We start from the raw sequence: 114,108 nt of genomic DNA, 5'->3' as shown, positions 1-114,108 counted from the left end.
GCGAAACGGGCCGAGCGGGTCGGCGTCGAGAAAGCGGAACAGGACTCGCTCAGCCTCCTCGTGCTGGGTATCCTGGCCGGCGCCTTCGTCGCCTTCGGGGCCACGTTCGCCGCCGCGGTGACCGCGGGCGCCGGGACCTCCTCCACCCCCGGGCTCGTGAAGCTGGCCGGCGGGGTGACGTTCTCGCTGGCCTACGTCCTCGCGATCGTCGGCGGAGCGGAGCTGTTCACCACGAACAACCTGATGGTCATGGCCTGGGCGCACGGACGCCTGACGACCGCCCGGCTGCTGCGGGCCTGGGGCATCGTCTTCGTCGGCAATCTCGTCGGCACGGTCTCGACCGCGACGCTCCTGATTCTGGCCGGCCAGCATGCCCGGATGGAGGGCAGCGTCGGTGCCGGGCTGCTGGGCACGGCCGCCCAGATCGACGGCCTGGGTCTGTTCGACGGGTTCGTGCTGGGCGTCCTGGGCAACACCCTGCTTTGCCTGGGCGTCTGGCTCACCTACAGCGCCCGCACCACGGCGGATCGCATCATGGCGCTGGTGCTGCCGGTCGCCGCGTTCTACGTGCTCGAATTCGAGCACGCGATCGCCGTCATGTTCTATCTGCCGTGCGCGGTGCTGATCGACGTCATGGCGCAGCCGGATTTCTGGACCCTGATCGACCGGGAGCCCGCCGACGTCACGGTGTGGAGCTTCCTGCGGGTCCTGGTCTCGGTGACCGCCGGGAACGTGGTCGGCGGCGGAATGCTCGTGGCGCTGGTCTACTGGTTCGTCTACCTGCGTCCCGGCCGGCTCTGACGCGGAGCCTGCCGGGGCCGCCCGGTCAGTCGGTGCCGCGGGCGAGCTGGAGGATGCGGTCGACCGGCGGGCGCGGCCGGTGGACGCGGTCGGCCCCGCGCCGGCTCCGCGACGTGTGGATGGCGATGGCGATCCAGCCGGCATGGAAGAGGAGGCCGGCGAGCAGGACGACCTGACCGGGCAGCGGCCCGATGGTGGCGCGGACGAACAGCTCGTCCAGGCGGCCGATCGGCATGGGATGGATCAGCAGCTTGCCGACATAGGCCACGACCTGGATCATGAAGATCCAGCCGTAGTTGCGGCGCAGGCGCCGGCCGACCGCCTCCAGGAAGGTGATGTGCAGGTTGGGGTGCCGGTAATCCTGGTACAGGATCTCGTTCCAGCCGTTGTCGGTCCGCACGCCCTGCCCGCGCAGGATCGGGCCGAAGAAATTGACCTCCAGCACATGGGCGCGGATCCGCCAGAAATCGAAGAAGCGGTAGCGCCGCGCCTCGATATAGAGGAACACCGCCACCAGCAGCCCCACCAGGACCAGCGGCAGCGGCGTCGCCGAGGCGCTGCTGTAGGTCAGCGTCAGCGCGATCCCGGTGGTCACCACCGCCCAGTTGGTGGTGGCGTCCAGCCGCGTCCGCCAGACCGTGCTGCGGTAAAGCTCCCCCCGGTAGAGATGCGCCAGCGCCCCGATCTCCGCCGCGCTGAAGGGGGCTGGCCTGGGCGGCGGCTCCGGCGGCGGTTCGGCCAGAGGCTTGGTCTGCATCCCAACGTCGGCCACGGTTCCCTCCCTGTTTTGCCGATCAGTCTATACCGATCTGTCCATGCGAAACAGGATGGAGGAGGGAATGGTCCTCTATTCCATTGTCCTTCAGGAGTCCGGGATATGCAATCGTCATGTATTTCAGCTGGAGGCATTCCATGGCTATCCGCACGAGCCTCTTCCTCTCCAATCGGAGCCTTGCGCGTGGATGCGCGGGTCAAGCCCGCGCATGACGGAAAGCGAAGCACTCACCCAACTGTGCAAAACGAAAGTCCCCGCAGCACCGTGTTGCGCCATGGGCGCAACCTACGATTCGATGTGATGCCGGCCGACGATCGTAGGTTGCGCCCATGGCGCAACGCATCGGTTCGGCTGCCCCGGGAGCGGATCGACCAGATCGGGCACAGCTCTAGATCAGCCCGTACTGCCGGGCCTTGTTGCGGAGGAACGGCAGGCCGTCGGCAAGCACTTCCTCGCGGTCGCGGGCGACGGGGCGCCAGACCGACAGGGCGGTGGCGATCTGCGGGGGCAGCTCGATGAAGCTCTCCATGGCCATGCCGCCCTTGAAGCCGATCGCGGCGAGCGCGCCGAACACCTCGTCCCAGGCGACCGTGCCGGTGCCGGGCACGCCGCGGTCGCTCTCGGACAGGTGGATGTATTTCAGGTGCTCGCGGGCGCGCAGGATGCCGTTGGCGACGCCCTTCTCCTCGATGTTCATGTGGTAGGTGTCGAGGTGGACGAACACGTTGGGGGCGCCGATCCGCTCCAGCAGGGAGACGGTCTGGTCCGCCGTGTTGAGCATGTGGTTCTCGTAGCGGTTGACCGCCTCCAGGCCCAGCTCCAGGCCCAGCTTGCGGGCGTGGGCCGCCGCCTTCTCCATCACCGAGGCCACCGCGTCCAGTTCGGCCTGGGTCGGCGGCTTGCCGGTGCGCTCGCCGATCGAGCCGTAGATCACGCCGCTCAGCGCCTTGGCGCCCGTGGCGGCGGTCTTGTCCAGCGCCATGGTCAGGAATTCCAGCGCCTTGCCGGGATTGTTGGTCGGCCGGCTGTCGTCGGGCAGGCCCAGCGAGCAGACCGCCGTCAGCTCGTGCTGGTCCAGCAGCTTGCGGGTGTGCTCGGCATCGACGGCGGGCGGGTCGAGCAGCGCGATCTCGACGAAGGCCAGGCCGTAGCGCTTGGCCTCCGGGATCGCCAGTTCGGCGGCCTTGCGGGTCCAGTCGAGGGACCAGAGGCTGGTGTGAACGCCGAATCCTTGCATGTCGGTCTCCTTGGAGAAGGTATCGGGGGGAATGTATCGGGAAAAGGTCAGGGCCGCCGCGCGGACCGGCCGGCCCACAGGTAGCGGATCACCATGACCAGGATCAGGAAGGCGCCCCACAGGGCGGTCGCCAGGTGCTGGTTGGCGCCCAGCAGGTTCAGGCCGGACGCGATCACCTGGAGGATCAGCAGCGCCAGCGCCACGGGCAGCGCGCGGCCGAAGCCGCCGAACGGATCGACCCGGCCCAGGAAGCAGGCCAGCACCGTGATCAGCAGGTAGGCCTCGCCGTGGCCGACGCGGACCGAGTTGAAGCGGGCCAGCATCAGCACGCCGGCGATGCCGCACATCACGCCGGACAGGGTATAGACCAGCATCAGCGTGCGGCGGGTGTCGATGCCGGAATAGCGGGTCGCCTCGATGTTCGACCCGGCCATGTAGATGGTCAGGCCCAGGCGGGTGCGGCTCAGCAGCAGGTGCCACAGGGCGACGCAGCCGATCAGCAGCCACAGGGGCACGGGGATGCCCAGGAACCAGCCGTGGCCGATCGCCCGGACGAACTCCGGAAAGCCGGAGATGTCGCCGCCCCGGGTCAGGAACTCGCCCAGGCCGCGCAGGAAGATCATCATGCTGAGCGACACCAGGATCGGGTGCGCGCCGGTATAGGCGATGATCGCCCCCATGACCCAGCCGACCAGCGCCCCGACCGCGACTGCGGCGAGGGCTCCCATCAGGAAGACCGCCATGCCGGCCTCGGCCCCGCCGTTCGCCTGGAGCACCCAGGCCAGCACCAGGCCGGAGATGTTGGCGGTGAAGGTGATCGCCAGGTTCAGCCCGCCGGACAGGATCGGGATCAGCATCGCCAGGGTCAGCAGACCCAGCTCGGGCAACTGGAAGGCGATCGAGGCGAAGGTCGGCACCGTCAGGAAGCGGTCGGTCGCCAGGCTGAAGCCCAGGACCACGAGGGCCAGGAACAGCAGCAGCCCGCCGACCTCTCCGGCCGAGCCCAGGGCCGCGAGGCGGCTGCCCAGGGACGGCGCGCGGGGCGCCCGGTCGGTCACGCCGGTACGGCTCATGGCACGGCCCTTTCCGGACGGGTGCGGAAGCTGCCGAGCAGGGCCGTCATGCCGCTGCCCGACAGGGTGATCGCGGCCAGGATCACGGCGCCGACGATCATCTTGAAGGCATAGGGCGAGACGCCCAGCAGGTTCAGCCCGTTCTGGGTGATGGCGACCAGCGCCACGCCCAGGATCGCGCCCAGCAGCGTGCCGCGCCCGCCGCCGAGCCGCGCTCCCCCCAGCACCACGGCGGCCAGCACGTCCAGCTCGCGGCCGTAGAGGGCGTTGGGCACGACCTCCTGCGCGTAGTGGGCCTGCATCAGCCCGGCGATGCCGGCGGTCACGCCCAGCCAGCCATAGGCCAGGTAATGCATGCCGGCGATGTTGATGCCGACCCGCTTCGCGCCTTCCGGATTGTCGCCCATGGCGTAGAGCTGGCGGCCCGGCGTGGTCCGGCGGATCAGGAACCAGGTGGCGGCGACCACCACGATCATCACCGCGACCGGCAGGGTCAGCTCGGCGAAGCCGATGGCGGTGTCGAACTCGACCAGGATGATGCGGTCCAGCCACCAGTCCGGCAGGTCGTAGATCGAGACGCCCTGGGTGAAGAACATCAGTGCGCCGAAGAACAGGTTGAAGGTCGCGATGGTCACGACGATCGAGATGATCCGGAACCGCCAGATCAGGGTCGCGTTCAGCGCGCCCAGCGCGAAGCCGTAGAACGACGCGACCAGGAACCCGACGGCCCAGTTGCCGCCGCCGAACTGCTCCACCGTGATGGCGGTCAGGTACTGGACCACGGACGCCGCGACCGCGAACGAGATGTCGATGCCGCCCGCGATCAGCACCACCAGCAGGCCGGCCGCGAAGATCACGTTGACGGCACTGATGTTGAGCAGGTCGAACAGGTTGACCAGAGTGAAGAAGCTGTCGGTGGTGAGCGCCAGGAACAGGCACATCGCGGCGATCACGGCCATCAACCAGCGTTCGGTCGTGCCGATATGGGGCAAGCGGAACCTATGCATGGACGTGGCTCTCGATCCGGTCGATCGGGACCGCCCCCGGCAGGTATTCGTCGATCAGGCGCCCGTCGCGCATGTGCAGGATGCGGTCGCAGTTGAAATAGACCTCGGGTATCTCGTCGGAGATCAGGATGATGGCCATGCCCTCCTCGGCGAGCTTGTGGACGATCGAGAAGATCCCGGCGCGGGCGCCGACATCGACGCCGACCGTGGGAGAGTCCAGGATCAGCACCTTGGGCTCGGTCGCCAGCCACTTCGCCAGCACGATGCGCTGCTGGTTGCCGCCGGACAGGGTGGAGACGGCGTCCTCCGGACGGCCGATCTTGACCGCCAGCCGCCGGACCCAGTCCGACACCAGGGCCGACTTCTTCCGGTCCGACAGCAGGCCGCCGGCGCCCAGCAGCCGGTCGAGCACCGGCAGCGCCGTGTTGTCGGCGATCGACTGGGGCTGGACGAGGCCGAGCGACAGCCGGTCCTCCGACACATAAGCGATGCCGGCCGCGATGGCGTCGCGGTTGGAGCGCAGGCGGAGCGGCTTGCCGTCCAGCCGGATCTCCCCGGCGTCGGGCCGGGTCATGCCGAACAGCGACAGCGCCAGCTCGGTCCGGCCGGCACCCAGGCGACCGGTGATGCCGACGACCTCGCCCCGGCGGACCGTGAGGGAGACGTCCTGGTACTCGCCGCGCCGGGTCAGCCCCGCCACCTCCAGCACGGCAGGCGCCGCGGAACGGTCGGCGGCGCGCACCGCCTGGTCGAAGGTCTGGCCGGTCATCAGCTCGGTCAGTCGGGTCTGGGTCATGCCCTCGGTCGGGAAGGTGCCGACGTTGCGGCCGTCGCGCAGCACGGTGACCCGGCTGCAGACCTCCAGCACCTCGGCCAGCCGGTGGCTGACGAACACGACGGCGATGCCGTCGGCCGACAGCCGGCGGACGATCGTCAGAAGGGCGTCGGTCTCCGCCTGGCTGAGGGAGGCGGTCGGCTCGTCCATGAAGACCAGCCGGGCGTCCGCGATCAGCGCCCGGCAGATCGCGACCACCTGCCGCTGGGCGATCGACAGCTCGCGCAAGGGACGGTCCAGGTCGAGCGTCACGCCCAGCCGGGCCAGGATGCCGGCCGCGGCCTCGCGCATCGCCGCGTAGTTCACCAGCCGCGGCCCGCCGCCGAGGTTGCGTTCGAAGGCGATGTTCTCCGCCACCGACATCTCGGGGAACAGGGCCAGGTCCTGCCAGATCACCTGGATGCCGAGCGCGCGGGCCTGCCCCGGGGTCAGGCCGTCCATCGGCTTGCCGTCGAACAGCAGGGTGGCGCCCGGTTCGGGGCGGTAGACGCCGCTGACGATCTTGATCAGCGTGCTCTTGCCGCACCCGTTCTCCCCGGCGAGGCACAGGACCTCGCCGGCCGCCACGTCGAAGGAGACGTCCTGCAGCGCCTTCACGCCGCCGAACACCTTCGACACCTTCTCAAGTCGAAGAAGCATTGCCAATCCAGAGGGTTCAGAGGCCGAGTTCGGCCAGCTCGTCGACCGTGTCCTTGTTCAGCTCGACGAGCTGGTCGACGATGATGTTGCGCTCGGCGAAGTCGGGATTGACCTTGCCCAGCCCGGGGATCTCCATCCCGTCCTCGATCTCCTGCCCCTTGGCCAGCATGTCGCCCAGGGTCACGAAGACCTTGCCGGCCTCCATCGGGTTCCACATGAAGCCGCCGGTCAGGACGTCGTCATGGACCAGGCGGCGCCCCTGCCCCGGCGAGAACGGGCCGAGCACGGCCACCTCGCCGCCCTTGCGGCGCTCGTTGACGGCGCGGGCGGCGCCGATCGGGCCCTGGCTGCCGAAGGCGAGGAAGCCCTTCAGGTCGGGATGGGCGCGCATCAGGTCGAGCGCGGTCCGCCGGGACTCGTCCACGTTCTCGGCGACGCCGTAGCGCTCCCCGACCAGCTCCATCTCCGGATGGTTCTGCTTGATGTAGGCGATGGCGGCGTCGGCCCAGGCGTTGTGGAGCGGCACGGTGAGCGAGCCGACGAAGACCGCGTACTTGCCCTTCCCGCCCAGCCGGTCGGCCAGCATCTTGCCGTAGGCGTCGCCGAAGCCCTCGACCGAGGCCAGCTCGAAGTTCCAGTCGGCGTTCTTCTGCTTGGGCGATTCATGGGTGATCACCTTGATGCCGGCGTCCCGGGCGCGCTGGAGCACGGGTTCCAGCACCTCGGCGTCGTTCGGCACCACGCCGATCACGTCGACGCGCTGGGCGATCAGGTCCTCGACCGCGCGGACCTGGAGCGCCGGGTCGGCGCTGGTCGGGCCGACCATGAAGGCGTTCACCCCCAGCTCCTTGGCGCGCTGCCTGATGCCCGCCTCCATGGCGTTGAACCAGGGAATGCCGCCGATCTTGACGACCACGCCCATGCGGGTCTCCGCGGCATGGGCCGCCGGGGCGAAGGCCGCCGAGGTCAGGGCCGTGGCGGTCAGGGTGGCCGCGAAGGCGCCGGCGAGCACGAGCCGGCGACCGATCCTGCGGGTCATGTTTCCTCCTCCTGTGGCTTCCGGCCTGATGCCGGATATTCGTTGGCGATCGAAAGCTAAATCCATTTAGCAAAACGGTCAATGTCGTTCTCAGGGCACCTCCGAAGAACCTGGTCCCTCGGGCCTTTCCGGGTTGACGATCCGCGGCCGGCCCCTATTCGCAAAATGCAGTGAAAACAACCGGTCGGGGAAGGATTCGACCCGCGCCGCGCACCACTTTTGCGCATTGTTCGACGCATTTTCGCAAAATGCCATGACGTCCGTGTGGTGAACGCGCGGTAATCTTAAGAATCCTGACTGGCTACGGCTCTGGGTTCTGCTGCGGCATCCTTCCGGGACAGGACGCAGCCACCGACATCACCTTCGACATATTCCGAAATGATTACCTTGAAATGGTATCATTCTCGCTTCTCCGCGCCGCATGGGCCTCGCCGCGGAAGGCTTCTCCGCCGTCGCCCTTCGAACACGCCGGCGGAGTCCGTCCGGACCGAAAGGGGTCCGGACGGACTCCGCCGGGGACGCCCCGGCTGCCTGGAGAAGATCATGCCTGGTTCCACCCTTCTGAATCGTCGCACCCTGTTACGGCACCTGACGGCCGGAGGAGTCGCGGCATGCCCGATCTGCTCCGCGATCGCCCGGGCCGGAGAGCCGGCCCGGGACAATGCCTCGCCTCCCTGGTCCTACCACGGCGACAACGGTCCGGAGCATTGGGGCGAGCTGACGCCCGAGTTCCGCTCCTGCTCGCTGGGCCTGGAGCAGACGCCGATCGACCTCGACGGGGCGATCCGGGCCGAGATGGGACAGCTCGACATCTCGTACTCGAAGGTGCCGGTCCATGTCGTCAACGACGGCAATACCATCCAGGCGAGCTGCGGGCCCGGTTGCCATACCAACATAGCGGGCACCCGGTACGATCTCGTGCAGTTCCACTTCCACCATCCGTCGGAACATCTGGTCTCGGGCAAGGCCTTCCAGATGGAGTGCCACTTCATCCACAAGTCGGCGACCGGGACCGTCGCGGCCGTCGCGGTCTTCGTCACTCCGGGCTCGGCGAACCCCGCGCTCACGCCCCTGTGGGACGTGATGCCGATCAAGACCGGCGGCGAGGCCGCGCCGGCCGGGATGTTCGACCCCGCCGCCCTGCTGCCGGAAGCGCGCTCCTATTTCCGCTACGCGGGTTCGCTCACGTCGCCCCCCTGCTCCGAGGGGGTCACCTGGATCGTGTTCGCCAGCCCGATCGAGGCCTCGACGGCCCAGATCGCGCAGTTCGCGGCCCTGTTCATGAACAACGCGCGGCCGGTGCAGGGGCGCAACCGGCGCTTCCTGCTCGAATCCTTCTGAACCGGCTTTCCCAAGGAGAGAATACCATGCCCGTCCATGGAGCCCGCTTCGGCAGGGCCTTCGAGAACCTGAAAGTCGGAACGAAGATCGGCTTCGTCTCGGGCGCCGTGCTGGTCATCCTGGGCGCCCTGTCGGTCCAGAGCGTCGATTCCCTCGCCACGATCGGCGATGCCTTCCAGGATTACGCCGGGACGGTCAGGATCGTCGATACGGCCCGGACCATCGACCGCGACATGAGCGAGGTCCGCCGGCTGGTCCGGGAATACGCCGTCACCGGCCAGGGCGACCATGCGGAAGCGGCGCGCGCCGCGATGGGGCGGCTGCGGGCCGGCCTCGACCATGGCCTGACCCTCGTGTCGGACCCGGATCTCAGGGGCGACCTGACGGAGAGCCGCGGGAAGGCCGACGCCTATACCCGGAGTTTCGACGACATCGTGGCCTGGAAGACCGAGGCGGACAGGCTGGTCCGCGAGGTGCTCGACCCCACGGGGAACGCCGTGATGGAGGCGCTGGAGGAAGCGCGGCTGGTGGCGGTCAAGGACGGCAACAGCGACGCCGTCACGCTGACCGGCTCCGCGCTCGAAACCCTGTTGAAGGCGGAACTGGCCGCCAACAGGATGCTGGCGCGGCACGACAAGGCGTCGGCCGCCTCGGCGGCGGACCGGCTCGCCGGGCTGGAGCGGGTGCTCGCCGTCCTGTCCTCCGCCTCCGCCGGCCGATCCTACGGCAACACCGTCGCCCGGACCCGCGACCTGGCGGCGGAATACCGCAGGAGCTTCGATCGGGTGGTCGAATTGAGCGGCGCCATCGAGCACCGGATCAACGGCCCGATGCTCGAGATGGGCAACATGCTGACCGCCACCGCAGCCCATGTCCGCGACACCGCCGCGGAGGAGGAGCTCAGGGTCGAAACGGAAACGGTCGACTCCGTCTCCGTCACGAAGCGGCTGATCGTCGCCCTGTCCTGCGCCGGGTTCCTGCTCGGGGCGGCGCTCGCCTGGGCGAGCGGCCGGGCGATCTCGCGGCCCATCGTGCGGATGACCGACGTGATGAGGCGCCTCGCCGAGGGGGACCGGGAGGTCGATATTCCCGGCGTGGGACGGCGGGACGAGATCGGCTCCATGGCCGAGGCGGTCGACGTCTTCAAGCGGAACGCCATCACCGCCCACCGGCTTGCCGAGGAGCAGAAGGCCGAGCAGGCGGGGAAGGAGGCGCGGGCCGCCGAGATCGTGAGGCTGGTCGGCGCGTTCGACAGTTCCGTCTCGTCGATCCTGCGCACCGTCTCCTCGGCCGCGACCGAACTGGACGGCACCGCTCAGAGCATGGCCGCGATCGCGGAGGAAACGGACCGGCAGGCGACCGCTTCGGCCGCGGCGGCGGAGCAGACCTCCAACAACGTCCAGACCGTCGCCTCGGCGGCGGAAGAGATGAGCGGCTCGCTCCAGGAGATCGCCCGCCAGGTCACCCGTTCCAACACCGTCGCCAACCAGGCGGTCGAGCAGGCGGCGCAGACCGACGCGACGGTGCAGGGCCTGGCCGACGCCGCGCAGAAGATCAACGAGGTGATCGACCTGATCGCCGACATCGCCAGTCAGACCAACCTGCTGGCGCTGAACGCGACGATCGAGGCCGCCCGCGCGGGAGAGACCGGCAAGGGCTTCGCCGTCGTGGCGAGCGAAGTGAAGAGCCTGGCCAACCAGACCAGCCGGGCGACGGAGGAGATTTCCGGCCAGATCGGCGCGATGCAGGGGGCCACCGGGGCGGTGGTCACGGCGATCCGGGGGATCGGCGTCACGATCCGCGAGATCAACGACAGCTCGACCACCATAGCCGCGGCGGTCGAGGAGCAGACGGCGGCGACGGCGGAGATCTCCCGCAACGTCGTCCAGGCCGCCGCAGGCACCCGGGAAGTATCGCAGAACGTCTCCCGGGTCAGCCAGGCGTCCCAGCAGGCGGGAGCCGCAGCCAGCCAGGTGCTGGGTGCCGCGGGCGAGCTGGCGCACCAGGCCGAGATGCTGCGGACCGAGGTCGAGCGGTTCCTCGCGGGCATCCAGGCGGCATGACACGGCCGGGCCGGCGGTCGCCGGGCCGGCATCACGAGCACGGGAAATCGCTTTCGCGGAGGGATCGAAACAATGTTCAAGATGTTCAAGACCGACAGGGCGCTCACCACCCGGATCGCGGCGCTGGATGCGCTACGCTCCAACGTCATGGTCGCCGATGGCGGCCTCAACATCATCTACATGAACCCGTCGGTGGTCGAGCTGATGCGCGAAGCCGAGGAGGACCTGAAGAAGGAACTGCCGAGCTTCAGCGTCGCCACCCTGATCGGCAGCAACATCGACGTCTTCCACAAGAATCCCGGCCACCAGCGCGCCATGCTGATGGCCCTGGAGAAGCCGCACGCCGCCACCATCCGGGTCGGCAAGCGCGTGTTCGACCTGAACCTCACGCCGCTGTTCGAGCGACGGCAGCGGATCGGATTCGTCGTGGAATGGGCCGACGCCAAGGAGCGGCTTCTGAACCTGGACTACGAGGCCCATTTCGTCGCCGTGAACAAGTCCCAGGCGGTGATCGAGTTCGCGCCGGACGGTACCATCCTGACGGCCAACGAGAATTTCCAGAAGGTCACCGGGTACTCCCTGGCGGAAATCCAGGGCCGGCATCATTCCATGTTCGTCGAGCCGGACTACCGGGAAAGCCGAGCCTATGCGGAGTTCTGGGAGCACCTCAGGCGGGGCCGGTTCCTGGCCGGGCAGTACAAGCGGATCGGCAAGAACGGCCAGCCCGTCTGGATCGAGGCGTCCTACAACCCGATCCTCGACATCAACGGCAAGGTCACCAAGGTCGTGAAGTTCGCGACCGACATCACGGCCCAGGTGAAGCTGCTGTCCAACTTCAAGGTCCTGATCGACGAGAACTTCGGCGAGATCGACGGAGCCGTCGAGCGGTCCAGCTCGGAAGCGCGCTCGGCCTCCCTGGCGGCCGACGAGACCTCCAACAATGTCCAGATGGTCGCCGCCAGCGCGGAGCAGCTCGCCGCCTCCATCTCCGAGATCTCCCAGAGCATGGCGAAGTCCCGCTCCGCCACCGACGAGGCGTTCGACCACGCGGTGAACGCCGGCCTGAGCACGGAGAAGCTGACCAACGCCGCCCAGGCGATGAACGGCATCGTCAGCCTGATCCAGAACATCGCAGGGCAGATCAACCTGCTGGCGCTGAACGCCACGATCGAGGCGGCGCGGGCCGGCGAATCGGGCAAGGGCTTCGCCGTGGTCGCTTCCGAAGTCAAGAACCTGGCCAACCAGGCGGCCAAGGCGACCGAGCAGATCTCGCAGGAGATCGACGGGATCCAGGGCACCTCGGGCGAGGTCGTCGGCGCGCTCGACACGATCCGGCACGCCATCTCGGCCGTGCGCGACCATGTTACAGGCACGGCTTCCGCGGTGGAGGAGCAGAGCGCCGTGACCATGAGCATGTCGTCCAACATGCAGAGCGCCTCGGCCGCGGTCTCGACCGTCTCCGCCAACATCCGGGAGATCTCCTCCGCGGTCCACCAGGCCGCCCAGCTCGTGACCCGGACCAAGGACGCCGCGGAGGTGCTGGTCCGCTGATCCGCCGGTGCCGGGCGGAGGGGCGGCGTCCCTCCCCCGTTCATCGCCCGGTCCTCGCAGCCAGCCGTTCCACTCGCCGTACAGTGTTGCGCCATGGGCGCAACCTACGACTTGATGGAGGGCGGAGGTGATGCGGGCCGACGGTCGTAGGTTGCGCCCATGGCGCAACGCATCGGATCAGCTGTCCCGGGCGGATCGTCCCGATCGGGTACTGACCGCTAAATCCATTTAGCAAACCGGGTCATGATGCTTTATCATGCTCCCCATGAATCACCCGCGGCCGGAATGGGCGCCAAGCGGGAGCACGGGGGAGGAACAGCGCGGCATGGCGTCGGACCGGGGGCGGAAGTCCACCATCTACGACATCGCGACGTCCACGGGAACGTCGCCGGCGACCGTCAGCATGGTGCTGAACGGCACGTGGCAGCGCTATCGCATCAGCGAGGCGACCGCGGCCCGCGTGCTCGGCGCCGCGCGGGACATCGGCTACACCACCAACATGAAGGCGCGCGGGCTGCGGCTGGCGCGCTCCGGCCTGGCCGGCATGATCATGCCGCACTACCGCAACCGCTTCTTCGCCGGCCTGTCGGAGACGTTCGAGGCCGGCGCCCGGGCGCGCGGGTTCTGCCCGATGGTGGTCAGCACCCAGCGCCAGCCGGAGACCGAGCGCGAGGTGGTCGAGCGGCTGCTGTCCCACCAGGTCGAGTTCCTGTTCATCGTCGGCGTGGCCCGGCCGGAGCCGCTGAACGACCTGTGCCATGCCGCCGGGATCCCCTGCGTCAACATAGACCTGCCCGGCGCCAACGCGCCCTCGGTGGTCAGCGACAACCGGGGCGGCGCCCGCATGCTGACCGACGTCCTGCTGGACAAGATCGCCGCCGCCGATCGCGGCACCGGCGGGACCGCCGGGGAGGAGATCCATTTCCTGGGCGGAGTCGCCGGCGAATACGCGACGGAGGAGCGCGTCGCCGGGTTCCGGGAGGCCCTGGCCGCCCGCGGCCTGCCCCTGCGCGACGACCGGATCCACCCCTGCGGCTACTCGCCGCCGGTCGCCCGCCGCGCGGCCGAGGACCTGTGCCGCAGGCTCGGCGGGATGCCGGCCGGGCTGTTCGTCAATTCCATCACCGCCTTCGAGGGGGCGGTCCAGTTCTTCCAGTCGCTGGACCGGGCCGCCTTCCACGGCCGCTTCATCGGCTGCTTCGACTGGGACCCGTTCGCGGCGTTCCTTCCCTTCCCCGTCACCATGCTGCGCCAGAACGTGGAGGCCATGATCGAGCAGGGTTTCGCCTATATCGAGCAGTACCGCCCCGACGAGTTCCCGATGACCCGGATCCCGCCCCGGTTCGGGCCGGTGGCCGGGGATGTCCGGAATGCCTGATCCGCGCGCCCCGGCTTGGCTGGGCATCGACATCGGCACCTCGGCCGTCAAGGTGGTGCTGGTGGACGGCGCCCAGGCGCCGCTCGCGACGGCAACGGTGCCGCTCTCCACGTCCCGTCCCCGTCCGCTGTGGTCGGAGCAGCATCCGGACATCTGGTGGCGGGCGACCCTGGACGCCGTGGCGGAGGTCCGCCGGGCGGCCCCGGATGCCTTCGCCGCCGTCGCCGGGATCGGCCTGTCCGGGCAGATGCACGGCGCCGTGCTGCTGGACGGCGACGACCGGCCGCTGCGCCCCGCCATCCTGTGGAACGACGGCAGGGCATCGGCGGAATGCGCCGAGCTGGAAGCCCTGGTCCCCGGCCTGGGCCGGATCGCCGGCATCACCGCCATGCCCGGCCTGACCGCGCCGAAGCTGCTGTGGGTCCGGCGGCACGAGCCGGAACTGTTCCGCCGCATCCGGCGCGTCATGCTGCCCAAGGACTATGTCCGGCTGAAGCTGACCGGCGAGGCGGTGACCGACCCGTCCGACGCCGCCGGCTCGCTCCTGCTGGACGAGGCGGCGCGGGCATGGTCGCCGGCGCTCCTGGCGGCCTGCGGGCTCGACGCGGGCCGGATGCCCCGGCTGGCCGAGGGGACCGAGCCGGCCGGCACGCTCTCCCCGGCGGTCGCGCGGGAGTGGGGATTCGCCGGCCGGGAGATCCCCGTGGCCGGCGGGGCCGGCGACGCCGCGGCGGGTGCGGTCGGCATCGGCGCCATCGCGGACGGCGACGCCTTCGTCTCGCTCGGCACCTCGGCCCAGGTCTTCGTGACGACCGGCGCCTACCGGCCGGCGCCGGAGACCCTGATCCACGGCTTCGCCCACACCCTGCCGGGCACCTGGTTCCAGATGGCGGCGCTGCTCAACGGCGCCAGCACGGTGGAATGGGCGGCCCGGCTGGTCGGATCCCCCGACATCGGGGAGCTGCTGGCGCGGACGGAGGCCGGCTTCCGGGGGCCCGGGCGGCTGCTGTTCCTGCCCTACCTGGCGGGGGAAAGGACGCCCCACGACGACCCGCACGCGCGCGGCGTGCTGTTCGGGCTGGCCCCCGACACGCAGCCGACCGACGTGATGCAGGCGGTGCTGGAAGGCGTCGCCCTGTCGCTGCGCGAGGCGCGGGACTGCCTGGAGGCGGCGGGAACGCCGGTGGGCCGGGCGGCGATCATCGGCGGCGGCGCCCGCAGCGCGTTCTGGACCCGGATCATCGCCTCGGCGCTCGGCATCCCGGTCATCCGCTATGCCGGCAGCGAGGCCGGCCCGGCGTTCGGCGCCGCCCGCCTCGCCCGGATCGCGGCGACGGGGGAGGCCGTCGCCGACGTCTGCGTCAAGCCGCCGGTGCTCGACGTGACCGAGCCGGACCCCGCGCTGCATGCCGCCTATGGCGACGGCTTCGTCCGGTTCCGGCGGCTCTACCGGGCCCTGAGGGAGGAGTTCAGAGCGTGAAGGACGAGAACGACAAGGCCCGCGAGGAAACCAGGGTCGCCGTCTTCGACATCGGCAAGACCAACGTGAAGCTGAACGTCGCGACCCGCGCGGGCGCGATCCTGGAGACGATCTCCACGCCCAACGCGACCCGCGACGGCCCGCCCTACCGCCACCACGACCTGGCCGGGCAGGAGGAATGGCTGCTGGACGGCCTGCGCGGCTTCGCCGCCCGCCACCGGCTCGGCGCCTTCGTCGCCTGCGGCCACGGCTCCGGCGGCGTGCTGGTCGGGGAGGACGGCCCCGCCGCCCCCATGATCGACTACGAGCAGCCGCTGCCCGCCCGGATCGACCGCGCCTATGCCGGCATGGCCGGACCCTACCTGGAGCGCGGCAGCCCGGTCATGCTGGGGGCGACCCACCTCGCCCGGCAGATGCTGTGGCTGGAGGAGGAGTTTCCCGAGGCCTTCGCCCGGGCGCGCTGGTTCCTGGGCCTGCCGCAATACTGGGCGTGGCGGCTGAGCGGCGCGGCGGTTTCCGAGGTGACGATCCTGGGCGCCCAGTCGCACCTGTGGAACGTGCCGGAGGGACGCCCGGCCGCCCTGGTCCGGGCGCGCGGCTGGGACCGGCTGGTGCCGCCCTTCGCGCCGGCCTGGAAGGCGGTCGGACGGCTGCGGCCCGACCTGGCGCGGCGCCACGGCCTGCCGGCCGACCTGCCGGCGAACCTGGAGGTGCTGGCCGGGATCCATGACAGCAGCGCCAACTTCTACCGCTACCAGGCGGCCGGCCACTCGGACATGACGGTGGTCTCCACCGGCACCTGGATCGTCGGCCTGAGCGACCGCTTCGACCCGGCCCGCCTCGACGAGGCCCGCGGCATGACCTGCAACGCCGACGTTTCGGGCCGCCCTCTGGCCGGCGCGCTGACCATGGGCGGGCGCGAGTTCTCCCGCGTCGCCGGCACCGAGGGGACGGGCGAGCGGGCCGACGCCGGCCTTGTCGCCCGGCTGGTGGCGGCCGGCACCCTCGCCCTGCCCTCCTTCGGCGGCGAGGACGGGATGTTCCCGGGCAGCGCCGGGACCGGCCGGATCGCCGGCCCGCCGCCGGAGAGCCCGGCGGAGCGGCGGGCGCTGGCCGTGCTCTACACCGCCCTGCTGACCAGCGTGTGCCTGGACGCGCTGGGAAGCGACCGGCTGGTGGTGCTGGACGGCAGCTTCGTGCGCGACCCGCTCTATGCCGGGCTGGTGGCAGCATTCCGCCGCACCCGCCATCCCGGCGCCGAGACCCTGTTCAACCTCGATTCCCAGGGCACCGCCGCGGGATCGGCCCTGCTCGCCGGCCATGCCGGGCGCGCCTCGCCGGTCCCCATAGCCCTGGAGAAGCCGCCCCTGCCGGACCTTCCCGGCCTGGCGGACTACCGCGCCCGCTGGCTGGAACTGGCCCGCGCGGCCCCGACGACGACATCCTCGACAACGACCAGACTGGAAACGCCATGACACAGCACACCGACGGCCAGGACCTGCGCCGCGAGATGGTGGAGACCTGCCGCCAGATGAACGCGACCGGCATCAACCAGGGGACGGCCGGCAACCTGTCCGTCCGGTTCGGCGACGGCTTCCTGATCACGCCCTCGTCCCTGCCCTACGACCGGATGCAGCCCGACGATCTGGTCGAGATGGCGTTCGACGGCACCTATGTGGGCCGCAGGCCGTCGTCGGAATGGCGCTTCCACCGCGACATCCTGCGCCAGCGCACCGACATCGACGTGGTCCTGCACTGCCACTCCATCTTTGCCACGACGCTGGCCTGCCACCACAGGACGATCCCCAGCTTCCACTACATGACCGGCGTCGCCGGCGGCACCACGATCCGGTGCGCGAAATACGCGACCTTCGGCACCCAGCAGCTTTCCGACTACGCGCTCGAGGCGCTGGAAGGCCGGCTCGCCTGCTTGCTCGGCCAGCACGGCCAGATCTCGCTGGGCAAGACGCTGGAGTCCGCCCTGTGGCTGGCCAACGAGGTCGAGACCCTGTCGCGCATGTATGTCCATGCCCTGACGCTGGGCGACCCGCCGGTGCTGCCGGACGAGGAGATGGAGCGCGTGATCGAGCAGATGCGGCGCATGAGCTACGGGCAGGCGCCCGACCTGGACGGCATCAACGACATCGCCCGCCCGCGCCACGCCGCGCCGTGAAGGCACGAATTCATCAAGGAACGAGCAATATTTGATCTTTATATAGGGGTATAACGCGGGCGCGCACCCGAGGGCCCGATTCCCGCCGGGGCCGGTCCCGCCGGCCGGGACGGGCTGTCGAAAGGGGATCCAGGGCGTGAGGAACGAGAGCAGCGCGTGCATCGCCGTCTTCGAGGTCGGACCGGCCGACGTGAGGCTGAGTGTCGCGACCCGCCGCGGCATCATCCTGGAGACGGTCTCCGCCCCCAACCCGGCCCAGGACGGCCCGCCCTACCGGCATTACGACCTGGCCGGGCTGGAGTCGTGGCTGCTGGACGGCCTGCGCGACGCGGCGGCCCGCCACGCGCTCGGGGCCTTCGTCGCCTGCGGCGCCGGCGGGGTGCTGGTGACCGAGGACGGTCCCGCCGCCCCGATGATCGATCCCGGCCAGCCGCTCCCCGCCGAGGTCGGGCGTGCCTACGCCGGCATGGCCGGCCTTCGGGAAGATCCGGCCCTGCCGGAGACGATTCCCTTCGCCGGCCAGCTGCTGTGGCTGGAGCACGAGTTCCCGGAGGCCTTCGGCCGGGCGCGCTGGTTCCTCGGCCTGCCGCAATATTGGGCGTGGCGGCTGAGCGGGGCCGCCGTCTCCGAAGTCACTGTCCTCGGCGCGCAGTCGAACCTGTGGAACGTGCGGGAGCGGCGATTCACCGCCGTCGCCCGGGCGCAGGCGTGGGACCGGCTGATCCCGCCCATGGCGCCCGCCTGGGCGCCGGCCGGGCGCCTGCGGCCCGAACTGGCCCAGCGCCTCGGGCTGCCGGCCGACCTGGACGTGCTGCCGGGGCTGCACCGCGCCAGCGCCAATTTCTACCGCTACCAGGCGGCCGGCCACGCCGGGATCGCCGTGGTCTCCGCGGGCGGGGAGATCCTGGGGCTTGCCGACGATCCCGCCGCCGACCGGGACGGCAGACGCGGGCCGGCCTGGGGTGCCGACGTGGAAGGCCGGCCGCTGGCCGGGGCGCCGGTCCCGGCTTGGCGCGAAGTCCCGCGGGCCGCCGACACCCGTGTGGCCAACCGCCTGATCGAGGCCGGCATCCTGCCCTCCCCCGGGGCCGGCGGGACGCCCGCGGAACGGTGCGCCCTGGAGGTGATCCGCGCCGCCCTCCTGACCGACGGGTGCCTGGATGCCCTGGGCAGCGACGGACTGGCGGTGCTCGACGGTGCGCTGGCGCACGATCCGCTCTATTCCGGCCTGGTGTCGTGCCTGCGCCGCTCGCGCCACCCGCATGGCCAGACGCTGCTCAATACCGACGCGCGGGGAACCGCGGCTGGTGCGGCGCTGCTCGCGGACCATGTCAGCCGGACCGCCCCTGTCCCTGTTTCCCTGGAGAAGCCGCCGGCGTTGGAGATGCCTGGACTGCACGCCTACCGGTCGCGCTGGCTGGACCACCGGAGCACCGCCGATCAGCCCCAGTGCCGGTAGAGTCGTACCCGATCAGGTCGAGCCGCCCGAGACGGCCGATCCGACGCGTTGCGCCATGGGCGCTACGACCGTCGGCCCGCATAGCCTCCGCCCTGCATCGAGGTTGCGCCCATGGCGCAACACAGCTGCGAGGACCGGAGCGGGCGATGTAATCGCAGTATCGTTCGAGACCGGGAACAGTTGCAGCCCGTTTCGGTCGTTTCAAGAGGTAAACTGCGGCCGGCCGACAGAATACCAAAAAAATACCGGAAACATCCCGTCCAGCCCATCGAAATCTCAACTCTGCCATATCGCAAGTCTCACTTTTGTCGGATTTCCAAACGGGTTTTTTGCGCAGGCGTCAGGGCAAAATGCCTGTAATTTGCGGTCAAGTTAACTCGCCGACAAGAAAACACCCCTACTGTCATGAGTTCAGCGAAGGCTTCCCAGTAATACACTGCGGAGGCATGTGAAATTCTGCGAAACGCCGTGCGCAGACGTTGGTCCTGCGCGAATTCAACGAAGGTGAGGTCATCATGGCTTTATTCTAGCCTTGTTCCAGGTCGATTGATTTCCAGTGCCGATCATCGGATCGATGGTCATCAACGGTCCGCGCCCCCGTCGCGAACCCGGCCCGAAAACCCCACCGGACAAACCTCTCCGATCGGCGCGAAAATCCACCGATGCCGCGCCCGATATGGAGGCATGCCGCCGAACTCCCGACCCGTATCCAGACCACTGGATGAAACGGAGGGCTATCCTCGCGCTCTTCACTGAGGACAGCACTTACCAAAGAGCGCAAAACCGTTTTTTATCACAGCCGGGGTAAAGATGGATTAAGGATTGACTGCAAAAGTCTCAAGTAATGCAGCCGAAACTGCGCCAACTCACCCTACACAGGTAAAGAGAATCCAAGATGCCCACAGCCCGCAAAGTCGCCGATATTTTTTCTGGATTCAACCCTTCCAAAGTCATTTGGGTTTCTAACAAAGGCAACAACTCCGGCAATGGTTCCGAAGGCTCTCCGCTCAAGACCATCCAGGCCGCGATCAACAAGGCCGATCCCGGCACCATGATCAAGGTCAAGGCCGGAACCTACAACGAGAACATCAAGCTGAGCGGCCTGCACGGGACCGAGAACAAGCCGATCGTCCTTGAATCGGCCGACGGCAAGGGTGCCGCCAAGATCGTCGGCGGATCGGGCAACGCCACGGTCACCGCGAACGGCATCAGCAACGTCGCGATCAAGGACTTCCACGTCGTCTCCAACACCAACGGCGGCGACATCGGCGGCTTCAAGATCTGGGGTCCGTGGAAGAACCCGCCCCACAACCTGCTGATCGACGGCAACACCATCACCGGCAAGGGCCAGGACGGCTTCAAGCTGTTCCAGGGCGCCAACAACGTGCTGGTGACGAACAACACGATCGACGGCAAGTGGCGCCAGGAAGCCATCGACAACGTCTCGGTCAAGAACGTCGTCTATGCCAACAACACCATCAAGGGCGAGGCGAAGTACACCGGGATCACGCTGAAGGCCGGCTCGCGGGACGTGGAGGTCGCCAACAACCTGTTCGACATCGACACCGCGATCGGCATCAAGGTCGGCGGCGTCGGCAGCTCGCGCTTCAACCGCGAGTTCCCGGACGAGTGGAAAGGCTTCGAGGCCAAGAACGTCCACGTCCACCACAACGTCGTGACCGCCAAGATCGACGGCAAGAGCCTGCACTTCACCGGCGCCAACAACAACCTGGTGGAGCACAACTCGTTCAACGACCCGGTCGGCTCGTCGGCGCACACTCAGAAGGGGCACTTCACATATAACTCCTTCAACAACAAGGTGATCGACAACAGCGTCGCCAGCTCGAACTTCTTCAAGCCGGACGGCGGCCAGTCCTCGGGCTTCGTCGTCTCGGGCAACAAGGTCGGCGGCACCAAGCCGGCGGCCGGCGCCGGCGTCAAGTCGGAGTCCGGTTCCAAGACGGACAGTGCCGTCGCCCCCGCGCCCGAGGACACCGGCGCCTGGGCGGAGAGCGCCGAGCCGAGCAAGACCATCGCCGGGACCAAGGACGCCAACACGCTGAAGGGCACCAAGGGCGACGACAGGATCGACGGCAAGGCCGGCGCCGACAAGATGATCGGCGGCGACGGCGACGACACCTACGTGGTCGACACCGCGAAGGACAAGGTCGTCGAGAAGGGCAACGGCGGCATCGACACCGTCCTGAGCAGCGCCCCCGACTTCAAGCTCCCCGCCCACGTGGAGAACCTGACCTTCACCGGCTCCGGCGACGCTTCGCTGACCGGCAACGGCCTGGACAACATCGTCAAGGGCGGCGACGGCGACGACGTCATCAACGGCAAGGGCGGCGACGACCTGCTGTTCGGCGGTGCCGGCCGCGACTCCTTCGTGTTCGAGAAGGGCCACGGCAGCGACACCATCGGCGACTTCAAGCCGGCCTCCGGCGGCGACACCATCGAGCTGAAGGGCCTCAAGCTCGACGGCTTCGACGACGTCAAGGACGCCATGACCCAGAAGGGCGACAATGTCGAGATCGACCTCGGCGGCGGCCAGACCCTGACGCTCCTGGGCGTCAAGACCTCCGCCCTGACGGCCGGCAACTTCCAGTTCGACGGCCACTCCTGAGCCAAAGCTGTCCGGCGCGGTAGTCGCTTATCGCTCAGCTATGGGCAGACGCTCCCCCTTTTCGTCATACCCGGACTTGATCCGGGTATCTCCCCGCATTGCAGCGCTTACGAAGCCTGCAAGCGATGACCGGGTCAAGCCCGGTCATGACGATGACGGGTGAATGCTCTACCGGAAAAGAGCGCAGGTCGGGAGGGAGGCGCCTCGGCACCCCCTCCCTGTCTCAGGCCACGTCGCTCGTCCGCAGGGCGATGTGGGCCTCCACGTAGTTCATGATGTCCTCCAGGCACTCCTCGACGCTGCGCCGGGAGGTATCGACCACCAGTTCCGGCGACTCCGGAGGCTCGTAGGGCGCCGAGATGCCGGTGAATTCCGGGATCACGCCCGCCCGGGCCTTGCGGTACAGGCCCTTGGGATCACGCTGCTCGCAGACGGACAGGTCCGCCTTGATGTAGATCTCGTGGAACGCCGCTCCCGCCGCCTTGCGCACCCGCTCGCGGTCGGCCCGATAGGGCGAGATGAAGGACGTGATCACGATCAGCCCCGCGTTGGCGAACAGGGAGGCGACCTCCCCGACCCGCCGGATGTTCTCGGCCCGGTCGGCCGGGGCGAATCCCAGGTCGGAGTTCAGGCCATGGCGGACATTGTCGCCGTCCAGCACATAGGTCTGGAAGCCCCGTTGGAACAGCCGCTGCTCCGCCCGCATGGCGAGCGTGGACTTGCCCGCCCCCGACAGCCCCGTGAACCAGATGACCGCCCCGTGGTGGCCGTTCCGCCAGGCGCGCGCCGTCGCGTTCAGCAGGTGGTCGACCTCCTGGATGTTGGTCGACTTGACGGTGAGCAACTGGCGCTGGTCGGGATATCCCCGCATGTTGACGACGCCGGCCGCGACCGTGTCGAACCCGTCCACCAGCACGCAGCGCCCGGTGGCGGGATTGGCCGAATGCTCGTCCAGCGCCAGCATCTCGCGCGAGCGGAGCGTCACCTCGCACACCTCGTTGGTCCTGACTTGGTCGGCGTCGCCGCCGCCCAGCGTCTGGGTATCGACCACCCGGTCGATCGACTGGACGGTCACCGCGGCCCGGTCGGTCCCCAGCTTCAGCGTCAGGGCCTGGCCGGGGAGCAGCGGCTTCCGGCCGATCCAGAACAGGCTGGCGCGGAACACGTTGGTCAGGACCGGCGCATGGTCGGCGTGGCTGGCCACGTCGCCGCGCTCCACGAACAACGGCTCGTCCAGGGTGATGCCGACGGTCCGTCCGGCCCGCACCTCGACCGGCGCCTCTCCCGGCCCCCAGTGCTCGATGGTGGCGATCCTGGCCGTCCGGTTGGCCGGCGAGAACAGGAGCTGGTCGCCGGCCCTCAGCACGCCGGTCTCGACCCGCCCGACCAGGATCCGCCGGTGGTCGAACTTGTAGACGTCCTGGATCGGCAGCCGCAGCGGCCGGTCCACCGGCGCGGCGCTCGGCTCGAACCGGTCCAGCGCCTCCAGCAGGGTCGGCCCCTCGTACCAGGGCATCGCGGCGGCCCGGTCCGCCAGGTTCTCGCCGTGCCGGGCGGAGACAGGGACCACCGCCGACGCCCGCAGCCCCAGGCCGTGGAGGAAATCCTCGACCGATCGGCGGACCTCGTCGAACCGGGCGGCGTCGTGGTCCACCAGGTCCATCTTGTTCACCGCGACCGCGACCTGGCGCAGGCCCAGCAGGTTCAGCAGATAGGCGTGGCGGCGCGACTGCTCGCGCATGCCCTCGGACGCGTCCACCACCAGGACGGCGGCGTCGGCCGACGCGGCGCCGCTGACCATGTTGCGCAGGAACTCCCGGTGGCCGGGCGCGTCGATGATCACGCAGTCGCGCCGCGGCGTGCGCAGCCAGATCTGGGTGATGTCGATGGTCACGGCCTGGTCGCGCTCGGCCTGGAGGGCGTCCAGCACGAACGACCATTCCAGCGGCATGCCGCGCTTCTCGCTGACCGCCTTCAGCTCTTCCAGCTTGCCGTCGGGCAGCGAGCCGGTGTCGTGGAGCAGGCGGCCGATCAGCGTCGACTTGCCGTGGTCCACGTGGCCGACCACCACGAGCCGCAGGTCGGCCGGGCGGAAGCGGGCGGGTTGTGCCTGTTCGGTTGTCTCGGCCATCGTGCCTCACAGATATCCGCTGGTGCGCAGGCGCTCGAAGGCGTCCTCCGCCTCGTGGTCCATGGTCCGCCCGGCGCGCTCGGACGTGCGGGTCTCGCTCAGCTCCGCGATGATCTCGTCGATCGTCGAGGCGGTGCTGTCCACCGGCAGGGTGATGTTCTTCTCGCCCAGGGACCGGTACCGCTTGCCCTCCCGGGCGAAGTAGAGCGGCACGATGGGGATGTCCTCGCGCTTGGAGTATCGCCAGATGTCCAACTCGGTCCAGTGCAGCAAGGGGTGGATCCGCACGTGCGTCCCGTCCGGGAACTCGGTCTTGTACTGGTCCCACAGCTCGGGCGGCTGCTCGCGCACGTCCCAGGCGTTGTCGCTCGACCGGGGGCTGAACACGCGCTCCTTGGCGCGGGTCGCCTGCTCGTCGCGCCGGATGCCGGCGATCAGGCCGCGGAAGCCCAGGCGCTCCGTGACGTTCTTCAGTCCCGCGGTCTTGCGCGCCGCGGACCGGCTGGCCGGGGGAAGGGTCGGGTCCATCTCCTCCTCCGGCGGGCACTGCTCGATCACCAGGTCCAGGTCCCAGTCGCGCGCGATGCGGTCGCGGAACTCGTAGACCTCCGGCAGTTCCATCCCGGTGTCGAGCTGGATCACGGGAAACGGCACGCGGCCGAAGAAGGCCTTGCGGGCAAGCCACAGCAGCGCGTTGCTGTCCTTTCCGATCGACCACAGCATGCCGAGCGGTTCGATGCACGCGAAGGCCTCGCGCAGGATATAGATCGACCGCGCTTCAAGCTGATCCAGATGCGAAGGCATTGTCGAGACAGCTCCTCCTGAAGGGCACCGGTTGCCGGCCGCCGTACCCGGCACGATCGATGCGCGCTTCATGATCACCGCAGCCGGACCGTTCAGCCAGCGCGAAACACCATTAACTCAAATGGTCGAGGATTTCTGCCGGATGGGCGTGCCGGCCCCGACCGGCCAGGGCACCCTCATTCCGAAGAGGTGAAGGTCCGGGCCAATGTTCCCGCAGGCGAGGCCGGGCAGACGGCGCGGACCGGGTCGGGCAGCGCCGCCACGCCGGCCCGCACCTTCGCGGCGCCGGTCCCGTTGCCGGCCAGGACATAGCCCCGGTCCTGACCCTCGTCCGGCTGGAAGAAGCTCTCCTTGGCGACCGTATTGCCGACGATCCGGTTGTCGTGCGACGGGTAGTGCAGCTTGCCCGGCTGATCGTGCGGCCGGGACCGGACCGCCCCGGCCAGGAAATTGTCCTTCAGCACCGACCTGTTGGCCCCGACGAAGGCGACGCTCCGCTCCGGCCGGTCGCCGACGACGTTCCCGGTGACGGTGATGGCCGACGCCTCGAAGCCTTTCCAATAGTCGGGAAACTTCCTGTTGAACCGCGACGTGCCGACGCCGCCCACGTTGATCCCGACGCCCGAGCGCGAGTCGAACTCGTTGCCGGCCAGCGTGATGTCGCGCGATCCCGCCTTCATGGTGATCGAGGTGTAGCGCGCCGACCCGCGGACCGTGTTGAAGGCGAACAGCGACCTCTCCACCGAGACGTTGTCCATCCCCTCCTCGCGCCAGTCGCCGTCGATCAGGTTGCCGACCACCTTGATGTCGGCGGCGCCGTTGAACAGCTTGATCCCGTCGGTCCCGACGCCGGTCACGACGTTGCCGACGATCGCGACGTTGCGGGCCGGTTTCTCCCACGGGCCGGCGATCTTGAAGCCGCCGAGATCCCCGGCGGAGGTGCCGGAGACGACCTTGAAGCCGTAGATCCCCACGTCGGAGATGCCCCAGGCGCCGATCGCGGGCTTGTCCGGCGCCCCGACGATGACGGCGGCACCGACCCCGCCGGCCGACAGCAGGATCACCGGCCGGTCCGGCGTGCCGCTCAGCCCGGTCAGGTCCAGGGACCCCCGGTAGGTTCCGGCCTCGACGCTGATGACGGTCCCCGGCTCCGCCCGGTCGATCGCGGCCTGGATCGACTGGCCGGGCGTCACGGTGACGACCCTGGGCCGTGCGATGCAGGACGGCGCCTTGGCGACCAGCGCCTGCATGGCCGCCGTCTCGGGACCGGTCTGGGCGCCGGCGAAGCCGGCCATGGCGGTTCCCAGCATCGCCAGGACGACGGCCCCTCCGGCGGCAAAGAGACGATCGCGACCTTCCATCCGTCACCTCCCTCCCGGCCTCTCGGGCCCCGCTCTTCCAGGCGCCGATCATAGGCGCAAGCTTCGCCTTCTGGAAAAACTTCTTCATACCTCCTTGGGCGCGTACCGGAACAGGGTGCCTACAAAGGAGGTTGCGGCGAACCGATAGGCTCGTTCAGCGCCTATACGCTTGATAAATTTGTCTTGTAAGCGAAATGCACGACAATAATCGGGCGGGAAGATACGGGGCGCTTCTTCCCTCCGCCTCGAGTAGTCCTGCTTCGGGCGCGACGCTAAGCGCTGTTCTGCTCAGGCAAGGTGGGTGCAAGGCATGAACACGAGCTACAAGATCCTCTATATCGTCGGCATGACCCATAGCGGGTCCACCCTGCTTGACCTGCTGATCGCCAAGAACTCGCTGGCCGTCAGCGTCGGCGAGGTGTGGCAGCTCGCCAACCTCGCCAATACCCGCTACAAGAAGGACGCCAAGACGCTGCTCGGCAACGAGTGTACCTGCGGCGCCGAGACGATCTGGCACTGCTCGTTCTGGCCCCGCATCGATGCCGTCGTCCAGCGGGAGGGGGGAATCAGCCTGCGCGACCTGGACCTGAACAGCGACGATCCCGAGACATTCCGGCTCCATAACAAGCTGATCTTCGATGCCGTCGCCGAGGTCACCGGCGCCCGCATCATCATCGATTCCAGCAAGATCCAGAGCCGGCTGGCCAAGCTGGTCGCCGCCGGGTTCGTCGAGATCCTGCCGCTCCACCTGATGCGCGACCCGCGCGGGCAGGTCTGCTCCATCGTCCATCGGGTCCATCGACTCCAGCATTCGGTGTTCCGCCCGTCGCTCCGCTATTGCCGCGAAACCCTGGCGACGGTGATGTTCCTGCACGGCCGGCCCCACCTGTCGGTCCAGTACGAGAACCTCGCCCTCGACCCGCCGGGCGAGCTGCGGAGGATCATGGAATGGACGGGGCTGGCCTATGAGCCGGCGCAGCTCGCCTGGACCGACCAGGTCACCCACAATATCGACGGCAACGTGATGCGGCGTTCCACCTCGAACGAGATCCGGTCCGACGAGAAATGGCGCGAGCGGCTGACGATCGGCCAGAAGATCGCCATCCGCGCCTTGACGCTTCCCGCGGTCGCCATGGCCCGCCTGTGGGAACGGACCAAGGGGCCGGCGGCCAAGCCCCTGGACATGGCGGTCCCGCCCCGGTCCAAGTCGGCCTGAGCTTCCGCAGCCTGCGAGAATCGTGCCCGAACAGGCCGATCCGATGCGTTGCGCCACGGGCGCAACCTACGATCGTCGGCCCGCATCACCTCCGGCCGGCGTCGATCCGATGCGTTGCGCCACGGGCGCAACCTACGATCGTCAGTCTGCATCACCTCCGCCCTGCGTCGAGCCGTAGGTTGCGCCCATGGCGCAACACGGTGCGCCGAATGGATCGGCAGGCTATGTGAACCGGAGCGTTCCGACCTGATCGGGTACCTCTCTAATCCAGGTCCCAGTCCCACGCCAGATCGTCCTCCACGGGCGCCGCCTCCCGCGAAAGCTTCGGCGACCCGTTCGGCGGCCGGCCCCGGCGCGGAGGATCGACCCGCCGGCCCAGCGCGCGTTCGATCCCGCGCCGGAACGGTTCGCTGCCCGGGACCCAGCCCCGCTGGGTCGCGTCGCGGAGGATATCGGCCTCCTCCTCCGTCGGCCCGGCGCCGAACAGTTTCCGATAGGCGGCCCGCCGCTCCGAGGCATTCCGGCCCAGCGCCGCGTAGGTCGGATGCTCGGCCAGGAGCGGATCGCGGCGGCCCAGGGCGTTGTGGCCGTAGCTCGACCAGGGATAGTCCTCAGGCTGGGAGACGACGCCGGCCCGCACCGGGTTCGCCTCCACATAGCGGTGGCAGGCCAGCACGTAGGTCTCGCTGTCCAGGATGGTCGATTTGTACCGCCCCTCCCACAGCGTCCCGGTCCGCCCGCGGGTCCGGTTGACATGGGCGACATAGCGCCGCCCGACCGACTGCATCAGCCGTGGGATCGACTCCGCCCCGCCGGCCGTGACGACGAGGTGGAAATGGTTGGTCATCAGCACATAGGCATGCAGCGCACACCGCTCGCCCGCCACCGCCTCCCCCAGGTATGTGAGGAACAGCCGGCGGCCCTCGTCGCCGAAGAACACGTCCTGCCGGTTGTTTCCCCGCTGGAGGATGTGGTGAGTGTGCCCGGGCAGGATAAGGCGCGTGGGGCGGGCCATGGCGGCGGTCTCCGGTTGGGGAGCCAGCGGTACCATGGGGCGGGGGCCGTGGTCAAGAAATTGCTCTGACCCCATTTTTTGAGCCGTTCCGTCCAGGCGTAACGCGTTACATAATGGTATGTTTGCTTCGGAAGGGAGTTTCGGCCATGCAACCTGCGGAACGGATGAGAGCGATGCGGGAGCGTCGCAAAAGCCAAGGCTTCCGCGAGGTGCGCTTGACCCTCCCGGATGTCCGCTCCCAAGCGGTCAGGGTCCGGATCGCTGCGGAAGTGGCGGCACTCGACCCTGCCGCGGAAGCGGAGGCGCTTGACTGGATCGAGGCAGTCTCCGAATTCGACGGCGGCGATGAAGCGCGGTGACGTCGTCATCGTCGCCGCTTCCGGCGACTACGGCAAGCCCCGTCCGGCCGTAATCATCCAGACCGACGCTCTCCCCTCGGCGCACCGTTCCGTCATGGTGTGCCAGATGACCTCCGAACTGGCCGACGCGCCGGATTTCCGGGTGACGGTCGAACCCGACGGCGGCAACGGCCTGCGCTCGAGATCCCAGGTCATGGCGGACAAGCCGGTTACGATCCGCCGCGAACGGGTCGGGCAGCGCATCGGCCGACTCACCCCTGCTGATATCGCCAGCCTGAACGTCGCGCTGGCCTTCGTCATGGGATTGGCCGACTGAACCTCGAATTGGGTGTTGAACGGGGTCCAACGAAATTCCACCCGCCTGTTCCTGGCGGGTGTTGATCGGCCCGCGGCCAAGACCGGCCTACGTGGAATGTATGTGCGGTTTCGGACCGGAATCCTCCCCAACCCCATCTGACCACTGATACGACGCGTGGAGTCGATCCATGGCAGAGAATGCCAATAGCATACCCTGCGCGGTTTCGCGCCGGCTCTTGTTTTCCGTCGCCGCCGCCCTTCGGGTCGCGGCCACGGTTCCGCTCGCCGCCGCCGCCGAGTCTCCGGACCCGCTCGCGGCGCTTCTGCTCGATTACCGTGAGGTCGGGTTGGGACTCCGCAAGGTCAATGCCGAGCTTGATGCCGCTCCGGCGCGCCTTCCGGAATGGTCCCCTGCCGAGATACATGCTTTCGGGCTGCCGGACACCATGACGCCACGCCCTTCCCTGGCCGATCTTCAGGAGTTCAGCCGCCTGTGCCGCCTCTCGGCGTCAGGGGATGAGCAGCAGGCGCTTGCCGAACGGCATGATGCCCGCGTCGAAGCCTGGACCCCGAAGCGCCAGAACCGGAAGGCTTGGTTCCGGCGCTCCGGCGCTGCGGAGTTGCGCCGCAAGCGCCACGCGCTGATGGATCGGAAGAACGCGGTCGGGGGCGCGCTGATGGCGCTCGTCCTCGCGCCCGATTTCGACCGGACGCTCCGGCGGAACGGGTTCGACGCCTGATACGGGCGCGGAGTTACGGGCCGGGAACTTCCCCCCACGGCCCGTAACTCCGTAACCCACAACCCTGAAATGGCGACTGAAGGCAGATCCGTATCGGCCGAATGATGATTGTATCTGGAGGTTCGGCACGCTCTTGCCGACCTACGGTGAAAATCGAACATCAAGAATATTGTTCAGGTCTCGCGCTCCATGCACGATACGTTCGATCACCAATTTCCCGTCGCGTTCCGCGTACAGGATGAGATAACTGCCGTGAGCAACGGTACGAATGCCCGCCCCAAACTCTTCCCGTAGAGTGAAGGCGCGGGGTTGGCAGGCTATGCGCCTGCAACGCGCTGCAAGCTCCCGGATGAAGGCAGCGGCGCGTTTCGGATTGTCTCTCCCTATGTAGTCTGCGATCGCTTCCAGGTCTGCTTCCGCCGCTCCGGCAAACTCAACCGGAAGAGTCACTCGTCATCCCGCTTTTCAGCCGACGCACCCATCGCCTCATATTTGGCTTCCAAGCGGCCGAGTACTTCACTGGCAGGCTTGGTGCGGCCATCCCTGCGGCTTTCTTCAATTGATCGGTGGATTTCCTCGACTCTGATCCGATGCAGATTCTCCCAGTCTTCCAACAGTCGCAGCCCCTCGCGCACAACTTCGGATCCGTTGTTGTAACGACCGTTTCGCACCTGTTCTTCTATGAAGTTCTCGAAATGATCGCCAAGGGCGAAGCTGCGAGGCATAGCGTCTCTCCCACCAACTCAGATAACAGTTATCATCAATCATACCTTCCAACAACGGAACCGTGAACGATGAAACGCCGGAACCAGGAGAGCTGGTTCCGGCGTCCCGGGCATGCGCAAAAAGTCCGGAAGCGCGTCGCCCCTGCCCTAATCCGCCGCGTCCATCTGCATGGACTCCGCCAGGCTGTCGGCCTGAAGGCGCCACATGCGGTCGAAGATGCCGCCGCGGCGGCGCAGCTCCGCCGGGGAGCCGTCCTCGACCACGACGCCGTTGGACAGCACCAGGATGCGGTCGAAGGTGGAGACGGTGGACAGGCGGTGCGCCACCGCCAGCACGGTCCGGCCGCGGACCAGGTCGGCCAGCGCCAGCTGGATCTCCTGCTCCGACTCCGTGTCGAGGGCGGAGGTCGCCTCGTCCAGGATCAGGATCGGCGCGTTCTTCAGGAAGGCGCGGGCGATGCCCAGGCGCTGGCGCTGGCCGCCGGACAGGCGGACGCCGCGCTCGCCGACCATCGTGTGGTAGCCTTCCGGCAGCGCGCTGATGAAGTCGTGGCAATAGGCGTGGCGGGCCGCGGCCATCACCTCCTCGTCGGTGGCGTCCGGCTTGCCGTAGCGGATATTCTCCAGGATCGTGCGGTGGAACAGCGCGATCTCCTGCGGCACCACCGCGATCCGGGATCGCAGGCTGTCCTGGCCCACTTCCGTGATCCGCTGCCCGTCGATCAGGATGGAGCCGCCCTGGGCGTCGTCCAGCCGCTGGATCAGCCCGATCAGCGTCGATTTGCCCGAGCCGGACGGCCCGACCAGCCCGACCTTCTGCCCGGCCGGGATGTCCAGGTCGAAGCGGTCGAAGACCTGCCGCCCGTCGGGATAGCTGAACGAGACGTCGTCGAACCGGATCGCCCCGCCCTGGGCCAGCAGCGGGCGCTCGTCGCCCGGGTCCTCGATGCCGTGGGGCTGGGCGATCACGTTCAGGCTGTCCGAGATCGTGCCGATGAACTGCGAGGTGCTGACCAGCGCCAGCGCCAGGTCGCGCGACCCGTGCAGGATGCGGAAGGTCAGGGCGCTGATGATGACCACGTCGCCCGGGGTGATCGATCCCGCGCGCCACAGGGTGATCGCCCACAGCAGCATGGAGCCCGCCATGACCCACAGGCAGGCGTCGTGCAGCAGGCGCGCCTTCTCCAGGTACATCCAGCTCCGGCGCTCGGAGGCCGCCTCGGCCCCCAGCTCGCCGGCCAGCCGGTCCCTCTCCCGCTGGCGGGCGGAGAAGGCCTTGACCGTCCAGACGTTGGAGACGACGTCGACCAGCTCGCCTCCGGCGCGGGACGATTGCCTCGCGAAGTCGTGGTGGATGTCCTTGCCCCGGACGCCGAACAGGATGATCGCCGCCGCGACGATCGCGACGAAGACGGCCAGCGCGGCGCCCATGCGCCAGTCGATCGTGGTCAGCACGATGACCGCGCCGATGATCTCGGTGGAGGGCGGGACGATGCTCCAGGTCAGGCCGCGCAGGATCATGCCGGCGGCATTCGCCGTCGCGGTGATCCTGCCGCCCAGCGACCCGGCCATGTGCTGGCTGAAATACCGCATGGGATGGCCGGTCAGGTGCTGGAACAGGTCCAGCCGCATGTCCACTCCGGTGGACACGATCGTGCGGGCGCCCAGCCAGCCGCCGCTGCGCCACAGCACGTTCTCGACCGCGATCAGTCCCAGGAACAGGGCCAGCGGGGTCCAGACGTCGGCGGTCGCCCGGTCGGGCGAGGCCATGGCGTCGACCAGCAGCTTCATGCCGTACTGGACCATCACGGCGCAGGCCGCCCCGGCCACGATCACGCTGAACAGCCCGCCGAACTGCCAGGGGCGGGCCTTGATGTATCTCATCAGAAAGCCCAGGGGCCGCCTGGGCAGCGGACCGCTGGTTCTAGATCCGGAAGCCATCTTGTCCAATCCTCTGAAGGGGTGCCGGAGGCTTCGGCACCCCTTCGGCTTTCACATGCCGTCCCGGTGCTGGAGCCGTGCCCCGGAGCAACCGATCAGCTGCGTTGCGCCATGGGCGCAACCTACGATCGTCGTCCCGCATCACTTCCGCCCTGCATCGAGCCGCAGGTTGCGCCCATGGCGCAACACAGCGGTTCAACCCGATCGGATACCGCCCTAGGCCGCATCGGTCTCCAGCTCGGGCGCCGCCCCCAGCCTGCCGAAGCGGGCCACCTGGTGCGCCAGCTCGTCGGCCAGCGGATGGTGGACCTCACGGCGCCCCTCGGCGTCGGGGAAGCCCAGAAGGCCGGTGGCGCAATGACGCTCGTCGGCCCAGCCGGGATAATCCACGACCGGATAGAGGCAGATGCCTTCGACCGGGGTGCCGGCCTCCAGCGCCGCCGCCACCTCGTCGCAGACATAGCGGAACCAGCCGGCGCGCGGATCGCCCTCGGCGCCGGTCTCGGCGACCAGCACCGGCTTGCCGTAACGCTTATGGGTCTCCGCCAGCAGCTCGCGGAACGGCCGGTAGTGCGGGTCGGTCCGCTCGATCATGCCGCCGCCGTGGAACCACTGGTTGTCGGAATAATAGTTCACCCCGATGGTGTCCAGGTAGTCGGGCTTGCCGCCCAGGCCGGGCCAGATGCGGCCGGTCAGCATGTCCCAGGCCTGGTACTGGGCCTGGCGGTAGCCCTCGGCGCCGGCGCGGTCGCCCGGCTTTCCCGACTTGGCGACCACGTTGATCACCGGGTCGATCTGGACGAACCGGGCGCGCGGCTCGACCTCGCGGATCGCCTCGATCGCCGCGATGGAGGCGCGGACGAGCTGGACCTTCAGCTCCATGCCGCGCCCGCGGGCCATCGGGTTGAACGCGGCGTTGTCGCCGCCGGCCCAGGCCCAGTAGGAGATCTCGTTGATCGGGGCGTAGAACGGCACCTCGCCCGTCTCGTCCTTGACCACCTGGGCGACCGCCGCGGCGAAGGCGGCGAAGCGGTCGACGAAGTTCGGCTGCCAGATATCGATGTCGTCGGGCCAGCCGTAGTGGCACAGGTCCCAGATGACCTGCACGCCGGCCGCGCGGGCGGCGTGCAGCATCGGCAGGAAGCTGGACCAGTCGAACCGGCCGGGGCTGGTCTCGATCAGGTGCCAGCGCACCCCGTCGCGGACCGTCCGCATGCCGTGGCCGGTCATGGCGGCATAGTCCTCGGGGAAGAAGCGGCCATGGCCGGTCGCCTCGATCAGGTCGAGGCGGCGGCCGTCATGGCGGCGGTGGGTCGAGCACTCGAACCCACCCAGGAAGAAGCTGTCGAACAGGCTGGGTCTATGCATTCATGTCTCTCCGGATGGTCGGGCGGCGCGGAGGGTGCCGTCAGTCGCCGGCACCGTGGACCACTTCCGCCCGCAGGGCGCCGTTGACATGCGCCATCTCGCGGGCCGCACGGGACAGCGCGGCGTCGTGCTGCACCTCGCGCTGCTCGGACTCGGCGATCCGGTTGAACATGGCGAGCGCCTGCCCGACCACCTGGTCCATGTTGTAGTACTTGTAGGTGCCCAGGCGGCCGATGAAGGTCACGTTGGGCGTGGCGTCGGCCAGCGCCTGGTACTTGCGGTACAGCTCGGCGTTCTCCGGGCGCGGCACCGGATAGTACGGGTCGCCCTCGGCGGCCGGATACTCGTAGGTCAGGCTGGTCCGCGGATTGACCTGGCCGGTCAGGTGCTTGTACTCGGTGATCCGGGTATAGGGCACGTTTTCCGACGGATAATTGACGACCGCGACCGGCTGGAAGTTCTCCTGGTCCACCGTCTCGTGGCGGAACTGGAGCGACCGGTAGGGCAGCTTGCCGAAGCGGAAGTCGAAATACTCGTCGATCGGGCCGGAATAGATCAGCCTGTCGTACTGGACCTCGTGCCGGACTTCCTCGAAGTCGGTGTTCAGCATGACCTTGATGTTCGGATGGTCGAGCATGTTCTCGAACATCCGGGTATAGCCGTGCAGCGGCATCTGCTGGAAGCTGTCGCCGAAATACCGGTCGTCGGTATTGGTCCGGGTCGGCACGCGCGAGGTGACGGACTTGTCCAGCTCGGACGGGTCCAGGCCCCACTGCTTGCGGGTATAGCCGCGGAAGAACTTCTCGTACAGCTCCCGGCCGACCTTGTTGATCACCACGTCCTCGGACGTGCGGATCTCGGCCACCGGCTCGGCCTTGGACGCCAGGAACGCCTCGGCATCCTCCGGGGTCAGCTTGAGATTGTAGAGCTTCTCCAGCGTGGTCAGGTTGATCGGAATCGGCACCAGCTGGTTGTCGACGTCCGCCAGCACCTTGTGCTCGTAGGGGCGCCACTTGGTGAAGCGCGACAGGTAGGATGCCACCTGCTGCGAGTTGGTGTGGAAGATGTGCGGCCCGTAACGGTGGATCAGGATGCCGGCGTCGTTGTAGTGGTCGTAGGCGTTGCCCGCGATGTGCGGGCGCCGGTCGATCAGCAGGACCCGCTTGTCCAGGCCGGCGGCGAGGCGTTCCGCAAGCACGCTGCCCGCGAAGCCGGCGCCGACGATCAGGTAGTCGAAACCGCTGCGCTGATGGGCGAACCTGTTCCGCTTCGCCATGCCGAGCGAACCTCCGTTGCCGGCGTTCCGCGCGGAGATGGAATTGGACGAATCAGGCGCACCGGCACCTGTGGGCGTCAGAGCGCGCATTCGATCTTCTCCTTCATTTCATTCCAGGTCTTGTCCCACGACATGTCCCGCAGCACCGCGTCGGCGGTCGCGAGCAGGCGGTCGCGGTCCTTGGCATCTTCGAGGGCGGCGTCGATCGCCGCGATGAACTCTTCCGGGGTCCGGGCGATCCGGACCACGCCGGTGTCGCCATAGGTGCGGACCACGTCCTTGATCGGCGTGGACACCGCGGGGCAGCCGCCGGCCAGATATTCCGGCGTCTTCGTCGGGCTGATGAACCGGGTGGATTCGTTCAGCGCGAACGGCAGCAGGGCGACGTCCCAGCCGCTCAGGTAGTGCGGCAGCTCGTCATAGACCTTGGGGCCGAGATAGTGGATGTTGGGGCGCCTCGGCAGCGTCTCCGGATCGATCTTCACGACCGGGCCGACCAGCACGAAATGCAGGTCCGGCCGCATCTCCGCCATGCGGTCGATCAGGTCGATGTCGAAACGCTCGTCGATCACACCATAGAAGCCCAGGCGCGGATGCGGGATCGCGGCCTGGTCCTCCGGGTCGGGCTGCTCCGCCCGGGCCTGGGCGAAGTGCCCCACGTCGACGCTGCTGGGAAACGGATGGGCGTTGGCGTGCAGCGACCGCTTGGCTTCCCACAGGCTGTAGCCGCCGGTGAAGACCAGGTCGGCCTTGGACATCAAGGTACGCTCGCGCTCGATCAGCTGCGGCGGCGCACCCTTGAAGGCGGACAGCTCGTCCATGCAGTCATAGACAGTCACGCCGCCCCGCAGGTGGTCGGTGAAGTCCAGGCTCATGGGGGTGTAGTACCAGAGCACCGGATCGACGATCCCTTCCGCCTGGAAGAACCCGTCGAGCAGGGTCCGCAGCGTGTCGGCGGTCTGCTCGGGGGTGCGGCGGCCCGGAAGGCGGGGAACCACGACGCGGACGCCGCCCTCCTCCGCGCGGACATCAAGCCAGGCGGTCTGGCTCTCGGTATCCACCGGCTCCTCGACGAAGAACACCCGATAGTCCCGGGCAAATCGGGACATCAAGTGTTGAGGACGCTGGTAGACGAAATTCCACCGCAGGTGCGAAAAACAGACCAGAGACGGCAGATCCTCCTGGACCTGGGGCGTCATGGAGGGAGAAAAGGCCGGCGTGTCTTTGTATTTGGTCTTTCCGATCTCAATCTGGACGGGACCTGCCCAACTCATAATGTCTCCTATCGTCTGTTTCGATATGGCCGGGCGACGGTTCAATCAGCATAAACTCTCTCCTGCCCGAAGCTGGCCGCCTGCAAGCGACGCTACTAACGAGCAGAATGGATTTTCTGTTCCAGGATTTGAATAGCTGTCGAAAAAATGTCTCCGCGTCTCAATGAAACCGGCACTGTTCACGAATCAGCTTTTTATTCCGTAATAAATTCACGCCATCAGGTACATTGCGGATGGCTGGCAATTTGGCATAAACATGACAGCAGGGCGGTGGTTATGGCAAACACGTCAAAATGGAACATGTCCCTGACACAATCACTTGAGCCCGCCTTAAGGGTTATCAGGAATTTGCCCGTATTAACACCGTTGTTCAAGTCGCCGGGCGCCCGTGAATGCTAACTGTAGCCGGCCGAGTCTATTGATCGTGGAAATGGTTTCGAAAGAGCTGGAGTGATGCATACAACCCCCACCAGTCCGGACAGGTTCCGGTATATGCCAGACGAAGCGTCGGGTGGATCGCCCCAGGCGCCGCCCCTCTGGCACGAATTCGCCTGGATGCTGGCTTTCGTGGCAGGGGCCATGGTGCTGCGCTCTCCGGGGCTGCTCTATTCCGTCCTGAACTACGACGAGAGCATGTACCTCCTGATGGGTTCGGAGCTGGCCAGGGGCCACCTGCCCTACACGACGGTCTGCGACCTCAAGCCGTTCGGCCTGTTCGCGCTGGCGACTCCGTTCACCATGACGCCCTACGACCCGGTGATCCTCAGCCGCATCGGCGCCAGCGTGACGGTCGGGCTGACCGCCTGGATGCTGAGCCGGATCGCGGCGCTGCTGTTCGACGACGCCAACCGGGCGATCGGCGTCGCCGCCGGTGTCGGCTACATCGTCTTCAGCCTCGCCACGGGGGGGATGGCCTTCCAAGGCGAACTGTTCCACAACGCCTGCGCCGTGCTCGCGCTGCTCCTGGTGCTCCGGTCCGCCCGGCGCCGCATGCCACCAGATCTGGCGACCATGGCGGCCGCCGGGCTGATCCTGGGCGTCGGGATCCAGATCAAGCAGTCGGTGCTGTTCGACATGCTGGCCTTCCTGGCCGGCTACTTCATCCTGACGGTGCCGCACTGGCGCGACCTGGGCGCCCATGTCCGGGCGAGCCTTCGGCCCCTGGCGCTGCTGGGCGCTATGAGCCTGGTCCCGACGGTCCTGGTGGTGCTCCTCTACGTCGTCCTGGGCCACTGGGACGCCTGGTTCGCCGGCAACATCCAGGCGCACCGCGTCTTCTACGGCGGCGAACGCGGCATCGAGTGGGATGCCATGCTGCGCGCCATCGCGGAGCAGACGCCGCTGTGGGTCGCCGCGCTCCTGGGCTGCGTCCTGGTCCGGTGGCTGGCGGGCGCCGGCGTCGAGCGGCGGTCGGTCGCCTTCCTGGCGGTCTGGTGGGCGGCGGTGATGCTGTGCCAGATGTTCCTCCGCATCGGCTCGGACCATTACCTGATCCAGTTCCTGCCGCCGCTGAGCCTGCTGGCCGGGCTGGCGATCGGCCGCGGGCTGCTGGCCTCGGTGCGGGGGCGGCGCGCCAAGGGCGCGGCCCTGGCTGTCCTGGCCGGACTGACCGTGTTCGCGGTCGCCAAGGAGCCGCTGATGCACAGCATCTACATCGTCCGCGACCGGCTGGCGGGCGATCGCTGGGCAGGCGACACCCCACGCCGCGTCGCGGCCGACGTGAAGCCGATGCTGCGGGACGGCGACTCGCTCTATGTGGTGGGTTTCCAGCCGGCCATATATTTCCTGACCGGCGCCGAGATCCCGACCCGGTTCGCCTTCACCGGCATGCCGAACTTCCATGCGCCGGGCCGGGACGGCTGCCCCTGGGTGGAGCCCGCGGTCGAGATGCGCCGCATCCTGGACAGCCGCCCCCGCTTCATCGTCGTCGAGGACGGGGTCTTCTACAGGGAGCTGGGCGGCGACGTGCGGGAGATGCTGGATGCGGGATTGGCGGCCGGGTACCGCAAGGTGAAGTCCTACGACCAGCACTTCGTCCATCACCTCTACCCGTTCGAACGGTTCGTGATGAACGGAGGCGCCCCCGTGGACCTCTACGAGGCGCTCGATCCGGAGGAGCAGCCCCAGAGCGGGACCGGCGGGATCGGGGAGGCCGGCTGACCTGCGCGGAGCCGGCCGCGCCCGTTTACAGGCAGAGGCTCTCCCTTTTCGTCATGACCGGACTTGATCCAGGTTTTTGCTCGTCAACCACGGCGCGCATTTCCGGCGGCGTTTTCCTCTTTCTTGTCGTCATGACCGGGCTTGACCCGGTCATCTCTTGCAGGCTCCATCAGGGCCGCCATGCGGAGATACCCGGATCAAGTCCACGGCTGTCCGGCACGTTTATTGCTTACTGCTCACAAGCCTGAACTCAAGGCAGAACTACCCCTTTTTCGTCATGGCCGGACTTGATCCGGCCATCGTCTCACAGGTCTCACGGGGGCTCCGTGGCTGGAGATGCCCGGATCAAGTCCGGGCATGACGATAATGGGAAGATGAAGTATCCTGAGCATCAGCTTGGGGTTGATCGGCAATCATCGTGCCGGACAGTCGTGGATCAAGTCCGGCCATGACGATGAAAGGAAGAGCAGGCTGGGCTGAATACTATTTTCAGTTCCCGATCGAATGGCCGATCGCGGCACCGGCCGCGGCGCCGCCGATGGTCGCGGCCGTGTTGCCGCTGCCCTTGCCGAACTGGTTGCCGACGGCGGCACCCGCGCCGGCGCCCACGGTCTCGGCGCAAGCCGACAGGACGAGCGGCAGCGCCACGACGGCAGCCAGCGTCTTCAGCTTCATACCTTTAGCCATGGTGTAGTCCTCCGTTGATATTCCTGGGGAGGTCAACAAGGAGCCAGGGAAAACGGTTCATCCCGGTCGCCGAAAACACCCATAAAGATATCGACGCCGGCGCGCAGGCCGCTGACGACCTGATGGATCTTCAGGTCGCCTTCGGCCTGCTTGCCGCTCTCGGGTGCCCATGGCGCATGCGGGGCCATGGCGCGGTTGTCGTTGGCCTGCCAGTGATAGGCTATGTCCATCAGCAGGAAGTCCGGAATCTCCTGAGTCAGGAACTGCTGCAACCTGTACCGCGCCATTTCGCCCTCTTGACCAATCCACGACCGCTGCCGGCCGGCACAATGCCCAATAAAGGGAGTCGTGCATCGGGGCATTTTTGTGAAACGGACGTGAAACGGCGGAGTGATGCCGCTTTGCATCACAGGACGGTTCAACCTCCGTGGAAGCCCTCCAGCCGCTTCTCCCCGCGGCCGATGGCGGGCTGGAAATGCGCGTCCCGGGCGGCCTGGATGACGCGGTCGATGAAGTCGCGGTACAGCCCTTCCACGTTGGTCGGGTTGTCCTTGGCATGGACCGCCTTGGCCGCGTCCGGTTCGGCCTTGTCGAACCAGGCATTGTCGTCGTCGCGGACGGAATAGACGAACACCGCATCCTGGTCGTGGGCATCCTCGGCGACGTTGTGCTGCGCCTTGGTCAGCTTGAAATCGCCCGCGGCATCGGGGGACGACAGGATGCGGAGGCCGTGCATGACCATCGCCTTGGCCCTGGCGTTCAGCCCGGCGTCATGGATGAAGCTGTCCAGCGGGTAGTAGGACTCGATGGTTTCCCGCCGGTCGATATTGACGCTCTGCATGGATCTGGGTCTCCGAATCGGTTGGGGCTAATCGCGTACGCATCGGTTGGGGCTAATCGCGGACGCTCAGGGCGATCTTGCCGATATGCTTGTTCGACTCCATGAGCGAATGGGCATCGGCGGCCTGCGCGAGGGGGAACACCTTGTGCAGCACCGGCCGGACGCGGCGCTCCGCCAGCAGCGGCCAGACGCGCTGGAGCAGATGGTCGGCGATCACCGCCTTGTCCGCCGCCGGCCGGGACCGCAGGGTCGAGCCGGTCATGGTCAGGCGCTTCAGCATGACCGGAAAGAAGTTCACCGGCACCTTGCCGCCGCGCAAGAAGGCGATGCTGACATGGCGTCCGTCGGGCGCCAGGGCATCGACGTTGCGCGGCAGGTAGTCGCCGCCGACCATGTCCAGGATCACGTCGACGCCCTTGCCGCCGGTCGCCTCCTTGACGACCTGGACGAAGTCCTCCTGGTGGTAGTCGATCGCCCGGTCGGCGCCCAGCTCGGTGCAGGCCCGGCACTTCTCCGGGCCGCCCGCCGTGGCGAACACCCGGGCGCCGAACGCCTTGGCGAGCTGGATCGCGGTCGTGCCGATGCCGGACGTGCCGCCATGGACCAGGAAGCTCTCGCCGGGCTGGAGCCGGCCGCGGTCGAACACGTTGGACCAGACCGTGAAGAAGGTTTCCGGCACGACGGCCGCCTCGGTCATGCCCATGCCCTCGGGGATGGGCAGGCACTGCCCGGCGGGCGCCGTGCAGTATTCCGCGTAGCCGCCGCCGGTCAGCAGGGCGCAGACCGGATCGCCGACCTGCCAGCCGGTCACCTCCGATCCCACCTCGGCGACCCGTCCGGCGACCTCCAGTCCCGGGATGTCGGTCGTGCCGGGCGGCGGGTCGTACTTGCCCATGCGCTGGAGCACGTCCGGCCGGTTGATGCCGGCGGCATGGACCTCGATCAGGATGTCGCCCGGCCCGGGGTCCGGAACGGGACGCCGCGTTGGCTTCAGGACCTCGGGGGCGCCGGGCGAGGTGATCTCGATCGCCGTCATGGTGTCGGGTTTCGCCATCGTCCTGCTCTTCTCGGTTATGGAAGGGGGGTGTCGGTTCCGCCGCCGAGCCATCTCAGCTCGTCGGCCCAGCCGATCAGGGTCGCGACCTCGTCGGACAGGGCCGGCGTCACGGTCGGCACGGCGCCCAGCAGCACCTCGCCGCCGGACCCGTCGAGGGTCACCACGTCGCCGGACCGGATCGTCTCGCCGCCCAGCGTGGCGCTGCCGCCGGCCCGGTCGATGACCAGGCCGGAAACGGCGACCACGCAGGTCCGGCCCATGCCGCGCGCGACCACGGCCGCGTGGCTGGTCATCCCGCCCCGCGCCGTCAGCACGCCGCCGGCGGCGTGGATGCCGTGGATGTCCTCCGGGTCGGTCTCGGCGCGGCACAGGATCACGGAGTCTCCCCGCGCAGCCCGCTCGACCGCCTCCGCCGCGCTGAAGGCGATCCGGCCGGTGACCGCGCCGGGAGCCGCGGGGAGCCCGCGACCCAGGACCTTCCGGGGGGCGGACGGGTCCAGCACGGGGTGGAGCAGCCGCCGAAGCGCGTCCGCATCGATGCGGCCGACCGCCTCGGCAGCGGTGATCAGCCCCGCTTCCGCCATGTGGACGGCGATCCGGACCGCGGCTTCCATCGTGCGCTTGCCCGGCCGGGTCTGGAGCAGGAAAAGCCTGCCCTGCTGGACCGTGAACTCGATGTCCTGCATGTCGCGGCAGTGGGTCTCCAGCCGCTTCGCCGCGGTCTCCAGCTGGGCGAAGGCGTCGGGCATCTCCTCGGCCATCCGGTCCAGCGGTTGCGGAGTCCGGATGCCGGAGACCAGGTCCTCGCCCTGCGCGTCGGGCAGGAACTCGCCGAACAGCACGGCGTCCCCCGTCGAGGGGTCGCGGGTGAAGGCGACGCCGGTGCCGCTGTCGGCACCCCGGTTGCCGAACACCATGGCCTGGACGGTCACCGCCGTGCCGCCCGTCCCGTCGTCATCCGTCACGCCGTTCAGCCGCCGGAACAGGACGGCGCGGCGGTTGTCCCACGACCGGAACACCGCGCCGATCGCCTGCCAGAGCTGCCGGACCGGGTCCTGCGGGAAGGGCTGCCCCAGCTCCCGCTCGACCATCGCCAGGTAGGAGCGGACCAGCGCCCGGCAGGCATCGGCATCGAGCTCGCAGTCCAGCCGGCAGCGGTGGCGCAGCTTGGCCTGCTCCAGGATGTCCTCGAAGAGGCCGTGGTCCAGCCCCAGGACGACCGCGCCGAACATCTGGATGAAGCGGCGATAGGTGTCGAACGCGAAGCGCGGGTCGCCGCTGCGCCGCGCCAGGGCCTCCACCGTCGCGTCGTTCAGGCCCAGGTTCAGGACGGTGTCCATCATTCCCGGCATGGACACGGCGGCGCCCGACCGGACCGCCACCAGCAGCGGGTCGGAAGCATCGCCGAAGCGCTGGCCGGTCCGGGCCTCCAGCCGGCGCAGGGCTTCGGCGACCTCGTCGCGCACCCCGTCGGGATGGCGGCCGGTGCGGAGCAGGTGCCGGCCGACCTCGGTGCAGACGGTGAAGCCGGGCGGCACCGGAAGGCCGAGCCGGCTCATCTCGGCGAGGCCGGCTCCCTTGCCGCCGAGCAGGTCGAGGGCCGCGCCGCCGGGCACGTCGTCCGCCATGCCGCCGCCGAAGGCGAAGACCCGGCGCAGGGGGGCCGAAGCCGCCCCGGGCGATTGCGTCAGGACCTCGGGCATCATTATTGGGGCTCCGGCTCCAGGTAGACGATGCGGAGCGTGTTGGTCGAGCCGGTGCGGCCGAAGGGAACGCCGGCGGTGATCGCCAGCCGGTCGCCGATCCCGGCGATGCCGTAATCCTGCGCGATCCGCATCGCCTCGGGGACCATCTCGCCGAAGGAACTGATGCCCTTCGTCACGTGGACGGTATGGACGCCGTAGGACAGCGCCAGGCGGCGGGCCGTGGTGTCGTGGATGGAGATCGCCAGGATCGGCATCGGGGGCCGCTCGCGCGCCGCCCGCAGGGTCGTGCTGCCGGACTCGGTATAGGTCACGATCGCCTTGGCGCTGACCGCCCGGGCCGCCTGGTTGGCGGAATGGGTGATCGCGTCGGCTGTCGTCCGGCCCAGCCCGGGATGCTGGCTGTCCATGATGCTGCGGTACAGCGCGTCGCTCTCCACCCGCGCCACGATGCGGTCCATGATCGCGACCGCCTCCACCGGATAGGCGCCGGCGGCGGTCTCGGCCGAGAGCATCACCGCGTCGGTGCCGTCATAGACGGCGGTCGCCACGTCGGACACCTCCGCCCGGGTCGGCGAGGGCGAGCCGATCATGGATTCCAGCATCTGGGTCGCGACGATCACCGGCCGGCCGGCGTCGCGCGCCTTCTGGATCATGTTCTTCTGCAGGCTGGGCACGTCCTCCGCCGGCATCTCGACGCCCAGGTCGCCGCGGGCGACCATCAGGGCGTCGGCCAGCTCGATCAGTTCGTCCAGGTGCTGGATCGCGGCCGGCTTCTCGATCTTCAGCATGATCGCGGCGCGGTCGCCGATCAGCCCGCGGGCCTCGACCACGTCCTCCGGCCGCTGGACGAAGGACAAGGCGATCCATTCCACGCCCTGGTCCAGCGCGAATTCCATGTCGCGGCGGTCCTTGGGCGTCAGCGGCGACAGGGGCAGCATCACGTCGGGGACGTTGAAGCCCTTGTTGTTGGACAGGCGGGTCCCGGCGACGATCTCGCCGAGCAGGAAGTCGGGACCCTTCTCGATGACGCGGATGCGGACCTTGCCGTCGTCCAGCAGCAGGGTGCTGCCGACGGTCATGGCCTCGATCACCTCCGGATGGGGCAGACAGACCCGATCCTCGTTGCCCGGCGCCGGGTCGAGGTCGAACCGGATCACCCGGCCCGACCGCAGCGCCACGGCACCCTCGGCGAAGCTGCCGATCCGCAGCTTCGGCCCCTGCAGGTCGGCGATGACGCCGATCGGCCGGTCGAACTCCGCCTCCAGGGCGCGGATGCGGGCCAGCACCTCGCCATGGTTTTCCTGGGTGCCATGGCTGAAGTTGAGCCGGAACACGTCCACGCCGGTCAGGAGCAGGCGGCGGAGCTGGTCGGGGGCCGAGCTGGCCGGGCCGACGGTCGCGACGATCTTGGTCTGTCGGTGCCGTCGGAAGATCGGGCTGTCTGTCATGTCCTCATCGCCGGTAAGGTCAGTCGTCCCCGGAGCCGGGGGGCGTCTGGCCGATTTCGAAACCGCTCATGGTTTCCAGGATGCGCACGAGACCGGAATGGTCCCACTGCGAGCCGCCCTGGGCAGCGCAGGCGCTGAACAGCTGCTGGGCGGTGGCGGTGTTCGGCAAGGCGATGTTGAGCGCGCGGGCGCCCTGGAGCGCCAGGTTCAGGTCCTTCTGGTGCAGCTCGATGCGGAAGCCCGGGTCGAAGGTCCGCTTGATCATCCGCTCGCCGTGGATTTCCAGCACTTTGGAGCCGGCGAAGCCGCCCATCAGCGCCTGCCGCACCTTGGCCGGGTCGGCGCCCGCACGGGCCGCGAACAGCAGCGCCTCGGCGACCGCCTGGATGTTCAGCGCCACGATGATCTGGTTGGCGACCTTGGTGGTCTGGCCGTCGCCGTTGCCGCCGACCAGCGTGATGTTCTTGCCCATCTTCTCGAACAGGGGCTTGACCTTCTCGAAGGCCCGCTCCGGCCCGCCGACCATGATGGTCAGCGACGCGGCCTTGGCGCCGACCTCGCCGCCCGACACCGGGGCGTCCAGGTAGTCGCAGCCCAGCTTGTTGATCTCGGCGGCGAACCGCTTGGTCTCGATCGGCGCGATCGAGCTCATGTCGACCACGATCTTGCCTTCGGACAGGCCCTTGGCGACGCCCTCCGGCCCGAACAGGGCCGCCTCCACGTGGGGCGTGTCCGGCACCATGGTGATGACGATCTCGGCCTTGGACGCGACCTCCTTCGCGGACCCGCAGACGGTGCCGCCCTTTGACGTCAGGTCGTCGGGGACCGGCTTCACGTCGTACAGGAACAGCCGGTGGCCGGCGTTGATAAGGTGGTCCGCCATGGGGCGGCCCATGATGCCGAGACCGATGAAGCCCACATCCATAGTCGATTCCTCCGTCTGTTTGATTATGCGCGCCGTTCAGGCGTTCGTAAACCAGCCGAGTCCGTCCTCGGTCTTTCCACGCGGCTTGTACTCGCAGCCGATCCAGCCGTCGTAGCCGATGCGGTCGAGATGGCCGTACAGGAAGGGATAGTTGATCTCGCCGGTGCCGGGCTCGTTGCGGCCGGGATTGTCGGCGAGCTGCACATGCGCGATCCGGGACAGGTTTTTCTCGATCGTGCGGGCGAGGTCGCCCTCCATGATCTGCATGTGGTAGATGTCGTACTGCACGAAGATGTTGTCCGAGCCGGTCCGGTCGATCAGCTCGACCGCCTGCCCCGTGCGGGTCAGGTAGAATCCGGGGATGTCGATCGTGTTGATCGGCTCGATCAGCAGGCGGATGCCCTCGCGCTTCAGCGCGTCGGCGGCGAACTTGATGTTGCCGACGAAGGTGTCGCGCAGCTTGGCCTCGTCCGCCCCGGACGGGGCGATGCCGGCGAGGCAGTTGACCTGCGGGCAGTTCAGCGCCTTGGCATACTCGATCGCCTTGCCGACGCCGTCCTGGAACTCGCCGACCCGGTCGGGCAGGCAGGCGATGCCGCGCTCCCCGGCGCCCCAGTCGCCGGCGGGCAGGTTGTGCAGGACCTGGGTCAGGTCATGGGCGCGAAGCTTCTCCGCCAACTCGTCCGGCTTGTACGGATAGGGGAAGAGATATTCGACGCCGCGGAAGCCGGCCTTGGCGGCCTTCTCGAACCGGTCGAGGAAATCATGCTCGGTGAACAGCATCGTCAGGTTCGCCGCGAATTTCGGCATGACGCGCACTCCTCCATATATGTGTGATGGCCCCGGCGCCGGGGGCGGCCTGCCCCCGGCGCCCCATGGCTTCAGACCAGCACGCGGGTCGGCTGCTCCTCCGGAAGGTCGAGGACCTCCTCGAACTCCATCACGTTGTCGATCTCGGTGCCCATCGCGATGTTGGTCACCCGCTCCAGGATGATCTCGACCACGACCGGGACCTGGAACTCCTCCATCAGGGCGTCGGCCTGGGCGAAGGCGGCCTGGATCTCGTTCGGGTCGGTCACCCGGATCGCCTTGCAGCCGAAGCCTTCGGCGACCGCCACATGGTCCACGCCGTAGCCGTTCAGCTCGGGCGCGTTGACGTTCTCGAACGAGAGCTGGACCTGGAAATCCATCTGGAAGCCGCGCTGGGCCTGCCGGATCAGCCCCAGGTAGGAGTTGTTCACGACCACGTGGATATAGGGCAGCTTGAACTGGGCGCCGACCGCCAGCTCCTCGATCAGGAACTGGAAGTCGTAGTCGCCCGACAGGGCCACGATCCGCCGCTTGCGGTCGGCCGCCCGGACGCCGAGCGCCGCCGGCAGGGTCCAGCCCAGCGGGCCGGCCTGGCCGCAATTGATCCAGTGGCGCGGCTTGTAGACGTGGAGGAACTGGGCGCCGGCGATCTGCGACAGCCCGATCGTGCTGATATAGCAGGTGTCCTCGCCGAAGGCCTGGTTCATCTCCTGATAGACGCGCTGCGGCTTGATCGGCACGTTGTCGTAGTCGGTGCGCCGGTGCATGGTCCGCTTGCGGGTCAGGCACTCCGCGGCCCAGGCGGAGCGGTCCTTCAGCCTGCCCGCGGCCTTCATCTCGCGCGCCACCTCGACGAACAGGTCCAGGGCGGCGCCGGCGTCGGACACGATGCCGAAGTCCGGCGCGAACACCCGGCCGATCTGGGTCGGCTCGATGTCCACATGGACGAACTTGCGGTCCTTCGTGTAGGTCGCGACCGAACCGGTGTGGCGGTTGGCCCAGCGGTTGCCGATCCCCAGCACGAAGTCGGACTTCAGCATCGTGGCGTTGCCGTAGCGGTGCGAGGTCTGCAATCCCACCATGCCGGCCATCAGGGGATGGTCGTCGGGGATCGTGCCCCAGCCCATCAGGGTCGGGATGACCGGCACGCCGGTGATCTCGGCCAGCTCGACCAGCTGCGCCGACGCGTCGGCGTTGATGACGCCGCCGCCCGCGACGATCAGCGGACGCTCCGACGCGTCCAGCATCGCCAGCGCCTTCTCGATCTGCTGGCGGGTCGCGGCCGGCTTGTAGGGCTTCAGCGGCTCGTAGGTGTCGATGTCGAACTCGATCTCCGCCAGCTGCACGTCGAGCGGCAGGTCGATCAGCACCGGGCCGGGCCGGCCGGAGCGCATGGTGTGGAACGCCTGCTGGAAGACGTAGGGCACCTGGGCCGGCTCCAGCACGGTCGTCGCCCATTTGGTCACGGGCTTGGCGATGCTCGCGATGTCGATCGCCTGGAAATCCTCCTTGTGCAGCCGGGCGCGCGGCGCCTGCCCGGTGATGCACAGGATCGGGATGCTGTCGGCCTGGGCGGAGTAAAGGCCGGTGATCATGTCGGTGCCTGCCGGACCCGAGGTCCCGACGCAGATCCCGATGTTTCCGGCTTCGGCGCGGGTGTAGCCCTCGGCCATGTGCGAGGCGCCCTCGACATGGCGCGCAAGGATATGGTCGATCCTGCCATTGTGCCGAAGGGCGGAGTAGAACGGGTTGATGGCCGCGCCGGGAACGCCGAAACAGATCGTGACGCCCTCCTTCTCCAGCACATGAACCGCAGCTTCGATAGCCGTCATCCTGGGCATTTCTGACCCTCCCTCTGATCAGGCTCTTGTGAGCGAGACCGTGTGACCGGTTTTTGTATCCTGTATGCCAGATGCTAAGCATCAATCCGGGAGGGCTTCAACGACTTTGGAGTGGTTTTTCACGATGCGGGAAAATGCTGCGGAGCGGCGGAATGTCATATTGGCCGAAGGGGCATAACTCGGTCTTGCCGTCACCGCTAATGCGCATTACGATACGCACTATAGGATCTTTTCTCGCGGGGAACCCATGCGCGTCGGAACGGGTGAATTTTACAATACCGCCGCCCCGAAGGCGCGGATCAACATGACGCTGAACGAGGATCTGGTTCGTGTCGCTCGCGAGTACACGGACAACCTTTCCGACTATGTCGAGAAGCTGCTTGCTGAGGCTGTTTCGGAAGAGCGCCGGCGAAAGATGGAGAATGATCGCCACCTGAAGGAAGTCTGCACTTCCTGGAACGACTTCTATGAGAAGCACGGCAGCCCCGCCGAAGATTACATCGCCAGCTTCCTGCCGGAGAATGACGAGACCTGATGGCGCAATTCGACGTCCACAAGAATCTCGGTCCCGGCCGGAACGCGATACCGTTCCTCCTGGTAGTCCAAAGCGATCGCTATGAAGGCACCAACTTCCGTGTCGTAGCGCCCCTGGTGTCCCGTGCCCGGCTCCGCGCGATCGAGCGGACGCTGAATCCGGTCTTCGTGGTCGAAGGTCAGGAGGTCGTCATGGATCCGCTTCAGCTTTTCACCCTTCCCGCCAAAGCGCTCGGATCCAAGGTCGCATGCCTCGCCGGAAGCCGTGACATGATCGTCCGCGCGATCGACGACATGCTCGTCGCAGGCAGGTGACCGGCCGCCTCACGCCTCGACGGTGATCAGCCTCATCATGCCCTGGTCCTCGTGGGCCAGGGTGTGGCAGTGGAAGACGAAGGGGCCGTCGAAGTCGCGGTAGCGGGTGCGCAGGCGGACATGGCCGTGGGGCGGGATGGTGATCGTGTCCAGCCAGCGGCCGGCAGGCACGGGGACGGGGAGCCCGCTGGCTTCCAGCACCTGGAATGGATTGATGTGGATGTGGAACGGGTGCGGATCGTTGGTCTGGTTGGTCAGCACCCACTCCTCGGCGGTGTCGAGCTTCGCGGTGAAGCCCTTCTCGTCCGCGGCGAAGGGCTTGCCGTCGATGGTCCAGGTCCAGCTGGGCAGCGTGCCGATCTGGCCGAAGCCGACGCGCCGGCCAGTCACGATCTCGTCGTCCGCGATGGGCTTGAGGTGGCCGTCGAAATCGTCGGCATAGCTGACGAGCGGTCCCTCGTAGAGCTTCATGGCGCACTGCTCCTCGGTGACCGACACGGTGCCGATCGTGCCGTAGGCGACGCCGAAATTGCTGCCGCCGTCCAGCGGGTAGAGCCCGGGCTTGTCCGTCGCCTTGACCAGCACCTCGGCGCGGTTGCCCGGGGCGAGGAAGATGGTGTCGGCCGGCTCCGTCCTTTCCAGCGGGTTGCCGTCGTAGCCGAGCGCCGTGAAGCCGTGCTCCCGGAGTTTCAGCGTCAGGAAGCGGTCGTGGGTGGCGTTGACCAGGCGCCAGCGCTGCACCTCGCCGCGCTTCATGCAGATGGACGGGTTCCGCTGGCCGTTTATGTAGACCTGGGTGCCGACGTCCAGCGTCCTGTAGTCCTCCAACTGGCCGCGCTCGTCGACCGGCAGGCTCTGGAGCAGCATGACCACGTCCTTGCAGGCGGCGATCTCCTTGATGGCGTCGACCTTGCCCTCGACGATCAGCGCGCCGGCCATGCCGCTCGCCACCTGCAGCGCCACCGAGCCGTGGTGGTGCGCGTGGTAGAAGTTCAGCCCGCAGGGATGGTTCGGCGGGATGGCGTAGCTGTAATGCTCGGTCCGGCCCGGCTCGACGGTCAGCAGGACGTAGTCGGACGGCCGCTTGGGCGAGACGTGCAGGCCGTGGACATGCATGTTGGTCAGGTTGAAGCCGTGCGGCACGTTGAGTCCCGACATGCCCGGTATGTCCGCCGGCGCGCCGTGGTGCCCGTGCCCGTTCCCATGCCCGTGGCCCCCGGCGGTCGCGGCCGCCGGGGTCGGCCCCATGGGCAGCCGGTTGGCGAGGTCCAGCGCCAGCGTGTCCCCCGCCCTTACCCGCAGCGTGACGGGCCGCGGGCCGCCGTCATACCCCCGGAGCGCCACCGGCCTGCCGTCCAGGTCGTAGTAGCCGTAGACGGCGTCGATCGCGACCTCCAGCCTCCGTCGGTCGGGGTCGGAACTGCGCTCCGGCGGGGCGATCAGCGCGTTCTCCGGCTTGCCGCACGCGGCACCTCCCGCAGCCGTGCAGGCGGGGGCCTGGGTGGGGCCCTGGGCGCGGCCGACGTCCGGCAGGCAGGCGGTCAGCGCCAGCGCGCCGGCGCCGGTCACCACGGTGCGCCGGCTGATCGCCGGCGTCTTGGAACGATCGTTCATGGCCGTATCCCCTGGCTCAGCCGTGGCCGAAATTGGCGTGGATCTCGTCTGCCGCCCGCAGGGCGAGGCCGGCCGCGGTCATGGAGGGCGACACGATGCCCGTCGTCGGATAGACGCCGGTCCCGATGATGTAGAGGTTCGGGTGGTCGTGCGCCTTGCAGGAGGTATCCACCACCGAGTCCCGCGGATCGGTGCCCATCCGGGTCGTCCCGGCGATCACCGCCATCTCCACGTCGGGCTCCGGCTCCTGCCAGGTGTCCTTCGGCACCTTCATCGCCGTGAAGATGGCCCTGTGCATGTCGCGGGCGACCTGGATGCCGCGGTCGGTGTATTCGTCCCAGGCGAAGGTCACCTTGGGGCGCGGGATGCCCAGCGCATCCAGCTTCTCGAAGTCGGGAACGATGCGGTTGGACGGGTCCGGCAGCACGTCGACCATGCTGCCCAGGGTCACCTCGCGCGCCGTCTGCTCCAGCATCCGCTTCGCCAGGTCGGCCCCGAACACGCCCTCCCCGATGAGCTTCTGCGCCCGCTGCGCCGGTCCCAGCGAGGCGTTCCAGCCGCCGTTGACGAAGTTGGTCGCGATGGCGCCGTGGACCTTCCGGAAATCTCCGTCGCGAAGCGCCTTGAGGCCGCCGGTGGCGCTGACCGGCCCGCGATAGGGGAAGGTCTCGTCCACCGCCAGGCCCATGGTGTTGACGTCGGCCAGGGCGATCAGGTTGCGCCCGACCATGCCGGACGAGTTGGCGACGCCCCGCGGCGCGTACTCGCCGGTCGACATCAGCAGGAGCTTGGGCGTCTCGATGGCGTGGGCGGCCAGGATATAGCGCCTGCCGACGGCGCGGCCCTCCCAGCCGTCGGGATGGCGGTAGCGCACCCCGGCGATCATGCCGGAGGGGCCCGTCTCGACATGGTGGACCACCCGCTTGTCCAGGACCCGGACGCCGAGCAGTTCGGCCTTCGTGACATGGACGCTCGCATCGTACTTGGCGGCGATCGGGCAGATGAAGCGGCAGGACGCGTTGCCGCAGCATTGCGGCCGTCCGTCATGGGGAATGGAGTTGCGGGCGTGGGGATAGGGGCCGTATTCCAGCGGGACCGGGCCGAACCGGGTGCCGGCGCAGTCGTAGCCGAACGCGACCTGCTTCGACACCCTGCCGATCTCGTGGTCGGAATAGGACATCGGCACCTTGGGCAGCGGGAACTTCTCGCCGTGGCGGTCGGGGCCGATATAGTCGTTGTCGTCGCCGGCGACGCCCCATTCCCGCTCGACGCGCAGGTAATAGGGCAGCATGTCGTCGTAGGAGATCGGCCAGTCCACGCCGACCCCGTAGGCCGACTTCATCCGGAAGTCGTTGGGATAGTGCCGCTCGGCATGGCCGGTCCAGTGCCAGGACGTCCCGCCCACCCCGCGGACATAGAGGCCCTGGAAGGTCTTCTGCCCGGCCGTCTGGACGTAGTAGCTGTTGAAGTCGGCGTCGTCCGGCTGCGGCGCGTACCAGGGGTTCTCGTAGGGGGCGTTGGAGCCCTTGGTCGGTGAGGCGCGGAAACGCTCCACGGCCTCGACGCGGTCGATGCGCGGCCCGGCGTCCAGCAGGATCACGGAGTGGCCCAGGGTCGCCAGCGCATGGGCGGCGAGGCCGCCGACCACGCCGGAGCCGACGATCACCACGTCGGCGGAGACGCCCTCCACCACCGGGGCGCCGCTGAAACGGGGAATCGGATTGGTCATGTCGGTTCCTCCCGCCCCTCGTCCGTCAGGTCTTGCTCGCCGGGGCCGGCCCGGAGGCGCCCGGCTTCCAGGCATGCTCCCAATAGCCGAACTGGCCGCCGCAGTTGGCCGGCGGCTTGGTGAAGGCGCAGGCGCGCCACATCAGCGCGTCGTCGTAGAAATGCACCGTCCTGCCGCCGTCGGCGGCCCCCGTGTACCAGGTGGTCGCCAAGGCCTGCGCCGCCGGCAGCAGGCCCTGCTCGGCCAGCACGTCCTTCAGCGGCCGGTCCGGCGGCGCGGCGTTGACCGCCTGCACCAGCTTCCGCAGCACCGGCGCACCATAGGTCGGCGTCAGCAGGGACCAGACGGTGTCGGCCAGTTCGAGGTAGGAGGCGTCGAGCGCGATGCCCGTAAGCCTGGACGAAGCCTGAAGCAGCGGCGAAACGCCGCCGGAAGAGGCCGCCACGCCGGCGGGGGCCAGGACCAGGGCCGCGACCCCGGCCATTCCGGCAAGGACGTCGCGGCGGGACGGTTCCGCCGGCGGGTGCAACGGGGCGTCGTTCATGCGTCTTCTCCCGGTCCGATACGCATCAGAGGGAGAACTTATCCTTTCGGATAGAGGTCGATGTCAACAGAATTCACCCTTTATACGGGTGTATTCAGGAGATCCACCATTCCAGGGTGGCGCCGTCACGCTCCGGAGACGGCGCCTTCACCAGCTCCGCAGCGCCCGCAGCTTCGGGGTCTTCTTCGTCTGGTTGCCGGCCATGCGGGTGAGCAGCCGGTCGAGCGCCGCCACCGCTTCGGCGACATAGGGACCCTTGTTCAGCATGACGCATTCGGCGCGGGCGGACATGGCGGCGTCGGTCATGTCGCCGCGGGTGGGAAGCCCCTTGCGGACCAGGCTTTCCAGCACCTGGGTCGCCCAGATCACCGGCACGTGCGCCGCCTCGCACAGCCACAGGATCTCCTCCTGCATCTCGGCCAGCCGCTCGAAGCCGATCTCCACCGCCAGGTCGCCGCGCGCGATCATCACGCCGAACGGCTGGCGCGACGCGGCCTGGACGATGATCTCCGGCAGGTTCCGCACGGCCACCGGCGTCTCGATCTTCGCGATCAGGCCGATGCGGGTCCAGTCCTCCGGGCGGCGGCGGGCGAACTCCTCCTGGAGCAGGCGGACGTCGGCGCCGCTCTGGACGAAGGAATAGCCCACCATGTCCACCTGCCCGACGATGAAGTCGAGGCTGCGCCTGTCCTCCTCGGTGAGCGCCAGCAGCCCCAGGTCGGTCGAGGGGAAGTTCAGCCCTTTCTCGGGCTTCAGCCGGTACCCCTTGGGGCCGGCGCGGAGCACCCGCACCACGACGCCCGCCTCGTCGCGGCGCTCGACGGTCCCGCTCAGCTTGCCGTCGTCGATGAAGACCGGGTCACCGACGCGCAGCCGCCCCGGGATGGCGGCGGGCTCGCAGGCCGCCTGGTACGGGTACCCGTCGGGGGAAGCGAAGGAGCCGCCGGTCAGGAGGATCTCGTCGCCGGGAAAGACGCGCCCCCGGCCCTCGGGAGCCCGCACCTCGCCCGTGCGCACCTTCGGGCCGCCCAGATCGGCCAGGATCCGGGCTTTCCGGCCGGTTTCGGCTTCGGCGGTCCTCAGGTTGGCGATCATGCGGCCCCAGGCCTCCGGCCCGTCATGGGCGCAGTTGATCCGGACCACGTCGGTGCCGTTGCGGAGCAGCGCCGCCGGCAGGCCGGCATCGGCGGCGGCCTCGCTCGGCAGGGTCACCATGATGCGCGCGTCGCGGGCCCCGTCCGGGACCGCGCCGAACAGCTCCTCCGTGTTGGCGCGGAGCAGCCGCTCGCCCCGGAAGAAGGCGCGCGGCCGGGGGTAGTTCCGGGGCGTGCTTCCCGCGATGGCGGTCAGCGCGCCGATGACCGCGTCGAGATTGCCGAGCACGCGGCCTTCCAGCCGCCCCAGCGAGGACAGCCCATAGGGCATCAGCTCGGTCTGCATCCGGCTCAGGTCCCGCCGGCGCAGCGCCAGGTAATGCGCGAAGTTCAGCGCGCTGATCCGGAAACGCCGCCGGCCCCGGATGTTCCAGCCGCGCCAGAGGCTCCGCCCCTCCGCGGCGACGGCGCGCCGCAGGTCGGTCAGCGATCGGAGAAGGTCATGGGGGTCGGGGACAGGGCTCATGGGACCGTACCGGGATGTTGATTACCTGGACCGCTGCGCTTCGCACGGTCCGGCCCGCGGAAAGGCCGGTGTTCCGTAGCACGCCCGTATGACAGCCGCGTGTCACCGGGCGTCTCCTCTCCGAAAGATACGCGATGCTTGCGTATCTCGTATACCAGATACGTTATTTGGGACGCTTGCCAGAGGGACAGGGGATCTGCCATATTTGCTGCAGCGCACAATCGACTTCCCTGGTATCCCGCTGGCAACCTTTTCGGAAGGAAACCGTCCATGTTCAGTTCCATCTCCCTGGAAATCGCCGTCCTTGCCCTGGCCGTCGCCGGCCTCGCCGCCGTGATCGCCGAAATCGTCCTCAAGGACCCCCGGATGCTGTCCGAAATCGTCACCGACGTCGCCGCCATGGCCCGGCCCCAGCGGCGCGGCGGCGCGGTATCCTCGGCAAGCAACAGCAACTTCCGGAAAGCCGCCTGACCGCCGTCGGGAAGACTTCCGCAGACGCCGGCAGCGCCTTCGCCCTGGGATTACTTCCCCGGAGGCGCGGCGGCGCCCGGAAACGTAGAGCCGCCGCGGTACTCGCCCCCCTCCCCCAAAGACTTGCTGCGATGCGATATTGCGCGAAGCCCGCCTTTCGCGCAAAATTCCTGTTGATTTGTATGGTCCATGCCACATACCATATACCAGCGCTAAGACGATCCGACCGGTCGCGTACCTGACGACAATAATGTTGCCGGCCCGCTCCCGCTGCTGAGTGGACGACGGTACCGGCGTCATAGGGAGGAGTCTGACGTGACTGCGCTGGAAAGCATTTCCCGCCCGGCCAAGGCCGCCGCGATCGCCTGCCTGTCCATATCAGCCGCCGCAGCGGCCACCCTGACCTCCGGCGCGGCCCTCGCGTGGGAGCCGACCAAGTCGGTCGAGTTCATCGTCCCCGCCGGCACCGGAGGCGGCGCCGACCAGATGGCCCGGATGATCCAGGGCATCATCCAGAAGAACAACCTGATGAAGCAGCCGATCGTCGTGATCAACAAGTCGGGCGGCGCCGGCGCGGAAGGCTTCCTGGACGTTTCCGGATCGAAGCGGAACCCGCACAAGATCATCATCACCCTGTCCAACCTGTTCACGACCCCGCTGGCGACCGGCGTTCCCTTCTCCTGGAAGGACATGACCCCGGTCGCCATGCTGGCGCTCGACAACTTCATCCTCTGGGTCAATGCGGAGAGCCCGTACCAGTCGCCCAAGGAGCTGATCGACGCGGCCAAGGGCGGCGGCGCCAACAGCTTCAAGATGGGCGGCACCGGGTCCAAGCAGGAGGACCAGATCATCACCGCCGCCATCGAGCAGGCGACCGGCGCCACCTTCACCTACATCCCCTACAAGGGCGGCGGCGACGTCGCGGCCCAGCTGGTCGGCAACCACATCACCGCGAGCGTCAACAACCCGATCGAGGCGGTCGCCCAGTGGCGGGCCGGGGCGCTGCGGCCGCTCTGCGTGTTCGACGGCCAGCGGGTCCAGCTCAAGGAGCCGGTCGCCGACGGCAAGTCCTGGAACGACGTGCCCACCTGCAAGGAAAGCGGGCTCGACGTCGAGTACACCATGCTCCGCGGCATCTTCATGTCGCCCGGAGTGACCGCCGACCAGACCCAGTTCTACGTCGACCTGTTCCAGAAGGTCCGCGAGACCCCGGACTGGAAGGACTTCATGGAGAAGGGCGCCTTCAACACGTCCTTCAAGACCGGCGACGAGTACCAGTCGTGGCTGACCCAGGCCGAGGCGACCCACCGCACCCTGATGGAGAAGGCCGGCTTCCTCGCGAAGTGAGGATCGGCACGACCAGGTCCCGGGCGTGCCCGCGCCCGGGACCTCCATCCGGAGGAATTCCAGCGGGGGAGCGGCGGATGAGCCAGCAGACCAGCCAGCGTGACCGCGACGGGGACGCCGTCGCCACGCATCGTACCATGGAAATAGCGGTAGCCCTGCTGTTCGCCGTCGTGGCGGCGGTCGTCATGTACGACAGCAACCGCGTCGGCAACGGCTGGGCCAGCGACGGGCCGGAGGCCGGGTACTTCCCGTTCTATGTCGGCCTGATCATGTTCGTGTCGAGCTGCGTGATCCTGGTCAGCAACCTGCTGAGCCGGACCCCTAACATGGCGGCCTTCGTCGAGCGCGGCCAGTTCATCCTGGTGCTGAAGGTCCTGATCCCGACGGTCGCGTTCGTCGGCCTGATCTGGGTGCTCGGGATCTATCTGGCGGCGGCCGTCTTCATCGCCTTCTTCATGTCCTGGCTGGGCCGCTATCCGGTCGCCAGGATCGTGCCGATCGCCGTCCTGATCCCGCTCGCGCTGTTCGTGATGTTCGAGATCTGGTTCCTGGTGCCGCTGCCCAAGGGGCCGGTCGAGGCGATGCTCGGCTACTGATCCGTCCCCGTTCCCGTTCCCGTTCCCGACCCGCGCGTCCGCAACACGGCAAAGCCGAACGGCCCCGCTCCCCCGAGGGCGGCGGTCCAGGTGGAGGGGTGCCTTGGAAGCATTGATGAATCTGATGCATGGCTTCGGCGTGCTCGCCGATCCCATGAACATCGTCTACATGTTCGTCGGGATCACGCTGGGCGTGCTGATCGGCGTTCTGCCCGGTCTGGGCGGGGCCAACGGCGTGGCGATCCTGCTGCCGCTGACCTTCAGCATGTCGCCGACCTCGGCGATCATCATGCTGTCGTGCATCTACTGGGGGGCGCTGTTCGGCGGCGCCATCACCTCGGTGCTGTTCAACATCCCGGGCGAGCCCTGGTCGGTCGCCACCACCTTCGACGGCCACCCCATGGCCCAGCAGGGCCGCGCCGGCGAGGCGCTGACGGCGGCCTTCACCTCCTCCTTCTTCGGCGCCTTCCTGGCGGTCGTCCTGATCACCTTCCTGGCCCCGGTGATCGCCGGCTTCGCGCTGCGCTTCGGCCCGGCCGAGTTCTTCGCGGTCCAGCTCCTGACCTTCTGCAGCTTCGTCGGCATGGGCAAGGAGTCGCCCTTCAAGGTGCTCACCGCCATGATGCTCGGCTTCGCCCTGGCCGCCGTCGGGCTCGACACCGTCACCGGCCAGCTGCGCATGACCTTCGGCACCATCGAGCTGCTGCGCGGATTCGACTTCCTGATCGCGGTCATCGGCCTGTTCGGCATCGGCGAGATCCTGCTGACCATGGAGGAGGGCCTGGCCTTCAAGGGCAAGTCGGCCCGGATCAACCCGGCGGTCGTGCTGCACACCTGGAAGCAGCTGCCGAAATACTGGATCACCGCGCTGCGCGGCTCGATCGTGGGCTGCTGGATGGGCATCACGCCGGGCGGCGCCACGCCGGCCTCGTTCATGAGCTACGGCCTGGCCAAGCGCTTCTCGCGCAACGGCTCCCGGTTCGGCACCGGCGAGATCGAGGGCGTGGTGGCGCCCGAGACCGCGGCGCACGCGGCGGGCACCAGCGCGCTGCTGCCGATGCTGACGCTCGGCATCCCCGGCTCGCCGACCGCCGCGGTGCTGCTCGGCGGGCTGCTGATCTGGGGCCTGCAGCCCGGCCCGCTGCTGTTCGTCGAGCAGAAGGAGTTCGTCTGGGGACTGATCGCCAGCATGTACCTGGGCAACGTCGTCGGCCTGATCGTGGTGCTGACCACGGTGCCGCTGTTCGCCTCGATCCTGCGCATCCCGTTCAGCATCATCGCCCCGATCATCATCGTGATCTGCGCGGTCGGCGCCTACACGGTCCACAACGCCTTCATGGACATCGCCGTCATGCTGGTCTTCGGCGTGCTCGGCTACGTCTTCAAGAAGCTCTCCTACCCGCTCGCCCCGCTGGTCCTGGCCCTGGTCCTCGGCGACATGGCCGAAAGCTCCTTCCGCCAGGCCATGCTGCTCTCCCAGGGCGACCTCGCCATCTTCTGGTCCAACCCCCTCGTCGGCACCATCGTCACCCTCGCCCTCACCATGCTCTTCTGGCCCGTCATCTCCCTGGGGATCGCCCGGCTGCGGGCGCGCCAGGGGGGCAAGGCCGCGGTCTCCCTCAAGTGAGGGGGCCGCGCCATGGCCATCCCCCAGCCCGCGCCGGAGCAAGGCAGCGAAACCGGGACCAGCTTCAAGATGCAGGCCTACCGGGCCGTGAAGGACTCGATCCTGGCGATGGACGTGTACGGCCGGCGTGGCGAGATCCGCATCGACGACCGCGAGGTGGCCCAGGCGCTGGGCATCAGCCGGACCCCGGTGCGCGAGGCCCTGATCCTGCTGGAGCACGAGGGCCTCGTGCGCGCGGTGCCCCGGCGGGGCATCGTGGTGGTCCGCAAGACCCGGCGGGAGATCGTGGACATGGTCGTCGTCTGGGCGGCGCTGGAGGGCATGGCCGCCCGCCTCGCCACCGCCCGGGCCTCGGACGAGGAGCTGGGCGCGCTGGTCCGGAGCTTCCGTGAAACGCCCCTGCTCACCGACGCGCGGGAAAGCGGCGCTTCCGTCAGCCTCGTCCCGGACTATCCCGACCGGGCGATGGAGCTGGGACGCGGCCTGATCCGGCTTTCCGGATGCGCGCTGATCGAGGCGCTGACCGGGAACATGGCGCCTCACATGCGCGGCATCCGCAAGCTCGAACTGCTGGACGGGGAACAGGCGGCCAGGGCCGCCGCCTGCCAGTTCGGAATCATCGACGCCCTGGAGTCCCGCGACGCGGACGCGGCCGAGGCGCTGATCCTGCGCCACAACCTCGACCTCGCGCTGCACATCCAGAGGAGCTGCGATTTCCCCGACTGACGGTCCGCGGCAAACCAGAAACAGTTCCAGGAGGAAACGGAAGCCATGCAAGCGAAAGACATCATGACCTCTCCGGTCATCACCGTCGGCCCCGACGTACCCGTGGGGCAGGTCGCCAAGCTGCTGCTGGAGAAGCGGATCAGCGGCGTCCCCGTGGTCGCCGGCGACGGCCGGCTGCTGGGCATCGTCAGCGAGGGCGACCTGCTGCGCCGGGTGGAGACCGGGACCGAGCGCCGCAAGCCGAGCTGGCTGGAAATGCTGATCGGCCAGGGCAGCGACGTCGGCGACTTCATCAAGTCCCACGGGCTCCACGCCGGCGACGTCATGACCCGGGAGGTCGTGAGCGCCGCGCCGGACGCCAGCCTCCGCGACCTCGCCGAGCTGATGGAACGCAACGGCATCAAGCGCGTGCCGATCATGGAGGACGGCGGGCTGGTCGGCATCGTCAGCCGCGCCAACCTGCTCAGGGGCCTGGTCGAGGACCGGGCGCGGCCCCCCGTCCCGAGCAGCGACGAGCAGATCCGGACCGGCTTGGCCGACCTGCTGCGGCGCGAGCCCTGGGTAGACCATCGCCGGATCAACGTCGTCGTCGCCGACGGGGTCGTCCAGCTCTGGGGCGCCGTCGAGAACGACGAGCAGCGCCGCGCCCTGGTGATCGCCGCCGAAAGCCACCCGGGCGTCCGCTCGGTCGAGGACCACCTGACGGCCAACTGGTTCACCAACGAGGCGGGCTGAAAGGAGGCACGCACAGGAGGCTTGCGGGCAATCTGGTATCTGGTATACCGTATCCCAGTAAGAAGAACCAAGCCAACCATAACCGGAGGAAAATGCCCGCCATGGAAGGACAGGAATTCACCATCACGTTCGCCGGCAACGATCAGGAAATCGGCGCCAGCTTCCCGGTGATGCAGGAGCTCAGGACCCAGTACACCGACCCGGGCGCCTATCGCGACCAGATCCGCCGGCAGATGGACGACGGCTACAATCTGGCGCTTCTGTGGTTCAACGGCGAGGTGGCGGGCTGCGCCGGGTTCCGCGTCCACGAGACCCTGTCCCGCGGCAAGTACATGTATGTCGAGGATCTGGTGACCTCGGCCAAGCAGCGCTCGCACGGCTTCGGCGACAAGCTGTTCGACTGGCTCCAGGGCCAGGCTCGGGAGCGCGGCTGCGCGCAGATGGAGATCATCTCCGGCGTCCAGCGCGGCGATGCCCACCGCTTCTACCACCGCAAGCGCATGACCATAAAGGCGTTCCAGCTCGTCCTGCCGATCAAGGCCGACTGACGCCGGGCTTGCGCCGATGCTGTCCACGGGACTTCTGGTGCTCGCGGCCTTCGTCGCCGGGGTGGTCAACGCCATCGCCGGCGGCGGAGCCTTCATCACCTTTCCGGCCATGGTGTTCGCCGGCATCCCGCCGGTGCTCGCCAACGCGTCCAGCACGGTGGCGCTGTTCCCGGGGCAGGCGACCAGCGCGCTGGCCTACCGGCGCGACATCCTGGGCATCACCGAATTCAGCCTGCCGGTCTTCGTCGGCCTGAGCCTGGTCGGCGGGCTGGTCGGGGCGCTGCTGCTTCTCTACACGCCCAACGCGGTGTTCGCCGACCTGGTGCCGTGGCTGATGCTGTTCGCCACCACCGTCTTCGCGGTCGGCAACTTCGCGCCCAAGGGCGTCTCCGCCCGGATGAGGCTGTCCGGAACGGCCGTGCTGGTGGCCCAGTTCGTCATCTCGATCTATGGCGGCTATTTCGGCGGCGGCATCGGGTTCCTGATGCTGGCGGCGCTGACCCTCTACGGCATGCGGGACATCCATGCGATGAACGGGATGAAGATCCTGCTGGCGACATTGATGAACGGCGCCGCGGTCGCCGCCTTCGTCCTCGCCGGCGCCGTCCACTGGACCGCGACGCTGCCGATGGCCGTCGCCTCGATCCTGGGAGGCTACGCGGGCGCCCGCGGCGCCCGGCTGATCGACCAGAAATTGCTCAAGCTCCTGGTCGTCGGCATCGCCGGCGCCATGACGGTGTACTTCTTCTGGCGCCAGGGATGACGGCCCCGGCCGCTCGACGGAGGATTGAACGGAAAGGACGCATGCGGCTATGCTCCCGATCGAAGGGAGCATCGAATGCCAAGAAGTCCGTCATCCGCAAATCCCAGTGCTCCGAAAGAGACGGATCAGCAGTCCGCGACGCCGGAGGAGCTCAACCTCGAAAGCCTCGCCGGCGTGGCGGCCTTCCATCTGCGGCTCGCGGCCGAGGCATCCCAGCAGGCGTTCAACCGGCAGATCGAGGCGATCGGACCCAGCGTGCCCTACCGGACCGGGCACTACACGGTGCTGCGGCTGATCGCCAACAATCCGGGCGTGACGCAGACCGCGGTCAGCTCGGCGGCCGGCCGGGACAAATCGACCCTGACCCCATTGCTGAACGACTTCGTGCGCCGGGGGCTGGTCCGGCGCGAGACGATCTCGTCCGACCGGCGCAGCTATGCCCTGACCCTGACGCCGGAGGGCGAGGCGGCCCTGGCGGCGCTCGCCAAGGCCTCGCGGGCCCACGGCGCGGAGCTGGACCGGATCATCGGTCCCGAGAACAAGGCCGACTTCATCCGCATCCTGCGCCGCATCAAGGAAGAGCTGGGCTGAGCTGGAGCCGTGCCCGGGGCAGCCGAACCGATGCGTCGCGCCATGGGCGCAACCGACGATCGACGGTTCGCATCATCTTCGCCCTGTGTCAAACCGTAGGTTGCGCCCATGGCGCAACACAGTGCGGCGAGCGGAACGGCAGGCGGCCTGGACCGGAGCGGTAACCGATCGGGTACCGCTCTATCCAGCCAGCACCGGCGCGATCCGCTCCAGCGCCCAGTCCACCTCCTCGCGGGTGATGACCAGCGGCGGGGCGATGCGGATGGTGTGGCCGTGGGTGTCCTTCGCCAGGATGCCCTGCGCCCGCAGCGCCTCGCAGAAGCGCCGGGCGCCGCCGGCCTCGGGATGCAGCTCGACCGCCAGCATCAGCCCCCGGCCGCGCACCTCCCGCACCGCGCCGCTCTTCATACCCTCCAGCTCCCGCTTGAAATAGGCGCCCAGCTCGGCCGAATTCCCGATCATGCCCTCCTCGACCAGCACCTTCAGCGCGGCGCGCGCCACCGCGCAGGCCAGCGGGTTGCCGCCGAAGGTGCTGCCGTGCTGGCCCGGCTTCAGCACGCCCAGCACCTCCGTGTTGGAGAGCACGGCCGAGACCGGGTAGAAGCCGCCGGACAGGGCCTTGCCGATCAGGGTGACGTCGGCCTCGATCCCTTCGTGCTCCTCCGCCAGCAGGCGGCCGGTGCGGCCCAGGCCGGTCTGGATCTCGTCCAGGATCAGCGTGACGTTGTGGGCGGTGCAGAGCTCGCGCACCCGCCGGAAGTATCCCGGCGGCGGGATGATCACGCCGGCCTCGCCCTGGATCGGCTCGACCAGGAAACCCACGGTGTTCGGCGTGATCGCGGCATGGAAGGCCTCCGCGTCGCCGAACGGCACCACCCGGAACCCCGGGGTGAAGGGGCCGAAGCCGCCGCGCGCGTCGGGGTCGGTGGAGAATCCCACGATGCCGATGGTCCGGCCGTGGAAATTGTCGGAGCAGACGACGATCTCCGCCTGCCCCTCGGGCACGCCCTTGACCTCGTAGCCCCACTTGCGCACCGCCTTGATCGCGGATTCCACGGCCTCGGCGCCGCTGTTCATGGGCAGGATCTTGTGGGAATTGGTCAGCGCCGCCAGCTCCTCGTAGAACAGCGCCAGCTGGTCGTTGCGGAACGCGCGCGAGGTCAGGGTCAGCTTGCCCGCCTGCTCGACCATCGCCGCCAGGATCTTCGGATGGCAATGGCCCTGGTTGACCGCGGAATAGGCCGACAGGCAGTCCAGGTAGCGGTTGCCGTCCACGTCCCATACCCAGACCCGCTCTCCGCGGGTGAGCACGACGTCGAGCGGCTTGTAGTTGTGGGCGCCCAGCGAGTGCTCGATCTCGATCAGGCCGGCGCTCCGGGACAGGGTGTCGGGGCTGGGGGCGACGTTCATGGGTTCGGTCTCCTCGCGGCTGGTTCGTTCAGGCGACGCGGATGCGCCGCGCCGGGCGGTCGATGATGGTCCGGCCGAACAGGCTGCCGGCCAGTTCGGTCAGCAGGCGGGCGCTCTTGCCGCGCTCGTCCAGGAAGGGGTTCAGTTCGACGATGTCGAGCGACCCGACCAGCCCGCTGTCGTGCAGCAGTTCCATGATCAGGTGCGCCTCGCGGTAGGTGGCGCCGCCGGGCACCGTGGTCCCGACGCCGGGCGCCAGGCCGGGATCGATGAAGTCCACGTCCAGGCTGACATGCAGGTGGGCGTCGCCGCCGGCGATCCGGTCGAGCATCCGCCGCAGCGGGACCGAGACGCCGGTCTCGTCGATCGCCCGCATGTCCGAGACCTGGATGCCGCGCGCCTGGACCGCCTCGCGCTCGGTCGGGTCGATCGAGCGCAGGCCGAACAGGTGGACGTTCTCCGCCCTGACCGGGACGAAGGGCCGGTCGCCCAGCAGGGGCCGCAGGCTCCGGTCGCCGCAGGCGAAGGCGACGGACATGCCGTGCATGTTGCCCGACGGCGTGGTCGCCGGCGTGTTGAAATCGGCATGGGCGTCGAGCCAGAGCACGAACAGCTCCCTGCCCGCCTCCCGGCAGTGGCGCGCGATGCCGCTGACGGTGCCTATGGACAGGCTGTGGTCGCCGCCCAGGAAGATCGGGAACCCGCCGTCCCGCGCCATCAGGTAGGCGTGGTCGTGGATCAGTCGGGTCCAGGCGGCGATGTGGCCGAGGTTGCGGCACGCGGCGGCGTCGGCCGGGGCCATGTCGACCTCGACCGGCGCCGGGTGCGGCAGGTCGCCATGGTCGACCACGGCGTGGCCGAGTTCGCCCAGCAGGGCCGGAAGGCCGGCGGTGCGCAGCGCCGCCGGACCCATCACCGAGCCGGCCTCGCCGGCGCCCAGTTCGAGCGGGACGCCGAGCAGCGATACCCTCGCCGATTGCCGGGATTTGCCCGAATCCGTCCAACGCATGTGCCGACCGCTCCGATGATGTGAACCGGAGACGAGGATGACGGCATGGAATGCCAACGAACAGCCAGGGATGTGCTAAGATTCGCAAGTCCATCCCGCATTTCGCCAGGGCCAGATGACGGAACGCCAGTCCCCCGCGTCGCTCGACGCGACAGACCGCCGGCTGATCGAGCTTCTGCGCGACAATGCGCGCCTGCCGACCGCGACGCTCGCCCGGCATCTCGGCGTGTCGCGCGGCACGGTGCAGAACCGGATCGACCGGCTGATCCGGGACAGGGTGCTGCTGGGCTTCACCGTCCGGCTGGGCGGCGACGCCGGGGCCAGCCCGGTCCGCGCGATCGCCTCGCTGGAGGTGCGGTCGAGCGATCACCGCTCGGTGCTGGCCGCCCTGAAGCGCATCCCCGAGGTCACCCGCGTCCATTCGACCAACGGCCGATGGGACCTGGTGGCGGAGATCAATACCGCCGACCTCGCGACGCTCGACCGGGTCCTGACCGAGATCCGCTCCACCCGTGCCATATCCCACTCGGAAACCAGCATCCTGCTGGCCGAGGTGGCGTGACGGGATCCTTTGAAATTACTTTGCGGTCAAGAGCGCCCGGGTAGCAGAACAGGTGCCGCTGATCTTCAACGTGCAAACAGGCTTTTGCACTGCGATAGCATCCGGAATTTGCCCATCTCAGTTGTCGGAACCGCAAGTCATATCTGAAGCGCAGGCCGTTTCTGTCCTAATCGCCAACTCCTCCGGTTTTGCAGGCTTGGTTCAGGCATGCCGAGAAGCTGTAGGTGCGACCTGAAATTGTGATAACTATTTTGAGCGAGTGCCAAGCGTCTCCTGTTTCCTTCTCTGCGCCATTTTGTTGATCGGCATAGCAGGCTTCATTACCCGCCACATCAAACTGTTCAGAAAGTTCGGCTGCTTCAGCTCAAGACTGTGCGCATCGGCATAGCCTCTTGTAAAGGCCCAAAAGGCTCCTTCCGTATCCATGTATGATTGAGCGTCGGTCAGGTTCAAGAACAAAACTCCCTGCTTCTCCAGCCGAACTCTGACGAGACTGGCCCACGCGGACGTCTTTCCTGGCTCGATCGCAACACCAAACAACTTACCGTATAGATCTTCGGACCATCCATCCGCGTCATGTGGCGGAGAGTTCTTATAGACCGAGCAATGAAATCCCGTTCCCTCAAACGAAGGCAAGAAACGAATGTAACATACGTCTTGGCTCAAAATCATCTCCATTGAAGAAAATCTGGCCGCCCTGGAGGGCGGCCAATGTTGAGGATGTGCGCATAACCAGAGTTAGGCAGCCCGTTTCCAGCCGTCTCCGTTCTCGTCCGGATTGATGAACACCGCTTTGTCGTTCATGGGTGCGTCTTGTTCATCAAGGCACTTCAAGAGATCGCGTAAATCAAAGCTCCTGCCGATATGCTGTCTGTACATTACTCGCAGCAGTCGGTCGGCCGGACCGGGGATCTGGCTTTGGTCCTTCTCCCATCTGGCAACTTGCTGCGCGCTCATTCCCAAGAGCCTGCCCATCTCGGATTGCGTGATATCCATACGCAGCCTGAGGAAGCGTATCTCCTTTCCACCCAGTACCTTTTTCCCTTCCACAAGGTACTCGGCGATTGCGTCAAGCAGCCCATCCAAGTTCTTGATGCTTACACCTTGCCCATACTCAGTCTCATGGATCTTATACCCGTTGATCAAGTATATACCATCCAGGCCACATCCCTTGTAATGGAACGGCTTCTTGATTTCCTCGCCATGCACCCCGAAATGCGGCTTGGTCATTTCAAGTCCTCCCACTCTATAGTCTTAACGAATAACTTTCCATCAAGAAGAATAATGGTGACAGCGCCGGCATCTCGATTCCCGCGCAGCCTTTTAACCACTTTGCACTTCCACTCACCTCTTGTCGTTCGCACCGGGCTTTCAAGAACCATCCCGGTCCTCAGAATGCGAAATACATCCTCGTCGAAAATATCGCGTTCGTGCTGCCTTTCCTCGGCATGATATCCCAGGATAACATTGGCAGAGTCGCGGGCAATCTCCCTGATCACCTGCTCCGCGCGCTTGGCGGTGAGCCGGAAATTGACCAGGTCGCCTTGCCACCTCCAGTCCGTCATCATCCCGCCTTGTTGTACGCCAAGCCCGCGGGACCTATCATGATGACAGGCGACTTACCTGTCAATATGATAGGTCCCCTCCTGACTTCAAGGGCACGAAGTGTTCGACGCCGAATGGCCCGCTCTCTATCCCGGAATCCCGATGCCCGGCCCGACCCGGCGGATCAGCTCGGCCACCGGCGGCCTCAGCGTGCGGAACGCCGTCAGGAAATCGCCGCACCGGTACGACGGCATCTCCGCCCTGATCCGCCGGGCATGCACCCGCGCCTCCTCCCGCCGGTCCGCCAGGGCGTCGCAGAAGGCCGCGATGGCATGGATATGGACATGGGCGTTGGGCCGGCGCGCCGCCCGCTCGCCCCACGCCGCCGCCTGGGCGTAGTCCCCCAGGTTCATCCAGGCCAGGGCCCGCGCGCCCAGCATCGCGAACAGCAGGGGATCCAGGGGGCTCAGCCGCTGCGCCAGCTCGGCGGCCTCCAGGGCCGCCGCGGCGTCGCCGCCCTGCGATTGGACGAAGGCGATGGTGTAGTGACCGAGGGCGAAGTTCGGGTTGAGATCGACCGCCACCTCCAGCTCCTCCACCGCCGGGTCCTGGCGCTTCAGGAGCCACAGGGCGCGCCCCAGCACCCAGTGGGTCGTCGGGTCCCGCTCGTCCAGGGCGACGCTCTGCTCGGCGAAGCGGTAGGCGTGGTCGGCCTCGCGCCGCCAGTCGCCCAGGCGGTGCAGGAAGGCGTCCTGGAAATGGGTGAAGGACAGGCCGGCATGGGCGCGCGCGCTCAGCGGATCCAGCCTCAGCGCCTGCCGGAAGAAGCCCCGCGCCGTGTCGTTATCGCCGCGGGTGAACCGGAACATGTGCCACAGCCCGCGGTGATAGGCGCCCCAGGCGTCCAGCCGTTCGGAAGGCCATGTCAGCGACCGCCGGATCTCCGCCGCCTCGATCTCCGTCTCCAGGACGGCGGCGATCCTGGCGGTCAGCTCGTCCTGGACCGCGAACAGGTCGTCCAGCCGCCTTTCCAGCACCTCGCTCCACAGCACGGTCCCGCTCCCGGCGTCCACCAGCGTCACCGCCAGCCGCAGCCGGCCGCCGTGGGTGCGGACCGTGCCGGTGACCAGGTACCGGGCGCCGAGCGCCTCGCCCAGGCTGCGCGGATCGATCCCGACTCCCCGGAAACGGAACGACGAGCCGTGGGCGATGACGAACATCGACCGCAGCCGGGACAGCCGCGTCAGGATGTCGTGGGCGAGGCCGTCGGCGATCCCCCCGCCTTCGGCCGGTCCGTCCAGCATCTCGAAGGGCAGGACCGCCAGCGACGGCTTGCCCGGAAGCCCCTGGGGCTCCGGCCCGGAGGACACCGCCGGCCGAGGAGCCGCCGGCACGGTCCAGGCGCCGTCGCGGATGCCGCGCAGCAGCTCCACGGTCCGCTCCTCCGGCTCGGCGTCGAGCCGGCGGCGCACCGCCTCGGCGCAGGCGTGGTATTGCAGGATCGCCTCCGAACGCCGCCCGGCCTGCGCATGGTCCCGCATCAGGCTGCGGTGCGCCTCCTCGCAGGCGGGATCCAGGACCAGCCAGCGCTCGGCCGCCCAGGCCGCGCCGTCCCGGTCCCCCCGCTCCTCGCACAGCGCGGTCAGGCGGGCGAAGACGCCGCCCGCGATCCGGGCGACCCGCGCGCGCTCGCCGGACAGCCACATGTCGAAATCGTCCGAGCCGGTCTCCTCCCCCGGCAGGAGCGGCCCGGCGCACAGGCCGGCGGCGGCGCGCAGGGCGTCGGGGGTGCCCTCCCGGGCCAGCCGCTCGACGGCGGGAACGTCCACCCGCCCTTCCGGCAGCGCCGCGGCCACCGTGTCGCCGCCGGTCCGGATCAGGTCTCCCCCCGCCCGCTCGCCGAGGCGGCGGAGTTCCGTCAGGCCCTGGCGCAGGCAGTGGCGGGCGCTCCGCTCGTCGCGGTCCGGCCACAGCAGGCCGGCGAGGCGTTCCCGGGGCACCGGACGCGCCGCGTTCATCGCCAGGTAGGCGAGCAGCATCCGCGTCTTCCGCCCCGGCACGGCGACCTCGCACCCGCCCGCATCGGCCAGCGAGAAGCCGCCCAGCAAGCGGAGCGTCGGTCCGTCCATCGCGCCCTCCAGGGGGAGCTTGCCCGAGCACCGGACCATAGCAGGTCCGGTTCCGGCTGTCAGAGGCGCTTACGCCCGATCGGGCCATCCTCCGAAAGAGACCGCGTCCTGACGCCTGGCTGACGCCTGGCTGACGCCGGCCGGACGGCGGGCTGACGCCGGCGCGCGATCCTCGCCGCCTGAACCCGGAACCGAGGAGCATGACATGACCGTGCAGACCAACCCCCTTCCCGCCATCCAGCCGCACAACGAGCGCGCCGCCTCCGTCTGGAGTTCGGGCGGGCGCGACTACGAGGAGATCATCCGAGGCGTCTATGACGGCATCGATACGACCGTCGCGGCCCTGGCGCCCCGGCCGGGCGAGCGCATCCTCGACGTCGCGACCGGCACCGGCATCACCGCCCGGGCCTGCGCGCGGCGCGGCGCCCATGTCACCGGGATCGACATCGCCGCCGGCCTGCTGGACGCGGCGCGCGGCCTGTCGGACGGGCTCGCGATCGACTACCGGCTGGGCGACGCCGAGGCCCTGCCTCTGCCGGACGCCGGCTTCGACGCCGTCGTCTCGACCTTCGGCGTCATGTTCGTCGGCCGTCCCGAGGCGGCGGCCGGGGAACTCGCCCGCGTCTGCCGGCCGGGCGGGCGGCTGGCGCTGGCGACCTGGACGCCCGACGGCGCCATCGCCGAGATGTTCGCCGTCATGCGCCCCTACATGGCGGCCCCGCCCGCCGTGTCGCCCTTCGACTGGGGCCGCCCGGAGCGGCTTCGGCAACTGCTGGGCGACGCCTTCGACCTGACCATCCGTGTCGAGACCAGCCACTATGTGGAAACCGGCGGCGAGGCGGCCTGGAACACCTTCGTCACCGGCTACGGCCCGACCCGCGCCCTGGCCGCCAGCCTGGACGAGGACCGCCGGGCCGCGCTGAAGCGCGACTTCGTCGCCTTCCACGAGCGCTACCGCGAAGGCCAGGGCATCCACGTGCCCCGCACCTTCGTGCTGACGCTTGGTATGCGCCGGTAACGGGTGGCGGGGCGCCACCCCGCCCCGCCCTCTCAGCGCCTCGGGGTGAAGACTCGAAGCCGGTGGCCGTCCGGGTCCAGGGCGACGAAGGTCCGTCCGAAATCCATGTCGACCGGCGGCTGAATGATCGGGACGCCGTTCCCGGCCCACTCGGCATGGACCCCGTCCACGTCGTCGTGGCTGATCGCGATCTCGCAGCCCCCCGGCGCGGTCGCCGGCGGCTGCACCCCGTCGCGCGCCCACAGACCGAGCATGACGCCGCTGTCCAACGCGAACATCGCGAAGGTGGGAGAGGCTTCCACCGGCGGTTTGCCCAGCAGGGCGGCATAGAAGTCGGCGCTGTCAGCCGGGCTCCTGACATACAGCAGAATGAAGTTGAAATCGGTCATGGCATGTCCTTCGTGGGTCGCTGGCCTGTTCGCCCGATCGGGCAGGTGCATCCTGCCGGGCTGGATGCATCCTGCCCCTGCCTTGTGACAGATCCTGTCAGCATGACGGGTCCGGGCGCGCCGCCCGCTGTTGCCGGGTCCCTATTCCGTCGGGACCGTCATTGCCGAGCTATGCCCTCGCTTTCTCGCCACTCCTTCAGAAGGACGAGCCGCCGGCGCGGGTAACGGGAGCCGGTAACTGTCAGCGAGACGATGCGATCCAGGCGGAAATGACGAAAGCCGCCCCGCAGCTCACACCAAGCGACCATGACGTATGCCCGGTCGAAGAATCCGACCGCGAACGGCCAGACCGTCCGTTCGCTCGGCGTCCCGGTTTGATCGTGGTACGCCAGCTCCAGCTTGCGTTCGCTGCGGATCGCATCGCGAATGGCGACGAGGTCGCCTCCGCGCCCGGCGACCGGTTCTCCAGGACCTACCAGAAGGGCCGATGTGTCCAGGCTCTCCGCCAGATCCGGCGGCAGCACGGCGGCGATCCTGGCCAGCGCGTTCCGCGCTGCCGCACCCAGCCGGGCGTCGGCCCGGGCGGCCACCCAGCGGGAGCCGAGGACGAGCGCCTCGACCTCCTCTTCCGTGAACATCAGGGGAGGCAACAGGAAACCCTGCCGCAGGACATAGCCCACGCCCGGCTCCCCCTCGATCACGGCGCCCTGGGCCTGGAGGGCCGCGATATCCCGATAGAGCGTGCGGAGGCTGACACCCAATTCACCGGCCAGGGCTTGGCCGCTGACCGGCCTTCGATGCCGCCGAAGGATCTGGATCAGGTCAAGCAGGCGTTCGGCTCGGGCCACCGGCACTCCCTCGGATCGCCGCGGAGCGGATCATCCCACGGTGGTCCTGTGACGTGCCGGGTTCGGAGGCCCGACCTTCGAGGGACTCAAATGCCCCCTCCGGCCAGCAGGCGCCGGTAGATCGCCACATAGTCCGCGGCCATGCGGGTATCGGTGAAGCGTTCCTCGAAGCGGCGGCGGACGGCGGCGCGGTCCAGGTCGGCGGCGCGGCCGACCGCGTCGACCGCCGCCTCCAGGCTGGTGACCGCGTAGCCGGTGATCCCGTCCTCGACCACCTCCGGCACGGCGCCGCGGCGGTAGGCCACCACCGGGGTGCCGGTCGCCATGGACTCGATCATGACCAGCCCGAACGGCTCCTCCCAGTCGATCGGGAACAGCAGCGCGCGCGCCTTGCCCAGGAAGCCGTCCTTCTCCGCGTCGTTCAGTTCGCCGACCACCTCGACCAGCGGATTGTCCAGGTACGGCTTCACCCGCTTGTCCCAGTAGGGGCGGTCCTGGTCGTACAGGGTCCCGGCCAGCTTGATCGGCATCCCGGCGGCCAGCGCGATCCGGATCGCCTCGTGCGGCTGCTTGGTCGGCGAGAAGCGGCCGATGAAGGCGAGGTAGCCCCCGGGTCCGGGATTGAAGCGATAAAGATCGGCGGGAATGCCGTGATGCACGGTCCCGGCCCAGCGCGCCTGCGGCAGCGGCAGGCGCTGGCGGTCGGAGATCGACACCAGCGGCATTTCCGGGACGGCATCGTACAGGATCCGCATGTCCGGCCCGCCCAGCGGCATGTGGAAGGTGGTCACGGTCCGGTCGGCGATGTCCATGAAGCAGGGGAAATGCATTCCCTCCTCGTGGAAATGGACGACGTCGAACTCCTCCAGGTGCCGGCGGACCAGCGCGAAATGGGCGGCGAAGTGGGGCAGCGGATTGGTCACTTGGCTGCCGTTCAGCGCCGTCGCCCGCGACGCGACCAGCCGGGCCGAGGTGACCGCGTCGCCGCAGGCGAACAGGGTGACCTCATGCCCGGCGGCGACCAGCGCCTCGGTCAGGTACGAGACCGCCCGTTCCGTTCCGCCGAAGCGGGCCGGCGGGATCGGGAAGATGATTGAACCTACCTGGGCGATTCGAAGCGGGCGCGGCATGGCATCGGTCTCGGCTGTCGGAGAAGCACGCGGTCGAAGGGGCGGTGATGACGGGATGATTACGCGATTAAGTAATGATAAACTCCACCATCAGTAGATGATCATCGGCGATCGGGTCAATCGGAATCCCCGTCTTCCGGTTTTTGAACTTTCATGCAGGCTCCCTCGCATCAGGCCGGCACGGGGTCGAGCACCCGCCCGATCGCGTCCGCCAGCTCCCCGACGATCGGCTCCCGCATCACGGAGTGATGATCGCCGCCGATCCGATGGACCGCGACCGGCCCGGCCGCGACCTCCGACCAGCCGAGGTCCGCCGCCAGCCCGGAACGGGCCGCCAGCGCGTCGGTCACCCAGACGTCCACGGGCCGGCCGATCGGCCTGGGCCGGAAGTCCCGCAGGGCGTCCAGGTTGGCGCCGTAGACCGCCAGCATCCCGGCGACCTGGTCGCGCGTGACCGCCCCGCCGAATGCCCCGGTCGCGGCCAGCCGCCGGTGCACCAGGCCGATCCGGGTCTCCTGGCCGAACTGCTTCAGCACCGCGGCATCGAGGCCGAGATCGAGCCCCATGGAGTGCTCGACCGCCCGGACCATGTGGAGCAGCCGCCCGGCCTCGTCCCCCGGCACGATGCCGTCCGCGAAGTCCTGCGGGTTGGCCAGCGCGTCGATCACGCAGACGCGGGCGACCGCCCGGCCGCGCGCCGCCAGTTCGGCCGCCAGCTCGCCGGCCAGCGCCGCGCCGAACGAGTAGCCGACCGGCACGAAGGGACCGGGCAGGCCGGCGGCCAGCACGGCGTCGGCATAGGTCCGCGCCATTTCCGGCAGCCCGCCGATCGGCGGCCGGGTATTGTCGAGCCCGCGCGCCTGGAGCGCCGCCACCCGCCAGCCCTCCGGCAGATGGGCGGCGAGCGCCGCGTAGCTGAGCACATGGCCCGAGACCTCGTGGGGCAGCAGAATCGTGCCCAGACAGGCCCCCGACGCCGCCGCCTCGGACCGCAGCATCACCAGCACCTCGTCGGCGCCGCCGGACCGCGCGTCGATCAGCGCCGCCTGCCGGGCGACCGTCCCGCCGGAGAACAGGCTGGCCAGCGGCAGCCGGCAGCCGAACGCCGCCTCGACCCGGGCCATGAGCTGGACCGCCAGGAACGAGTGCCCGCCAAGCTCGAAGAATCCGGCATGGACGGAGGTCACCGGCCGCTCCAGCACGGCGGACCAGATGTCGAGCAGCGCCGTCTCGGTGGCGCTCGGCGGATCCGACCCGTCGCGGACGCCGGCCGCCGGTTCGGGCTCCGGCGCCCCGCTCCCCTCGTCCCGGCGCTCCAGCACGCCTTCCCCGGTCCAGCGCACCGTGATGCCGGTCGGGATCGGCGCCTCCCTCGGCCGCTCCAGCCAGAGCGTTCCCGGCAGGCCGACCGGCACCGGCGTCCCGTCGGCGTCCAGGACGTGGGGGATCGTTCCGGGGGCGACAAGATCGGCGGGCGCCCGCCCGGCCCGCTGCCAAGCCCGGATCGCCTCGGCATCCGCCCCGGCGTCGGCCAGGGGAAGCCGCAGCGCGGCGGCTTCGGGACGGGCCGCCAGCTCCGCCAGCAGATGCGTCAGGTGCCGGGCCAGCCGCTCGACCGTTCCGGCATGGAACCGGTTGGCGTCGCATTCCAGGACGGCATCGATGCCGCCGCCCTCCTCGACCAGGGTCAGCAGCACGTCGAAGCGGGCGACGCCGGCATCGTCGGCCAGCGGCGTGACGGTCAGCCCCGGCAGGTCGAGCCGCCCGCCCGGCGCGTTCTGAAGCACCATCATGGCCTGGAACAGCGGCGTGCGGCTGATCGAGCGCTTCAGCCCCAGGGCGTCCACCACCAGCTCGAACGGCGCGTCCTGGTGGGCATAGGCGTCCAGCGTCACCCGGCGCGCCCGCTCCACCAGGTCCAGCCCGGAGGGGTTGCCCGACAGGTCCAGCCGCAGGGCCAGGGTATTGACGAAGCAGCCGATCAGCCCCGCCAGGTCGTCGCGCGTGCGGTTCGCGATCGGCGTGCCCACGACCACGTCGGACTGCCCGCTCCAGCGCGACAGCAGCAGCGCGAACCCGGCATAGAGCACCATGAACAGCGTGGCGCCGCTGCGGCTCGCCAGCCCGCGCAGGGCCTCGGTCTCCGCCGCGCCGATCCGGAAGCGGTGGCACCGGGCGGGGCGGTCCGCTCCGGATGTCCGCAGCGCGTCGGCGGGAAGCTCCAGCACCTCCGGCGCGCCGGCCAGTCGCCCGCGCCAGTGGCCGACCAGCCGCTCCAGGGCGTCGCCGGCCAACATCCGCTGCTGCCACGCGGCGAAGTCGGCATACTGGACCGGGAGCGGCGGCAGGCCGGCCTCGCGGCCCTCGGCGGCGGCGCGGTAAAGCTCCGTCACCTCCCGCGCCAGCACGCCCATCGACCAGCCGTCCGTGACGGCATGGTGGAGCACCGCCACCAGAACGGCGGAGCCGGGGGCGAGCCGGACCAGCGTCAGCCGCAGCGGCGGCCCGCGGTCCAGGTCGATCGGCTCCAGCGCCAGCGGCCGCAGCGCCCGCCCCAGGCTTTCCGGATCCGGGCCGGCGGGAGGCGCGAAGTCCGATCCGTCCAGCACGGCCCCCTCCAGCACGACCCCCTCCAGCACGACCAGGGGCGCCTCGAAGGGCGGCATGATTTCCTGGAAGGGCCGGCCGTCCACCACGGGGAAGCGGGTCCTCAGCGTCTCGTGCCGGGCGATCAGGCCGGTCAGCGCCTGGCGCAGCGCCGCCTCGTCCAGGTCGCCGTCCAGCTTCAGCCCCAGCGCCACGTTGTAGACCCCGGTGCCGGGCATCAGCCGGTCCAGGAACCACAGCCGCTGCTGGGCGTAGGAGAGCGGCAGCACGCCGGTTCGGTCCGCCGGCGGGATGGTCCCCTCGGCGGCCCCCTGCGCGGCGTCCGGTCCCAGCCGCCCCGCCAGCTCGGCGGCGAACTCGGCGACCGTCGGCCGCTCGAACAGCAGGCGCAGCGGCAGGTCGATGCCGAACCGGGCGCGGATGCGGGCGATCACCCGGGTCGCCAGCAGCGAGTGGCCGCCGGCCTCGAAGAAATTGTCGTGGATGCCGATGCGGGCGGCGCCCAGCACCTCCGCCCAGGTCTCCGCGACGGCGGCCTCCAGCGGAGTGCGCGGCGGATCGCCGTCCGCCCCGACCGCCGGCCCGTCCTCCCCGGGTTCCGGCAGGGCGCGGGCGTCCAGCTTGCCGGTCGGCCCGAGCGGCAGCCGGTCCAGGAAGACGAAGGCGCCGGGCACCATGTGTTCCGGCAGGCGGGACGCCGCGTGGCGGCGCAGCGCGCGGCCCAGCGTGCCGCGCCGGTCCGGCGGCGCGGGCTCGTTGAGATAGGCGGCCGGCGCCTCGGCGGCGGCCGGCGCCGGCGCGCATCCCGCGGGCATCGGCTCGCCCGGCCGGCGGAACCAGACGTCCAGGCGCCCGTCCTCCGTCCCGGCGGTCCAGCCCGGAAGCGCCTCCCAGCCGTGCTCCCGGGCGAGCCGCGCGATCACCGCCCCGTCCAGGCCGTCCGCCGGATCGACGGGCGGCCCGTCCAGCACCGCGTCCGGCGGCCCGTCCGCCTCGATCCAGGCCAGCGCCTCCAGCGGCCGGGCCAGCCGCCGGTTCGGGACGCCGGAGATACCGAAGCCGGAGCCTTCCCGCGCCAGCCGCCCGGCCAGCAGGCTCTCCGTGTCGCCGTCGGCCCAAAGCGAATATTCCGCCGTCGCAACGGTCCCGGCGCCGCCCTTGACCGTGACGACGGCGTCGTACCGGAAGCGGGTCAGCTCGTTGTCTCCCGCCGCGGCCTTCGGCATGGCGATCACGCCGGCCACGTCGGGCCGCCGCGCCAGCGCCGCGAAGAAGGCGGGATCGACCAGGATCTCCTTCTCGCGCTCGACCGCCCGCGCCAGCCGGCGCGCCAGCTCCAGCCGGGTCCGCCCCGCCCCGGTCGCGGCGGCGATGTCGGCATGGAACGCCCGGAGCAGCACGCGGTTGCGCAGGTCGCCCAGGAACAGCCGCCCGCCGGGCGCCAGCCGGGCCAGCGCGCCCTCCACCACCGCCATGAAATAGGCGCGGCTCGGGAAATATTGCGCGACCGAATTGATCACGACCAGATCGAAGCCGCCGGGCAGCCCGTCCAGGTCGGCGGCTTCCCGCCGCTCCACCGCGACATGGTCCAGCCCCCGGTCCGCCGCGGCCCTGCGCAGCCGCTCGACCACCGGGGCGGAGAAGTCCAGCCCGTGGTACTGCTCGACCGACGGCGCCAGCCCGAACAGGATCATCCCGGTGCCGCAGCCGATCTCCAGCACCCGGCGCGGCGCCAGGGCCCGCAGCCGGTCCAGCGTCTCGTCCAGCCAGGCGCGCATCTCCGCGGCGGGGATCGGCGCGTTGGTGTAGCTGTCGTTCCAGCCGGAGATGTCGAAGTCCAGCACTTCCCCATCCCCGCCGTAGATCATGTCGAAGGTGGCGCGCCAGCCCTCGTCGTCCCCGGCCTCGCTCCCGGCCTCGCCGTCCGCGCCGGGACGCGGGACGACATAGGCGACCAGCCGCTTGGCGTCGCCCTCCCCGCGCGGCACCACCGCCACGTCGCCGACCGCAGGATGGTCGGACAGCACGGCGTGGATCTCGCCCAGCTCGATCCGGAACCCGCGCAGCTTCACCTGGGCGTCGGCGCGCCCGCGATATTCCAGGTCGCCCGCCGGGGTGACCCGCGCCAGGTCGCCGCTGCGGTACAGGAGCCCGCCGCCGGCGGGATCCAGGACGAAGCGTTCCGCCGTCAGCTCCGGCCGGTTCAGGTAGCCTCGCGCCACGCCGGCCCCGCCGACCCAGATCTCCCCGACCATGCCGGGCGGCACCGGCTCGCCGTTGCCGTCGAGCAGGCGGATGAACAGGTCCGGGATCGGCTCGCCGATCACGCTGCCCAGCCGGCGCTTGACGTCGCGCCAGCGGATCGGCCGGTAAGTGACGTGGACGGTCGTCTCGGTGATGCCGTACATGTTGACCAGCCGCGGCGCGTCGTCGCCGTGGCGGTCCAGCCAGGGCTCCAGGCTGGCGAGGTCCAGCGCCTCGCCGCCGAACACCACGAAGCGCAGCGCCAGCTCGGATTCGCGCGGGTCCGCCTCCTCCGCCTGGATCAGCTGGCGGAAGGCCGACGGCGTCTGGTTCAGCACCGTCACCTTCTCGCGGCACAGCAGGTCGTAGAAGGCGTCGGCCGCCCGCGCCACCTCGCGCGGGACGATCACCAGCGCGCCGCCATAGGCCAGCGCGCCCCAGATCTCCCAGACCGAGAAGTCGAAGGCGTAGGAATGGAACAGGGTCCAGACGTCCCGCGCGCCGAAGCGGAACCACGCGTCGGTCGCGTCGAACAGCCGGGTCAGGTTGCCGTGGGTGACCAGCACGCCCTTGGGCCTGCCGGTGGAGCCGGAGGTGTAGATCACGTAGGCCAGGTCGTCCGGCCCGACCGCGACCGGGACGAACCTCTCGGCATCGGCGTCGCCGCACTCCTCGACGCACAGCACCGGCACCGCGGTTCCCGCCGGCACCCGGGGCGCCAGCGCTTCCGTCGTCAGGACGGCCGCGACGCCGCTGTCCTCCAGCGCGTGGGCGACCCGGTCGGCGGGATAGTGAGGGTCGAGCGGCACGTAGGCGGCCCCCGTCCGCAGCACGCCCAGGATCGCCGCCGGCATCTCCAGCGACGGCTCGAACCACAGGGCGACGCGGTCGCCGGCGCCGATCCCCAGCGACTTCAGCCGCCCGGCGATCGCCGCGGACCGCCGCTCCAGGCTCCCGTAGGTTTGCCGCTCGCCGTTCAGCCTCAGCGCCGTGGCCGCGGCCCGCTCCCGCGCGTGGCGGACGAACCGGTCGTGGACTCCCTCGGCGAAGGGCGCCGCCGGCCGCTTCGGCCCGGTCAGCAGCGCCGCCCGCTCGTCCGGCCCTATCAGCGGCAGGCGCGACACCGGCATGTCCGGCGCCGCCGCGGCACCCTCCGCCAGGGCCGCGAACTGGCGCGCCAGCCGGGCGACCGACTCCGCCTCGAACAGGTCCGTATTGTAGGAGAACACCCCGGACAGGCCGCCGCCCGCCTCCTCCCGGATGAACAGTTCCAGGTCGAAGCGGGCGGCTTCCTGGGTCAGCAGCGGCTCGACCGCGAACTCCCCGCCGGCGGTCGGCGGCGGGGCCGCGTCCAGCAGCGTGAAGGCGACCTGGAACAGCGGGTTCCTGCTGGTGTCGCGCGGCAGGTCCAGCGCTTCCACCAGCATCTCGAACGGCAGGGTCGCGTGGTCGAACGCCTCCAGCACCAGCCCACGCTGCCGCTCCAGCAGCGTCCGGAACCCGGGATCCCCGGAAAGGTCGCCGCGCACCACCACCATGTTGACGAAGAACCCGACCAGCCCCTGGATCTCCAGCCGCTCCCGGTTCGCCAGCGAGGTGCCGACCGGCACGTCGTCCTGCCGGCAGTGCCGCCCCAGCAGCACCTGGAAGACGGTCATCAGGGCGGTGAACTGGGTGGTCCGGGCGGCCGACGCCAGCCGGCGCAGCCGGTCCGCCGTCCCGGCCGGGATGGTGAAGGGGACCAGCGCGCCGTTGAAGCCCTGGAGGCGCGGGCGCGGCCTGTCGGTCGGCAGGTCCAGGACCGGCAGCCCGGCCAGCCGCCCACGCCAGTAGTCGAGGTCGCCGGCGATGCTTTCCGGCCCGTAGGTGTCCCGCTGCCATGCCGCGAAGTCGGCGTAGGAGACCGGCAGCGGCGCCCAGGCCGGGGCGGCGCCGGCCAGCCGCGCCCGATAGGCCGACAGCAGGTCGCCCGACAGGATGCCCAGCGACCAGGCGTCCGCGGCGATGTGGTGGATCGCCAGGACGATCGCGGTCCGCGAGTCCGCGATCCGGATCGCCGACGCCCGCAGCGGCGGACCGCGGCCCAGGTCGAACGGGCGCGCGCTCTCCTCGCGGATCGCCGCCGCCAGGGCCCCGGGGTCCTCCGCCCGGTCCCGCCAGTCGCGCAGGTCCACCGGGACCGGCCCCGCCGGCTCGACCACCTGCTCGCCCTCGCCGTCGCGCTCCTCGTAGCGGGTGCGCAGGACCGCGTGGCGGGCGACCACGTCGCCGACCGCCGCCTCGAAGGCCTCCGGCTCGAACCGCCCGTCCAGCCGGAAGGCCAGGCAGATCGTGTAGGCGGCGTTGCCGTCCAGCCGGTGCAGGTACCACATGCGGCGCTGCTGGAACGACAGCGGAGCCCGGCGCGGCCCTCCGTCCGCCGGGCGGGCCTCCATCCCGGCCCGGCGCGGAGGCGGATCGCCGTCTTCGTCCAGGAGAAAATCGAGAAGGTCCAGGTCGGCTTCGCTGCTGTCGATATCTGGCATGGCGAGCGTGGGCTTCCGGGCAGGCGGTTAATGGATTACGCTAGTATTGATTGCATACAATAGTAATTTCCCATCCCATTAGGATAGGATGGATGAAGCTTCTCTACTACTTTTCGTGCGGGATGCGGTCAAGCGCGATCGATGCGAAGCCCTGCTTCGGCGGTATTCGCCGCAGGTCGCGGGCAGGCGATGCATCGATGACATTTATTTGTCCCAGGCACGGCCGTCCGCCGCTAACTCTTTGGAAACCGCGTCCGATCACAGTGCCGGCCAGCAAAGGAGCCGGACATGAACCTGGTGGAACTGGATCGTTTTCTTCCCCGCGACCGCCGAGCGCGCGGGGGGTTTCTATCGTCCGCGGCGGCGGCCGTGGCCCGCTGGATCGGGATCGATCCGATCTCGCGCGCGGAAAAGCGCCTGCACGCCATGACCGACGGGCAGCTCGCGGATATCGGGATCACCCGCGTGCAGATCGCCCAGGCGGTGCGCTACGGCCGCAACGCCGTGACCGAGCGCGGGGCCGAGATCATCCCGATGCGCCGCCGCCCGACTCGCCCGTCCGGCGGCCCCGACGTGCCGCACGCCGCCTGAAAGCCTCGCTCGCTCGTCGCGACTCCCGGCCGTTGATCCGGCCCGCGCCGGCGGCCATGATGCCGCCGCTTCCGTCCGGCGCCCTGCGGAAGTCGAGAGCAACCTGAAAGCGGAACGATGGCGTCAGCCTCGGGAAACCCCGACATCTACTACGTGGTGTCCGATGCGCCGGCCGTGTCCGACCTTTCCGACGCCTACCGTTCCCTGCTGGCTCCGGAGGAGATGGAGCGTTACCGGCGCTACCTGAACGACCGGGCGCGGCACGAATACCTCGTGACCCGCGCGCTGGTCCGCACCGTGCTGTCCCGCTATGCCGACGTTCCCCCGGCCGCCTGGCGGTTCCGGTCGAACGCCCACGGCCGGCCGGAGATCGCCGGCCCCGCCCTGCCCGGCCGGGACCTCTCCGGCCTCCGGTTCAACCTGTCCAACACGAACGGGCTGGTCGCCTGCGCCGTCGCTGCCGGCTGCGAGATCGGCATCGACGTCGAGAACCTGGAGCGCGCCGGCGACGTGAGGGAACTCGCCGACCGCTTCCTCGCCCCGGCGGAAGCGGCCGACCTGCGATCCCTCCCGCCCGCCGGCCGGAGCCTCCGCTTCTTCACCTACTGGACCCTGAAGGAAGCCTACGTCAAGGCGCGGGGCCTCGGCCTGTCGATCCCGCTCGACGGCTTCGCCCTCGACCTGGCCGATCCCGCCCGCATCCGCATCGCCTTCGAACCCGGCCTGGACGACGCCGCCGCCCGCTGGTCCTTCGCGACCTTCCGGCCGACTGGAAACCACCTGATGGCGGTGGCGGTCGGGCAGCCGCCCGGACGCCCGCCGGCGCCGGACCTCCAGGCCCGCCTGATTCCCGTCGTGCCCCTGGCGGACCGGCCCGGCTGAACCGCCCCATCAGCCATCCGGGTCAGTCGTCCGGCTCGAGGAACAGCAGCGGCACCAGGTCGGTGCCCGCGGCGACCTGGGTGTAGCACGCCCCGGTATTGGCCGCCCAGTTGGTGTCTATCGCATAGGTGACGTCCAGGGCGGTGCCGTCCGCCTCCGAGAAATCGACCAGCAGCGCGGGCGAGAGAAGCTGGTAGGTCGCCGTGCCGGCCGTCAGCGGCTCGGCATCGAACGCGATCAGGACCGCCTCGGCGGGGGTGGTCATGTCGATGATCCCGCCATAGAGCGGCAGGGCGAAGGTCGGGACGCAGCTGCCCGCGACGCCCTGCCAGTCCAACTGCTGGCACAGGCCGCAGAAGAACTCGCTTGAGGTCGTGTTGTCGATATAGATGTTCGTCCCGGAAGTGTTGTTGACCACGGCCCCGGTCCCGGAAGCCGACGTCACCTGGAGCGTCTGCCCCGCGGCGATCGGATATGCGGTCCCGACCAGGACCGTCTGGCCCGACGCCAGGGTCGTGTCCGTGGTCGGCGACGTGTAGGCCTGGGTCGACGTGCTCCAGCCGATCGTGTTCGTCAGGCTGTAGCCGGTGGTCTCGAACCAGACCAGCGGGGCGCCGCCGCCCATGGTGGTGTAAACCGCCTTGAAGACCATCAGCCGGAAGCCCGAAGCCGCAAGGTCGGTCAGCGAGGTCTGGTCCGTGGTGATCTGGATGCTGTAGTTGGCCAACCCGCCCCCCTTCTCCCGAAGTCCGACCCGCACCGCCGTCCCGGACGGCCACCCCGGACGGCCGCGGATACGATCCGCGGCCGTCCGGAACCCCCGGTCAGGAGGGCTGGACGAGGATCGGGGCGATTTCGGTTCCCGCCGCGTACTGCGTGCACCACCCTTCGGTGTTGCCCGACCAGTTGGTGTTGATGTCGTAGCTGATGGTCGCCTCGGTCATCCCGGTCATGTCGACCAGCAGGCTGGGCCCAGAGAGCTGATAGACGACGGATCCCGTGTTCACGTCCTCGGTCATGAACACCACCATGACCTGCTCGACCGGGGTGATGGTGTCCAGGTTGTTGCCGTAGAGCGGCAGCGCGCAGAGCTGGGAGCCCGACGAGCCCTGGACCGACTGCGAGAGGCCGCAGGTGAACTGGGTGCTGGTCTGGTTGAGGACCGAGATCACGCTGGAGTTGGAAGTGTTGACGACCGTGCCGGTGCCGGCGGTGGAGTTCACCTGGAGTTCCTGGCCCAGGTTGATGGCATAGCTGGCGCTGGCGTTGATGACGGTGCCGTCGGTGAGGGTGGTGGTCGTCGAGGTATAGGCCTCGTAGCTCTCGGTCCAGGTGATCACCGTGGTTTCCGAGAAGGTCTGCGTCTGGAACCAGACCAGCGGCGCGCCGCCGTTGGGATTGCCCGCCTGCACCGCCTTATAGGCATACAAGTAATATCCGGAGGTCAGAAGGTCGTTGACAGTGGTATCGTCCATAGTGATGGTCAGCGTATAGGTGGTCGACATCTCAATTCCTTTTCTGTACTGGAACTAATGTTATGGACAAGTTGGATTATGCGCGGAGCCGGTAGGCTCGGCGCGGCCAATCCATGGCCTGGTTCAGCCGCCATGAGTACTAATGCTTCGTCAATAAACGGCCAAAATAATACACAGATCAGACCATATTTTGTGTAACGGATACAACAATAACCATGTTACATTTTAAACTATGCTATTTTTTTTCATGGGCTTTACTAATCCGGCATGCCGCGATCGCCGCTGCCTTGACGCATATAGCTCTCTAACTAATCAGCGAGTCAACAGAAAAACTCAGCATTTCAAAATAGAAATACTGCATTATTACTTCCGGTTACGCGGATGTTCAACACGAATGCTTCGGTACGGAAGGGGAATACAATAGCGCTGCGGGAGCGCGTCCATCTTCCGAAATCCATTTCCGACGACAGCGTCCATGCCGGCTCTCCTGGCACCGAATCGAGGCAACGGCCCCGCACCCCGCTCCATGGGGGCCTCCGCGACCGGGTCAGAAGGTCGCGGCGGCCGTCCGACCCTTGCCGATGGTTGCGGGAGTATGCTGCTGTTCGCGCGACCATACCCCGACCGGCGCCCGCGACCATGCAAGCCTCCGACTCCCTGTACCACCGCCTGTTCTCCGACCCGGTGATGATCGAGCAGCTCGTGCGCGGCTTCCTGCCCGCCGGGATCGCGGACATGCTGGACTTCACCCGGCTGGAACGGGTCAACGCCAAGTTCCACGCCGCCCGGGGCGACCGGCGCGAGGGCGACGTGATCTGGCGCGTGCCGACGCTGGCCGGCGAGATGGTCCACATCTACCTGATGCTGGAGTTCCAATCGACACCGGAGCGGTTCATGCCGGTGCGGGTGCAGGTCTATTCCGGCCTGCTCTGGCAGCAGATCATCGACGGGCGCGCCCTGGCCCCGGGCGGCCGGCTGCCGCCGCTGCTGCCGATCGTGCTCTACGCCGGCGAGGCCCGCTGGGACTGCCCCGCCGACACGACCGACCTCGTGGCCTTGCCGGAGGACTCGCCGCTCTGGCCTTGGCAGCCGCAGGTCCGCTATCATCTGATCGACGAGAAGCGGCTGCGCGCCGAGGACCTGGCCCGGCACGACAGCCTGGTGGCGCTGCTGTTCCGGATCGAGATCTGCGACCGGCCCGAGGACCTGCCCGGCCTGGTCGCCCAGGCGGTGGCCTGGTTCGCCGAGCATCCGGGACATGCTACGCTGCGGCTGGCGTTCGGCGACGTGGTGGCGCACGCGGTCGCGGGCCTGGTCGGCGCCCCGCAGCCTGCGACGGCGCCGATGGATATCGAGGAGGTTCAGGGCATGCTGGCGGAACGCATCAAGAAGTGGGAACAGGAACTCCTCGCCAAAGGCGTCGCCGAGGGCAAGGCCGAAGGCATCGCCGAGGGCGAGGCCAAAGGCATTGCCAAGGGCAGGGCCGCCCTGCTCAAGCGCCAATTCACCCGACGCTTCGGCACCCTGCCGGCGGATGTGGAACGGTTGATCGATACCGCGACGCCGGACCAGCACGACGCCTACATGGACCGCCTGATGGACGCCCAAGCGCCGGGCGACGTTTTCCCCGGCCTCCTCCGCCCCGGCGAGTGACCCGGTATTCCGGCCGTTCCACTCGCCACACCGTGTTGCGCCATGGGCGCAACCTACGGCTTGATGCAGAGCGGGGGTGATGCGGGCCGACGGTCGTAGGTTGCGCCCATGGCGCAACGCATCGGATCGGCCGTCTCGGGCGGATCGACCTGATCGGGTGCAGCTCCAGCCGACCATCCGGGCCACGTCGGGGTCGGCGTTCGCCGAGGGGGCGCGCACGCGGTCGCGGGTCTGGTCGGTGGCCGGCAGTCCGCGACGGTGCCGATGGATATCGAGGAGGTTCAAGGCATGCTGGCGGAACAGCTCGACGCCCGCACGCCGGGCGACGCCTTGCATCGACGCTCCGGCCACGCTGTCGGCGTCGGCCTTCGGCCGAGGCCAGCCTACAACGACTGCCGCCTCCGCGTCGCCGCGCTTGAAAAACGCCGAACTATAGGATAGAAAGCCTATATCGATCCTATGCAACCGAAGGCGCACCCCGATGACCGCAACGGCCTCCCCATCCCCGTCCATGCCCCGTCTCACCCCGCGTCAGGAGGAATTCTGCCAGGCCATGGCCGCCGGCGTCGGCGGGGCGGAGGCTGCGCGGCGTGCCGGCTACTCGCCCAACGGCGCGAAGCAGCGCGGCGCGTTCCTGATGCGCCAGCCGGAAATCCGACTGCGCATCGACGCCATCCGGGCGGCGCGCCGCCGTTTGCACCAGACCCGGCTCGACGAGGCGGAAGGCCAGATCGCGACCATCATCGGCATGGCCCTGGACTCCGGGCGCCCGGGCCTGGCGCTCCGTGCCGTCGAACTGCGCCTCAGGCTGTGCGGGGTGATCCAGGACAAGCGCATCGCACACCACTACCAGGGCAGCCGTGATGGCGCCCCCCATCCCGACGCCGACCTGGAGAACCTCGCCGCCGACCCGCAGGAGGAGCTGGATTTCCTGCGCACCCTCCCGGCCGCCGCTCCCGCCGGGACGGATGACGCCGGAATGACCAAGGGTGACCTTTCCGAGGAAGCCGCTCGCGCGCGGCCCGCTCCCGGCAAGGCCGTGGTCCGCCATTCCGTCCCGGATGACCCCATGATGACCGTCAGTGACCTTCAGGCGGTTTCGCGGCGGATCACCGTGCTGTCGGCTCCCGCATCGGCCCCGGCCGCAAGGCCATGACCCCGGGAAGGACGACCATGGACATCTCCGACCGCCTGCGCCACCCCCGGCACGAGCTGTTCGCCCTGCACCACGCGCACGGGGCCGGCCTGGCCGATGCGGTCCGGCTCGCCGGCTATTCGCCCCAGGGCGCCCGCCAGCGCGGCTGCATCCTGATGACCTGCGCCACCATCCGCCGCCGGGTCGAGGAGCACCGCGCCGGTTTCATGGCGGAGCGCGACCGCCGGATCGCCGGGGCCCTCGACCGCCTGGAGCGCATCGCCGCCATGGCCCTGGACTTCGGCCGCCCGGCCGCCGCCCTCGAGGCGACGCGCCTCCAGCTCAAGCTGGCCGGCGTGATCCGCGACCGCGACATCACGCTGTACCGGCCGTCGCCGGACGACGACCTCGCCCCGGTCATGTTCGACCCGCGCGAGGACGAGGACCCGCCCTTCCCCGCCCAAGCCAACCCGTCCGGCCGGGCCACCCGGCCCGACGGTCCCGAACACACCTATGCCGAGGAGATCCCGCCCGGCTTCGACCCGCCGCCCGCCCTGGCGGTGCCCGCGCCGGAGGGCGGCTCGCCCGACCCCGCACCCGACCCGGAGGACCGCCCCGACGTCCCGCTCCGGCCGCCGCTGCTGCATTGACCGGCCCCGGCCAAGCCGGAAACCGACCGTCCTTGAGTGGCCGGGCTGGCCGTGATCCGCATCGGCCTGTCCTGCCGGGTCGCGGCCCGGGCCGCCCGGGCGGCCTACGGGAACCGGCGCCCGGGTTAATCATATTTTAGAGGTAATGTTCCAAACTCCCCTGCCGCCCGCCGGCAGCGTCAGGAAGCAGGGAAGATTCCGGAACAGCCGATGGCCACCAAGAAAAGCCGGCCCGTCAGGATCGATACGATCGCGTCGGGCAAGCTGCGGCATCCGATCCAGGCGGGCAAACTGCTCAGTTCGGCGCCGAACGTGATCATGCACGGGCCGGCCTACCTGATGGTGGTCTCGGCCTTCGCGATGCTGATCTATTCCCTGTTCGCCTCCAAGGACATACTGGTGATGGCCCCGCTGACGCTCCAGCGCCAGGCGGTGTCGGTCCAGGCGGTCGGCGGCGGCCTGATCGAGGCTCTGGAGGTCGGCCCGAATTCCCCGCTGTCCGCCGGCGACCCGATCGTCACGATCCAGGAGAAGATCCGCGCCGCCTCCACCCCCGAGCAGGAGGCGATCCAGCGCCAGATCGACGACCTCCAGCTCCAGGAGCGGGACTCGCTGAAGGAGTACGAGTTCCGCTCCAACCAGCTCGAACTGGACCGGCGCAACCTGTCCCAGCGCCGCTCGACCGAGCAGGCGGCGATCGACAACCGCATCCGCCAGATCGAGATCCAGGTCCAGACCGCCCAGCGCACCCGCGCCGGGATCGAGGAGGACCTGAGCGACGCGCGCCACGACCTGGCCGGCAAGCAGGAACTGTTCGCCAACCGCGACATCGCCCGGATCGAGCTCCAGCGCGCGCAGAGCCGGGTCAGCGACCTCCAGCGCGCCGCCAACAACGCGGAAGCCGAGATCCAGAACATCCGCCTGGCGCTGGAGACCGCCCGGGGCGAGCGCCGCCAGATCGCCGAGACCTATTCCCAGGAACGCCTGGACAACGAGATCCGGAACGTCCGGCAGGCCCGCGAGCGCGACCAGAAGCTGATCGCGGAGAAAGTGCTGGAATTGAACAACCGGCTGCTCCAGTCGCGCACGCTGGTCCCCGGCGTCCGCTACGAGGGCGACAAGGCCTACTACGCCAGCCTGGAGGACGGGATCGTCACCGCGGTCCATGTCCAGCGCGGCGCGATCGTCAATGCCGGCACGCCCATGATCACCATCGTCCGCAACGCGGCCCCGCTGGAAGCCCAGGTGTTCGTCCAGAACCGCGACATCGGCAAGATCCGGCGCGGCCAGAAGGTGCAGGTCAAGTATTTCGCCTATCCCTACCAGGAATACGGGATCCAGGACGGCGTGATCGCCGACATCGGGACCCGCCCGGGCGCCGAGCCGGAGAACCGGTCCCGCTACCTCGTCACCGTGGCGCTGGAGCGCGAGACGATCGCCGCCCGCGCCGGCACGCCCAAGGCGCTGGAGATCGGGCTGGAAGGCGTGGCCGAGATCAAGACCGGCGAGAAGCGCTTCATTGAACTGTTCTTCGCCCCCGCCTCCCGCTTCTTCCAGGGGCGGGAGGAGGAATGAACTCCCCGGCCGCCCCGGGGCACTGACCAAGGCACCGACCCAAGGCACCGACCCAAGGCACCGATATGGACACGATCGAGACCGTCAGGAACACCGCAGCACTCGAAGCGATCCGCTCCGTGCTCCAGACCCATGTCCTGTTCAACGTGCTGCCCGCCGCCGAGAAGCGCGCGATCGAACTGCTGCTGGAGGTGCGCCAGGTCCCGGCCGGCAAGCGCCTGTTCACCCAGGGGGCCGCCGCCGACGGCATGTACGTGATCCACGACGGCACCGCGCGCCTGAAGGAGAACACGGGATCCAAGCTGGTCAGCGTCGGCCTGATCGAGCCGGGCGCCACCATCGGCCAGACCTCCCTGCTGGAGGAGACGAAGTGGCCGCACCACGTCATCGCCGAGACGCCGCTGACCCTGGTCTGCCTGCGCGCCGACCGCGCCCGCCTGCTGATCGCGGAAAGCCGCGTCGTGGACGAGCATTTCCGCCGCTATGTCGGCCTGGTGGAGGTCGGCGAAAGGCTCCGCGCCCTGCTCGGCAACGCCACGTACTCGGCGGAGGAATTCTCCGACCTGCTGTCGAAGATGGGCGTCAAGCTGATCCGGGCGGAGTCGGCGGTCTTCACCCAGGGCGACCACGACCCGCGCCTCTATTTCATCGAGAGCGGCGCCGTCGAGCTGATCCGCGCGCCGATCACCGGCGACCCGATCTCCCTGTCGCGCTGCGGCCGGGGCACCCTGATCGGCGAGACCGGCGCCCTGCCCCGCCGCTCGCCCAAGGGGGCCGCCAGCGGCATCCAGACCTATACCGCCAGGGCGCTGACCGACGTGACCGTGCTGGTGATCTACCAGCAGACGGTCGAGCGCATCCTGTCGCTCAATCCCGAGCTTCGCCAGCGCCTGTCCGAGCGCGCCCGCGACATCGAGCAGATCGAGGCCGACGAGATCGCGGCGCGCAGGCGGGCGGAGGGCGTGGACCTCCGGATCAAGCTCGCCGAGGGCATGTCGGAGGACGAGTTCCGCGCCGCCAAGGCGAAGGAGGCCGCCAAGCTCGCGGTGATCCGCCAGAACACCCAGGCCGACAGCGCCGCCGCCTGCCTCGCCATGGTGATGGGCCATTACGGCCGCAAGTTCACCCTCGGCCAGATGCAGGAGGTCACCGGCCTCAATACGCCGGAGACCAACCCGGACGAGATCATCCGCGGCGCCGAGACGCTTGGCTTCCGCGCCAAGGGCTACGCCCTGACCTATGCCGACCTGAAGGGGCTGAAGCTGCCCGCCATCGTGGGCTGGCAGGGCTATCACTGGATCGTGCTGGTCAAGGCCGGCGACCGGGAGGTGGAGGTCGCCGACCCCGCCAAGGGCCTGTCCAGGATCAAGCGGGACGAGTTCATCGCCTCCTGGACGGCGGCCGACGTCGCCGGCGTGCTCGACCGCCGGCCCGACGCCGGCGTGCTGATCGCGCTGGAACCGACGGTGAAGTTCGAGAAGGAGGAGGACGCCAAGTCCTCCATCCGCCACTTCATCAACTACATCATGCCGTACAAGAAATATTACGGCGAGGCGATCCTGGCGGCGGTCGTGATCAACATCCTGGGCCTGGCCTCGCCGCTGTTCGTCCAGACCATCGTGGACAACGTCGTGGTCCACCACGATGTCGGGCTGCTCAACATGATGCTGGGCGGCATGGTGCTGGTCGCCGTCCTGACCACCGCCATGTCGGTGGTCCAGAGCCTGCTGCTGGCCCACACCACGTCCCGGCTCGACATGCGGCTGATGTCGGAGTTCTACCGGCACGTGCTCAGCCTGCCGATGGATTTCTTCCTGACCAAGAACAAGGGCGAGATCCTGGCCCGGTTCGGCGAGAACCAGAAGATCCGCGCCATCCTGACCGGCTCGACAATCACCGTGCTGATGAACACGCTGATGATCGTGCTCTATTTCCTGATGATGTTCGCCTACTCGGTGCCGCTCAGCGTGATCGTGGTGATCTTCATCCCGATCTATATCGGCATCGTCGTGTATTTCACGCCCAAGATCAAAGCCATCGCGCAGGAGATCTTCATCACCAACTCCCAGTCCCAATCCTACCTGATCGAGAGCCTGAACGGGATCGAGGCGCTGAAGGCGACCAGCAACGAATATTTCGCCCGCGCCCGGTGGGAGAACGCCTTCGTCGAGAACGTCAACCGCAGCTTCCGCCAGCAGAAGCTCAGCCTGATGTCCAACAGCCTGTTCAAGCTCGCCACGCTGGCGTCCAGCATCGCCGTGCTCTGGATCGGCGCCACCCAGGTGATGAGCGGCGACATGAGCATCGGCGAGCTGATGGGCTTCAACATGCTGATGGGGCTGGTCACCGGGCCGGTCACCCAGATGGTCAACCTGTGGAACGAGCTCCAGGAGGTCCGCATCGCGATCGACCGCGTCGGCGACGTGCTGAACGTCAAGTCGGAACACGTGACCGTCTCCGCCCCCGACAAGATCCAGACCCAGGTCCGCAACCTGGAAGGCGAGATCAAGTTCGAGCAGGTCAATTTCAGCTACAACACCAACGACCAGAAGCGGTCGGTCATGCACGGCTTCGACCTGACCATCCATCCGGGGGAGCATGTCGCCTTCGTCGGCCCGTCCGGCTGCGGCAAGAGCACGATCGCCAAGATGGTGCTGGGCTTCTACAAGCCGGCGTCGGGCGACCTGACGATCGACGGCAAGGACATAAGGACGATGGATCTCAATTCGCTGCGCCGGAACATCGGCGTGGTGCTCCAGGACACCTTCATCTTCGGCGGCACCGTGGCCGAGAACATCGCGCTGGGCGACCCGGAGCCGGACATGCAGGCGGTGCAGGAGGCGGCCAAGCTGGCGGGGTCGGAGGACTTCATCATCAATTTCCCGCTGGGCTACCAGACCCGCATCGGCGAGAAGGGCATGGGCCTGTCGGGCGGCCAGCGCCAGCGCATCGGCATCGCCCGCGCCCTGTACCGCCGGCCCAAGATCATGATCTTCGACGAGGCGACCAGCGCGCTCGACAACGAGTCCGAGGCCCGCATCACCCAGGAGCTGAAGGGCGTCCTGGTCAACCGCACCTCGATCACCATCGCCCACCGGCTGACCACCGTCATGGACAGCGACCGCATCTGCTTCATCAAGGACGGCAAGGTCCAGGAACAGGGCACCCACGCCCAGCTCACCGATCCCGAATTCCTCAAGGAGAACGGCTACGCCGGCCTCTACTACCAACTCGCCCGCACCCAGTTCGACCTGCCCGCGCTCGACCTGAAATGAGCCGTATTGTCGGGGCGGGCCGCCGGGGATAAGAATGCCGCTTCACCGTTCGGCATTGCGGAGGGATGGGCGTGTCCAGGCGGACCCCGGCGACGATGGCTCTGGAAAAGGCGAAGAAGCCGTTCGAGCTTCTACGGTACGACTACGATCCCGAAGCGCCGTCGATCGGCCTCCAGGCGGCCCAGGCGCTCGGGCTGGCGCCGTCGGCGGTGTTCAAGACCCTGATGGTGGTGGCGGGGGACGAGCCCTGCGTCGCGATCATCCCATCGGACCAGGAACTCAGCCTCAAGGCGATTGCCGCCGCGGCGGGCCGCAAGTCCGCCGCCATGATGCGCCCCGCCGACGCCGAGCGGATCAGCGGCTACCATGTCGGCGGCATCAGCCCGCTGGGCCAGAAGAAGCGCCTGCGCTGCTTCCTCGACGCCTCCGCCGCGGACCTGCCGTTCCTGGTCGTCAACGGCGGCCAGCGCGGCCTTCAGATCAAGCTCGCCCCGGCCGACCTCGTCGCCGCCACCTCGGCGGTGGTCGCCGCCCTGGCCGCGGGCAGTTTCGGATTGAATTCCTAAGCCCGATCTGGTAGACGTATCCCCGGCATCAAGCATGGATTCCGCGTGCCTCCAGTAGGTCGGCCTTCGCCCACCGGGCGAACGCCGACAGCAGACTCCAACGTCCCCGTATGGTGTCGGCCCTGATCACGACACATCACGACATCCGCGGCCCCGGCAGGGGAACGACGGCGTCGCGCTCGAAGAAGTCCGGGAACCGCTCGGCCAGCTCGGGCAGCGAGGTCAGGATCTCGCGCAGGTGCAGCCGCATCGCGGCTTCCGCCCGGTCGGCGTCGCGGGCGGCGATGCAGTCCACGACGGCCTGGTGCTGCGCGATCAGCCGGTCCACCGGGGTCGCGTGGGGAACGCTGAGATAGCGGACGCGGTCCATCTGGGCCTTGGTCTCCTCCACCACGCGCCACGCATAGTCGCAGCCGACGCCCATTGCGATGCCGCGGTGGAACGCCTCGTCCAGGTCCATGAAGCGGACCGGGTCGAGGGATCGGGCGGCGTCGCGCTGGGCGTCCAGGTTGGCGCGCAGCCCGGCGATGCCGTCGGACGGCATCTCGGCGCAGGCCCGCCGGACCACGGCCAACTCGACCGCTTCGCGCACGAAGCGGGCATCGAAGACCTGTTTCATGGAGATCTTGACGATGAAGGTTCCCCGCTGCGGCCGGATGGTCACCAGCCCGGCTTCGCTCAGCTTGATGAAGGCTTCGCGCACCGGCTGGCGGCTGACGCCCAGCCGCGTCGCGATCTCCTGCTCCGACAGGGCTTGGCCCGGCTGGAAGGCCATGGTCACGATCGCGTTCCGCACCTCGCGGAAGACGCGCCGGGCGACCGGCTCCGCCGAACTCGCCTCGATCCTCTCCAGCATCGCCGCCCCTCCCCGTTGTCGTCTCCCCAATATCGCCGCCGCAGGGCCGCCTTCTCAATACAAGAAGCTTGCGGGGGATCAACTTGCATACTACCATACCAGTCAAGAACGTAAGAACGGCATTTCCCGGGGGAGGACTGCATGACCCGCCGTCTCGATGATCGGACGCTGGAAACGCTGGGCGCGGAAATCGAGCGGCCCCGCCATCCCCGAACCTCGCTGCAAACCGGCATCGTCCATATGGGCCTCGGCGCCTTCCACCGCGCCCATCAGGCCGTCTATACCGAGGACGCGCTGAACCGCCGGCCGGGCCCCTGGGGCATCTGCGGCGTGTCCCTGCGCAGTCCGGAGACCCGCGACGCCCTGGCTCCCCAGGACAATCTCTATACCGTGGCCGTCCGCGACGCCTCGGGCCAGCGGCTCCGCGTGGTCGGGTCGCTGACCGAGACGCTGGTGGCGCCGGAAGACCCCGCGGCCGTGCTCGACCGCCTGACCCGGCCGGAGGTCCGCATCGTCACGATCACCGTGACCGAGAAGGGCTATTGCCACGACCCGGCGACCGGCGCCCTGAACGAGCGGCATCCCGACATCGTCCACGACCTGGGCAATCCGGACCGGCCCCGCACCCTGGCGGGATTCCTGGTGGAGGCGCTGGACCGCCGCCGGCGCGCCGGGACCGATCCCTTCACCGTGCTGTCGTGCGACAACCTGCCCGGCAACGGCCACGTGGCCGCCGGCATCCTGCGCCGCTTCGCCGAGCTGCGCGACCCCGACCTGGGCCGCTGGGTGGCGGACCGCGTCGCCTGCCCCAGCAGCATGGTCGACCGCATCGTCCCGGCCACCACGGACGAGGACCGCGCCGCCGTGTCCGCCGCCTTGGGCGCGGAGGATGCCTGGCCGGTCATGGCCGAGCCGTTCAGCCAGTGGGTGATCGAGGACCATTTCCCGACCGGCCGCCCGGCCTGGGAACTGGAAGGCGCCGAACTGGTCGCCGACGTGCGCCCGTACGAGTTCATGAAGCTCCGCCTGCTCAACGGCAGCCATTCCTGCATCGCCTACCTGGGCTATCTGGCCGGCCACGCCACCGTGTCGGACGCCATGGCCGACCCGCATTTCGCCCGCTTCGTCCGCGAGCTGATGGACGAGGAGGTGACGCCGACCCTCGACGTTCCGCCCGGCGCCGACCTGTCCCGCTACAAGGCCGCCCTGCTGGAACGCTTCGCCAATCCGGCCCTGAAGCACCGGACATGGCAGATCGCGATGGACGGGTCGCAGAAGCTGCCGCAACGCCTGCTCGGCACGATCCGCGACCGGCTCGCCGCCGGCCGGCCCTTCGACCGGCTGGCGCTCGGCGTCGCCGCCTGGATGCGCTATGTCGGCGGCCGGGACGAGACCGGGCAGCCGATCGACGTGCGCGACCCGCTGGCCGATCGCCTGGCCGCGACGCCCGCCCCCGCCCTGTTCGGCGTGCGCGAGGTGTTCGGCGACGACCTCGCCGGCAACCCCGCCTTCACCACCGCCGTGACGCGCGCCTACGACCGCCTGGTGGCGGTCGGCGCCCGCGAAGCCATCCAGACAATCCGCTGAATTCCGGGAGACAACAGACAATGGAACAGACCTGGCGCTGGTTCGGACCGGAGGACGCCATCCGCCTGCCGCATGTCCGGCAGGCCGGCGCCTCCGGGATCGTGACCGCCCTTCACCACATCCCCTACGGCGTCGTCTGGACGGTGGAGGAGATCGAGAAGCGCAAGGCCATGATCGCGGAGGACGCATCCCTGGGCCTGCGCTGGAGCGTGGTGGAAAGCCTGCCCGTGTCGGAGCCGATCAAGCTGGGCGAAGGCGACCTGGAGCCGCTGTTCGACAATTACCGCCAGTCGCTCCGCAACCTGGCGGCCTGCGGCATCACCACCGTCTGCTACAATTTCATGCCGGTGCTGGACTGGACCCGCACCCAGCTCGCATATCCCCTGCCCGGCGGCGGACGGGCGCTGCGTTTCAACGCGCACGAATACGCGGCCTTCGACTGCTTCATCCTGGAGCGGCCGGGCGCCGAGGACGAGCACGCCCCCGAGGTGATGGCCCGGGCGCGGGAATGGTTCGACGGCGCGTCGGAGGACGACAAGCGCCGGCTCCTGGCCAACATCATGGCCGGCCTGCCCGGCGCCTTCGACCGCTACGACGCGCCCGGGCTGCGGCGCATGCTCGACCGCTACAAGGGCATGACCCGCGACGGCCTGCGCGAGACCCTGGCCCGCTTCCTGCGGGAGGTGATCCCGACCGCGGAAGAGGTCGGCATCCGCATGTGCATCCATCCCGACGACCCGCCGCGCCCGCTGCTCGGACTGCCGCGCGTCGTGGGCAGCGCCGACGACCTCGCCTTCATCACCGGCGCGGTCCCGTCGGACGCCAACGGCATCACCTTCTGCACCGGCTCGCTCGGCGCCGGGGTTGACAACGACGTGCCCGCCCTGGCGAAGCGGTTCGCCGGGCACATCAAGTTCGCCCATCTGCGCAACGTCGCCAAGGAACCGGACGGATCGTTCATGGAAGCCGACCATCTCGGCGGCGACGTGGACATGGTGTCGGTCGTGACCACCCTGCTCGAGGAACAGAAGCGCCGCCTTGATGCCGGACGGGCCGACTGGCGCATCCCGTTCCGACCCGACCACGGGCACGAGCTCCTGGACGATATCGGCAAGCCGACCCACCCGGGCTATCCCATGATCGGGCGGTTGCGCGGCCTCGCCGAGATCCGGGGCATCATGACGGCGGTGTCGGCCCTTCGCCAGCTCCCGGTCTGAAGGCGTACTCCCTCCGCGTCCGCTTGACAGAGGGGTCGATCGGCCGGATCATGTCGGTCAATTGGTCAGACCAAATGACCGACATGATCCCGGGCAGCCGGGGCCTCGGGGAGGATTCGGCGCATGCCGATCGAGACGATAGAACCGCGCCGGCTCTACCGGCAGGTGGCCGACCATCTGAAGGAGCTGATCGACAGGGGCGAGTTCAAGGTCGGCGAACGCCTGCCGACCGAACGCGAACTGTCGGACAAGCTCGGCATCTCGCGCCCGACCGTCCGTGAAGCCCTCATCGCGCTGGAGGTCGAGAAGCGCGTCCGCATCCGGGTCGGCTCGGGCATCTACGTGACCGAACCGCCCGAGGCGCCCTCCCACCTGCCGCCGCTTTCCGTACCCGTAGAAGGCCCTTTCGAACTGCTGCGCGCCCGCGCCTTCATCGAGGGCGCCATCGCGGCGGAAGCCGCGACCCACGCCGGCGGTTCCGATATAGAGACCATGGACAGCCTGCTGGACGCGATGGAGCGGGCCAGCGGCGCCAGCAACGCGGAGATCATCTCGTTGGACCGCCAATTCCACCAGGCGATCGCCGCCACGGTCGGCAACGCGGTGATCCTGCGCTTCGTCGGCGACCTTTTCGACCAGCGGATCAACCCGTATTTCCAGCGCCTCTCGCGCTATTTCGAGACACCCGACACCTGGCGGGCCGCGATCGGCGAGCACCGCGCGATCCGCGACGCCATCGTGGCGCGTGACCCGCAGCAGGCCCGCGAGGCGATGCAGCACCATCTCCAGCAGTCGCAAAGCCGCTTCTCCGCGAGCTTCGAGGAGGAGCAGGTCCCGTCCGGCGCTTAAGCAGCCGGCACCGCGTACAGAGTTCAGCACCCCAGGGGAGGAAAAGAGAAGATGTTCAAGACATACGCCGCCGCCTTCGCGGCGGTCATGGCGCTCGCCGTCACGGCGCCGGCCCAGGCCCAGACCAACCTGAAATGGGGCCACGCCTACGAGACCTCCGAGCCGTTCCACACGGAGTCGGTCTGGGCGGCCCAGGAGATCGAGAAGCGCACCGAGGGCCGTTACAAGATCACCGTGTTCCCGGCCTCGCAGCTCGGCAAGGAGAACGATCTCAACCAGGGGCTGACCCTGGGAAGCGTCGACATGATCGTTTCCGGCTCCAGCTTCGCGGCACGGGCCTATCCGCCGATCGGCGTCACCTATTATCCCTACGTCTTCCGCGGTCCGGAGCACCTGATCGCCTATACCAAGAGCGACGTGTTCAAGGACCTGGCGGCGGGCTACGAGAAGGCTTCCGGCCACCATATCCTGGCCGTGACCTATTACGGCACCCGCCACACCACCGCAAACAAGCCGATCAAGAGCTGCGAGGACATGCAGGGCCTGAAGATCCGCGTGCCCGACGTGCCGGCATACCTGGCGATGCCGCGCGCCTGCGGCGCCAACACGGCGCCGATCGCCTTCGCCGAAGTCTACCTGGCGCTCCAGAACGGCACCGTGGACGCCCAGGAGAACCCGCTGACCACCATCGAGGCGAAGAAGTTCTTCGAGGTTCAGAAGCACATCATCCTGACCGGCCACATCACCGACCACGTCAACACGACCATCGCCGGCCGCCGCTGGGCCAAGCTGTCGGACGAGGACAAGAAGATCTTCACCGAAGTCACCCAGGAAGCGGCGGCACGCGCGACCCGGATCGTGCAGGAGCGCGAGGCGTCCCTGGTGCAGACCTTCAAGGATCGCGGCCTGACCGTCGAGGAGGTGGACAAGGCCGCCTTCGAGAAGGTCGTGCGCGCCAAGGTCCCGCTGGAGGAGTTCAAGTACCGCCAGGAAGACTACGACCGCATCCAGGCCGTCCAGTAAGGCGCCGTCCAGTAAGGCAAAGCGGCACCGGCGGCGCCGGTGCCGCCCTCGTATTCCGAGAGGTCGAGTTCCGAAAGGTCATCCGGACGTGTCGCAGCATCCTCCATCCGACGTCGCCGCCACCGCCGACGAGATCGCCCACGCCTTCGAGGAGGAGGTGGAGGCGGTCGATCTGTCCAGCTACTCGGTCGAGGACTGGATCACCCAGGCCATGTTCTGGGCCATGGCGGTCGCGGTCTTCATCCAGTTCTTCACCCGCTACGTCCTCAACGACAGCCTCGCCTGGACCGAGGAGGTCGCGATCAATTTCCTGGTCGGCGTCGTCTTCTTCGGGTCCATCATGTGCGTGCGGCAGTCGCGGCACATCCAGGTGGACGTGCTCTACCACTATATCCCGCCGGGGCCGGCGCGCGTGCTGTCGCTGTTCGTCGACGTCGTCCGGATCGCCTTCTTCGGCTATGGCGCCTATCTGGTCTGGAAATACTCCTCCCTGATCAGCGAGGAGCGCATGACCATGATCGACCTGCCGAAATCCATCGTCTTCCACACCGTCATGGTCGGCTTCGCCCTGATGTGCCTGCGCGCCGTGCAGGTGATGGTCGAGAACCTGCGCCGGGGCTATTCGGTGCTGGAACGTCCCGACGCATTCATGCCGCCCACGGGGGATTGAGGCCATGACCCTGCTGATCGTCTCCTTCCTCGTCCTCATGGTCGTGGGCATCCCCGTCGCCGTCTCCATGGCGGTGGCGTCCCTGCTCTATCTCGTGGTCTACGACGTGGCGCCCGACGTGATCGTCGCCCAGCGCATGATCGCCGGCGTGGAGAGCTTCCCGCTGCTCGCGGTCCCCTTCTTCATCCTGGCCGGCAACCTGATGAACATCGCCGGCGTGACCGGCCGAATCTACAGCTTCGCGGTCGCCCTGGTCGGATGGATGAAGGGCGGCCTGGCCCAGGTCAACATCATCGGCTCGGTGATCTTCTCCGGTATGTCGGGCACCGCGCTGGCCGACGCCGCCGGTATCGGCACCATCGAGATCAAGGCCATGAAGGACCACGGCTACCCCGTGGAGGCCGCGGTCGGCGTCACGGCGGCCTCGGCGACGCTCGGGCCGATCTTCCCGCCGTCCCTGCCCTTCGTGATCTACGGCATGATGGCCAACGTCTCGATCGGCGCCCTGTTCCTGGCCGGCATCATCCCGGGCGTCGTCATGACGCTGCTGATGATGGTCACCGTGGCGCTGATCGCGCACAAGCGCGGCTGGGGATCCGACACCGGGTTCGAGTGGAACCGGCTGGCGGAGGCCGGGCTCGAGGTGATCATCGTCCTGACCTTCCCGATGGTGGTCTACGGACTGATCTGGGCCGGGCTGTCGGTCAACGTGGCGCTGATCATCTCCTTCGCGGTCCTGATCGCGCTGGACTGGTATTTCGACTGGTCGGCCGTCATGGCGCTGATGACTCCGATCATCCTGATCGGCGGCATGACCATGGGCTGGTTCACCCCGACCGAGGCGGCTGTCGCCGCGGTGATCTGGTCGCTGTTCCTGGGCCTGGTGCGCTACCGGACCATGACGTTCCGCACCCTGGCTAAGGCCGGCTTCGACACGATCGAGACGACGGCGTCCGTCCTGTTCATCGTGACGGCCGCCTCCATCTTCGCCTGGCTGCTGACCGTGGGCGAGGCGGCCCAGGGCCTGTCCGACCTGATCCTGAGCATAACCGACAACAAGTGGGTCTTCCTGATCCTGGTCAACATCCTGGTGCTGATCGTCGGCTGCTTCCTGGACACCATCGCCGCGATCACCATCCTGGTGCCGATCCTGCTGCCGATCGTCCTGAAGTTCGAGATCGACCCGGTCCATTTCGGCGTGATCATGACGCTGAACCTGATGGTCGGACTGCTCCACCCGCCGCTGGGCATGGTGCTGTTCGTGCTGTCGCGCGTCGCCAAGCTGTCGGTCGAGCGGACCACCATGGCCATCCTGCCCTGGCTGGTGCCGCTGTTCATCGCACTGCTGATGATCACCTTCCTGCCCTTCATCACCCTGTGGCTTCCCCAGACGATGGGACTGATCCGATGACCGCATCCGCTTTCGCGGCAACCCTCTACGGCCCCGAGGACCTGCGCATGGTCGAGCGTCCGCTCGGCCTGCTCGACCCCGGAATGGTCCGCGTCCGGTTCGGCGCGGGCGGGATCTGCGGGTCCGACATGCATTATTACCGCCACGCGCGGACCGGCGACTTCGTCGTGACCTCCCCCCTGGTGCTGGGGCATGAGGTCGCGGGCGAGATCGTCGAGATCGGCTCCGGCGTGACCGGCTTGGCCGCGGGCGACCATGTCGCGGTCAACCCGTCGCGCTGGTGCGGCACCTGCGTGCGCTGCCGGGAAGGCCGCGAGAACCTGTGCGAGAACATCTACTTCATGGGCTCGGCGTCCAAGACGCCGCACATGCAGGGCGGTTTCGCCAGCCTGTTCGACGCGACCGCCGCCCAGTGCGTCAAGGTCCCGAAGGAGCTGTCCTTCGCCGCGGCGGCCCTGGCGGAGCCGCTGGCCGTCTGCCTGCACGCGGTCGCCCGCGCGGGGGAGATGGACGGCCGCCGGGCGATCCTGTTCGGCGCCGGCCCGATCGGCCTGCTGACCATGCTGTGCGCCAAGCTGGCGGGCGCCTCGGAGGTCGCGGTGGTCGACATCGCCGCGGCCCCCCTCGCCTTCGCCGAACGGCTCGGCGCCGACCACGTGGTCGATGTCTCCGGCGGCGACGAGGGCCTGCGCGACCTGTCGGCGCGGCGTTCCTTCGACGTCGCCTTCGAGGTGTCGGGAACCCCTGCGGGCCTCGCCTCCGCGATCGCCGGCGTGCGGCGGGGCGGCACGGTGGTCCAGATCGGCAACCTCGCCGGCGGCATGCTGCCGGTCCCGGCCAACGCCGTCATGTCGAAGGAGCTGGACCTGAAGGGATCGTTCCGGTTCGGCGCGGAATATGCGCGGGCGGTCTCGCTGATCGTGTCGGGCGGCGTCGACGTGATGAAGCTGGTGACGGCGGAGCGGCCGCTGGCCGACGCGCCGGAAGCCTTCCTCCTGGCGCTCGACCGCTCCCGGAGCGTCAAGGTCGTGCTGACCGCTTCCTGAGGACCCAGGGGGCCGGGGCGGCTGGTGCCATGTGCCGCCGTCCCGGCCCCGCCCGTCGGGCATATTTTCAGGCGGCCAGGACGCCCTTGCTCTTGGCGGTGTGGGTCGCGATCAGGTCCATCAGGGGCGGCGACAGGCAGTCATAGGGCTCCAGCTTCAGCTCGCGGAGCCGGCCCCGGACGCCGGCCATCTGTTCCGGCTTGGCGCCGGACTCGATGATGGAGGAGACGAAGGCCGCGAACTCCGGCGCGCTCCAGCCCCTCTGGTCGGACAGCTCCGTATGGATGAAGTCCAAGCCGTAGAAGGGATGGGCGGTGTTCTCGATCCGCCCGTACATGTGGACGCCGCATTCCTTGCAGGCATGGCGCTGGATCGCGGCCGAAGAGTCCACGACCTGGAGCTTGTCGGCATTCGCCGTGACCTTCAGGTTGTCGCGCGGCACCACGGCCACCATGGAGAACAGCGCGCCGGCCGGCTTCCAGCACTTGGTGCAGCCGCAGACATGGTTGTGCGCCGAATTGCCCTTGATCTGGACCTCGACCCGGTTCTGCGCGCATTTGCAATGCAGCGTTCCCCCGGCGAAGTTGGGGGCCCCGGCTATCACGCCGTTGTCGACGGAGGGGTGGATCTTCACCGAGCTGTAGCTGACGGTGTTGGTGGGAGCGTTGCTTGCGGTAGTCTTATCGTTGCTTTTTCGCCAAAACATGTGTTTCCTCCCGTTCGTCTAGCCCGCAGTGTATTCGGCCAGCGTTCATTTGCAGGGTAATGTCACCGCATCGGTGCATCCCGATAGTTTCGGGCGGCCGTCTACAACCGTCCGAACTTGATCTTGTCATAATCTATTGTCGCCCGCCATGAGCCGGACGCATTAGTCCAAATTTCAGTGTCTATCGGTACACTACTGACCCGAAGCCCCGGCGTCCTCACAGGACGGCCAGCAGAAGGAGCGGCAATGCCAGGAACGCCAGGACGGTCGAGCCCAGCACCATGGCCGCGACCTCCTCCGGCGAGTTGTCGTAGCGCAGCGCCCAGAGATAGTTGAACACCGCCACGGGCATGGAACTCTGCAGGACGACCACGCCCCGCATCATGCCTTCCAGCTCCATCGCCCAGGACACGCCGAAGCCGGCCGCGGCCCCCAGCAGGATGCGTAGCGCGGAGAGCACGAGGGCGCGGGCGGTTCCGCCGAACCTCAGCCGCGCCAGCGCCACGCCGAGCGAGAACAGCATCAGCGGCACGGCGCAGTCGCCGAGCAGGCCGGTCGTGTTGGCGATCCATAGGGGGACCGCCGTCTCCGTCAGCTGGAACGTCAGCGCCAGGGCGACGCCGTAGAGCACCGGCGTCGTCGCCAACTGCTTCAGGTTGATCCGCCCGGAGGCCAGGGCCGGGCCGAGGGTGAACTGGCAGATCGCCATGGCGGCGAAGAACATGACGCCCAGGCTCAGCCCCTGTTCCCCGAACGCGAACAGGCAGATCGGCAGGCCCAGGTTGCCGCTGTTGGGGAAGCTGAGCGCCGGGACATAGACGCGCCAGGGGATCCGGGCCGCCAGCAGCATCGGCAGGGCGACCAGTCCGGGCAGCGCCATGCAGGCGACCGCCGCGACGGTCATGGTCCAGACCTGGTCGCCTCCCAGCGGCAGCCGGGTCAGCGCCGAGAAGACCAGGGAAGGCGTCGAGACGTTGATGGCGAAGGTCGTGATGAACGCGCTGTCGTAGGGCAGCTTGGCGCGTGCCCATCCGAACCCGAGCGCCGCCACCGCCAGCACCGGTGCTATGACGGCGACCATGCCGGACAGGAGGGCTTGCAGGTCCATGATGCTGGAAGGCTCTTTCGTGACGGTTCGGCGCCGGCCGCTTCACCAGCGCCGGTAGATGCCCTGGAACAGGTCGCCCAGCGAGCGCCTCATCTTGATGGTAAGGGCGAACTGCCGGCGATGCCACGGCCTGTCCGAGTCCAGGTGGCACCACTGGCACCAGGCCGCGAGGTTGGAGGGATGGTTGTTCTCCGGATTCCAGTCCTTGTGGCAGCAGGACAGGACGACCCGGCTGAGCTTGGACCCGGCGATCTCGACGATGTCCGGCCACGGGCACTGGTGGCCGTGCCGGTCGCGCCAGGTGTCGCCCACGGCGCAGTCCATCCAGCGGCCGTCGGGCAGGACCCGGATCCGCGCCAGATGCCGCCGGCCGCACTTCTCGCAACGCCCGCCGGCGCGCTTGAACCGGATGGACAGGGACAGCTGGTGCCAGTCGATGGGATAGTAGAAGCGGTCTTCGGGGCGGATCGGCATGGTTTCCGGCGGGCGCTGGATGGAGCGCTGTCATCGCCTCCGCCGGCGCGGTTGTCAATCAGGCATACCGGGGGCGTCGCAGTGAAGGCTTGACCCGACCGGACCGACCGCCTGAGTGCCCCGCGCGACTTCATACCCAAGCGCTTCCAGGCCGCGCTGGCGTCCGGACCGTGCTTTCCGTATTGTTCCCGGCGGGCAGGAGACGGGGTTCCTGGTGGGCGGAATGCGGATCGGCGTGGATGTCGGCGGCACGAAGATCGAGGCGATCGCCCTCGGTCCCGACGGCGTCACCGGGGTGCGCCTGCGGGTGCCGACGCCGCGGGGGGATTATCCGGCCACGGTGGAAGCGGTCGCCGGGATCGTCCGGGCGGTCGAGCGGGAGGCCGGGCGGCGGGGCAGCGTCGGGGTCGGCATGCCGGGATCGATCAGCCCGGCCACCGGCAGGATCAAGGGAACCAATTCCGTCTGGATGACCGGGCAGCCGTTCCGCGACGACCTGGAGGCGGCGCTCGGCCGGCCGGTCCGCTGCGCCAACGATGCCAACTGTCTGGCGGCGTCGGAGGCTTTCGACGGTGCCGCCGCCGGGGCGGCCGTCGTGTTCGCCGCCGTGCTCGGCACCGGCTGCGGCGGTGGGTTCGCGTTCGGCGGCAAGGTCCACGAAGGCGGCAACAGGGTGGCCGGGGAATGGGGGCACGCCGTCCTGCCCCGGCGCCGGGGCGCCGAGCTGGACCGGGAGCCCTGCTTCTGCGGCCAGGCCGGCTGCGTCGAGACGTTCCTGGCCGGGCCGCGCTTCGAGGCCGACTACCGCGACGCATCGGGCGTCTTCCGGCCCGCTGCGGAGGTCGCGACGCTGGCGGACGCGGGCGACCGGGTCGCCGACGCGGTGCTCCGGGCCTACGAGGACCGGCTGGCCCGCGCGCTGGGGCAGGTCGTCACCCTGATGGACCCCGACGTGATCGTGCTGGGCGGCGGCCTGTCCAACATCGCCCGCCTCTACCGGACCGTTCCGGACCTGCTCGCCCGCCACACCTTCGGCGGCGAGTGCCGGACGCCGGTGCTCCGGGCGGCGCACGGCGACTCCAGCGGCGTCCGGGGCGCCGCCCGGCTGTGGCCGGGCTAGAGCACCGTGTTGCGCCATGGGCGCAACCTACGGTTCGATGCAGGGCGGCGATGATTCGAGCCGACGCTCGTAGGTTGCGCCCATGGCGCAACGCATCGGATCGGCTGTCCCGGGCGGATCGACCGGATCGGGCACAGCCCTAACCCGACACCTCGCGGACAAGGCCGGGCAGCTCCTCCATGCGGTCGAACACCAGCGCGGCGCCCGCCTGCTTCAGCCGCCAGGCGTGCCGCTCCCGCCGGGCCGGGTCGCCCGCGATGTGTCCGCCCCCGGTGAAGCCCAGCACGGCCATGCCGGCCGCCTGCCCCGCGCGCACGCCGTGGATGCTGTCCTCGACCACGACGCAGCGGGCGGGGTCCGCGCCCATCCGCTTGGCGGCGAGCAGGAACAGGTCGGGCGCCGGCTTGCCGTGGACGACCATGGTGGCGCTGAAGATCGCGGGCTCGAACAGCGGCAGCAGGCCGGTCAGCCGCAGCGAGTGGCGGATGCGCTCCGGGATGCTGCTGGAGGCGACGCAGAAGGGCCGCTCCAGGCGGGCCGCCGCCTCGGCGACGCCGGGAATCGCGGTGAGATCGCGGTCGAAGGCCGCCAGGATCTCCCGCCGGAGGTCGTCCAGGGCTTCGGGCGCCAGCGGGCGGCCGAGGCTCGCCTCCACGGTCGCGACCATGGAGGCGGTGCTGGCGCCGAGGAAGCGGTCGAACACGCCGTCCTCGTCGATCGGGTAGCCGAAGCGGTTCAGCGCCGCCGCCGTGCAGCGGATGCTGATCGGCTCGCTGTCCACCAGCACCCCGTCGCAGTCGAAGATGACTAGGCCGCTCCCCGGCATTTCCTTCCCCGTCATGGTATCGGGGCGTCGGACCGGATCAGGTCCGACGTCCTCAGCTCGCGCCAGAATTCCGGCGGGATCGCCTCGGTCATCAGGGCGACGTTGCGCTCCGCCTCCGCCCGGGACTTCGAGCCGGGGATGACGGTCGTCACCGCCGGATGGAACAGCGGGAACTGGAGGGCCGCCGCCGGCAGGCTGACCCCATGGCGGCGGCAGACCTCCTCGATCGCGGCCACCCGCCGCTTCACCTCCGGCGGGGCCGGCAGGTAGTTGTAGCGGGCATCCCCGGTCGCCCCGGTCGCCAGGATGCCGGAGTTGAAGGGGGCGCCCAGGATGATCGAGACCTGCTCGGCCGCGCAGCGCGGCAGGAACCGGTCCAGCCCGCCCTGCTCCAGCAGGGTGTAGCGCCCGGCCAGGAGGAAACAGTCGAACCGGCCGATATCCATCAGCCGCTCGCACGCCTCCGCCTGGTTGACGCCGGCGCCGAAGGCGCGGATCACGCCGTCCTCCTTCAGGCGCCGGAGGGCCGGCAGGGCGCCGGTGCGGACCTCCTCCAGCCGGGCCTCATAGCTGTCGCCGTGGGTCCACATGTCGGCGTCGTGGATCAGCACCATGTCGATCCGGTTCATGCCCAGGCGCTGGAGGCTGTCCTCGACCGAGCGGATCGTGCCGTCATAGCTATAGTCGAACACCGGCTGGAACGGCAGCTCGCCGGTGAAGATGCCGCCCTGGGACGGGTCGAGCCTCGGCGGCGGCACCTTGCCGTGGGGCTTCAGCAACCGCCCGACCTTGGACGACAGCACGAACCCGTCGCGCGGGTAACGCCGCAGGGCGGTGCCGATCCGGTGCTCGCTGAGGCCGTGGCCGTAGAGCGGCGCCGTGTCGAACAGGCGGACGCCGCTCTCGTAGGCCGCCGCCACGGTGTCGAGCGCCGCGCCCTCCTCCACCGTGTCGTACAGGTTGCCCAACACGTTGCCGCCGAAGCCGAGCGGGCTGACCGCGACGTCCGTGGTTCCGATGCGGCGCAGGTCGCCCAAGCTGATCATCATGTCATCTTACCAGCAGGTATAGCCGCCGTCGGCCAGCACGATGCTGCCGGTCATCAGGCTGGAGGCGTCGGACGCCAGGAACAGGACGACGGAAGCGATCTCGTCCGGCTGGCCGACCCGGCGCATGGGCGTGTTCTCCAGCCATACCGGGTACATGCGCTCGTCCTCCATGCCGAACTTGGTCAGCGAGGTCTCGATGTAGGTCGGCGCCACGGCGTTCACCCGGACGCCGCGCTGCCCCCACTCCGCCGCCAGCGACCTGGTCAGGTGATGCACGCCGGCCTTGGAGGCGTTGTAGTAGGACTGGGGCTGCGGCTTGTTGACGATGAAGCCGGACATGGAGCCGACATTGACGATGGCCCCCCTGCCCTTCGCCAGCATGTGGCGGCCGGCGGCGCGGCAGCTCCAGAACACGCCGTTCAGGTTGACGTCGATGACGTTCAGCCAGTGCTCGTCGGTGACCTCCTCCGCCGGGACGTCGCTCCGGGCGATGCCGGCGTTGCAGACCAGGATGTCGAGCCCGCCATGGGCCTGTGCGACGCCGTCCACCACGGAAGTCACCTGGGTCGGGTTGGTGACGTCGAGCACGACCGCCTCCGCCTCGTGGCCGGCCTTGACGAGCTGGTCCCGGCCGGAGAAGGCCAGTTCCTCCGAGATGTCGGCGATGACCACCCTGGCTCCGGCCTCGGCCAGCGCCTGGGAGCAGGCGAGGCCGATGTTGCGGCTTCCGCCGGTGACCAGGGCCGTCCGGCCGGCGAGGTCGTATTTCTGCAGGTACATGAGATGTCTCCCGAATGGATGGTCAGGCCGAGCGCCGGCCGGCGGCGCCGGGTTCGATCAGGTGGTGGCGGGCCATGTGCTCGACCGCCATGCCGTCGCGGCCGAACAGGTGGCAGCCCCGCGGATTGACGGTCAGCTTGACGTGATCATGGATCGAGGCCGCCTCGTCCCCGTCGGCCTGGACGATCATGACCATGTCGCCGGGCACCTGGATGTGCAGGAAGGTCAGGCCGCCCAGCCGCTCGGTCACCAGCACCGTGCCGGCGATCTCGCCGTCGGGGGTCAGGCGCAGATGCTCCGGCCGGATGCCGACGGTCACCTCGTCGCCGGGGGTCACGCGGTCGGCCTTGACCGGAACCGACAGCGGGATGCCGTTCGCCAGCTCGACGGTGATGCCGGCCTCGGCCCGCCCGATCGCCCGCCCGGGCATCAGGTTCATCTTGGGCGACCCGATGAAGCCGGCGACGAACAGGTTGCGCGGGTGGTGGTACAGCTCCAGCGGGCTGCCGACCTGCTCGACCACGCCGCCCTGGAGGACCACGATCTTGTCCGCCATGGTCATGGCCTCGATCTGGTCGTGGGTCACGTAGATCATGGTGGCCTCCAGCTTCTCGTGAAGCTTCGCCAGTTCGATGCGCATCTGGACACGCAACGCCGCGTCCAGGTTGGACAGCGGCTCGTCGAACAGGAAGACCTTGGGCTGCCGCACGATCGCCCGGCCGATCGCGACGCGCTGGCGCTGGCCGCCCGACAGCTCCTTCGGCCGCCGCTCCAGCAGCGGGCCCAGATGGAGGACGTTGGCGGCCTCGGTCACCTTCCGCATGCGCTCCTCCTTGGAGACGCCGGCGAGACGCAGGCTGAAAGCCATGTTGTCGGCCACCGTCATGTGCGGGTACAGCGCGTAGGACTGGAACACCATCGCGAGGCCCCGGTCGGCCGGGCCGATGTCGTTGGCCCGGACGCCGTCGATCGTCAGGTCGCCGTCGGTGATGCTCTCCAGCCCGGCGATCATGCGCAGCAGGGTGGACTTGCCGCAGCCGGACGGCCCGACGAAGACGACGAACTCGCGGTCGGCGACGTCCAGGTCCACGCCCTTGATGACTTCGACTTCGCCGTACTTCTTGCGGATGTTCCGCAGGGTCACGGTTGCCATGGGTAGTTTCCTTTTTGAAAACTCATCTACTTCACCGCGCCGAAGGTCAGGCCGCGCACGAGCTGGCGCTGGCTCATCCAGCCGAACACGAGGATGGGGGCGATCGCGAGCGTCGAGGCCGCCGACAGCTTGGCCCAGAACAGCCCTTCCGGGCTGGAGAAGCTGGCGATGAAGGCGGTCAGCGGGGCGGCGTTGTGGGCGCTCAGGTTGAGGCTCCAGAAGGCCTCGTTCCAGCACAGGATGATCGACAGCAGCGAGGTGGACGCGATGCCCGGCAGGGCAAGCGGCAGCAGCAGCAGCGTCACCTCCTGCTTGGCGCGGGCGCCGTCCATGCGGCCGGCCTCCAGGATCTCGTGCGGCACCTCCTTGAAGAAGGTGTAGAGCATCCAGATCACGATCGGCAGGTTCATCAGCGTGTAGACGATGATCAGGCCGGTCAGGGTGTCGAGCAGGCCGAAGTCGCGGAACAGCAGATACATCGGCACCAGCACGCCGACCGGCGGCATCATCTTGGTGGACAGCATCCACAGCAGCGTGCCGCGGGTCCGCCTGGTCGGGAAGAAGGCCATGGCATAGGCGGCCGGCACCGCGATCAGGATCGCCAGCGCCGTCGCCACGAGGGAGACGACGATGCTGTTGAGCGCGAAGCTGAGATAGTCGGCCCGCTGGAACACCGCCTCGTAATTCTCCAGCGTCGGCGAGAAGAACAGCGCGGGCGGGGTGGCGATGGCCTCGACCTCGGTCTTGAAGCCGGTCAGCAGCATCCAGAGGATCGGGAAGAACAGGACCAGCGCCGCGCCCCAGCCGAGGACGGTGACCAGGACCTGCGACCTGACGGAGTGGTTCATGGCGGTTCCTCCTCAGGCTTCCAGGTTGCGGGCGATGGTCCGCACCACGAAGAAGGCCACGATGTTGGCAAGGACGATGGCGATCACGCCGCCGGCCGACGCTCCGCCCACGTCGTATTCCAGCAGGGCCCGGACATAGATCAGGAAAGCCAAGTTGGTGGTGGCGAGGCCGGGACCGCCGGAGGTGGTCACGAAGATCTCGGCGAAGACGGTCAGCAGGAAGATCGTCTCGATCATCACCACGACCGAGATGGCGCGCCCCAGGTGGGGCAGGATGATGAAGAAGAACATCGAGAACGGGCCGGCCCCGTCCATGCGCGCCGCCTCCTTCTGCTCGTTGTCGAGCGACTGGATCGCGGTCAGCAGGATCAGCAGGGCGAAGGGGATCCACTGCCAGGACACGATCATGATGACGGCGGTCATGGGGAACTGGGCGAACCAGTCCACCGGCTCCAACCCGACCAGCCGGAACAGGAACCCGAAGATGCCGTTGATCGGGTGCATCAGCAGGTTCTTCCAGATCAGCGCGCTGACCGTCGGCATCACGAAGAAGGGTGCTATGGCCAACAGGCGGGCGACGCCGCGGCCGGGGAACTCCTGGTCGAACAGGACAGCCAGCAGCGTGCCGGACACCACCGTGATCGCCAGGACCGAGCCGACCAGGACCAGCGTGTTCCACATCGCGGTCCACAGGGAGGGGTCTTCGAGCAGGTATTGGTAGTTGTCGAAACCGGCGAATTCGACGACCGGGTTCAGCAGGTTGTAGCGCATGACCGAGAAATAGAGGGTCATCGCCAGGGGCACGATCATCCAGACCAGGAGGATGAGCACTGACGGCGCGATGAACGGCAGCGTCCTGACCTTCTGCCTGGATCCACGCGCCGGCGAGGCCGGCTTGACGTCCCCGGAAGCAGTGATGGCTGACATGGGGCTGTTTCCAGTGTGCTGCGACACGGTCCCCCTGCCCCGCGGCCGATCCATGGGCCGCGGGACCTGGGAGGGAGCGGGGCGTTGAAGATGCCTACTTCGCGTAGCCGGCTTGGCGGACGGCGCGCTGGGCGGCCGACTGGGCCGTCTTCAGCGCCTGGTCGAGCTTCATCTGTCCGGTCAGCGCCGCGGCCATGGTCTGGCCGGTCTGGGTGCCGATCGCCTGGAACTCGGGGATGCCGACGAACTGCACGCCGACATAGGGCTTCGGCTCCCTGGTGGTATTGATCGGGTCGGTGGACTCGATCGCCGTCAGGACGAACCGGGCGAACGGCGCCGCCTCGGCATATTGCTTGGTCTCGTAGGTCGAGGTGCGGGTGCCCGGCGGCACGGAGACCCAGCCTTCCGTCTCGCCGACCAGCTGGATGTATTCCTTGGACGTGGCCCAAGTGACGAACTTCTTCGCGGCCTCCTCCTTCTTGGAGGACTCCGGGACGGCGAGCGCCCACGACCACAGCCAGTTGGAGCCCTTGGGCCAGGAGGCGACGGGGGCCTGGGCGAAGCCAAGCTTGTCAGAGACCTTGGACGTCTGCGGATTGAACAGCATGCCGGCCGCGACCGTGGCGTCGATCCAGATGCCGCACTGCCCGTTGGAGAACATCGCCAGGTTTTCGTTGAAGCCGTTGCTGCTGGCGCCGGGCGGGCCGTAATTCTTCAGCAGGTCGATATAGAAGCCCACCGCCTGGGTCCATTCGGGGCTGTCGATCATGGGCTTCCAGTCCGTGTCGAACCAGCGGCCGCCGAAGGTGTTCACCATGGTGCTGATCAGCGCCATGTTCTCGCCCCAGCCCGGCTTGCCGCGCAGGCAGATGCCGTAGACCTGGTTGGCCGGGTCGTGGATCTTGGCGGCGATCTCCTTGATCTGGTCGTAGGTCGGCTGCTCCGGCATGGTCATGCCGGCCTTCTCGACCAGGTCGGTCCGGTAGTAGGTCATCGAGCTTTCGCCGTAGAACGGCAGGGCGTAGAGGGTATTCTCGTGGGACAGGCCCTCCCGCACGGGCTTCAGGACGTCCTCGGTGTCGTAGCCGGCGGGCAGGTCGTCGAACTTCTTCAGCCAGCCCTGCTTCGCCCAGATCGGCACCTCGTAGGTGCCGATGGTCAGCACGTCGTACTGGCCGCCCTTGGTGGCGATGTCGGTGGTGACGCGCTGGCGCAGCACGTTCTCCTCCAGCACCACCCAATCCAGCTTGATGTCGGGGTTCTGCTGCTCGAAGCGGCTGGACAGCTTCTGCATGACGATCATGTCGCCGTTGTTGACGGTCGCGATCGTCAGCCGGGTCTGCGCGTGGACGGTGGTGGTTCCCGCGAGCATAGTCGCGGCGAGAAGCCCGAGAAACCGGGTCTTGCTGATCATCCTGTTCTCCTCCCCATGATCGCCCTGGCGCAACGGCCCGCTGCTGCAAGGATTGGGCATTTGCCCGGGCTTTGAGCAAAGGTCTCATACCGGGAGAATGCCGTCAAGGGTCCTGGAGAGCACTGGAAGTTTCGTCATAAGAATCGGGGAAGGAAAAGGGATTCTGGACAGATGACCAGTTCCGGGCTTTTGCTCAGACCAAGTCTCGCAGGGCCGTCAAAGCGCGGCGGCAGCCGACATCGGCGAGCCGGCTTGTGGGGTGCCGCCGCGGTCTGCCCGGTTCAATCCAGGGCGAGGATCCGGGCCGCCGTCGTCTCGTCCGTGATCAGGCCGTTCGCAAGGCGGCCGCGCAGCGCCGCCCGGATCGCGGGGGCCTTGGCGGAGCCCGCTCCCATGATGATGGTCGGCGCCTTGGCCGGAACCACCAGCGGCGGAGCGGTCAGGCGCTCGTTGAAGGTGGTCGTCAGCAGATCACCGTTCTGGTCGAAGGCCCAGCCCAGCATTTCGCCCACGGCATGGGCGCTGACCAGGCCGGCCAGTTCCTGGTCGGTGATGAAGCCGTCCACATGCAGGGGCGAGCCCCAACAGATCTCGCCGATCCCCATGAAGGACGCCTTTACCTGATGGACCAGCGAGCTGACCGTCTTGTACCAGCGCTGCGACTGCAGCAGCTTCCGTTCCTCGACATCATCGGCGACCACCGGGGTCGGCAGGGGGTAACATTGCGCGCCGGTCTTGTCGCACAGCCGCATGGCGACGTCGTAGGGGCTGGCGCGCCCATCGCGGGTCAGGTTGCCGACGAGGGAGACGATCTTGTGCTGCGGCCTTTCCATGGCGGAGACCTGGGCTACCGCCGCCCGCAGCGTGCGGCCGGTGCCGAGCGCCAGCACGGCGGGAGCCTTGCTCGACAGGTAGCTCTCGATCCGTTCGGCGGCGCTGATCGCGATCCCGGCGAGCGACGTCTCCTCCCGCCGTTCGCCCGGGACGATGTCGCAGAACACCAGCTCGAATCGGTCGCGCAGACGCTCGGCCATCTCGACGCATTCGGTGATCGGATAGTCCATGCGGAACTTGATCAGCCCCTCGGCGGTCGCCAGCGCCACCAGCCGCTGGGCGTTCTGGCGCGACACGTTCAGTTCGGCGGCGATCTCGTCCTGGGTGCGGCCGCGGATGTAGTAGAGCCAAGCGGCCCGCGCGGCCAGATCGAGCTTTCGGTTGGTGCTGTTGCCGTCCCGTGCCGCCACCCTGCCAGTCCCTTCGCGTGCCGCCGCCTGTCCGGCGGGAGTAGACCATAGACCTCGTCGGACGCGCATCCTTTTCCGCGCCTCGGACGTTCAACGGTCTGTCGCGCGGAAAGGAGCATGGCATGTCTGGCACCGACGGACGGAGCGAGAAGGAGAAGATGCTTGCGGGGGAGTTGTACCGCGCGGTCGGAGCGGAGCTTGCGGCCGACAATCTGCGGGCGGACCGGCTGATGCGCGCCTACAATGCCACCGGTGCCGACGAGACCGAGCGGCGCGGCGCGATCCTGACCGACCTTCTCGGCCACAAGGGCGACGACGTCGTCGTGCGCCCGCCCTTCTACTGCGACTACGGCTACAATATCCGGCTCGGGCGCGGAACTTTCATCAATTTCGGGGCCGTGCTGCTCGACGTGGTCGGCATCGAGATCGGCGAGAACTGCCAGATCGGCACGTTCGTGCAGATCGTCACGGCCGACCATCCGCGCGACCCCGAGCTGCGGCGGCAGGGATACGAGAGCGGCGTGCCGATCAGGGTCGGCCGGAACGTCTGGATCGGCAGCGGCGCCATCATCCTGCCGGGCGTCACCATCGGCGACGATGCCGTCGTCGGCGCCGGCAGCGTGGTCACGCGGAACGTTCCGGCGGGCGCCACGGTCGTGGGCAACCCGGCCAAGCCTTCGACGCGCGCGCGGTAGGTGCCGAGGGTGTCGGCAAGGTCCGGACGGTCGGCCGGGAAGTTTCGACGCGCCCCGGCTGAGGGCCGAGTTCCTGCGGCTCGCGGTGCCGGGCGGCATGGAAAACCACCAAGGGCGGGAAGCCTGAAGCTTCCCGCCCTTGGTGGCGTGGGATCCGATCGTGAACGGCTTGCGGCGCGTCTGCGTCTGGCGGACCTGGCGGCGACCTACTCTCCCACGTCTTGAGACGCAGTACCATTGGCGCGGAGGGTTTTCACGGCCGAGTTCGGGATGGGATCGGGTGCGGGCCCCTCGCTATGACCACCAGGTCGGCCAGGCGCAGGGGCGCCGGGCTGCGGAGGATGAGTTCAAGTGACCTTGGACGGAAGTGATGCATGTTTCGATGGACCGCCGCCTGCGGCCTTGCCGCTGCGTATGGCGTCCGGAGCGCTCGGTCGGGATCAAGCCGGTCGAGCGATTAGTAAGGCTTAGCTTCACGCGTTGCCGCGCTTCCACACGCCTCCTATCGACGGGATGGTCTATCCCGGCTCTAAGGGGAGTGCTTGTTTTGAGGGGGGTTTCCCGCTTAGATGCTTTCAGCGGTTATCCCGTCCGCACTTAGCTACCCGGCGATGCGGCTGGCGCCACAACCGGTACACCAGAGGTGCGTCCATCCCGGTCCTCTCGTACTAGGGACAGCGCCTCTCAGCACTCCGACACCCACGGCAGATAGGGACCGAACTGTCTCACGACGTTCTAAACCCAGCTCACGTACCACTTTAATCGGCGAACAGCCGAACCCTTGGGACCTGCTCCAGCCCCAGGATGTGATGAGCCGACATCGAGGTGCCAAACCTCCCCGTCGATGTGGACTCTTGGGGGAGATCAGCCTGTTATCCCCGGCGTACCTTTTATCCGTTGAGCGATGGCCCTTCCACGCGGGACCACCGGATCACTATGGCCGACTTTCGTCTCTGCTCGACTTGTCGGTCTCGCAGTCAGGCTGGCTTATGCCATTGCACTCGTCGAGCGATTTCCGACCGCTCTGAGCCAACCTTCGCGCGCCTCCGTTACTCTTTGGGAGGCGACCGCCCCAGTCAAACTCCCCGCCATGCAGGGTCCCGGCTCCCGGTTCAGGGAGCGCGGTTAGATGCCAGAGATCCCAAGGGTGGTATTTCAAGGATGGCTCCGCGCAAGCTGGCGCCTGCGGTTCATAGCCTCCCACCTATCCTACACATGGGAACCCTGGCACCACTGCAAAGCTGGAGTAAAGGTGCACGGGGTCTTTCCGTCTGACCGCGGGTACTCCGCATCTTCACGGAGAATTCAATTTCGCTGAGTTGGTGTTGGAGACAGCGGGGAAGTCGTTACGCCATTCGTGCAGGTCGGAACTTACCCGACAAGGAATTTCGCTACCTTAGGACCGTTATAGTTACGGCCGCCGTTTACCGGGGCTTCAGTTCGGAGCTTGCACCCCTCCCTTTAACCTTCCGGCACCGGGCAGGCGTCAGACCCTATACGTCGTCATGCCAGACTTCGCAGAGCCCTGTGTTTTTAGTAAACAGTCGCCACCCCCTGGTCTGTGCCCCCCGCCCCCGCTTGCGCGGGAACGGGGCCCTCTTCTCCCGAAGTTACGAGGGTAATTTGCCGAGTTCCTTCAACACCATTCTCTCAAGCGCCTGGGTATGCTCTACCTGTCCACCTGTGTCGGTTTCGGGTACGGTCTGTATGGCAGGGCTGTTTCCAGGAACCCCTCCAGCGCACGGCCAATCCGATAAGGCCGTACGCACTTCGGGATTCGTCACCTCTGCCAGGCCCTGGAATATTAACCAGGTTCCCATCGACTACGCCTTTCGGCCTCGCCTTAGGGGCCGGCTCACCCTGCGCGGATTAACCGTGCGCAGGAACCCTTGGACTTCCGGCGAGAGTGTTTCTCACACTCTTTGTCGCTACTCATGTCAGCATTCTCACTTCCGATACCTCCAGATGGCCTCGCGGACATCCTTCGCAGGCTTACGGAACGCTCCGCTACCGCGCTGGGATCGAAGATCCCGGCACCCGCAGCTTCGGTGGGTGGCTTGAGCCCCGGTACATTTTCGGCGCAGGCCGGCTTGTCTAGACCAGTGAGCTATTACGCTTTCTTTAAAGGATGGCTGCTTCTAAGCCAACCTCCTGGTTGTCATGGCCTTCCCACATCCTTTCCCACTTAGCCACCACTTGGGGACCTTAGCTGGCGGTCTGGGCTGTTTCCCTCTTGACGATCGACCTTAGCACCGACCGTCTGTCTGCCGGACTGTGCTCCACGGTATTCGGAGTTTGGTTAGGTTTGGTAAGCGGTGAGGCCCCCTAGCCCATCCAGTGCTCTACCCCCGTGGGCAACCATCCGACGCGCTACCTAAATAGCTTTCGCGGAGAACCAGCTATTTCCTGATTTGATTGGCCTTTCACCCCTAGCCACAGGTCATCTCCGACTTTTTCAACAGGCGTGAGTTCGGTCCTCCAGTGCGTGTTACCGCACCTTCAACCTGCCCATGGCTAGATCATCAGGTTTCGGGTCTAGAGCATGCAACTGAAGCGCCCTGTTCAGACTCGCTTTCGCCGCGCCTCCACCTACCGGCTTAAGCTCGCTGCATACTCTAAGTCGCTGACCCATTATACAAAAGGTACGCCGTCACGGCACCCATCCGAA

General features: G+C 68.4%; 100 protein-coding genes and 2 rRNA genes (2 of these 102 only partly in view). 46 read left to right on the top strand and 56 right to left on the bottom strand.

Annotated features, from left to right (window positions below; translation table 11 throughout):
• On the top strand, positions 1-801 hold the 3' portion of the coding sequence (locus IGS68_RS32575; RefSeq protein WP_201082898.1) for a formate/nitrite transporter family protein. 69 nt of this gene lie to the left of the window's left edge; 801 of the gene's 870 nt are visible here — the last part of the coding sequence; its start codon lies beyond the left edge, outside the window; the stop codon is at positions 799-801.
• A gap of 25 nt (positions 802-826) precedes the next feature.
• Here IGS68_RS32575 and IGS68_RS32570 read toward each other — a convergent pair whose 3' ends face one another.
• The 6 genes from IGS68_RS32570 to IGS68_RS32545 form a co-directional block, all read right to left on the bottom strand.
• Positions 827-1,573 (bottom strand): DUF2270 domain-containing protein, encoded by a 747-nt coding sequence (locus IGS68_RS32570; RefSeq protein WP_371821969.1) that lies wholly within the window; start codon positions 1,571-1,573, stop codon positions 827-829.
• A gap of 391 nt (positions 1,574-1,964) precedes the next feature.
• Positions 1,965-2,813 (bottom strand): sugar phosphate isomerase/epimerase family protein, encoded by an 849-nt coding sequence (locus IGS68_RS32565; protein ID WP_201082897.1) that lies wholly within the window; start codon positions 2,811-2,813, stop codon positions 1,965-1,967.
• Between the two features lie 47 nt (positions 2,814-2,860).
• On the bottom strand, positions 2,861-3,886 hold the full coding sequence (locus IGS68_RS32560) for an ABC transporter permease (RefSeq protein ID WP_201082895.1): 1,026 nt from the start codon (positions 3,884-3,886) through the stop codon (positions 2,861-2,863).
• Entirely contained in the window at positions 3,883-4,893 is a 1,011-nt protein-coding gene (locus IGS68_RS32555; protein ID WP_201082893.1) for an ABC transporter permease, read from the bottom strand. Before IGS68_RS32555 ends, IGS68_RS32560 begins: the two co-directional genes overlap by 4 nt.
• On the bottom strand, positions 4,886-6,367 hold the full coding sequence (locus IGS68_RS32550; RefSeq protein WP_201083534.1) for a sugar ABC transporter ATP-binding protein: 1,482 nt from the start codon (positions 6,365-6,367) through the stop codon (positions 4,886-4,888). The genes IGS68_RS32555 and IGS68_RS32550 overlap by 8 nt, the downstream gene beginning before the upstream one ends.
• Positions 6,368-6,383: 16 nt before the next feature.
• Positions 6,384-7,406 (bottom strand): autoinducer 2 ABC transporter substrate-binding protein, encoded by a 1,023-nt coding sequence (locus IGS68_RS32545; RefSeq protein WP_201083532.1) that lies wholly within the window; start codon positions 7,404-7,406, stop codon positions 6,384-6,386.
• 543 nt (positions 7,407-7,949) lie between these two features.
• On the opposite strand from IGS68_RS32545, the gene IGS68_RS32540 reads away from it, so the two are divergent.
• The 8 genes from IGS68_RS32540 to IGS68_RS32505 all read left to right on the top strand — a co-directional run bounded on the left by IGS68_RS32540 (position 7,950) and on the right by IGS68_RS32505 (position 18,851).
• Positions 7,950-8,747, top strand: coding sequence for a carbonic anhydrase (locus tag IGS68_RS32540; RefSeq protein WP_201083531.1), 798 nt, complete (start codon positions 7,950-7,952; stop codon positions 8,745-8,747).
• A gap of 26 nt (positions 8,748-8,773) precedes the next feature.
• Positions 8,774-10,810 carry a HAMP domain-containing methyl-accepting chemotaxis protein gene (locus IGS68_RS36470; RefSeq protein ID WP_201083530.1) on the top strand — a complete coding sequence of 679 codons (2,037 nt, stop codon included), beginning with the start codon at positions 8,774-8,776 and terminating at the stop codon, positions 10,808-10,810.
• A gap of 72 nt (positions 10,811-10,882) precedes the next feature.
• Positions 10,883-12,361, top strand: coding sequence for a methyl-accepting chemotaxis protein (locus IGS68_RS32530; RefSeq protein ID WP_201083529.1), 1,479 nt, complete (start codon positions 10,883-10,885; stop codon positions 12,359-12,361).
• Positions 12,362-12,686: 325 nt separating this feature from the next.
• Positions 12,687-13,739 carry a LacI family DNA-binding transcriptional regulator gene (locus IGS68_RS32525; protein ID WP_201083528.1) on the top strand — a complete coding sequence of 351 codons (1,053 nt, stop codon included), beginning with the start codon at positions 12,687-12,689 and terminating at the stop codon, positions 13,737-13,739.
• Entirely contained in the window at positions 13,732-15,219 is a 1,488-nt protein-coding gene (gene xylB / locus IGS68_RS32520; protein ID WP_201083525.1) for a xylulokinase, read from the top strand. Before IGS68_RS32525 ends, xylB begins: the two co-directional genes overlap by 8 nt.
• Positions 15,216-16,694 carry an FGGY-family carbohydrate kinase gene (locus IGS68_RS32515; RefSeq protein ID WP_201083523.1) on the top strand — a complete coding sequence of 493 codons (1,479 nt, stop codon included), beginning with the start codon at positions 15,216-15,218 and terminating at the stop codon, positions 16,692-16,694. The genes xylB and IGS68_RS32515 overlap by 4 nt, the downstream gene beginning before the upstream one ends.
• Positions 16,691-17,392 carry a class II aldolase/adducin family protein gene (locus IGS68_RS32510; RefSeq protein ID WP_201083521.1) on the top strand — a complete coding sequence of 234 codons (702 nt, stop codon included), beginning with the start codon at positions 16,691-16,693 and terminating at the stop codon, positions 17,390-17,392. The genes IGS68_RS32515 and IGS68_RS32510 overlap by 4 nt, the downstream gene beginning before the upstream one ends.
• 136 nt (positions 17,393-17,528) lie before the next feature.
• Positions 17,529-18,851: an FGGY family carbohydrate kinase gene (locus IGS68_RS32505; protein ID WP_201083519.1), complete on the top strand. Its 1,323-nt coding sequence runs from the start codon at positions 17,529-17,531 to the stop codon at positions 18,849-18,851.
• 837 nt (positions 18,852-19,688) lie between these two features.
• Here IGS68_RS32505 and IGS68_RS35820 read toward each other — a convergent pair.
• On the bottom strand, positions 19,689-19,916 hold the full coding sequence (locus tag IGS68_RS35820) for a hypothetical protein (RefSeq protein WP_247881521.1): 228 nt from the start codon (positions 19,914-19,916) through the stop codon (positions 19,689-19,691).
• Here IGS68_RS35820 and IGS68_RS32500 point away from each other — a divergent pair.
• Positions 19,867-21,477, top strand: coding sequence for a right-handed parallel beta-helix repeat-containing protein (locus tag IGS68_RS32500; RefSeq protein WP_247881515.1), 1,611 nt, complete (start codon positions 19,867-19,869; stop codon positions 21,475-21,477). The genes IGS68_RS35820 and IGS68_RS32500 overlap by 50 nt on opposite strands.
• A gap of 223 nt (positions 21,478-21,700) precedes the next feature.
• Here the strand turns inward: IGS68_RS32500 and cysC are convergent, their stop codons facing one another.
• Together cysC and cysD are read right to left on the bottom strand one after the other, a co-directional pair.
• Entirely contained in the window at positions 21,701-23,608 is a 1,908-nt protein-coding gene (gene cysC / locus IGS68_RS32495; RefSeq protein ID WP_201083516.1) for an adenylyl-sulfate kinase, read from the bottom strand.
• A 6-nt stretch (positions 23,609-23,614) separates the two neighbouring features.
• Entirely contained in the window at positions 23,615-24,412 is a 798-nt protein-coding gene (gene cysD, locus IGS68_RS32490; protein WP_201083514.1) for a sulfate adenylyltransferase subunit CysD, read from the bottom strand.
• A 31-nt stretch (positions 24,413-24,443) separates the two neighbouring features.
• Between cysD and IGS68_RS32485 the strand changes: the two genes are divergently transcribed.
• Positions 24,444-24,605, top strand: coding sequence for a hypothetical protein (locus IGS68_RS32485; RefSeq protein WP_201083512.1), 162 nt, complete (start codon positions 24,444-24,446; stop codon positions 24,603-24,605).
• Here the strand turns inward: IGS68_RS32485 and IGS68_RS32480 are convergent.
• Positions 24,589-25,773, bottom strand: coding sequence for a right-handed parallel beta-helix repeat-containing protein (locus IGS68_RS32480; protein ID WP_201083510.1), 1,185 nt, complete (start codon positions 25,771-25,773; stop codon positions 24,589-24,591). The two genes, IGS68_RS32485 and IGS68_RS32480, sit on opposite strands and share 17 nt — an antisense overlap.
• Before the next feature lie 310 nt (positions 25,774-26,083).
• Between IGS68_RS32480 and IGS68_RS32475 the strand changes: the two genes are divergently transcribed.
• Complete coding sequence (locus IGS68_RS32475; RefSeq protein ID WP_201083508.1) at positions 26,084-26,989, top strand: sulfotransferase; 906 nt, start codon at positions 26,084-26,086, stop codon at positions 26,987-26,989.
• Positions 26,990-27,251: 262 nt separating this feature from the next.
• Here IGS68_RS32475 and IGS68_RS32470 read toward each other — a convergent pair whose 3' ends face one another.
• Positions 27,252-28,004: a transposase gene (locus IGS68_RS32470; RefSeq protein ID WP_201083505.1), complete on the bottom strand. Its 753-nt coding sequence runs from the start codon at positions 28,002-28,004 to the stop codon at positions 27,252-27,254.
• Positions 28,005-28,150: 146 nt separating this feature from the next.
• On the opposite strand from IGS68_RS32470, the gene IGS68_RS32465 reads away from it, so the two are divergent.
• The 3 genes from IGS68_RS32465 to IGS68_RS32455 all read left to right on the top strand — a co-directional run bounded on the left by IGS68_RS32465 (position 28,151) and on the right by IGS68_RS32455 (position 29,400).
• The gene (locus tag IGS68_RS32465) at positions 28,151-28,363 is read left to right on the top strand and encodes an antitoxin MazE-like protein (protein ID WP_202682950.1); all 213 of its coding nucleotides are present in this window, start codon (positions 28,151-28,153) and stop codon (positions 28,361-28,363) included.
• Positions 28,350-28,679: a type II toxin-antitoxin system PemK/MazF family toxin gene (locus tag IGS68_RS32460; RefSeq protein WP_201083504.1), complete on the top strand. Its 330-nt coding sequence runs from the start codon at positions 28,350-28,352 to the stop codon at positions 28,677-28,679. Before IGS68_RS32465 ends, IGS68_RS32460 begins: the two co-directional genes overlap by 14 nt.
• Positions 28,680-28,848: 169 nt before the next feature.
• On the top strand, positions 28,849-29,400 hold the full coding sequence (locus IGS68_RS32455) for a hypothetical protein (RefSeq protein ID WP_201083502.1): 552 nt from the start codon (positions 28,849-28,851) through the stop codon (positions 29,398-29,400).
• Positions 29,401-29,541: 141 nt separating this feature from the next.
• On the opposite strand, the gene IGS68_RS32450 is transcribed toward IGS68_RS32455, so the two are convergent.
• The 6 genes from IGS68_RS32450 to IGS68_RS32425 form a co-directional block, all read right to left on the bottom strand.
• Positions 29,542-29,850 carry a type II toxin-antitoxin system RelE/ParE family toxin gene (locus tag IGS68_RS32450; protein WP_201083500.1) on the bottom strand — a complete coding sequence of 103 codons (309 nt, stop codon included), beginning with the start codon at positions 29,848-29,850 and terminating at the stop codon, positions 29,542-29,544.
• Positions 29,847-30,125 carry a type II toxin-antitoxin system ParD family antitoxin gene (locus IGS68_RS32445; RefSeq protein WP_201083499.1) on the bottom strand — a complete coding sequence of 93 codons (279 nt, stop codon included), beginning with the start codon at positions 30,123-30,125 and terminating at the stop codon, positions 29,847-29,849. The genes IGS68_RS32450 and IGS68_RS32445 overlap by 4 nt, the downstream gene beginning before the upstream one ends.
• 147 nt (positions 30,126-30,272) lie before the next feature.
• Positions 30,273-32,066: an ABC transporter ATP-binding protein gene (locus tag IGS68_RS32440; protein ID WP_201083498.1), complete on the bottom strand. Its 1,794-nt coding sequence runs from the start codon at positions 32,064-32,066 to the stop codon at positions 30,273-30,275.
• 216 nt (positions 32,067-32,282) lie between these two features.
• Positions 32,283-33,434: a glycoside hydrolase family 1 protein gene (locus IGS68_RS32435; RefSeq protein WP_201083497.1), complete on the bottom strand. Its 1,152-nt coding sequence runs from the start codon at positions 33,432-33,434 to the stop codon at positions 32,283-32,285.
• 40 nt (positions 33,435-33,474) lie between these two features.
• A complete protein-coding gene (glf, locus tag IGS68_RS32430) occupies positions 33,475-34,710 on the bottom strand; it encodes a UDP-galactopyranose mutase (protein WP_201083495.1) in 1,236 nt (411 codons plus the stop codon).
• A 77-nt stretch (positions 34,711-34,787) separates the two neighbouring features.
• The gene (locus IGS68_RS32425) at positions 34,788-35,984 is read right to left on the bottom strand and encodes a glycosyltransferase family 1 protein (RefSeq protein ID WP_201083493.1); all 1,197 of its coding nucleotides are present in this window, start codon (positions 35,982-35,984) and stop codon (positions 34,788-34,790) included.
• A 492-nt stretch (positions 35,985-36,476) separates the two neighbouring features.
• Between IGS68_RS32425 and IGS68_RS32420 the strand changes: the two genes are divergently transcribed.
• Complete coding sequence (locus tag IGS68_RS32420) at positions 36,477-38,144, top strand: hypothetical protein (RefSeq protein ID WP_201083491.1); 1,668 nt, start codon at positions 36,477-36,479, stop codon at positions 38,142-38,144.
• Positions 38,145-38,633: 489 nt separating this feature from the next.
• Here IGS68_RS32420 and IGS68_RS32415 read toward each other — a convergent pair whose 3' ends face one another.
• The 9 genes from IGS68_RS32415 to gcl all read right to left on the bottom strand — a co-directional run bounded on the left by IGS68_RS32415 (position 38,634) and on the right by gcl (position 47,459).
• Complete coding sequence (locus IGS68_RS32415; protein WP_201083489.1) at positions 38,634-38,831, bottom strand: glycine zipper 2TM domain-containing protein; 198 nt, start codon at positions 38,829-38,831, stop codon at positions 38,634-38,636.
• Positions 38,832-38,863: 32 nt separating this feature from the next.
• Positions 38,864-39,118: a hypothetical protein gene (locus IGS68_RS32410; protein WP_201083487.1), complete on the bottom strand. Its 255-nt coding sequence runs from the start codon at positions 39,116-39,118 to the stop codon at positions 38,864-38,866.
• Between the two features lie 131 nt (positions 39,119-39,249).
• A complete protein-coding gene (locus IGS68_RS32405; protein ID WP_201083485.1) occupies positions 39,250-39,672 on the bottom strand; it encodes a hypothetical protein in 423 nt (140 codons plus the stop codon).
• 52 nt (positions 39,673-39,724) lie between these two features.
• Entirely contained in the window at positions 39,725-40,726 is a 1,002-nt protein-coding gene (locus tag IGS68_RS32400; protein ID WP_201083483.1) for an NAD(P)H-quinone oxidoreductase, read from the bottom strand.
• A gap of 17 nt (positions 40,727-40,743) precedes the next feature.
• Positions 40,744-42,435 (bottom strand): pyruvate, phosphate dikinase, encoded by a 1,692-nt coding sequence (locus IGS68_RS32395; RefSeq protein WP_247881511.1) that lies wholly within the window; start codon positions 42,433-42,435, stop codon positions 40,744-40,746.
• The gene (gene pyk, locus IGS68_RS32390; protein WP_201083481.1) at positions 42,435-43,883 is read right to left on the bottom strand and encodes a pyruvate kinase; all 1,449 of its coding nucleotides are present in this window, start codon (positions 43,881-43,883) and stop codon (positions 42,435-42,437) included. The genes IGS68_RS32395 and pyk overlap by 1 nt, the downstream gene beginning before the upstream one ends.
• Positions 43,884-43,902: 19 nt before the next feature.
• Positions 43,903-44,808, bottom strand: a complete 906-nt coding sequence (locus IGS68_RS32385) for a 2-hydroxy-3-oxopropionate reductase (protein WP_201083479.1) — start codon at positions 44,806-44,808, stop codon at positions 43,903-43,905.
• A gap of 36 nt (positions 44,809-44,844) precedes the next feature.
• A complete protein-coding gene (gene otnI, locus IGS68_RS32380) occupies positions 44,845-45,618 on the bottom strand; it encodes a 2-oxo-tetronate isomerase (RefSeq protein ID WP_201083477.1) in 774 nt (257 codons plus the stop codon).
• Positions 45,619-45,689: 71 nt separating this feature from the next.
• Complete coding sequence (gcl, locus tag IGS68_RS32375) at positions 45,690-47,459, bottom strand: glyoxylate carboligase (protein ID WP_201083475.1); 1,770 nt, start codon at positions 47,457-47,459, stop codon at positions 45,690-45,692.
• A gap of 247 nt (positions 47,460-47,706) precedes the next feature.
• Between gcl and IGS68_RS32370 the strand changes: the two genes are divergently transcribed.
• Entirely contained in the window at positions 47,707-47,994 is a 288-nt protein-coding gene (locus tag IGS68_RS32370) for a type II toxin-antitoxin system CcdA family antitoxin (protein WP_201083473.1), read from the top strand.
• Complete coding sequence (locus IGS68_RS32365; protein ID WP_201083471.1) at positions 47,994-48,308, top strand: CcdB family protein; 315 nt, start codon at positions 47,994-47,996, stop codon at positions 48,306-48,308. Before IGS68_RS32370 ends, IGS68_RS32365 begins: the two co-directional genes overlap by 1 nt.
• A gap of 9 nt (positions 48,309-48,317) precedes the next feature.
• Here IGS68_RS32365 and IGS68_RS32360 read toward each other — a convergent pair whose 3' ends face one another.
• The 4 genes from IGS68_RS32360 to IGS68_RS32345 all read right to left on the bottom strand — a co-directional run bounded on the left by IGS68_RS32360 (position 48,318) and on the right by IGS68_RS32345 (position 53,815).
• The gene (locus IGS68_RS32360; RefSeq protein WP_201083469.1) at positions 48,318-49,922 is read right to left on the bottom strand and encodes a multicopper oxidase family protein; all 1,605 of its coding nucleotides are present in this window, start codon (positions 49,920-49,922) and stop codon (positions 48,318-48,320) included.
• A 16-nt stretch (positions 49,923-49,938) separates the two neighbouring features.
• Positions 49,939-51,651 (bottom strand): GMC oxidoreductase, encoded by a 1,713-nt coding sequence (locus IGS68_RS32355; RefSeq protein WP_201083468.1) that lies wholly within the window; start codon positions 51,649-51,651, stop codon positions 49,939-49,941.
• A gap of 25 nt (positions 51,652-51,676) precedes the next feature.
• On the bottom strand, positions 51,677-52,195 hold the full coding sequence (locus tag IGS68_RS32350) for a sugar dehydrogenase complex small subunit (RefSeq protein WP_201083467.1): 519 nt from the start codon (positions 52,193-52,195) through the stop codon (positions 51,677-51,679).
• 147 nt (positions 52,196-52,342) lie between these two features.
• Complete coding sequence (locus IGS68_RS32345) at positions 52,343-53,815, bottom strand: pyruvate kinase (protein WP_201083466.1); 1,473 nt, start codon at positions 53,813-53,815, stop codon at positions 52,343-52,345.
• A 270-nt stretch (positions 53,816-54,085) separates the two neighbouring features.
• On the opposite strand from IGS68_RS32345, the gene IGS68_RS32340 reads away from it, so the two are divergent.
• The 9 genes from IGS68_RS32340 to IGS68_RS32300 all read left to right on the top strand — a co-directional run bounded on the left by IGS68_RS32340 (position 54,086) and on the right by IGS68_RS32300 (position 61,219).
• The gene (locus IGS68_RS32340; protein ID WP_201083465.1) at positions 54,086-54,286 is read left to right on the top strand and encodes a hypothetical protein; all 201 of its coding nucleotides are present in this window, start codon (positions 54,086-54,088) and stop codon (positions 54,284-54,286) included.
• Positions 54,287-54,610: 324 nt separating this feature from the next.
• Positions 54,611-55,633 (top strand): Bug family tripartite tricarboxylate transporter substrate binding protein, encoded by a 1,023-nt coding sequence (locus tag IGS68_RS32335; RefSeq protein ID WP_371822005.1) that lies wholly within the window; start codon positions 54,611-54,613, stop codon positions 55,631-55,633.
• A gap of 77 nt (positions 55,634-55,710) precedes the next feature.
• Positions 55,711-56,229, top strand: a complete 519-nt coding sequence (locus IGS68_RS32330) for a tripartite tricarboxylate transporter TctB family protein (protein WP_201083464.1) — start codon at positions 55,711-55,713, stop codon at positions 56,227-56,229.
• Positions 56,230-56,332: 103 nt separating this feature from the next.
• Positions 56,333-57,856 (top strand): tripartite tricarboxylate transporter permease, encoded by a 1,524-nt coding sequence (locus IGS68_RS32325; RefSeq protein ID WP_201083463.1) that lies wholly within the window; start codon positions 56,333-56,335, stop codon positions 57,854-57,856.
• A gap of 12 nt (positions 57,857-57,868) precedes the next feature.
• Positions 57,869-58,582 carry a GntR family transcriptional regulator gene (locus IGS68_RS32320; RefSeq protein WP_201083461.1) on the top strand — a complete coding sequence of 238 codons (714 nt, stop codon included), beginning with the start codon at positions 57,869-57,871 and terminating at the stop codon, positions 58,580-58,582.
• 45 nt (positions 58,583-58,627) lie between these two features.
• Positions 58,628-59,317, top strand: a complete 690-nt coding sequence (locus IGS68_RS32315) for a CBS domain-containing protein (protein WP_201083459.1) — start codon at positions 58,628-58,630, stop codon at positions 59,315-59,317.
• Between the two features lie 101 nt (positions 59,318-59,418).
• Complete coding sequence (locus tag IGS68_RS32310) at positions 59,419-59,865, top strand: GNAT family N-acetyltransferase (protein WP_201083457.1); 447 nt, start codon at positions 59,419-59,421, stop codon at positions 59,863-59,865.
• 16 nt (positions 59,866-59,881) lie between these two features.
• Positions 59,882-60,628, top strand: coding sequence for a sulfite exporter TauE/SafE family protein (locus tag IGS68_RS32305; protein WP_201083455.1), 747 nt, complete (start codon positions 59,882-59,884; stop codon positions 60,626-60,628).
• A gap of 75 nt (positions 60,629-60,703) precedes the next feature.
• Positions 60,704-61,219 (top strand): MarR family winged helix-turn-helix transcriptional regulator, encoded by a 516-nt coding sequence (locus IGS68_RS32300; protein WP_201083453.1) that lies wholly within the window; start codon positions 60,704-60,706, stop codon positions 61,217-61,219.
• 180 nt (positions 61,220-61,399) lie between these two features.
• Here the strand turns inward: IGS68_RS32300 and rocD are convergent, their stop codons facing one another.
• Both rocD and rocF read right to left on the bottom strand, forming a co-directional pair.
• Positions 61,400-62,629, bottom strand: a complete 1,230-nt coding sequence (rocD, locus tag IGS68_RS32295) for an ornithine--oxo-acid transaminase (protein WP_201083451.1) — start codon at positions 62,627-62,629, stop codon at positions 61,400-61,402.
• A gap of 28 nt (positions 62,630-62,657) precedes the next feature.
• A complete protein-coding gene (gene rocF / locus IGS68_RS32290; protein ID WP_201083449.1) occupies positions 62,658-63,638 on the bottom strand; it encodes an arginase in 981 nt (326 codons plus the stop codon).
• A 115-nt stretch (positions 63,639-63,753) separates the two neighbouring features.
• Between rocF and IGS68_RS32285 the strand changes: the two genes are divergently transcribed.
• Complete coding sequence (locus IGS68_RS32285; RefSeq protein ID WP_201083448.1) at positions 63,754-64,200, top strand: Lrp/AsnC family transcriptional regulator; 447 nt, start codon at positions 63,754-63,756, stop codon at positions 64,198-64,200.
• Between the two features lie 246 nt (positions 64,201-64,446).
• Here IGS68_RS32285 and IGS68_RS32280 read toward each other — a convergent pair whose 3' ends face one another.
• From IGS68_RS32280 to IGS68_RS32265, 4 genes are all read right to left on the bottom strand, one after another.
• Entirely contained in the window at positions 64,447-64,653 is a 207-nt protein-coding gene (locus IGS68_RS32280) for a hypothetical protein (protein WP_201083447.1), read from the bottom strand.
• A 285-nt stretch (positions 64,654-64,938) separates the two neighbouring features.
• Positions 64,939-65,430, bottom strand: a complete 492-nt coding sequence (locus IGS68_RS32275; RefSeq protein ID WP_201083446.1) for a helix-turn-helix domain-containing protein — start codon at positions 65,428-65,430, stop codon at positions 64,939-64,941.
• Positions 65,427-65,768, bottom strand: coding sequence for a DUF4258 domain-containing protein (locus IGS68_RS32270; protein ID WP_201083445.1), 342 nt, complete (start codon positions 65,766-65,768; stop codon positions 65,427-65,429). Before IGS68_RS32270 ends, IGS68_RS32275 begins: the two co-directional genes overlap by 4 nt.
• A gap of 123 nt (positions 65,769-65,891) precedes the next feature.
• Entirely contained in the window at positions 65,892-67,874 is a 1,983-nt protein-coding gene (locus IGS68_RS32265; RefSeq protein WP_201083444.1) for a BTAD domain-containing putative transcriptional regulator, read from the bottom strand.
• Between the two features lie 205 nt (positions 67,875-68,079).
• Here IGS68_RS32265 and IGS68_RS32260 point away from each other — a divergent pair, with 205 nt between their 5' ends.
• Positions 68,080-68,892: a class I SAM-dependent methyltransferase gene (locus IGS68_RS32260; RefSeq protein WP_201083443.1), complete on the top strand. Its 813-nt coding sequence runs from the start codon at positions 68,080-68,082 to the stop codon at positions 68,890-68,892.
• Positions 68,893-68,924: 32 nt separating this feature from the next.
• Here IGS68_RS32260 and IGS68_RS32255 read toward each other — a convergent pair whose 3' ends face one another.
• The 4 genes from IGS68_RS32255 to IGS68_RS32240 all read right to left on the bottom strand — a co-directional run bounded on the left by IGS68_RS32255 (position 68,925) and on the right by IGS68_RS32240 (position 78,635).
• Positions 68,925-69,281 (bottom strand): VOC family protein, encoded by a 357-nt coding sequence (locus IGS68_RS32255; protein ID WP_201083442.1) that lies wholly within the window; start codon positions 69,279-69,281, stop codon positions 68,925-68,927.
• A gap of 158 nt (positions 69,282-69,439) precedes the next feature.
• Positions 69,440-70,129 carry a helix-turn-helix transcriptional regulator gene (locus IGS68_RS32250; RefSeq protein ID WP_201083439.1) on the bottom strand — a complete coding sequence of 230 codons (690 nt, stop codon included), beginning with the start codon at positions 70,127-70,129 and terminating at the stop codon, positions 69,440-69,442.
• Positions 70,130-70,215: 86 nt separating this feature from the next.
• Positions 70,216-71,259, bottom strand: coding sequence for a glycosyltransferase family 4 protein (locus IGS68_RS32245; RefSeq protein ID WP_201083437.1), 1,044 nt, complete (start codon positions 71,257-71,259; stop codon positions 70,216-70,218).
• A gap of 170 nt (positions 71,260-71,429) precedes the next feature.
• Positions 71,430-78,635, bottom strand: coding sequence for a non-ribosomal peptide synthetase (locus IGS68_RS32240; RefSeq protein ID WP_201083435.1), 7,206 nt, complete (start codon positions 78,633-78,635; stop codon positions 71,430-71,432).
• A gap of 288 nt (positions 78,636-78,923) precedes the next feature.
• Between IGS68_RS32240 and IGS68_RS32235 the strand changes: the two genes are divergently transcribed.
• Together IGS68_RS32235 and IGS68_RS32230 are read left to right on the top strand one after the other, a co-directional pair.
• Positions 78,924-79,226: a DUF1127 domain-containing protein gene (locus IGS68_RS32235; protein WP_201083433.1), complete on the top strand. Its 303-nt coding sequence runs from the start codon at positions 78,924-78,926 to the stop codon at positions 79,224-79,226.
• Between the two features lie 117 nt (positions 79,227-79,343).
• Positions 79,344-80,108 (top strand): 4'-phosphopantetheinyl transferase family protein, encoded by a 765-nt coding sequence (locus IGS68_RS32230; RefSeq protein WP_201083431.1) that lies wholly within the window; start codon positions 79,344-79,346, stop codon positions 80,106-80,108.
• A gap of 22 nt (positions 80,109-80,130) precedes the next feature.
• Here the strand turns inward: IGS68_RS32230 and IGS68_RS32225 are convergent, their stop codons facing one another.
• Positions 80,131-80,835, bottom strand: a complete 705-nt coding sequence (locus IGS68_RS32225) for a hypothetical protein (RefSeq protein ID WP_201083429.1) — start codon at positions 80,833-80,835, stop codon at positions 80,131-80,133.
• Positions 80,836-80,932: 97 nt separating this feature from the next.
• On the bottom strand, positions 80,933-81,613 hold the full coding sequence (locus IGS68_RS32220) for a hypothetical protein (RefSeq protein WP_201083427.1): 681 nt from the start codon (positions 81,611-81,613) through the stop codon (positions 80,933-80,935).
• Between the two features lie 609 nt (positions 81,614-82,222).
• On the opposite strand from IGS68_RS32220, the gene IGS68_RS32215 reads away from it, so the two are divergent.
• From IGS68_RS32215 to ybaK, 6 genes are all read left to right on the top strand, one after another.
• Complete coding sequence (locus tag IGS68_RS32215; RefSeq protein WP_201083425.1) at positions 82,223-83,236, top strand: Rpn family recombination-promoting nuclease/putative transposase; 1,014 nt, start codon at positions 82,223-82,225, stop codon at positions 83,234-83,236.
• Between the two features lie 481 nt (positions 83,237-83,717).
• Positions 83,718-84,392, top strand: a complete 675-nt coding sequence (locus IGS68_RS32210; RefSeq protein WP_201083423.1) for a terminase small subunit — start codon at positions 83,718-83,720, stop codon at positions 84,390-84,392.
• A 17-nt stretch (positions 84,393-84,409) separates the two neighbouring features.
• Positions 84,410-85,021: a hypothetical protein gene (locus IGS68_RS32205; RefSeq protein WP_201083421.1), complete on the top strand. Its 612-nt coding sequence runs from the start codon at positions 84,410-84,412 to the stop codon at positions 85,019-85,021.
• Between the two features lie 210 nt (positions 85,022-85,231).
• Positions 85,232-86,596, top strand: coding sequence for an HlyD family efflux transporter periplasmic adaptor subunit (locus tag IGS68_RS32200; RefSeq protein WP_201083419.1), 1,365 nt, complete (start codon positions 85,232-85,234; stop codon positions 86,594-86,596).
• A gap of 65 nt (positions 86,597-86,661) precedes the next feature.
• A complete protein-coding gene (locus IGS68_RS32195; protein WP_201083417.1) occupies positions 86,662-89,871 on the top strand; it encodes a peptidase domain-containing ABC transporter in 3,210 nt (1,069 codons plus the stop codon).
• A gap of 71 nt (positions 89,872-89,942) precedes the next feature.
• Positions 89,943-90,437: a Cys-tRNA(Pro) deacylase gene (gene ybaK / locus IGS68_RS32190; protein WP_201083415.1), complete on the top strand. Its 495-nt coding sequence runs from the start codon at positions 89,943-89,945 to the stop codon at positions 90,435-90,437.
• 136 nt (positions 90,438-90,573) lie between these two features.
• Here the strand turns inward: ybaK and IGS68_RS32185 are convergent, their stop codons facing one another.
• The gene (locus IGS68_RS32185; RefSeq protein ID WP_201083413.1) at positions 90,574-91,293 is read right to left on the bottom strand and encodes a GntR family transcriptional regulator; all 720 of its coding nucleotides are present in this window, start codon (positions 91,291-91,293) and stop codon (positions 90,574-90,576) included.
• Between the two features lie 141 nt (positions 91,294-91,434).
• On the opposite strand from IGS68_RS32185, the gene IGS68_RS32180 reads away from it, so the two are divergent.
• From IGS68_RS32180 to IGS68_RS32150, 7 genes are all read left to right on the top strand, one after another.
• Positions 91,435-92,880 carry a mannitol dehydrogenase family protein gene (locus IGS68_RS32180; RefSeq protein WP_201083411.1) on the top strand — a complete coding sequence of 482 codons (1,446 nt, stop codon included), beginning with the start codon at positions 91,435-91,437 and terminating at the stop codon, positions 92,878-92,880.
• A gap of 20 nt (positions 92,881-92,900) precedes the next feature.
• Positions 92,901-94,097, top strand: a complete 1,197-nt coding sequence (gene uxuA / locus IGS68_RS32175; protein WP_201083409.1) for a mannonate dehydratase — start codon at positions 92,901-92,903, stop codon at positions 94,095-94,097.
• Between the two features lie 123 nt (positions 94,098-94,220).
• Entirely contained in the window at positions 94,221-94,946 is a 726-nt protein-coding gene (locus IGS68_RS32170; protein ID WP_201083407.1) for a FadR/GntR family transcriptional regulator, read from the top strand.
• A gap of 51 nt (positions 94,947-94,997) precedes the next feature.
• A complete protein-coding gene (locus tag IGS68_RS32165) occupies positions 94,998-95,969 on the top strand; it encodes a sialic acid TRAP transporter substrate-binding protein SiaP (RefSeq protein WP_201083405.1) in 972 nt (323 codons plus the stop codon).
• An 88-nt stretch (positions 95,970-96,057) separates the two neighbouring features.
• On the top strand, positions 96,058-96,639 hold the full coding sequence (locus tag IGS68_RS32160; protein WP_247881510.1) for a TRAP transporter small permease: 582 nt from the start codon (positions 96,058-96,060) through the stop codon (positions 96,637-96,639).
• Between the two features lie 4 nt (positions 96,640-96,643).
• Complete coding sequence (locus IGS68_RS32155) at positions 96,644-98,050, top strand: TRAP transporter large permease (protein ID WP_201083403.1); 1,407 nt, start codon at positions 96,644-96,646, stop codon at positions 98,048-98,050.
• Positions 98,047-99,096, top strand: a complete 1,050-nt coding sequence (locus IGS68_RS32150) for an L-idonate 5-dehydrogenase (protein ID WP_201083401.1) — start codon at positions 98,047-98,049, stop codon at positions 99,094-99,096. Before IGS68_RS32155 ends, IGS68_RS32150 begins: the two co-directional genes overlap by 4 nt.
• Positions 99,097-99,163: 67 nt before the next feature.
• Here the strand turns inward: IGS68_RS32150 and gfa are convergent, their stop codons facing one another.
• The 3 genes from gfa to IGS68_RS32135 all read right to left on the bottom strand — a co-directional run bounded on the left by gfa (position 99,164) and on the right by IGS68_RS32135 (position 101,384).
• Positions 99,164-99,802, bottom strand: a complete 639-nt coding sequence (gfa, locus tag IGS68_RS32145; protein WP_201083400.1) for an S-(hydroxymethyl)glutathione synthase — start codon at positions 99,800-99,802, stop codon at positions 99,164-99,166.
• 217 nt (positions 99,803-100,019) lie between these two features.
• A complete protein-coding gene (locus tag IGS68_RS32140) occupies positions 100,020-100,910 on the bottom strand; it encodes an AEC family transporter (protein ID WP_201083399.1) in 891 nt (296 codons plus the stop codon).
• 42 nt (positions 100,911-100,952) lie between these two features.
• Complete coding sequence (locus tag IGS68_RS32135) at positions 100,953-101,384, bottom strand: hypothetical protein (RefSeq protein ID WP_201083398.1); 432 nt, start codon at positions 101,382-101,384, stop codon at positions 100,953-100,955.
• Between the two features lie 223 nt (positions 101,385-101,607).
• On the opposite strand from IGS68_RS32135, the gene IGS68_RS32130 reads away from it, so the two are divergent.
• Positions 101,608-102,504, top strand: coding sequence for an ROK family protein (locus tag IGS68_RS32130; RefSeq protein ID WP_201083547.1), 897 nt, complete (start codon positions 101,608-101,610; stop codon positions 102,502-102,504).
• 139 nt (positions 102,505-102,643) lie between these two features.
• Here the strand turns inward: IGS68_RS32130 and IGS68_RS32125 are convergent, their stop codons facing one another.
• From IGS68_RS32125 to IGS68_RS32090, 8 genes are all read right to left on the bottom strand, one after another.
• On the bottom strand, positions 102,644-103,345 hold the full coding sequence (locus IGS68_RS32125) for an HAD family hydrolase (protein WP_247881509.1): 702 nt from the start codon (positions 103,343-103,345) through the stop codon (positions 102,644-102,646).
• Complete coding sequence (locus IGS68_RS32120; protein ID WP_371822004.1) at positions 103,342-104,379, bottom strand: aldo/keto reductase; 1,038 nt, start codon at positions 104,377-104,379, stop codon at positions 103,342-103,344. Before IGS68_RS32120 ends, IGS68_RS32125 begins: the two co-directional genes overlap by 4 nt.
• Positions 104,380-104,385: 6 nt before the next feature.
• The gene (locus IGS68_RS32115; protein ID WP_201083397.1) at positions 104,386-105,159 is read right to left on the bottom strand and encodes an SDR family NAD(P)-dependent oxidoreductase; all 774 of its coding nucleotides are present in this window, start codon (positions 105,157-105,159) and stop codon (positions 104,386-104,388) included.
• 22 nt (positions 105,160-105,181) lie between these two features.
• Complete coding sequence (locus IGS68_RS32110) at positions 105,182-106,312, bottom strand: ABC transporter ATP-binding protein (RefSeq protein WP_201083396.1); 1,131 nt, start codon at positions 106,310-106,312, stop codon at positions 105,182-105,184.
• A 26-nt stretch (positions 106,313-106,338) separates the two neighbouring features.
• Positions 106,339-107,160 carry a carbohydrate ABC transporter permease gene (locus IGS68_RS32105; RefSeq protein WP_201083394.1) on the bottom strand — a complete coding sequence of 274 codons (822 nt, stop codon included), beginning with the start codon at positions 107,158-107,160 and terminating at the stop codon, positions 106,339-106,341.
• A gap of 12 nt (positions 107,161-107,172) precedes the next feature.
• Positions 107,173-108,087, bottom strand: coding sequence for a carbohydrate ABC transporter permease (locus IGS68_RS32100; protein ID WP_201083392.1), 915 nt, complete (start codon positions 108,085-108,087; stop codon positions 107,173-107,175).
• A 94-nt stretch (positions 108,088-108,181) separates the two neighbouring features.
• On the bottom strand, positions 108,182-109,501 hold the full coding sequence (locus IGS68_RS32095) for an ABC transporter substrate-binding protein (RefSeq protein WP_201083391.1): 1,320 nt from the start codon (positions 109,499-109,501) through the stop codon (positions 108,182-108,184).
• Positions 109,502-109,782: 281 nt separating this feature from the next.
• Positions 109,783-110,745, bottom strand: a complete 963-nt coding sequence (locus IGS68_RS32090) for a sugar-binding transcriptional regulator (RefSeq protein ID WP_247881508.1) — start codon at positions 110,743-110,745, stop codon at positions 109,783-109,785.
• 122 nt (positions 110,746-110,867) lie between these two features.
• Between IGS68_RS32090 and IGS68_RS32085 the strand changes: the two genes are divergently transcribed.
• Positions 110,868-111,440: a sugar O-acetyltransferase gene (locus IGS68_RS32085; RefSeq protein WP_201083389.1), complete on the top strand. Its 573-nt coding sequence runs from the start codon at positions 110,868-110,870 to the stop codon at positions 111,438-111,440.
• Between the two features lie 193 nt (positions 111,441-111,633).
• Here IGS68_RS32085 and rrf read toward each other — a convergent pair.
• A 5S ribosomal RNA gene (gene rrf / locus IGS68_RS32080) occupies positions 111,634-111,748 on the bottom strand.
• 128 nt (positions 111,749-111,876) lie between these two features.
• Positions 111,877-114,108: ribosomal RNA gene (locus IGS68_RS32075) — 23S ribosomal RNA — on the bottom strand (it continues 534 nt past the right edge of the window).

It is taken from the genome of Skermanella sp. TT6 (genome assembly GCF_016653635.2).
Classification (GTDB): Bacteria; Pseudomonadota; Alphaproteobacteria; order Azospirillales; family Azospirillaceae; genus Skermanella; species Skermanella cutis.
Note: the sequence above shows the minus strand (reverse complement) of the source record. Positions and strands in the feature narration are given on the sequence as shown.

What these genes read in the sequence shown, in the direction of transcription:
- IGS68_RS32565 (WP_201082897.1), bottom strand. Translation starts at nt 2,813, where the DNA reads ATGCAAGGATTCGGCGTTCACACCAGCCTCTGGTCCCTCGACTGGACC.
- IGS68_RS32560 (WP_201082895.1), bottom strand. Translation starts at nt 3,886, where the DNA reads ATGAGCCGTACCGGCGTGACCGACCGGGCGCCCCGCGCGCCGTCCCTG.
- IGS68_RS32555 (WP_201082893.1), bottom strand. Translation starts at nt 4,893, where the DNA reads ATGCATAGGTTCCGCTTGCCCCATATCGGCACGACCGAACGCTGGTTG.
- IGS68_RS32550 (WP_201083534.1), bottom strand. Translation starts at nt 6,367, where the DNA reads ATGCTTCTTCGACTTGAGAAGGTGTCGAAGGTGTTCGGCGGCGTGAAG.
- IGS68_RS32545 (WP_201083532.1), bottom strand. Translation starts at nt 7,406, where the DNA reads ATGACCCGCAGGATCGGTCGCCGGCTCGTGCTCGCCGGCGCCTTCGCG.
- IGS68_RS32540 (WP_201083531.1), top strand. Translation starts at nt 7,950, where the DNA reads ATGCCTGGTTCCACCCTTCTGAATCGTCGCACCCTGTTACGGCACCTG.
- IGS68_RS36470 (WP_201083530.1), top strand. Translation starts at nt 8,774, where the DNA reads ATGCCCGTCCATGGAGCCCGCTTCGGCAGGGCCTTCGAGAACCTGAAA.
- IGS68_RS32530 (WP_201083529.1), top strand. Translation starts at nt 10,883, where the DNA reads ATGTTCAAGATGTTCAAGACCGACAGGGCGCTCACCACCCGGATCGCG.
- IGS68_RS32525 (WP_201083528.1), top strand. Translation starts at nt 12,687, where the DNA reads ATGGCGTCGGACCGGGGGCGGAAGTCCACCATCTACGACATCGCGACG.
- xylB (WP_201083525.1), top strand. Translation starts at nt 13,732, where the DNA reads ATGCCTGATCCGCGCGCCCCGGCTTGGCTGGGCATCGACATCGGCACC.
- IGS68_RS32510 (WP_201083521.1), top strand. Translation starts at nt 16,691, where the DNA reads ATGACACAGCACACCGACGGCCAGGACCTGCGCCGCGAGATGGTGGAG.
- cysC (WP_201083516.1), bottom strand. Translation starts at nt 23,608, where the DNA reads ATGGCCGAGACAACCGAACAGGCACAACCCGCCCGCTTCCGCCCGGCC.
- cysD (WP_201083514.1), bottom strand. Translation starts at nt 24,412, where the DNA reads ATGCCTTCGCATCTGGATCAGCTTGAAGCGCGGTCGATCTATATCCTG.
- IGS68_RS32480 (WP_201083510.1), bottom strand. Translation starts at nt 25,773, where the DNA reads ATGGAAGGTCGCGATCGTCTCTTTGCCGCCGGAGGGGCCGTCGTCCTG.
- IGS68_RS32475 (WP_201083508.1), top strand. Translation starts at nt 26,084, where the DNA reads ATGAACACGAGCTACAAGATCCTCTATATCGTCGGCATGACCCATAGC.
- IGS68_RS32470 (WP_201083505.1), bottom strand. Translation starts at nt 28,004, where the DNA reads ATGGCCCGCCCCACGCGCCTTATCCTGCCCGGGCACACTCACCACATC.
- IGS68_RS32465 (WP_202682950.1), top strand. Translation starts at nt 28,151, where the DNA reads ATGCAACCTGCGGAACGGATGAGAGCGATGCGGGAGCGTCGCAAAAGC.
- IGS68_RS32460 (WP_201083504.1), top strand. Translation starts at nt 28,350, where the DNA reads ATGAAGCGCGGTGACGTCGTCATCGTCGCCGCTTCCGGCGACTACGGC.
- IGS68_RS32455 (WP_201083502.1), top strand. Translation starts at nt 28,849, where the DNA reads ATGGCAGAGAATGCCAATAGCATACCCTGCGCGGTTTCGCGCCGGCTC.
- IGS68_RS32445 (WP_201083499.1), bottom strand. Translation starts at nt 30,125, where the DNA reads ATGCCTCGCAGCTTCGCCCTTGGCGATCATTTCGAGAACTTCATAGAA.
- IGS68_RS32440 (WP_201083498.1), bottom strand. Translation starts at nt 32,066, where the DNA reads ATGGCTTCCGGATCTAGAACCAGCGGTCCGCTGCCCAGGCGGCCCCTG.
- IGS68_RS32435 (WP_201083497.1), bottom strand. Translation starts at nt 33,434, where the DNA reads ATGCATAGACCCAGCCTGTTCGACAGCTTCTTCCTGGGTGGGTTCGAG.
- glf (WP_201083495.1), bottom strand. Translation starts at nt 34,710, where the DNA reads ATGGCGAAGCGGAACAGGTTCGCCCATCAGCGCAGCGGTTTCGACTAC.
- IGS68_RS32425 (WP_201083493.1), bottom strand. Translation starts at nt 35,984, where the DNA reads ATGAGTTGGGCAGGTCCCGTCCAGATTGAGATCGGAAAGACCAAATAC.
- IGS68_RS32420 (WP_201083491.1), top strand. Translation starts at nt 36,477, where the DNA reads ATGCCAGACGAAGCGTCGGGTGGATCGCCCCAGGCGCCGCCCCTCTGG.
- IGS68_RS32415 (WP_201083489.1), bottom strand. Translation starts at nt 38,831, where the DNA reads ATGGCTAAAGGTATGAAGCTGAAGACGCTGGCTGCCGTCGTGGCGCTG.
- IGS68_RS32410 (WP_201083487.1), bottom strand. Translation starts at nt 39,118, where the DNA reads ATGGCGCGGTACAGGTTGCAGCAGTTCCTGACTCAGGAGATTCCGGAC.
- IGS68_RS32405 (WP_201083485.1), bottom strand. Translation starts at nt 39,672, where the DNA reads ATGCAGAGCGTCAATATCGACCGGCGGGAAACCATCGAGTCCTACTAC.
- IGS68_RS32400 (WP_201083483.1), bottom strand. Translation starts at nt 40,726, where the DNA reads ATGGCGAAACCCGACACCATGACGGCGATCGAGATCACCTCGCCCGGC.
- IGS68_RS32395 (WP_247881511.1), bottom strand. Translation starts at nt 42,435, where the DNA reads ATGATGCCCGAGGTCCTGACGCAATCGCCCGGGGCGGCTTCGGCCCCC.
- pyk (WP_201083481.1), bottom strand. Translation starts at nt 43,883, where the DNA reads ATGACAGACAGCCCGATCTTCCGACGGCACCGACAGACCAAGATCGTC.
- IGS68_RS32385 (WP_201083479.1), bottom strand. Translation starts at nt 44,808, where the DNA reads ATGGATGTGGGCTTCATCGGTCTCGGCATCATGGGCCGCCCCATGGCG.
- otnI (WP_201083477.1), bottom strand. Translation starts at nt 45,618, where the DNA reads ATGCCGAAATTCGCGGCGAACCTGACGATGCTGTTCACCGAGCATGAT.
- gcl (WP_201083475.1), bottom strand. Translation starts at nt 47,459, where the DNA reads ATGCCCAGGATGACGGCTATCGAAGCTGCGGTTCATGTGCTGGAGAAG.
- IGS68_RS32370 (WP_201083473.1), top strand. Translation starts at nt 47,707, where the DNA reads ATGCGCGTCGGAACGGGTGAATTTTACAATACCGCCGCCCCGAAGGCG.
- IGS68_RS32365 (WP_201083471.1), top strand. Translation starts at nt 47,994, where the DNA reads ATGGCGCAATTCGACGTCCACAAGAATCTCGGTCCCGGCCGGAACGCG.
- IGS68_RS32360 (WP_201083469.1), bottom strand. Translation starts at nt 49,922, where the DNA reads ATGAACGATCGTTCCAAGACGCCGGCGATCAGCCGGCGCACCGTGGTG.
- IGS68_RS32355 (WP_201083468.1), bottom strand. Translation starts at nt 51,651, where the DNA reads ATGACCAATCCGATTCCCCGTTTCAGCGGCGCCCCGGTGGTGGAGGGC.
- IGS68_RS32350 (WP_201083467.1), bottom strand. Translation starts at nt 52,195, where the DNA reads ATGAACGACGCCCCGTTGCACCCGCCGGCGGAACCGTCCCGCCGCGAC.
- IGS68_RS32345 (WP_201083466.1), bottom strand. Translation starts at nt 53,815, where the DNA reads ATGAGCCCTGTCCCCGACCCCCATGACCTTCTCCGATCGCTGACCGAC.
- IGS68_RS32340 (WP_201083465.1), top strand. Translation starts at nt 54,086, where the DNA reads ATGTTCAGTTCCATCTCCCTGGAAATCGCCGTCCTTGCCCTGGCCGTC.
- IGS68_RS32330 (WP_201083464.1), top strand. Translation starts at nt 55,711, where the DNA reads ATGAGCCAGCAGACCAGCCAGCGTGACCGCGACGGGGACGCCGTCGCC.
- IGS68_RS32320 (WP_201083461.1), top strand. Translation starts at nt 57,869, where the DNA reads ATGGCCATCCCCCAGCCCGCGCCGGAGCAAGGCAGCGAAACCGGGACC.
- IGS68_RS32315 (WP_201083459.1), top strand. Translation starts at nt 58,628, where the DNA reads ATGCAAGCGAAAGACATCATGACCTCTCCGGTCATCACCGTCGGCCCC.
- IGS68_RS32310 (WP_201083457.1), top strand. Translation starts at nt 59,419, where the DNA reads ATGGAAGGACAGGAATTCACCATCACGTTCGCCGGCAACGATCAGGAA.
- IGS68_RS32305 (WP_201083455.1), top strand. Translation starts at nt 59,882, where the DNA reads ATGCTGTCCACGGGACTTCTGGTGCTCGCGGCCTTCGTCGCCGGGGTG.
- IGS68_RS32300 (WP_201083453.1), top strand. Translation starts at nt 60,704, where the DNA reads ATGCCAAGAAGTCCGTCATCCGCAAATCCCAGTGCTCCGAAAGAGACG.
- rocD (WP_201083451.1), bottom strand. Translation starts at nt 62,629, where the DNA reads ATGAACGTCGCCCCCAGCCCCGACACCCTGTCCCGGAGCGCCGGCCTG.
- rocF (WP_201083449.1), bottom strand. Translation starts at nt 63,638, where the DNA reads ATGCGTTGGACGGATTCGGGCAAATCCCGGCAATCGGCGAGGGTATCG.
- IGS68_RS32285 (WP_201083448.1), top strand. Translation starts at nt 63,754, where the DNA reads ATGACGGAACGCCAGTCCCCCGCGTCGCTCGACGCGACAGACCGCCGG.
- IGS68_RS32275 (WP_201083446.1), bottom strand. Translation starts at nt 65,430, where the DNA reads ATGACCAAGCCGCATTTCGGGGTGCATGGCGAGGAAATCAAGAAGCCG.
- IGS68_RS32270 (WP_201083445.1), bottom strand. Translation starts at nt 65,768, where the DNA reads ATGATGACGGACTGGAGGTGGCAAGGCGACCTGGTCAATTTCCGGCTC.
- IGS68_RS32265 (WP_201083444.1), bottom strand. Translation starts at nt 67,874, where the DNA reads ATGGACGGACCGACGCTCCGCTTGCTGGGCGGCTTCTCGCTGGCCGAT.
- IGS68_RS32260 (WP_201083443.1), top strand. Translation starts at nt 68,080, where the DNA reads ATGACCGTGCAGACCAACCCCCTTCCCGCCATCCAGCCGCACAACGAG.
- IGS68_RS32255 (WP_201083442.1), bottom strand. Translation starts at nt 69,281, where the DNA reads ATGACCGATTTCAACTTCATTCTGCTGTATGTCAGGAGCCCGGCTGAC.
- IGS68_RS32245 (WP_201083437.1), bottom strand. Translation starts at nt 71,259, where the DNA reads ATGCCGCGCCCGCTTCGAATCGCCCAGGTAGGTTCAATCATCTTCCCG.
- IGS68_RS32240 (WP_201083435.1), bottom strand. Translation starts at nt 78,635, where the DNA reads ATGCCAGATATCGACAGCAGCGAAGCCGACCTGGACCTTCTCGATTTT.
- IGS68_RS32235 (WP_201083433.1), top strand. Translation starts at nt 78,924, where the DNA reads ATGAACCTGGTGGAACTGGATCGTTTTCTTCCCCGCGACCGCCGAGCG.
- IGS68_RS32230 (WP_201083431.1), top strand. Translation starts at nt 79,344, where the DNA reads ATGGCGTCAGCCTCGGGAAACCCCGACATCTACTACGTGGTGTCCGAT.
- IGS68_RS32220 (WP_201083427.1), bottom strand. Translation starts at nt 81,613, where the DNA reads ATGTCGACCACCTATACGCTGACCATCACTATGGACGATACCACTGTC.
- IGS68_RS32215 (WP_201083425.1), top strand. Translation starts at nt 82,223, where the DNA reads ATGCAAGCCTCCGACTCCCTGTACCACCGCCTGTTCTCCGACCCGGTG.
- IGS68_RS32210 (WP_201083423.1), top strand. Translation starts at nt 83,718, where the DNA reads ATGACCGCAACGGCCTCCCCATCCCCGTCCATGCCCCGTCTCACCCCG.
- IGS68_RS32205 (WP_201083421.1), top strand. Translation starts at nt 84,410, where the DNA reads ATGGACATCTCCGACCGCCTGCGCCACCCCCGGCACGAGCTGTTCGCC.
- IGS68_RS32200 (WP_201083419.1), top strand. Translation starts at nt 85,232, where the DNA reads ATGGCCACCAAGAAAAGCCGGCCCGTCAGGATCGATACGATCGCGTCG.
- IGS68_RS32195 (WP_201083417.1), top strand. Translation starts at nt 86,662, where the DNA reads ATGGACACGATCGAGACCGTCAGGAACACCGCAGCACTCGAAGCGATC.
- IGS68_RS32185 (WP_201083413.1), bottom strand. Translation starts at nt 91,293, where the DNA reads ATGCTGGAGAGGATCGAGGCGAGTTCGGCGGAGCCGGTCGCCCGGCGC.
- IGS68_RS32180 (WP_201083411.1), top strand. Translation starts at nt 91,435, where the DNA reads ATGACCCGCCGTCTCGATGATCGGACGCTGGAAACGCTGGGCGCGGAA.
- uxuA (WP_201083409.1), top strand. Translation starts at nt 92,901, where the DNA reads ATGGAACAGACCTGGCGCTGGTTCGGACCGGAGGACGCCATCCGCCTG.
- IGS68_RS32170 (WP_201083407.1), top strand. Translation starts at nt 94,221, where the DNA reads ATGCCGATCGAGACGATAGAACCGCGCCGGCTCTACCGGCAGGTGGCC.
- IGS68_RS32165 (WP_201083405.1), top strand. Translation starts at nt 94,998, where the DNA reads ATGTTCAAGACATACGCCGCCGCCTTCGCGGCGGTCATGGCGCTCGCC.
- IGS68_RS32155 (WP_201083403.1), top strand. Translation starts at nt 96,644, where the DNA reads ATGACCCTGCTGATCGTCTCCTTCCTCGTCCTCATGGTCGTGGGCATC.
- IGS68_RS32150 (WP_201083401.1), top strand. Translation starts at nt 98,047, where the DNA reads ATGACCGCATCCGCTTTCGCGGCAACCCTCTACGGCCCCGAGGACCTG.
- gfa (WP_201083400.1), bottom strand. Translation starts at nt 99,802, where the DNA reads ATGTTTTGGCGAAAAAGCAACGATAAGACTACCGCAAGCAACGCTCCC.
- IGS68_RS32140 (WP_201083399.1), bottom strand. Translation starts at nt 100,910, where the DNA reads ATGGACCTGCAAGCCCTCCTGTCCGGCATGGTCGCCGTCATAGCACCG.
- IGS68_RS32135 (WP_201083398.1), bottom strand. Translation starts at nt 101,384, where the DNA reads ATGCCGATCCGCCCCGAAGACCGCTTCTACTATCCCATCGACTGGCAC.
- IGS68_RS32130 (WP_201083547.1), top strand. Translation starts at nt 101,608, where the DNA reads ATGCGGATCGGCGTGGATGTCGGCGGCACGAAGATCGAGGCGATCGCC.
- IGS68_RS32125 (WP_247881509.1), bottom strand. Translation starts at nt 103,345, where the DNA reads ATGACGGGGAAGGAAATGCCGGGGAGCGGCCTAGTCATCTTCGACTGC.
- IGS68_RS32120 (WP_371822004.1), bottom strand. Translation starts at nt 104,379, where the DNA reads ATGATGATCAGCTTGGGCGACCTGCGCCGCATCGGAACCACGGACGTC.
- IGS68_RS32115 (WP_201083397.1), bottom strand. Translation starts at nt 105,159, where the DNA reads ATGTACCTGCAGAAATACGACCTCGCCGGCCGGACGGCCCTGGTCACC.
- IGS68_RS32110 (WP_201083396.1), bottom strand. Translation starts at nt 106,312, where the DNA reads ATGGCAACCGTGACCCTGCGGAACATCCGCAAGAAGTACGGCGAAGTC.
- IGS68_RS32105 (WP_201083394.1), bottom strand. Translation starts at nt 107,160, where the DNA reads ATGAACCACTCCGTCAGGTCGCAGGTCCTGGTCACCGTCCTCGGCTGG.
- IGS68_RS32100 (WP_201083392.1), bottom strand. Translation starts at nt 108,087, where the DNA reads ATGTCAGCCATCACTGCTTCCGGGGACGTCAAGCCGGCCTCGCCGGCG.
- IGS68_RS32095 (WP_201083391.1), bottom strand. Translation starts at nt 109,501, where the DNA reads ATGATCAGCAAGACCCGGTTTCTCGGGCTTCTCGCCGCGACTATGCTC.
- IGS68_RS32085 (WP_201083389.1), top strand. Translation starts at nt 110,868, where the DNA reads ATGTCTGGCACCGACGGACGGAGCGAGAAGGAGAAGATGCTTGCGGGG.